The organism is Aquitalea magnusonii, from assembly GCF_002217795.2.
In the GTDB taxonomy this organism is placed as follows: domain Bacteria; phylum Pseudomonadota; class Gammaproteobacteria; order Burkholderiales; family Chromobacteriaceae; genus Aquitalea; species Aquitalea magnusonii_B.
This window is the reverse complement of the sequence record NZ_AP018823.1, coordinates 572,232-687,574: the sequence shown is the minus strand read 5'-3', so window position 1 is coordinate 687,574 and position 115,343 is coordinate 572,232. Positions and strand designations below refer to the sequence as shown.

Below are 115,343 nucleotides of genomic sequence, written 5' to 3'. Positions count from 1 at the left end.
CAAAAATACCAATGTAACTTATTGATTAATATAATTTTTTGCAACGCAACATCCGTCTGGCAAATTTAACCAATCAAAAAATGCGATTAGCGGTCTGCGCCTTTCGTCCCTTATGTTTCCTCCAGCGGTCAGACGATCGTTACGACAAAGGAGGATGCAATGAACGAGGACGTACTCAAGAAAGTACAGTCCAACCCGAAGTTCAAAGAGCTTGTTCACAAGAAGACAAGCCTGGGTTGGCAGCTCAGCATCGCAATGCTGGTCATTTACTATGGCTTCATTCTGATACTGGCATTTTCACCGGCTTCGCTGGGCGCTCCGCTCGCCCCCGGCATGACCATGACTGTAGGTATCCCGGTCGGGATTCTGATCATTCTTTCCGCATTCGTGCTGACCGGCCTGTACGTGCGCAAGGCCAACGGCGAGTTTGACCAGCTCAACCGCGAGATTGTTGAGGAGGCACAACAATGACAAAACGTACTGGCTCTCTCGCTCTGGCAGCATTGTCGCTTTTCCCGGCCCTGGCTTTCGCTTCCGGTGCCATTGATGGCGATGTGAAACAACAGGCTACCAACTGGCACGCCATCATCATGTTCGTGGCGTTCGTGGCCTTCACCATGGGCATTACCTACTGGGCCGCCCGCCGCACCCGCTCCGCCTCCGACTTCTACACCGCCGGTGGCGGTATCAGCGGTTTCCAGAACGGCCTGGCCATTGCCGGTGACTACATGTCGGCAGCTTCCTTCCTGGGCATTTCCGCCATGGTGTTCGACAAGGGCTATGACGGCCTGATCTACTCCATGGGCTTCCTGGTTGGCTGGCCGGTGATCCTGTTCCTGGTGGCAGAACGTCTGCGTAACCTGGGCAAATACACCTTTGCCGACGTGGCTTCCTACCGCCTGCAACAGACGCCGGTGCGCTCCTTCGCCGCCACCTCCACCCTGGTTGTGGTGGCCATGTACCTGATTGCCCAGATGGTGGGTGCCGGCAAGCTGATCCAGCTGCTGTTCGGCATGAACTACTCTTCTGCCGTGGTCATGGTGGGCATCCTGATGGTGTGCTACGTGCTGTTCGGCGGCATGCTGGCTACCACCTGGGTACAGATCATCAAGGCCGTACTGCTGCTGTGTGGTGCTTCCTTCATGGCCTTCATGGTGCTGTCCACCGTTGGCTTCAGCCCGGAACTGATGTTCGAGAAGGCCGTTGCCGCTCACGCCAAGCACGCTGCCATCATGGCACCGGGCAAGGCGGATCCGGTTGACTCCATTTCGCTGGGCATGGCGCTGATGTTCGGTACTGCCGGCCTGCCGCACATCCTGATGCGCTTCTTCACCGTGTCTGATGCCAAGGAAGCCCGCAAGTCGGTGTTCTACGCCACCGGTTTCATCGGTTACTTCTACATCCTGACCTTCATCATCGGTTTTGGCGCAATCATGCTGGTGCTGAACCAGCCGGGCATGATGGAAACCATCACCAAGGATGGCAAGCAAATCACCCAACTGGTTGGTGGCAGCAATATGGCCGCCATTCACCTGGCCAATGCGGTTGGCGGTGACATGTTCCTGGGCTTCATCTCTGCGGTTGCCTTCGCCACCATCCTGGCCGTTGTAGCAGGTCTGGCCCTGTCCGGTGCCTCTGCCGTCTCGCACGATCTGTACGCTTCGGTTATCAAGAAGGGCAAGGCGAACGAAGCTGACGAAATCCGCGTATCCAAGATCACCACCGTGGCACTGGGCGTCATCGCCATCGTGCTGGGTCTGGTGTTCGAGAAGCAGAACATTGCCTTCATGGTGGGTCTGGCCTTCTCCATCGCGGCTTCGGCCAACTTCCCGGTACTGTTCCTGTCCATGTTCTGGAAGGGTCTGACCACCCGCGGCGCAGTGATCGGCGGCTTCATCGGCCTGGTAACCGCAGTGGTGCTGATTGTTCTGGGACCGGCAGTATGGGTGGATGTGATGAAACACAAAGCCGCCCTGTTCCCGTACAAGAACCCGGCCATCTTCTCCATCACCCTGGCGTTCGTGACCACCTGGCTGTTCTCGGTGACCGACAACTCCAAGTCTGCTGCTGAAGAAAAAGCCAAGTTTGATGCCCAGTTCGTTCGCTCCATGACCGGCATCGGCGCCTCCGGCGCTTCCAAGCACTAATCGTTACACCTGGGGCCGCATCCTGCGGGATGCGGCTACAGCACTACAAAACATAAGGAGAAGGTAATGTCCACCCTCGAGTCCATTCTGAAAGAAACCCGCAGCTTTCCGCCGTCCGACGACTTCCGCCACAAGGCCACTGTTTCCGGCATGGAAGCCTACAACGCACTGTGCGAACAGGCTGATGACAGCTACCTGGCTTTCTGGGGGGACCTGGCGCGCGAACTGATCACCTGGAAAAAGCCCTTCTCACGGGTACTGGATGACAGCAACGCACCTTTCTTCAAATGGTTTGACGATGGTGTGCTGAACGTCTCCTACAACTGCCTGGACCGTCACCTGCCGCTGAACGCCAACAAGATTGCCCTGATCTTCGAAGCTGATGATGGCGAAGTGACCCGTGTTACCTATTCCGAACTGCACCGTCGTGTCTGCCAGTTTGCCAACGGCCTGAAGAGCCTGGGCATTGGCAAGGGCGACCGTGTGGTCATCTACATGCCGATGGTGATTGAAGCCATCGTGGCCATGCAGGCCTGCGCCCGTATCGGCGCCATCCACTCCGTGGTATTCGGCGGTTTCTCCGCCGGTGCGGTACGCGACCGTATCCAGGATGCCGGCGCCAAGCTGGTGATTACCGCCAATGAGGGCCTGCGCGGCGGCAAGACCGTTCCGCTGAAGGCCACCGTGGACGAAGCCCTGGCACTGGAAGGCTGCGAATCGGTACAGAACGTGGTGGTTTACCAGCGCACCAATGGCGGCGCACAGTGGACCGAAGGCCGCGACGTATGGTGGCACAAGCTGGTGGAAGGCCAGGCCGAAGCCTGCGAACCGGAATGGATGCTGGCGGACGACCCGCTGTTCATCCTCTACACCTCCGGCTCCACCGGCAAACCGAAAGGTATCCAGCACAGCAGCGCCGGCTATCTGTTGGGTGCCATCAACAGCTTCCGCTGGGCCTTTGACTACAAACCGAATGATGTGTACTGGTGCACCGCCGATGTGGGCTGGATCACCGGTCACTCTTATATCTGCTACGGCCCGCTGGGCATCGGTGCCACCCAGGTGGTATTCGAGGGCGTGCCGACCTACCCGGATGCCAGCCGCTTCTGGCGCATGATCGAACAGCACAAGGTCAGCATTTTCTACACCGCGCCGACCGCCATCCGTTCGCTGATCAAGCTGGGCAACGACCTGCCCAAGCAATTTGACCTGTCCAGCCTGCGCCTGTTGGGCACCGTGGGCGAGCCGATCAATCCGGAAGCCTGGATGTGGTACTACGAAGTGGTGGGCGGTGGCCGCTGCCCTATCGTGGATACCTGGTGGCAAACCGAAACCGGCTCGGCCATGATTGCGCCGATTCCGGGTGCGGTACCCACCAAGCCGGGCTCTTGCACCCTGCCACTGCCCGGCATCATTGCCGACATCGTGGACGAATCGGGCGCGCAGGTGGAACCGGGCCGCGGTGGCTTCCTGGTAATCAAGAAGCCCTTCCCATCCCTGGTACGTACCATCTGGAACGACCCGGACCGCTTCAAGAAAACCTACTTCCCGGACGAGTTCAACGGCCAGTACTACCTGGCGGGTGACTCGGCCAACCGCGACGAAAACGGCTACTTCTGGATCATGGGCCGTATCGACGATGTGCTGAACGTATCCGGCCACCGTCTGGGCACCATGGAAATCGAATCGGCGCTGGTGGCCAACCCGCTGGTGGCCGAAGCCGCCGTGGTCGGTAAGCCACACGATGTGAAGGGTGAAGCCGTGGTGGCCTTCGTGGTACTGAAGGGCGCCCGTCCGGAAGGCGATGAAGCCAAGAAGATTGCGGCCGAACTCAAGAACTGGGTAGCCCACGAAATCGGCAAGATCGCCCAGCCGGATGACATCCGCTTTGGCGAAAACCTGCCCAAGACCCGCTCCGGCAAGATCATGCGCCGTCTGTTGCGCTCGATCGCCAAGGGCGAAGAAATCACCCAGGACGTTTCCACGCTGGAAAACCCGCAGATTCTGGGCCAGCTGCAAAACCCCATCTGAATCAGTTCAGGAGCACACTGACCTTGAGCCCGGTGATTTCACCGGGCTTTTTTTTGCCCGCGCCATCCGTCCTGCACTGCCCCGCCAGTCACACCAGTCATTGATGCTGGCCGTGCGCGCATACCAGCCCTGGCTGGCTTGGAGCAGCGCACAAAAGCGTAGCCTGCCTGGAGCAAATCGCGCCGCCGCAGACCGCACAAGCAGTCCGGCAAGCAGACGCAAGGCCGCAGCAGCTTTGTTGTTAGCGGCTTCTAGTGCAGATACACCCCTTGCGGCTTTGGCGCTTCCACCGTCACTGGCAGGCCCTGCATTTCGCGCACGGCGGATTCGATGGTATGGCACAGGGCAGCCAGTGGCAGATCATTTCCCTCACGACCGAACGGCTCTTCCAGTTCTTCGCCAATCACTTCCAGCGCGAGGTATGTGTACGCAATGAATACGGCAATGGGCGGCGTCAGCCAGCCTATGCTGCTGACCAGGCCCATCGGCAGCAGCAAGCTGTAGATGGTGACCGTGCGGTTAAGCAGGACGCGATAAGTATAAGGAATAGGCGTGGTGTCGATGCGCTCGCAACCGCCCAGGATTTCCGACATGGTGTCCAGCTTGCGGTCCAGCGCATGCCATTGCAGCTCAGTGATGCAGCCCTCGCGCTGCATCTGCAGGATCAGCTCCCCCAGACGGCGCAGGATGATGGCCGGCACAAAGCGGGCCGCCTGCACCTCATCCAGCATGCCTGGCGGCACCAGCCGCAGCAGATGTTCACAATCGTGCTCCTTGCGCAACTGTGCTTTTAGCGCATAGGCAAAGGCACACAGCAAATCGGCCGCCTGCGTGGTGAGTGGATGCCGTGGCACCGCTGCCAGCAACTGCCGGGCAATGGAGCGATTGATGATGAGCAAACCGCCCCACAGCTTGCGTGCCTCCCAGAAGCGTTCATAGCTGACCGAATTGCGAAAGCCGAGAAAAATGGCCAATGACACACCCAGCAAGGTAAAGGTGGGAATGCTGAGGGCGGAGTCCCCAAAACTGCTGAGCCACCAGTGTCGCACCGATGCCGCCAGCAGCGCGATCAGCAGCACCAACATCAGCCGGGGCAGGATGCGCGGCAATACCGAACCATGCCAGACAAAGAGCAGACGGAACCAGCTGTGTGAGGAGCGGACAATCATGAGCAATATCAGTAAATGATGGTGAAGCTGTCATGATAAGGCATTGCGGTTTATGCTGCAGTGCAAAATGCCCCACCGCCTTGCCATGCCGGCAGCAGCGCCATAGCTGCCATAGCGGGTAGTACGCTGCCTAGCGCGGGGGCGTTTGCAAAACCAGCATTGCATCAGAACGCTTGGCCATCTACCACAAAACCAGCAGCAGCAACGGATAGCAAGCGGATTGGTGGCGGATAATCTTGCCCTGCAGAATCTCAAGCCGCAGGGGAAAAAACATTGCCCAGCGACAGCAGGCTGCGCCACCATAGCGCCCGCCTGTCAGCATAGGCCCAGGTGGCGGCAGGCGGATTTCCCCAATACCCGATCCGGTATGCCATCTTTATATTGAATGCCGTTTCGGCCAACTGCGGAGCCCAACCATGCCCACCCCCTTCCCGGCCGACTGGCAGGCCCTGCTCCTGCACGAACCTTTTGCCGCCATGAGTGCAGAACAACTGGCCCAACTGGCCAGCCATGCACGCCGCCAGCATTTTCCACGCGGCAGCAGCCTGGCCAGTCCCCAGGCCGGGCCAGCCAACCAGTTATTCATCGTGGTGGATGGCCAGGTACTGGCAGAAGACATCTACAGTGGACAGCCCTTTGCCATGCTGGGTCAGGGCGACATGTTTCCGCTGGGCGCACTGCTGGCACAACGCCCGGTTACCAATCACTACCGCGCCGACAGCGACTGCATGGTGTTGCAACTGCCACGCGAAGCCTTTGTCGCCCTCTGCGCACAGTCCCCGGCATTCCAACTATTCTGCACCCAGCGACTGGCCAACCTGCTCTCGCGTGCCCGGCAGTTACATCCCTCGGCGCTGGGCGGCCAGGGACTCAGCCTGCACACACCACTTTCCGCGGTGATCCAGCGGCCACCGGTCACCTGCCGCCCCGAAACAGCATTGCGTCCGCTATTGCAACAGATGCAGAGCGAAGGCGTGGGCTCGGTGGTGATCACCAGCCCGGAGCAGCGCCTGCTCGGGCTGTTTACCCTGCGCGATCTGCTGAGCGCACATCTGGCAGGCCGGGGAGACGATACCGCGGTGAAGGAACTGATGCGTCAGCCGGTTTGCATCCTCCCGCCCAGTGCCCTGGCCAGCGAGGCCATGCTGGCACTGGTACAAAGCGGTGAACGCCATGTGATGGTGTGCGAGGGCAGCACGCTGGTGGGCATCGTTTCAGAACACGACCTCTACCGTCTGTCGCGACTGGACATGAAGGAAATGCTGCAGCGCCTTGGGCGTTGCGATAGCACTGCAGCACTCTCCGGTGTGGCTGCCACATTCCGCCGCCAGGTACTTGCGCTGTTCAAACAGGGGATGGACGCAGATGCCAGCACCCGCCTGCTTAGCCTGTTCAACGACCAGTTGCTGGCACGCCTGTGCCAACTGCATCTGGCGGAAGCCGGACTGGAAGACGCTGAAATCTGCTGGCTGCACTTTGGCAGCAGCGGCCGCCAGGAAAACACGCTGACCTCGGATCAGGATAGCGGTCTGGTATTCCGCTGCAGCACGCCGCTGCGTCAACAGCAGCTTGCCCAGCAATTGCCAGCCATTGCCCAGCGTATCTGTTCCGCCCTGAGCGCCTGCGGCATTCCGCTGTGCAGGAACGGGGTGATGGCAGGCAACCCCAGCCACTGCCTGTCGCTGGACGACTGGTGCGATACCTTTATCAGCCAGTTGATGCAGTCAGCCGACAGCGCGGGACATATCGGTTTATATCTGGACATCCGCCCGGCCTGGGGACAACAACTGCTGGGACTGGAACTGGCCAGCGCCTTGCGTCAACGTGCCAGCGACCCATCCGTGCTGCAGGCACTCAGCCGCACCGCGCGCAGTTATCAGCCACCGCTGGGCTGGAGTGGCCGCCTGCAAACCGATCAGGATGACAAGCTGGACCTCAAGGCCGCACTGGACCTGTTTGTCGATGGCGCACGCATTCTGGCCTTGCAGGCGGGCTCGGCCGCCAGCCGCACCGGTGAACGCTTTGCCGCCGCTGCGGATTTGCCTGGCCTCAAGCACAGCGACTGCCAGAGCTTCGCCGACAGCGCCCGCTTTTTGCAGGACCTGCGCCTGCGCCACCAGTTGGCATGCCAGGAACAGGGGGCAGGGCTGGACAGCCTGATCGATCCGCAGCAACTGGGTACGCTGGATGCGCGCATCCTGAAAGAAACCCTGCGTCAAGCCCGCAAACTGCAGGCCTGGCTGGGCCAGCACCTGCCCTGACCAGCGGATTGTGCCGCTGCCAGTAGGCAGCAAGGTTGTGAAGCAGCCGCGAAACCCGGATAATTTTGCGGTTTTGCTTTCCGGATTTTCCAGCCATGAATGATGGGCTTTATCTGCCGCTGCTGGCCGCACTGGCGTTTTGCCAGCATCTGAGCCAGCGCGAGGCCCGCGATGTGAGTGGCTTGCTGCTCAATGCAGTAGTCACCAGCCTTGCCTGTCTGGTCAGCCTGCTGCTGGGCAGCATGATGCTGACGCTGGTTGCTGTCCCGCATAGCATGCTGCTGACGCTGCTGGTTCACACGGGCTGTCCGCTCCTGCTGTTTGCCCTGCTGCAGCGATATGCCGCGCCCCAGATCAACTGGCTCGGCCTGCGGTGGTACTGGCTGTTGCTGGATACACTGCTGCTGGCCCTGCCCCTGTTCTGGCCAGACAAAGCAGACCATGCCCTGCGCCTTAGCCTGCACATTTTGCTGGCACCGCTACTGCTAGGCCTGTTGCTGGCGCAATTTGCCACCTTGACGCAACGCCTGGCGCGTTGCAATCTGCCGGCCCGCCTGCACGGCCAGCCCGCCCTGCTGGCCTGCGCGCTGCTGCTGGCGCTGGCCCTGCACAGCCTTGGAGTCCATCTGTCATGAGTATTGCCATCCAGCTGGTCCTGCTAGTGTTGGCCAGCGCCCTGCTGTTTCGCCTGTTGCGCCGCATTGCCCTGCGGCCACAGGCCAGCCCCGTCACCCAGCCTCCGCTGGCACAACGCATTGATGCCATCCTGCCGCAAACCCAGTGTGGCCAGTGTGGCCACGCCGGATGCCAACCCTATGCCGACGCCCTGGCCAAGGGGGAAGATCGCATCAATCGCTGCCCCCCCGGTGGCGAAGAAGGCATCCGCAAACTGGCGGCCCTGCTGCAAGTGGACTACCTGCCGTTTGATGCCGATGCCCCGGCGCAAAAACCCAAGGCCGTGGCCCTGATCGATGAACGCACCTGTATTGGCTGTACCCTGTGCATCCAGGCCTGTCCGGTCGATGCCATCCTTGGCTCGGCCAAGCAGATGCACACCGTGCTGGCAGATGAATGCACCGGCTGCGAATTATGCCTGGCACCCTGTCCGGTAGACTGCATCAGCATGCGCCCGGCCACACCGCCGCAAGACTGGCGCTGGGGCTACCCGGTGATTGCCATCAAGGCCGTCAAGCGCGAGGCCAGGCAATGAGGCGGCTGCTCTCCATGCTGCTTGGCACCAAACATCCCCAGCACGCTGCCGATCAGCCCAGCCCGACGCTGCACACCATGCCATTGCCGCGCCAACTGGCGCTGGCCTTGCAAGACAGCATCCCCTGCGTGGAAGTGGGCCAGCAGGTGCGTAAATACCAGCGCCTGGCCGCTGCCGACAGCACCCATGGCCTTGCGCTGCACGCACCGACATCCGGGCGCATCATTGCCATCCGGCAACAAGCGCAGGCGCTGCCCGGCACACCGCTGGCCAACACCCTGTTGCTGGAAGTGGACGGACAGGATGCCGCACTGCCCATCATCCCCGACACAACCGCGACGCTTAGCCGGCTGGACCTGGCCCTGCGCCTGCAGGACATGGGAGTCAGTGGCAACCACGGTCCCTTGCTGGCGCTGGAATGGGCGGCACAGCAGCAAGCCTTGCCCTTGCTGATCATCAATGCAGTGGAAGACGAGCCCGGCCTGGATGCCATCAGCACACTGCTGCAACAACAGGCCGCAGCCCTTGTCGCCGCCATCGGGCTGCTGCAAGAGGTATTGCAACCAGCGCGCATCATCATTGCCCTTCACCAGCAACAACAGGCTGCTCTCCAGGCCATGCGCCAGGCAATGGCCGGGCGTGACTGGCAGCTTGAAGCCATTACCGCACCTTACCCCGCAGCAGATGAAGCCACGCTATGCAAACTGCTGGCCCGACCGCCAGAAGCCAGCCACAGCCTGTGCCTGCCAGCAGATGGCGTCCTCGCCGCCGGCGCGGCCATCCTGCATGGACAGCCCTGCATCAGCCGCCTGGTGAGCATCCACAGCCGCCAGGCAACACATGGCCAGGTGCAAGCACTGCTGGGAACGCCGCTAGGCCATGTACTGGCCTCGGTCGGCGCGAGTACCCGTTACGGCATCCTGCATGGCGGTGCGCTGCGCGCCTATGCGCTGCCAGCGCCGCTGGCCGACACCCTTGGCCTGCACTGGCACAGCCGCTGCCTGCAGCCGGCCAGCGCAGAAACAGCCCACGCACAGGACTGCATACGCTGCGGTGACTGCGCACGCATTTGTCCCAGCCGGCTACAACCACAGGAACTCTACTGGCACTGCACGCAGCAGGACGGCACACAGGCTGAGACCTGGGGCCTGCAGGACTGCAGCCTGTGCGGCCTGTGCAATGCGGTATGCCCCAGCCAACTGCCGCTGCTGGAGCAGTTTCGCCACAGTGCGCAGCAACAGCAGCATGCACAGCAACAACAACAGGCGGCAGAGCGGGCAAGACAGCGGCATCGCTTCCGCCAGTTCCGCCTGGAGAGGGACAAACAGGAAAAAGCCCAGCGCCTGGCAGAACGCGCGGCAGAACAGGCAGCCAAACGCGAACAATCCGCCAGCACAGTACAGCCGACAGCCAAGAGCACGTCGGAGCTTGCCGACAAACAGGCCGCCATTGCAGCAGCCATGGCACGCGCCGCCGAGCGCAACAGCCGGCACCAAAGCAAGCAGTCTGCCGCTCAGGACGATCTCCAGCAGCCAGATGAGCGTGCCGCCGCCATAGCTGCCAGCCGTCAGGCTGCCATCGATGCCGCCATGGCCCGTGCCGCGGCACGCAAGGCAGCGCAAGATGCAGCCAAAGCGGCCAGCGTGGCGCACAGCCAGCCGACAGCCGTGCCAGACCATGACAAGCAGGCGCTGATTCAGGCCGCGATGCAGCGTGCTGCCGCACAAAAAGCCGCGCAGACCTCCACCACACCCAGCAGCATGGATGGCGACAAGCAGGCGCTGATCCAGGCCGCGATGCAGCGTGCTGCCGCACAAAAAGCCGCGCAGACCTCCACCACACCCAGCAGCATGGATGGCGACAAGCAGGCGCTGATCCAGGCCGCGATGCAGCGTGCTGCCGCACAAAAAGCCGCGCAGACCACCGCCACACCCAGCAGCATGGATGGCGACAAGCAGGCGCTGATCCAGGCCGCGATGCAGCGTGCCGCCGCACAAAAAGCCGCGCAGACCGCCGCCACACCCAGCAGCATGGATGGCGACAAGCAGGCGCTGATCCAGGCCGCGATGCAGCGTGCTGCCGCACAAAAAGCCGCGCAGACCACCGCCACACCCAGCAGCATGGATGGCGACAAGCAGGCGCTGATCCAGGCCGCGATGCAGCGTGCCGCCGCACAAAAAGCCGCGCAGACCGCCGCCACACCCAGCAGCATGGATGGCGACAAGCAGGCGCTGATCCAGGCCGCGATGCAGCGTGCTGCCGCACAAAAAGCCGCGCAGGCGGCTGCGGGGCAAGAAGCTGCATCGAAGCCGGATCAGGCCAAGGGAGCGGAAAACACATGATCTCCACCACCATACGTCTTGCTCCGACACTGGCCAGCAGACAGCGACAGTCGCTGCTGGCGCTACTGCCGGGCATCCTGGTTTTGCTGGCACAGCAAGGAGCGGCAGCACTATCTACTCTTCTGCTGGCACTGTTTTGCAGCCTGCTGGGCGAAATGGCCTGTCTGTATCTGCGCAAACAGCCCATCACGCTGGCCTGGCAACAACCGGCATGTCTGCTCAGCGCGGTATTGCTTACCCTGCTGCTGCCGCTCAACACCGCCCCGCTGGCACTGGCGGCAGCCTGCAGCGCCGCCATCCTGCTGCGTCAGTTGTTTGGCGGCAGCGCACACGGCCCCTTCCATCCAGTGAGCGTCAGCCTGATCTTGCTGGCCCCATGGCTGCCGCTGGCAGCCCCCGCTGACAATCTGCCACTGTCCCTGGCCTTGCTGCTGGGCATCTGCTGGCTGGGCTGGCGCCATCTGCTTGCCTGGCAGGCCCCTGCCGGCTTTGGACTGGTGTTGCTGGCCAGCCTGCCGCTGCCCCATGCCAGCCTGCTGCTGCAACCGGCATGGTGGCTGCTGGCTGGCTGGGTCATCAGCGACAGCAACAGCATCCCGCTTACGCCAAAAGGCCGCTGGCTGCATGGCGTGGCCATGGGCTTGTCATGCCTGGCACTTAGCCTGTCCGCCAGCCGGGTGGATATCGCTGGCGCGCTGGCGGCCAGCCTCTTGCTCAGTGCCTGCGCCCCACTGCTGGACAAGCTGCTGCTGTTGCCGCCCACCCGCACGTAAAAACCGCAACCAGCCCGCTCCCGCAGCGGGCTGCGCTACAATAGCCGGGCTGTCCCAACCTTAGCCGGACAGCCCGCGTACCAAACCTGTTTCAGGCCAAGCCACCATGAATGCCACCAAGCGTTACGAAATCTTCCGCCGCCTGCGCGAACACACGCCCAAGCCCGCCACGGAACTGGAATACCGCACACCATTCGAACTGCTGATTGCCGTGCTGCTATCGGCCCAGGCCACTGACGTCAGCGTCAACAAGGCCACCCGACCGCTATATGCCGTCGCCAATACCCCGGCTGCCATGTTGGCATTGGGTGAGGAGAGCCTGGCCGATTACATCAAGACCATCGGCCTGTTCCGCACCAAGGCCAAAAACGTGATAGCCACCTGTCGTCTGTTATTGGAAAAACATGGCGGCGAGGTCCCGGATGACCGCGCGGCGCTGGAGGCCCTGCCCGGTGTCGGGCGCAAAACCGCCAATGTGGTGCTGAATACGGCCTTTGGTCACCCCACCATTGCGGTGGATACCCATATCTTCCGGGTATCCAACCGCACCAGGCTGGCACCAGGCAAGGATGTACGCGAGGTAGAAGACAAACTGCTGCGTTACGTTCCGGCAGAATTCAAGGTGGATGCCCACCACTGGCTGATCCTGCATGGCCGCTACGTATGCAAGGCACGCAAGCCGGAGTGTCATCGCTGCGTGATCGCCGATCTGTGTGAATACCCGGCAAAAACGGTATGATTGCAGCATTGCGGTCGTAGTTAACCGGCGGTAGTTCCCTGGAAATACAGTGGATCGTCCCTATATCGGTCTGAAAGCTTCCCCGAAAGGATAATTCTGTGACTCCGTATCTTCGCCCCATTCTCGGCGCCCTTCTGGCAGCGTCGTTGCTCTCGGGTTGCGACAAGATCGAAAGCCTGTTCCACAAGCAGAGCCAGCCGGCCCCGGTAGCTGTGCCTGCCCAGTCGGATGGGCGTGTCGCCATGTTGCTGCCCGACTTTACCCAACTGGTCGAACGGGACGGCCCGGCCGTGGTAAACATTCAGGCCAACCGCACCGAGGCGGTACCACAGCAAAGTGAAATGCCCTTCCCGGTACCGGAAGACGACCCGCTGTTCGACTTTTTCAAGCGCTTCATCCCCAACCAGCCCAATCAGCAGGAGCAGACACCGGAAGAAAGCGTGTCCTATGGCTCCGGCTTCATCATCAGCGATGATGGCTACATCATGACCAATGCCCACGTGGTGAGCGGTGGCAGCCAGATCAAGGTGATGCTGACCGACAAGCGCGAGCTGAAAGCCCGTCTGGTGGGCCTGGACAAGCGCACCGATGTTGCCCTGCTGAAGGTGGATGCCTCCAGCCTGCCGGTAGTCAAGGTAGGCAGCCCGGCACAGCTCAAGGTGGGTGAATGGGTGGCTGCCATCGGCGCACCCTTCGGCTTTGACAATACCGTTACCGCCGGCATTGTGTCGGCCAAGGGCCGCAGCCTGCCGGATGAAAACTATGTTCCCTTCATCCAGACCGACGTGGCCATCAACCCCGGCAACTCCGGCGGCCCGCTGTTCAACCTGCGCGGTGAAGTGGTGGGTATCAACTCGCAGATCTACAGCCGCTCCGGCGGCTTCATGGGCATTTCCTTTGCCATCCCGATTGACCTGGCGATGAATGTGGCCGAACAGATCAAGGCCAAGGGCAAGGTCAGCCGTGGCCAGTTGGGCATCAATATCCAGGAAGTGTCGCAGGAGCTGGCGCAGTCATTCGGCCTGCCCCGCCCCAGCGGTGCGCTGGTGGTGCGGGTGGACCCGCAAGGCCCAGCCGGCAAAGCCGGCCTGCAGACCGGGGATATCATCCTCAAGCTGGATGACCGCAGCATCGAAAGCTCCAAGGACTTGCCGATGATGGTGGGTTCCTTGCAGCCGGGTGCCAAGGTAAAACTGTCGGTGTGGCGCAAGGGGGAAGAGAAAACCATCCAGGCCACGCTGGGCGAACTGGCACCGGAAGTCAGCCCCCAGGCCAAGCAGCAGGACGAAGCCGCTCCGCAGAATTTCCAGTTTGGCAAACTGGGGCTGACCGTCACCGAGCTGACCGCACGCCAGCGTACCGAGCTGGGCCTCAATGGCGGCCTGCTGGTACAGAAGGCGCAAGGTGCGGCGGCACGCTCCGGCCTGCAACATGGCGACGTGATCATGGGGCTGAACCAGAATGAAATCACCTCGGTGAAGAGTTTCGAGAAGGCGCTGTCCAGCGCACATGGCAAGATAGCCTTGCTGGTGCGACGTCAGGACAGCACGCTGTTCGTGCCGCTTCGCCTCGATTGAGCATGCCGACAAGCCGCCGCAAGGCGGCTTCAGGCTGCTAACATCATCATTTGACGAATCTCCACCGGACCCGGCTTTGCCGGGCCTTTCGAGGAAGTGATTGCGTTGGCAGCCTTACCGTTTATTCCCAATCCCCCCGCCCTTGCCTTGCCAATTGAAGAAGGGTGCCTCGCTTTCCTGTCTGAAAGCGAGATGGGTATTGTCAACAAGCCAAAGCCGCCCCAGGGCGGCTTTTTCATGGCTGCCGACATCCAATAAACCAGCAACAGCAAAGGAGAGAAAATGAGTTTTCTGACAACCGATTTGTGCGATGCCAATGAAGGCCGGGTACGTGTGGTCGAGCCCATGTTCCAGTGCTATGGCAACCATGCCCGCTTTGCCGGACAAATCGTCACCCTCAAGCTGTTTGAGGACAACACCCTGGTGCGCGAAACCCTGGCCCAGGATGGCCATGGCAAGGTGCTGGTGGTGGATGGCGGCGGTTCGCTGCGCTGCGCGCTGCTGGGCGACCAGATTGGCGAGCTGGCGGTGGCCAATCACTGGGAAGGGGTGGTGATTTATGGCTGCATCCGCGATTCGGTGGCACTCAACCAACTGCCCTTGGGCATCCGCGCACTCAATACCCACCCGCTGAAGTCGGTGAAGCGCGGCGAAGGTCAGCGCGATCTGCCGGTGACTTTTGGCGGCGTCACCTTTACACCGGGTGACTGGCTGTATGCCGATGAAGACGGCGTGATCGTCGCCGCCGAGGCCCTGCTTTAAACAGGCACTCACACACCATCGTGGTTGCGGGCATGAACCGGCAGGGCGGCCTGCTCGGCCGGTTCCCCCCAGCCAAGATGCTCCTGCCACCAGATGTGGGATTCCGGTGCCAGTTGCTCCGGCGCATCCAGCGTGGCGGCGGTGATGTCGATATCGTCCGGGTCGGACTCATGCTGATAGCTAAGGGTGGCGCCACAGTGTGGACAAAAGCCACGTTGCACCGCTGCGGATGAGTGGTAGTAAACCGGCTTTTCACTCAGCCACTCCAGCTCAATCAGCCGTACGGTAAACCAGGTCAGAAACGCCGCCCCGCTAGCCTTGCGGCAACTGATGCAATGGCAGTGCGTGACATGAAAGGGCTGGCCATGTATGCGATAGCGCACCGCGCCGCACAGGCAGCCGCCAGTCAATATGCTGCTCATGATGGTCTCCTGCTAGGCGGCGCCTGGCTTGGACAGGCACCGACGTTTGGCGTGCTTGTTCAAGCACTATAGACAGTTATAAGCAGTCTTGCAGGATGAACGGCGGGCATGAAAAAACGATGCCGTTTTGCGGCATCGTTTGCGTGGGAAAACGACTGGCTGTCTATCAGGCTGGCTGGGTAGGTGTCTGGTTATCCAGCGCCGTCATCTGGTTGCGTTCGTCAACGAACACCAGCTTGGGCTGATGGTTGAGCAGCTCGGCATCTTCATACTGGGCAAAAGAGGCGATGATCAGCAGGTCGCCCGGAGCAGCACGGCGGGCAGCCGAACCATTGACCGAGATGACACCGGAGCCGCGCTCAGCCTTGATGGCGTAGGTGGCAAAGCGCTCGCCATTGTTGACGTTCCAGATCTGCACTTCCTCGTATTCACGGATATCCGCCGCTTCCAGCAGGTTTTCGTCAATGGCGCAGGAGCCGATGTAATGCAGCTCCGCGTGCGTGGTGGTGACACGGTGCAGCTTGGACTTAAGCATGATGCGTTGCATGGTACTGTCTTTCCTTGCCCGGCTTAGCGGGACACTTCCACATTATCGATCAGACGGGTACGTCCCAGACGGGCGGCAGCCAGCACCACCAGGCGCTTTTCACCGGCATGGGCGATTTCCAGGGTATCGGCCTGACGTACTTCAACATAATCCACCGTCCAGCCGGCCTGTTGCAGGTCGGCAGCAGTCTTGGCTTCCAGCGCGGCATAGTCGTTGTCCCCGGCCAGCAAGGCTGCGCGCATGGCGGACAGGTTGCGGTACAGCCGCGGCGCTTCGGCACGTTCTTCGGCAGTGAGATAACCATTGCGTGAAGACAGCGCCAGGCCGTCTGCCGCCCGGCCGGTATCCACCGGCACGATGGCCACCGGGATGTTCAGGTCGTCCACCATGGCCTTGATCACATGCAGTTGCTGGAAGTCTTTCTTGCCGAAACAGGCCACATCCGGCTGCACGATGTTGAACAGCTTGCTCACCACCGTAGCCACGCCACGGAAATGGCCGGGGCGGAAGGCACCGCACAGCTCGTTCTGGATATGCGGCGGCTCCACGTTGAAATCCTGCTTCACGCGCGGGTACAGCTCCTGCTCGGTGGGGAAGAACAAGGCGTCCACACCGGCGGCTTCCAGCTTGGCACAGTCGGATTCGAAGGTACGCGGATAGGCATCAAAATCCTCGCCCTGACCGAATTGCAGGCGATTGACAAAAATGCTGACGACCACCTTGTCGGCATGCTCGTGCGCGGCGGCCACCAGCGCGAGGTGGCCCTCGTGCAGATTGCCCATGGTGGGAACAAAGGCCAGCTTACCGGCCTGGCGACGCCATGCACGCATGGCTGCCACGCTGCGGATGATTTCCATTTCCTTACCCTTTTGGCTTAGAAGGTATGTTCGGCAGCCGGGAAGGTCCCTGCCTTGACTGCCTTGACGTAGGCTTCGACCGCACCCTGGATGCTGCCGGCCTCATTCATGAAATTCTTGACGAAACGGGCTTTCTTGCCCGGATACACGCCGAGGATGTCGTGCAATACCAGCACCTGGCCGCTGACATCGGCACCGGCACCGATGCCGATGGTGGGCACGGCAACCGCCTCGGTCACGCGGGCGGCCAGTTCGGCGGGTACACATTCCATCAGCACCAGGCTGGCACCGGCATCAGCCAGCTTGCGGGCATCATCCAGCAGGCGCTCGGCATCGCTCTGGGTCTTGCCCTGGACGCGATAGCCGCCAAAGGTGTTGACGAACTGCGGGGTGAGGCCGATGTGGGAACAGACCGGAATGCCGCGTTCCACCAGGAAACGGGTGGTTTCTGCCATGAAACCGCCGCCTTCGAGCTTCACCATGTGGGCACCGGCCTGCATCAGGCGGGCGGCACTGGCAAACGCCTGCTGCGGGCTTTCCTGGTAGCTGCCGAAGGGCAGGTCGCTCAGGACCATGGCATTGCCGGCACCGGCTGCCACGCAGCGGGTGTGGTAGACCATTTCTTCCATGGTCACCGGCAGGGTGGAATCACGATTCTGGATCACCATGCCCAGAGAATCGCCCACCAGCAGAATCTCTACCCCGGCCTGATCAAGGAGGGTGGAAAAGCTTGCGTCATAGCTGGTGAGCATGACGATCTTCTGGCCTTCGGCGGCCATCTTCTGCAGGGTGTTGACGGTAATTTTCATACCTGTACTTCCTCGGTGTGGTCGGGAAATGCAAGGCGTCACTTGTATTCAGACGCTCTTGTTAAAGTAGCTGCGCTGTCCGCGCATCTCGCTGATGCAGCGCAACAATAGCTCGAAATCCTCGTTACCATCAACCAACTCCAGGTGGTCGGTATTGACGATCAGCAAGGGCGCCGCTTCGTACTGATGGAAAAATTCGCTGTAAGCGGCATGAACGCGCTTGAGGTAGCCTTCGGGGAAATCCTGCTCCAACTGGCTGGCGCGGGCGGCACTGCGCTCCAGCAATACCTGCTCCGAGGCTTGCAGGTAAATCACCAGGTCCGGCACCGGATACTGCGGCAGCAGTTGCTGGGCAAGGCGCTGGTACAGCGCCAGTTCCTGCTCGTCCAGATTCACCCGTGCAAACAGCGCATCCTTTTCGAACAGAAAATCCGACACCACCGGGCTGGCCAGGGTGTCGCCCAGCAGCATGCCGCGAGCCATGTCGGCCCGTTGCATCAGGAAGGACAATTGGGTAGCCAGGCCATGGGAGGCGACATTACGGTAAAAACGCGGCAAGAAGGGGTTGGCGGCCGGGTCTTCGGCCAGCAATTGCACACCCCAGTAGCTCGCCAGCCGGCGCGCCAGCGCCGATTTGCCTGAGCCGATCGGCCCTTCTACCACCACATAACGCAAATGGCTGTGACTCATGTTTTGCTCCTTGAGCTGACTGGCTACACCAGCTTGTACACACCGCTGCAATCGAGCATGGCAGCAATGGCGGCAGCCGGACCATGCGCTCCCACGTGCTGGTCGGGAGCGATTTCCGCCAACGGTACCATGACAAAGGCGCGCTGGTGCATGCGCGGATGCGGCAGCGACAGGCGCGGATCATCCAGCACGGTATCCTGATACAACAGGACATCCAGGTCGAGAACCCGTGGTGCATTGCGGAAACTGCGTTCGCGGCCAAAGCCGGCTTCAATCTGCATCAGCCCATCAAGCAACTGGTAGGGCGACAGCTCGGTATCCAGCAAGGCCACGGCATTGATGAAGTCCGGCTGGTCCAGATATCCCACCGGCGTGGTGAGATACAGCGAGGAATGCGCCAGCACCGTGGTGCCAGCCAGATTGGCAAGGGCCGCAAATGCGGCCCTGATCTGCTCCGCCGGCTGCTCCAGATTGCTACCCAGAGCGACATAAGCCAGGCTCACGCGACCTCTCCCCCTCCACCGGCACCCTCGGCACGGCGGCGGTTGCTGGTGCGACGACGACGACGCTTCTTGGCCGGTTCGTCCGCACCGCTGTTCTTGGCCTCGTTGATCAAGGCTTCGCGCTCGGCCTGATCGCCACGCTGGAAGGCTTCCCACCATTCCACCAGGCTGGCCGGCAACTCGCCTGCCTCGGCGCGCAAGGACATGAAGTCGAAGGCGGCACGGAAGCGCGGCTGTTCCAGGAAGCGGTAAGGACGCGCACCGCTACGGCTGTCGAAGCGGCCTTGCAGCGTCCAGATTTCGCGCATGGTGACGCTGAAACGGCGCGGGATGGCAAAGTCGTTGTCCTGCTCGTTTTCCACGTCGGCAATGGCCATTTGCAGCGCCTGCAAGGGCTTTTCACCGGCGGCGATATGTTGCTGCCAGTGCTGGTTCACCTGTTGCCACAGCAAGGTGGCCAGCAGGAAGCCAACAGACACCGGCTTGTCGGCACGGATGCGGGCATCGGTGCTTTGCAAGCCCAGTTGCAGGAACAAATCGTCGCCATCTTCGCCCATCACCGCGTCCAGCAGCGGGAACACGCCACGTGACAGCCCTTCCTCGCGCAGCTTTTTCAAACAGGCATAGGCATGGCCGGACATCAGCAGCTTGAGCATTTCATCAAACAGCCGGGCCGGAGGTTCCTTTTTCAGCAGATGGGCATGCGCGCGGATAGGCTTGCGGGTGTCTTCGTCAATCTCGAAGCCCAGCTTGGCAGCCAGGCGCACCGCGCGCAGCATGCGTACCGGGTCTTCCTGATAGCGCCGTGCCGGCTGGCCAATCATCACCAGCTTCTTGGCCTTCAGGTCCTTCACCCCGTGGTGATAGTCGATGATGGACTCATCCGACGGATCGAAAAACAGCGCATTGACGGTGAAGTCACGTCGATGGGCGTCTTCTTCCTGACTGCCAAAGGTGTTGTCGGCCATGATGCGGCCAGACTCGTTCTGGTCGTCGATACCGCCGCCACGGAAGGTAGTGACCTCGATGGTTTCCGGACCCACCATCACGTGGACGATGCGAAAACGCCGGCCAATGATGCGCGAACGGCGGAACAAGTGATGCACCTGCTCCGGCGTGGCATTGGTGGCGACGTCAAAATCTTTGGGAGAAACATCCAGCAACAAGTCGCGCACGGCCCCCCCCACCACGAAGGCAGAGAAACCGGCTTCCTGCAGACGGGAAGTCACCTTGAGCGCAGCAGTGCTGAGCTGGTCGCGGCGCACGCCATGCTGGGACAGCGGAATCACGCGTGGTTTGCTACGGCGTTTGCCCATGCCAGACGGCAGCTCCAGTACTTTACGGATAAGCTTGCGGATCATTTATGAGGAATAAGGACGTGGAATGAAGGGATTCGCAAGAAAGGAATTCAAGCGGCAGATTATAGCCTGAATCTTCTGACAAGATATACCGCTCTGGCCCATTTAATCCCGGCTGGCAATAGGCTAGCCGCTTTGTCGTGATTGCTCGCCACCGACAGCCAGCCTAGAATCGCACACCATCTGCCGCCTTTTCCGTGTGAAGACCACCCGTGATTCCCTTACTTGCCCTGGATATCCAGACCCTGCCCGATGTTGCCGGCATCCGTACCCTGTACCAGCTGGATGCTGGCATCAGCGATGCCGACGTTGTCTACTTTGCCCTGCAGCGCAGCCGCGCCAGCCGCGCCGATGAATTCATGCCCTTCCACCTGCACCGCATTGTCGGCATTCATGCCGTACTGCACATTCGCCAGGAAGTGCTGCTGCATCGCTCGACTAGCGGGCAGGATGAGGCCGCCATGCTGCAAGCACTGTCGTCCCTGCTCAACGAACACATGCCGCAAATTGTCAGCTGGCAAGGCTCCCAGTTGATGCTGCCGGTTTTGCGCCATCGCGCCATGCTGCATGGCATTGCCTTCCCCGGCGGTGCCAACGGGCTGTTTGGCCAGACGCTGGAACTCAGCCGCCTGCTGTGCCAGGGCGTCCAACCAGGCTGCGTGCCACAACAGGAAATGGCCGGTCTGTGTGGCCTGCCACGCATCCCGGAGCATGATGCCCCGCAGTCATGGGCTGCCGCCGCCGCCGGGCAATTGCCGACCCTGCTGGCCCAAAGCGCCCAACGCGCCGCCTGTCACTACCTGATGTGGCTGCGCCTGGCCGCGCTACAAGGGCAGATTTCCGCTCTCACCCGCAGCCAGCACGAGCAAAAGCTGGCCCAACTGCTTGGCCAGCAAGGCGAGGAATGGCAGGATTTCCTGCAACAGTGGACAGCACGCAACAGGGCTTGACAGGCTTTTCTGACGGGAATAATCTTTTCCCATGCGCCGATTTGATACAGCTTGCTGGGCGCACTATAAATGCCAGCTAAAGCGTGAGTCGGAAAACCCGCTGCGCTCTCTGGCCCGGCGGGTTTTTCTTTTTCCGCCATTGTAGTGCGCACGCTATGCGACATCGGGCATGTTGAAGGTAGTACCGTTTTACCGTTCCGGGCTGTGTCCGGAACACCGGCGCCGAGTTAATCGACAACTTGCAGGGCGCCCAAAAATCCTGCTAAAGCGTCGCCTGACGGTAAGGTCGGGCACGCAACAGCGCCACCCATACTTGATGGAGTTTCACCATGTACGATTGCCTGCAAGATAGCTGTAGCGACTTTTCCTTTGCCGTATATGACGCCGTGGGAAGAAAACGCCCCCTTCAAGGCAGCCTGACTGCCACCCCGCTGTCCGGTGACAGCACCCTGCCGCTGCAAGACCTGATCAACTACGCTGACCAGTTGGGCTATAGCAGCCAATTGGATGAGAGCGGCTTGCTGACCATTCATGATGTCGGACTGCTGGATGCACTGAACATCAACAGCCGCTTTGGCCAGCATCTGATCATCAGCTGTGATTTGCGCCGCGAAACACCAGTGCGTTTCTGAGTACAGCGGCAGCATATTCCCGCCCTCTGGCAGTAGAGACTGAAGCGCGCCAGTGGCAGGCCGACGTCGCCATTGCACAAGACAGGCCGGGCAGCCGCTCCTTATAATGGAGCGCTTGCCCACCTTGTCGAAATTGATCCGCCTCCATGTTGCAGGAACTCAAAAGCGCTGCGCCCGGTGCCATTACCGGTGAAGCCAGACAGATCGTCCGCCTTGCCTTGCCGATGATGATTGCCCAGGTGGCCCAGGTGGCCACCGGCTTTGTCGATACCGTCATGGCCGGCCGGGTCAGCACCGACGATCTGGCAGCAGTCTCGCTGGGTGCCAGCATTTTCATCACCGTCTATGTGACCTTGATGGGCGTGGTGACGTCACTCAATCCGGTATTGAGCCACCAGCTGGGTGCCGGGGAGAAAGAGCAGATTGGCGAAACCGGCCGCCAGGGCATGTGGTTCGGCCTGTTTGTCGGCCTGCTTGGTGCCGCCGCCATGCTGCTGGCCGAGCACCCCCTGCGCCTGTGGCTGCAACTGCCGAGCGACGTGGAAGACAAGGTGATGCTGTTCATCACCGGCACCGCCGTGGGCATGCCTGCCGCCATGGTGCACCGTGCCCTGCATGCCTATGCCTCCAGCCTGAACCGGCCCAAGGTGATCATGGTGGTCAGCCTGATTGCGCTGGCGCTCAACATTCCGCTCAATTACGCACTGATTCACGGCCTGTACGGCCTGCCCAGGCTGGGTGGTGCCGGGTGCGGCTGGGCCACCGGCATCGTGTTCTGGTTCAACTGCCTGACGCTGCTGGCCTACATCTGCTGGCATCGCCATTTCCGCCCTTATGGCCTGACGCGGCGGATGAGCTGGCCAGACTGGAAGCGCTACGGAGCCTTTCTCAAGCTGGGCCTGCCCATCGGCCTGTCCTTCTTTGTCGAAGTCAGCCTGTTTTCCTTTATCGCCCTGCTGATTGCCAAGCTGGGCATGACGGTGGTGGCCAGCCATCAGTCGGTGCTCAATTTTTCCAGCATCATCTACATGCTGCCGCAAAGCATTTCCACGGCCCTTACCGTAAGAGTCGGACAGCGCGCCGGTGGCGGTGATTATCACCAGGCCCGCTTTGTCGCCGGGGTCGGCCTGCTGGTGGGGCTGGCCACCGCACTGTGTACCATGCTGCTGGTGCTGTGGCTGCGCAGTGACATCATGGCCATCTACTCGCCCGACCCGAAGGTCATTGCCATGGGGTCCAGCCTGCTGTTGTTTGCGGCGGTGTTCCAGCTGACTGATGCCGCCCAGACCATTGCCTCCGGCGCACTGCGCGGCTACAAGCTGACCACCATACCCATGGTGATCCACATTACCGCCTTCTGGGGCATAGGACTGGGGCTTGGCATCACGCTGGGCCTCACCGACTGGCTGGTCTCCCCGATGGGCATTTACGGTTTCTGGCTGGCACTGGTCATCAGTCTGAGCATTGCCGCCCTGATGCTGGTGAGCTATCTGGCGCGGGAAAGCCGCCTGCGCCTGCGCCACCATACCCTGCAAGAAAGCTGATGATGACGCTGTGCATGCAATCGCAAGTTTCGCTCAAACCCCATAACACCTTTGGCATGGATGTCAGCGCCGCCCATTTCTGCCAGCTGGACGACCTGGCCCGGCTGCCTGCCCTGCTGGCCGACAAGCACTACCAGCAAGGCCCGGTACTGTGGCTGGGTGGCGGCAGCAATCTTTTGCTGACGCAAGACTACCCCGGCCTGGTAGTCAAACTGGCCCTGCGTGGCATCCGCGTACTGCAAGACCATGGCGACAGCCTGCTGGTGGAGGCTGCCGCCGGGGAAAACTGGCATGACTTTGTGCGCTATTGCCTGCAACAAGGCTGGTACGGGCTGGAAAACCTCAGCCTGATTCCCGGCACGGTGGGGGCCTGCCCGGTGCAGAATATCGGTGCCTATGGCGTGGAAGTGAAGGACCGCATTGCCCAGGTGGTGTGTGCCGATCTGCAAGCCAATGGCACGCCTGTGGTACTGGAGAATACCGACTGCCGCTTTGCCTATCGCGACAGCGTTTTCAAACACGAAGCCGCCGGGCGACTGCTGGTGACAGCCGTACGCTTCAGGCTGTCACGCCAGCCGCAACTGAAGACGGCTTATGGCGACATCCAGCAGGAGCTGGACAAACGTGGCATCAGCCAGCCCACGCCACTGGATGTCAGCGATGTGGTGATGGCCATCCGGGCCAGCAAGCTGCCCAACCCGGCCGAGCTGGGCAATGCCGGCAGCTTCTTCAAGAATCCGGTAATCGGCCAGGCACAGGCCGATGAACTGTTGCAGCGCTTTCCCGCCCTGCCGCACTACCCGGCAGGTGCCGGCAAGGTGAAACTGGCAGCAGGCTGGTTGATTGATCAGGCTGGCCTGAAAGGCTACCGCCAGGGCGATGCCGCAGTGCATGAGCGCCAGGCGCTGGTGCTGGTCAATCACGGGGCAGCCAGCGGCAGCCAGATGTGGGCACTGGCCTGCCATGTACAAGATACGGTGCGCCAGCGTTATGGGGTGGAACTGGAAGCCGAACCACTGGTCCTGTAATACCCGGCCACACGCAGGAGTCCGACATGCAGTCTCTGACACAACACAGCAGCCGGCCAGTGCTGGTTTTCGATCTGGGCGGCGTACTGGTGGACTGGAACGGCATCGACCCCTTGATGGCCTTGTCACAAGGCCGCCTGGAGCGGGAACAGGCACGCCGCTTCTGGATGGAAACGCCGGAAGTGGCGTTGCTGGATACCGGCCGGGTGACACCGGCAGAATTCGCCCGGCTGATGGATGAACGGCTGCAACTGGGGCTGGGACAGGACCGCATGCTGCAGGCACTGGACGATTGGCTGCAAGGCCCCTACCCCGGCGTGCATAAGCTGCTGCAACAACTGGGCGCACACTACCGGCTGGCGGTGCTGAGCAATAACAATGCGCTGCACTGGGGCAAGATTGAGCGCCAGTTCGACATCCTGCCATTGTTCGAAACCTGCTTTGCCTCACACCACATGGGCTTGCGCAAGCCGGACCTGGCGGTTTACCACCATGTGCAGCAAGCCTTGCAGGTAGCCGCTGCCGACATCATTTTCTTTGATGACAATATCGAATGCATACACAGCGCCACGCAAGCAGGCTGGCAAGCCTGCCACACCGTCGGTTTTGACGCGGTGCGACAGGCAGTACAGGCTCACCGCCTGCTGGAGTGAAACATTCAGAACAGCCCGCCTGCACTGACAAACAACAGCACCACCACGGCATAGCCACCCAGCCAGCACAGTGAGCGCAGCGTGGCCTGGTCGCTGAGGTAACACAGGCCATGGCCCAGGCGCAGCAACACATACACCACCGCCAGCACATCCAGCCGGGCCGCTGGCACCTTCATCATCCAGGCCAGCAACATGGCCGCGGCATAGCTGGGAAAGGCTTCCCAGGCATTTTGTTGCGCCCAGTTGGCGCGCTGGCGCCAACCGGTGGCCGCCGCCAGCACCACACGCGGCTGATGGTTGTCATAGGGCGCACCAGCCTTGGCCAGCGCCGTCCACAGCAAAGGCAAAACAGAAGCCAGCAAGATACTCCACAGTGCAAACGGCATGACAACTCCTTGTAACAGCACATCGTCACAGGCAATGCACCGGTATCACCAGCGCGAGCCCGACCCCAGATAAGCAGCATCATCAAAAGTGCTGACCCAATGCGGGCGGTACACCACCAGCACGGCCATAGCCAAACCGCTGGTAAAAGCCTCGGACCAGGACAGCAGAAAATAAAACGGCAAGGCTTCTTCCAACAGATAATCCCAACCGTAAACAGCCTGGCTGCCCAACACCAGCATGCTGGCCAATGCACTGCAAAACAGGCTGAGTCCACCGGCGATGAATGCATTGATGAACACATAGACAAACAACTGGGCCGGCAGCTTGCGGCGCGCCAGCTGCAACAGGCCGGCGGTCACGGCAACCGGCACCGCCGCGCCGCACAGCCAGTCCAGGCCCAGGGCCAGCCAGTCGCCATGACCACCCGCCGCCAGCGCCAGCAACAACACGGCGAGGCCCAGCATGGCCAGCCAGGGACCCATCAGCAAGGTCAGTGCCGTAGCCCCCAGCATGTGGAAGGACAAGCCCGGCTTGAGCCCGCCACGCATCAACCACAAGCCCAGCAACACCACCACCGCCCCCAGCCAGGCGTTGCAGGCACTGGCGTCCAGCATGCGCCAGCGGACGCGGCTGGCGGCAAAACCCAGCAGCAGGCCGGACAGTGCCATGGCGGCATACAGCAGCCACGGCGGAAACAGCACAGCAGGCAAATCCATGAATGCTCCAGCCCGACACGGTGTTGCGCATGATACCACCACGATGATAAGCCCCACAGCACCGGCATCGCTGGGTACAATAGCGCTTTTGCCATCAGGGTTCCGACATGAGCAAGCAGCCAGCCAACCACCTTATCGCCCAGCAGGTCAGCATTGCGCTGGCCGAGGATATTGGTCAGGCCGACTGGACCGCCCAGTTGATTGATCAGGCGGCAGAATGCAGCGCCAGCGTGCTGCTGCGTGAAGATGCGGTGCTATGTGGCAAGGCCTGGTTCGAAGAATGCTTCCGCCAGGTGGATGAGCGTTGCAGCGTGCTGTGGCAGGTACGCGAAGGCCGCAAGATTGCAGCCGGCACCGTGCTGTGTGAAATTACCGGTCCGGCCCGCGCCTTGCTGACGGCAGAACGCTCGGCGCTGAATTTCCTGCAAACCCTGTCCGCCGTAGCCACCCAGACCCGCCGCTATGTGGATGTGGTGGCCGGTACCCGCGCGCGCATTCTGGATACCCGCAAGACCCTGCCCGGCCTGCGCCTGGCACAGAAGTACGCAGTGACCGTGGGCGGGGGGGACAATCAGCGCATCGGCCTGTATGACGGCATTCTGATCAAGGAAAATCACATCATGGCTGCCGGCGGCATCCGGCAGGCACTGGAGCGGGCATTCCGCATCATTCCTCCTGGCGTCACACTGCAAATCGAAGTGGAAAACCTGGATGAGCTGCAGCAGGCGCTGGATGGCGGTGCCAAGCTGATTCTGCTGGACAATATGTCGCTGGACGACATGCGCCAGGCAGTGGAACGCAGCGCCGGCAAGGCCTTGCTGGAAGCCTCCGGCGGCGTGGACATGGACACGGTGCGCGCCATTGCCGAAACCGGTGTCGACCGCATTTCCATCGGCAAACTCACCAAGGACATCCAGGCCATCGACCTGTCCATGCGTTTTCAGCACTGAGATACCAAACGGGACAATGCCGCCTCGATCAAGGCGGATTGTCCTTTTGTTGTTCTGGCAGGTATACCAATAATACAGAGCACCATTACAACAGGCCGCATTTTCCGTCACGGGGGCACAGCATATCTTGCGCATGCAATTTCAGGACAAGGGCAAGCTTGCCAAATGGCTGGCGGTCATCTTTCTGCTCAGCACGCTGCTGATAGTGGTGTTCGACCTTGCCGGCACGCGCCAGCAAGGTGAAAGCGAGGCACGCCACCAAGCGGCTGGCTTGTCCGAATTGCTGGAAGAACGCCTGTCCTCCGGCTTGCGCGAAACCAGCCTGATCCTGAAAAGCGCCAGCGACAGCAACCTGGTGCAATTGCTGCTCAACAAGCATCTGCTGAATGCCGAACAACAGCAGCGCATCGATGTGCTGATGCATGGCAAGCTGCGCCAGATGCCCTACCTCAAGCAGATCGACATCCTGGACAGCGCCTGCTACGTGCTGTATTCCAGCCAGCCACAGAGCCCGACTTCACAACTGAAAACCGATTACTGCCGCTGGTACCACCGCAATGGCAGCCAGGACAGCAGCTTTACCTCCACCCGGCAAGAACAGGCGCAAGGCGGCATCGTCCTGGTGCAAAAGCTGCTGAACCAGGATGAAGAAACGGTAGGCATGGTGGTGGGGGTACTGGACAAGCGCTTTTTCCAGGCAGAAGTGGCCAAGCTGCCGGTGGGGCGCTTTGGTGAAATCATGGTGCTGGACCAGCGCCAGATCCTGCAAGCCAGTTGGCCGGCCCAGACCAGCGAGCCGGATCAGCCACTTAATGAGCTGCAAAGTACCGAAATACTGGAGCGTTACGACAACTACCTGCAGTTCCGCGCCAATTCGATTCTGGATCAGGAACCCAGGCTCTACAGTTCACGCATGATGGATGGCTTTCCCTTCCGCGTGGTGGTGGGCATTGCCGAACGCGACTTCACCCGTGCTTATCATGACAAGGCCAGCATGGCGGTGCTGGCCTGGCTGTTTACCGCCGCACTGACCCTGATCACGCTGCGCAGTCATCTGGGCAATATCCGGCAAAACCGCCTGCTGTCTGCCAGCGCCGCGCGCATTCGCGAAAGCGAAGAACTGGCGCGGCTGACACTGGATACCGCCCCGGTGGCCCTGATTCTGGTGGCCACCGAAACCATGCGCATCCTGCGCGCCAATGCCCCGGCGCGGGACATGCTGCGGATTCCTTCAGCCCCGCCGCGCAGCGATGGCCAGCCTGCCATTCTGGATCTGCCACTGCATCTGGAACCGGTAAGCGACTGGCTGCAAGCCGGCGAAGCGATATCCAATCGCGAAACCGAACTGAAGCGGGAAGACCAGAGCACGCTGTGGGCAATTGTATCGGTTGAACTGATGCCACATCAGCAAATTCCGGCCGCCTTGATTGCGCTGTACGATATTTCACAGCGCAAGGCGCTGGAAAACGAGCTGGAAGAAAAAAACCGCCTGCTCAACGAAATGGCCATTACCGATCCGCTCACCCGGCTGTGCAATCGGCGTCATGCCGACCAGGTACTGAAAGAAGAGCTGCAGCGCTGCGAACGCTACAGCCAGCCGATGTCGGTGGCGGTGTTCGACATCGACCACTTCAAGCAATTCAACGACAGCTTCGGCCACCAGGCTGGTGACAATGTACTGCTGGCCGTGGCCAATGCCCTGAGCGACTGCACACGCAGCACCGATGTCTGCGCCCGCATCGGCGGCGAGGAATTTCTGGTGATTTTCCCCTGTACCCGCCTGCGGGATGCGGAAAAAGTGATGGCACGGGTACAGCAGGTACTGGCAGCAACGGTATTTCCGTTTACCGAAGACAAGGTCACCTTCAGCGGCGGCATTACCGACTGGCGCCCCGGCGACAGCCCATCGGGCATGCTGAACCGTGCCGACAAGCTGCTGTATCAAGCCAAGATGGCCGGGCGCGACCTGATGCTCAGCGATGGCAACAGCGAGTAAGACCGCGCTACTTGGCTGACAGTGCCTGCGCCAGCAAGCGCAGCATGGCTGCCGTTGCCCCCCAGATGGTGTAGTGCTGCCACTGCATGGCCAGATACTGACCACGCATGCCGTCACGCTCATAACTGTGCTTCTCGTACTGGCGCGCATCCAGTGCCAGCGCCAGCGGCACCTCGAACACCTCGGCCACCTCGCCAGGCTCCGGCCGCAACAGTAGCGGGGGCTGCAGCATGGCCACCACCGGCGTGACAACAAAATCGGTGATGGTGACATACTGCGGCAGCGTACCCAGCACCGTCACGCCATCCGTCGCCAGGCCGATTTCCTCCTGCGCTTCGCGCAAGGCAGCGGCAATCACCGAACTGTCCTCGGCATCCACCTTGCCGCCGGGAAAACTCACCTGCCCGGCATGGGTGGACAGCGACTCTGTCCGGCGCGTGAGCAACACGGTGGGGCCGCTGTCATGCCACACCAGCGGCACCAACACAGCCGCCGGGCGCTGTTTCGCGCCAGCCACCCGCCAGGGAATGTCCCCGGCACGTCCATCAAACTCGAACCCTGCCAGACGCTGGCGTATCCAGGCCTGGGCCTCCACCATTTCAGCCGGCCACATGGCTGTCATCCTTGTTTTGATTGCGGGCCAATCTTGGGCAGGGCCAGCTCGCTCCAATGGGCAAACAGGCGAATGGCCAGGCCAAGCACAAACAACAACTGCAGCATCCAACTGCTTACCCAGGTCAACTGGTCCAACACAAACAAAGTACCAGCTACCAGTATGGACACGGTGCCGTAAAAATCCTTGTGCAGAATGAAGGGAATATCATTCACCATCATGTCACGCACCACACCGCCCCCCACGGCGGTAATGAAACCCAGCAATACCACGCCAAAGGCATTCAGATCGTACATCAGCCCTACCTGGGCGCCGGTGATGCTGAACGCCACCAGCCCCAGCGAATCGGCAATGATGAACAGGCGCGCCAGCGTGCGGCTCTGGCGACGATGCAACCGCAACAATGCCGATAGCAGCAGCGTGGCCGCGATGATGGCCAGACTGGTGTAATTGAAGAACACCAGCGGCACCCGCGCCACCAGTACATCGCGCAGAATGCCACCACCAATGGCGGTGAGCAGTGCCACCACCACGATGCCCAGCAAGTCCAGTTGCTTGCGCACTCCGATCAGATAGCCTGAAAAGGCAAATGCAACAGTACCGATGGCGGAAAAGACTTCCATCTGGAAAAAACGACTACTGAATTCCATCTTGCGGGTCATACCAAGAAAAACGCCAGACCTGCTCAGGTCCGGCGTCGGGTTCATCCATTGCATCCCGAAGACGGGATCAGATCCTTGCCGCCTGTCAGCGGCGCATGGAGTCGAAGAAAGCCAGGTTGGACTTGGTGGCCTTGATCTTGTCCTGGAGGAATTCCATCGCCTCGATGTCATCCATCGGGTACAGCAGCTTGCGCAGTACCCAGATACGCTGCAATTGGTCTTGCGGCACCAGCAGCTCTTCACGGCGCGTGCCGGAACGGTTGATGTTGAGGGCCGGGAAAATGCGCTTTTCCGCCATGCGGCGTTCCAGATGGATTTCGCAGTTGCCGGTACCCTTGAATTCTTCGTAGATCACATCATCCATGCGGCTGCCGGTATCCACCAGCGCCGTGGCGATGATGGTGAGACTGCCACCCTCTTCCACATTACGTGCCGCACCAAAGAAACGCTTGGGGCGTTGCAGGGCGTTGGCGTCCACACCACCGGTCAGTACCTTGCCCGAAGCCGGCACCACGGTGTTGTAGGCACGGGCCAGACGGGTGATGGAGTCCAGCAGGATGACCACATCCTTTTTGTGCTCGACCAGGCGCTTGGCCTTTTCGATCACCATTTCGGCTACCTGCACATGGCGGGTGGCCGGCTCGTCGAAGGTGGAGGATACAACCTCGCCCTTCACCGAGCGCTGCATTTCGGTCACTTCTTCCGGACGTTCGTCAATCAGCAGCACAATCATCACCGCTTCTGGATGATTGGCGATGATGGCATGCGCGATATGCTGCAGCATCACGGTTTTACCGGATTTCGGCGGTGCCACCAGCAGGGCGCGCTGGCCTTTGCCGATGGGCGAAATCAGGTCGATGATGCGACCGGTAATGTTTTCTTCGGCACGAATGTCACGCTCAAGCTTGAACTGTTCGGTCGGGAACAGCGGCGTGAGGTTTTCAAACAGGATCTTGTGTTTGGAGTTCTCCGGCGGCTCGCCATTGACCTTGTCCACCTTCACCAGCGCGAAGTAGCGTTCGCCATCCTTGGGCGTACGGATCTCGCCTTCGATGGAGTCGCCGGTATGCAGATTGAAACGACGGATCTGCGACGGGCTGACATAGATGTCATCCGGACCAGCCAGATACGAGGTATCCGGGCTGCGCAGGAAACCGAAACCGTCCGGCAGCACTTCCAGGGTGCCCTCGCCGAAGATGCTTTCGCCTTTTTTGGCCTGGTTTTTCAGAAGCGCAAAGATGAGATCTTGCTTGCGCAGGCGGTTAGCGCCCTCGATCTCGTTGGAAATAGCCATTTCCACGAGCTGGGATACATGAAGGTGTTTGAGATCAGATAAATGCATAGCGGCCGTTGGTCGACTCGTAAAGATTGAGCAGAACGCTGTTCGTGGGGTGTGGATGCGGATACGAAACAGGCGACTGATGCGCCGCCTGCTTGAAGAAGTTCAGGTGAGAATAGACGCTTTAGATGTGGCTGTCAATGAAGGCGGCCAGCTGGCTCTTGGCCAGTGCGCCCACCTTGGTGGCCGCTACCTGGCCATCCTTGAAAATCATCAGCGTCGGAATGCCGCGGATGCCGAATTTCGGCGGGGTCAGTTCGTTCTGGTCGATGTTCAGCTTGGCCACTTTCAGACGACCGGCGTATTCCTTGGCCACTTCGTCCAGGATGGGGGCGATCATCTTGCAAGGACCACACCATTCAGCCCAGTAGTCGACCAGAACCGGCACATCGGCCTTCAGGACGTCTTGTTCAAAGGAGTCGTCGGTTACATGCAGGATAAGATCGCTCATGGCTTCCTCTAGTATTCGGGGTGGTTTGCAGTGTCGTTAGCCGCTGATGGTAACAACTGACTGACTGTGGGGCAACCGCTGCCTAGCGGCAGTTGCGGCTTTTGCAAGCCCGGCTTGCAAGTAGGGTTGGCACTTGCCGATGTTGCTGGAAAATTCCGGTTTGTGCCAAGCGGTATTCACAGAGAATGGGGAGCAGCTGCGCCATTTTCAAGAGCCTGGCAGCGCCGCTGCCAGCAATTGGCGGGTATAGGGCTGCTGCGGCTTGTCAAATACCTGTGCAGTCACCCCCTGCTCCACCACCCGGCCGGCCTGCAGCACCAGCACCCGGTGGGCCACCGCGCGGATGACCGCCAGATCATGGCTGATGAACAGGTAGCTCAGGCCGTACTTGCGTTGCAGGCTGCGCAATAATTGCAGCACCTGCTTTTGCAAGGTGGCATCCAGCGCGCTGGTCGGTTCGTCCAGCAAGATGAGTTTCGGCTTGAGAATCAAGGCACGGGCAATGGCAATGCGCTGGCGCTGGCCGCCGGAAAACTCGTGCGGATAGCGTTCCATCATTTCGTGATGCAGGCCAACCTCGGTCAGGGTGGCTATCACCTGCTGGCGTACCTGCGCGGCACTTAAACCCGGCTGGTGCAAGGCCAGGCCCTCCGCGACGATCTGCCCCACCGTCATGCGTGGCGACAGCGAGGAAAACGGGTCCTGGAACACCACCTGGAAATCCTTGCGGGCATGGCGCAGGCGACGGCCACGCAAGTCCTGCAGTGCCATGTCGTCCAGCCTGATCTGGCCTTGGCTGGGCAAGAGGCGCAGCAATGCATGCCCCAGCGTGGTCTTGCCGGAGCCGGACTCACCGACAATGCCCAGCGTTTGCCCTGCCGGGACATCCAGCGATACCTGCTGCACCACCGGCACCAACCGCTGGCTGAACCAACCTGCCTTGCGGCGATAGCTGACGGTGATGTCCCTGGCCTGCAGCCGTAGCGGCAGCGCGGCCGACTCCTGCACTTCGGCGTCCAGGATGCCTGGCCGACTAGCCAACAGTTCGGCGGTATAAGGATGAGCCGGGTGGCTGAACACCTGCACCACCTTGCCGCTTTCCACCACCAGGCCGCCACGCATCACCACCACCTTGTCGGCAAAGCGCCGCACCAGGTTGAGGTCGTGGGTGATGAACAGCACCGCCATGCCCATCTCCTGCTGCAATTCATCCAGCAATTGCAGGATTTGCGCCTGCACCGTCACATCCAGTGCGGTGGTGGGTTCATCGGCAATCAACAGACGCGGCTGACACGCCAGCGCCATGGCAATCATCGCGCGCTGGCGCTGGCCACCGGACAGCTGGAAGGGGTAGCTGTCGATCTTCTCGGCGGCATCCTGGATACCGGTACGCAGCAACAGGCGAATGGCCTCGGCCCGTGCTTCACGCGCCGTCAGCCCCAGGTGCAGGGTGAGGGTTTCGCCAATTTGCCGGCCTATGGTGAACAGCGGATTGAGCGCATGCATGGGCTCCTGAAAAATCATGGCGATGTCGCGGCCACGGATTTGCCGCAGGCGCTTCTCGCCCACGCCCAGCAGTTCTTCTCCAGCCAGGCGGATGGAGCCCGTCAGCCGCACCTCCGGGTTCAGTTGCAACAGCGCCTGGGCGGTGACGGTCTTGCCGGAACCGGACTCGCCCACCAGCGCCACTTTTTCGCCGGCTGCCACGCTGAAACCGACCGAGGACAATACTTGCTGCCGGCCAAAGTGGGCATTGAGCGCGGCAACGGTCAACAGGGTTTCCATCTCAGCCTTTCCGGGTGTCCAGCGCGGCGCGCAGACCCTCGCCAATGAAAATCAGCAGCAACAAGGTGGTGGTCAGCACCGCAAAAGTGGGCAGCGCGATCCACCAGGCATCCAGATTGTCCTTGCCCTGTGCCAACAGCTCACCCAGGCTGGGTGTGGACGATGGCACACCCAGGCCAAGAAAATCCAGGCTGGTGAGCGCCAGAATCGCCCCGCTCACCCGAAATGGCAGGAAGGCCAGCACCGGCGTCAGGCTGTTGGGCAACACGTGCCGCCACATGATCTGCCAACTGTTCAGACCGCAGGCCCGCGCCGCCAACACGTAGTCCATCTGGCGATTGCGCAGGAACTCGGCCCGTACATAATCCGCCAGCCCCATCCAGCCAAACAGGGTGAGCAATACCAGCAACAGCAGCAAGCTGGGCTTGAACAAGGACGCCAGGATGATCAGCAGGTAAAGCTCGGGCAGACTGCCCCAGATTTCCAGCAGACGCTGCACCACCAGGTCCAACTTGCCACCGAAAAAGCCTTGCAGCGCACCAAACAGCACCCCCAGCAGGGTGCCGGAGACGGTGAGCGCCAGCGCAAACAGCACCGATACCCTAAAGCCGTAGATCAAGCGCGCCAGCACGTCGCGTCCACGGTCATCGGTGCCCAGCACATTGTCGAAGGACGGTGCCGCCGGATTGGGATTGTCGGCAAAATAATTCACCGTGTTGTAGCTGTAGGGATTGGGCGCATAAATGGCGAAATTGCCTGGCCGGGCAAACTGGTCCTGGATGAAGGGGTCCAGATAATCGGTGGCGGTATCAAAGTCACCACCAAAGGCGGTTTCCTGATAATCGAACAGCACCGGGAAATATAGCTGGTCGTGATAGCGCACCATCAGCGGACGGTCGTTGGACAGCAGCTCCGCCCCCAGCGACAGGACAAAAAACAGCAAAAACAGCCACAAGCTGTAAAAGCCGCGCTTGTGCTGGCAAAAGCGTCGCCAGGCGCGCTGGCCGGGTGTAAGGCTGGGCGCATGGCTCATCGCTCACCTCCGTCAAAACTGACCCGCGGGTCCACCAGCACATAGCTCAGATCCGACAGCAGCTTGGCCACCAGCCCCAGCAGGGTGAATACGTACAGGCTGCCCATCACCACCGGGTAGTCGCGCCGCATCACCGACTCGTAGGACAGCAGACCCAGCCCATCCAGCGAGAACAGGGTTTCAATCAGCAGGCTGCCGGTAAAGAAAGCACCGATGAAGGCGGCCGGGAAACCGGTAATCAGCGGAATCAGCGCATTGCGGAACACATGGCGGTACAGGATGGCCCGCTCCGACAGGCCCTTGGCGCGGGCGGTGTACACATACTGGCGGCGGATTTCTTCCAGAAACACATTCTTGGTGAGCATGGTCATCACCGCCAGATTCCCCACCACCGAGGCCGTCACTGGCAGCACGATGTGCCACAGATAATCCAGCACCTTGTCGATCAGGCTGAGGCTGTCCCAGTTGTCGCTCACCAGCCCGCGCAGCGGAAACAACTGCCAGAAGCTGCCACCGCCAAACAACACCAGCAGGGCCACCCCCAGCACGAAGCCCGGAATGGCATAGCCCAGCAAAATCACCGTGCTGCTGGCCAGATCAAACAGGCTGCCATCGCGCACCGCCTTGGCAATGCCCAGCGGAATGCACAGCAGATAGGTGATAAAGAAGGTCCACAGACCAATACTCATCGATACCGGCAGCTTGGACAGAATCAGCTGCGCCACCGACTGGTGATGGAAAAAGCTCTCGCCCAGGTCGAAACGGGCAAAACCGGCCAGCATATGGCCAAAACGCTGCAAGGGCGGCTGATCAAAGCCATACAGCTTTTTCAGTGCCTGCAACTCTTCCGGCTGCAAGCCGCCACGGCTCTTGAACACGCTGCTGATGGCGGTGGTTTCACCCCCCACGCCGCTATGGCTCAATTGCTGCACCATCTGCTCCACCGGGCCGCCCGGCACAAACTGGATGATGGCAAAGGTGAGCGCCAACACGCCAATCAGCGTGGGAATCATCAGCAACAGCCGTTTCAGGATATAGCGCCACATGCTTATTTTTTCTCCCACCAGGTTTCGATGGCCCACGTGGTCGGGCTGTAATACAGCGGCAGCCTGGCCGGTTGGCCAAAGCGGTTCCACCAGGCCATGCGGTGATAGGGCAGATTCCAGTTGGGCACCAGGTAGTAGCCGGCACGCAGCACCCGATCCAGCGCATGACTGGCGGCCAGCAGTTGCTGCCGGCTGGTAAAGTGCTGGAATTGCGGCAACAAGGCCTCCACCGCCGGGTCGCACAGCCCGGCCCAGTTTTGCGAACCGGGCGTCTGCGCCGCCTGGCAGCTATGGAAATCCAGTTGTTCGTTGCCCGGACTGTTGCTGGCGGCGTACACCACCACCGTCATGTCGTAGTCAAAATCATTCAGCCGCCGCTGGTAGATGGCCGGGTCCACCACCCGCACGGTCAGGGTGATGCCCAGTTTGGCCAGGTTCTGCTGCCAGCCGCTGGCCACCCGGTCGTATACCTTGGAATAGGTCAGAAACTCGATGCGCAACGGGCGGCCCCGGTGATCCACCAGCTTGCCGCCTTCGTAGCGCCAGCCCGCCTCGAACAGCAGTTGACGCGCCTCGCGCAGATTGCGGCGTATGCCATAACGTCCGTCGGTAAAGGGCGGCTCCACCGGCGGGCCGAATACCGCCGGGTCCAGCTTTTCGCGCAATGGCTGCAGCAACTTCAGCTCATCCGGCCCGGGCAGGCCGCTGGCGGCCAGTTCGCTATTGGTGAAAAAGCTGTTGCTGCGGCGGTACTGGCCATAAAACAGGTTGCGGTTGGCCCATTCGAAGTCAAAGGCCAGACTGATGGCCTGGCGCAGACGTTTGTCGGCAAATTGCTGGCGGCGCAAATTGAACACAAAGCCCTGCATGCCGGCAGAACGCTGATGCGGCAGGGCTTTCTTGACGATGCGGCCATCGTCGAACTTAGCGCCGAGATAGCCACGCGCCCATTGCTTGGCCATGTTTTCGGCCGAGACATCAAATTCACCGGCCTTGAAGGCCTCCAGCCGGGCGGTTTCGTCCTGGTAATAGCGGTAGCCGACTTCGTCAAAATTGAACATGCCGCGGCGCACCGGCAGATTGGCCGCCCAGTAGTGCGGATTGCGGCTAAAGCGGATGTTCTTGCCCAACTGGTATTGGCTCAGCACATAAGGGCCGGAACCGACAGGCGGCACCAGCACCATGTCAGCCAGCGTCTTGCCGGCCGGAATCCACTGCCGGGAAAACACCGGCAACTGGCACAGAATCATGTGCAGTTCGGAATTACGGCGCTTGAAATCAAAGCGCACCGTATTGGCATCCAGCGCTACTGCTTGCTTCACATCCGCCCAGTACAGCCGGTATTGCGGCGTGGCGGCGGCATCGCGTGTGAGGGTATTGAAGGAGGCCACCACATCGGCGGCCTGCACCGGCCGGCCATTGGCAAAGCGGGCCAGCGGGTTGAGATGAAAACGCATGGACAGTTTGTCTGCCGCCAGCTGCATATCGTCCGCCAGCAGGCCATAGCAGCTATAAGGTTCGTCCTCGCTGTTCACCCCCAGGGTGTCCAGCGTCAGCGCTTCTACCCCGTCGGCCTTGTCGCCCTTGAGCGAGAAGGGATTGAGCGTGTCAAAACCGCCCTGGGCCGACAGCATCAGCCGCCCGCCCTTGGGCGCAGACGGATTGACATAGTCAAAATGTGTAAAGCCTGCCGCATATTTCGGCACATAGCCCAGCGCCTGAGATGGCGCAGCCATGCCGCCGCACGCCCATAGCAGCAGTGCAACCCCTAGCCAATGTAAATGTTTCATCTTGTTTTACGGCTTACGCATTAATCATGACTAGCTTATGATTGTGGTTTTTACCCTGATTCCGGCAGGCTGACGCAGGCGTCCAACCCTGCCCAGACGGGATTTATGATACATCGCGGCTAGAATAGCTTGTTTTAATATGGCGGCGGTATGTTGTCCCGCAACGTTTTACGGCTTGTTACCTCGATATAAACCTTTTTCCGAGTGCCTGCCCCGGTGTAAGGGCGGGCTGTAGGACAATCCCCACGACAGCGTAGCGCAGGCTTGGGTATAATGCCCCCCTGTTTCTACCAAGAAGGACTCCAAATGGGCTTTCTGCAAGGCAAAAAAATTCTGATTACCGGCATGATCTCCAACCGCTCCATCGCTTATGGCATCGCACAAGCCTGCCATCGCGAAGGTGCCGAGCTGGCGTTCACCTATGTGGTGGACAAGCTGGAAGATCGTGTACGTGAAATGGCCAAGGATTTTGGCAGCGAACTGGTGTTCCGCTGCGATGTACAAAGCGACGATGAAATCAACCAGCTGTTTGTCGACCTGGGCAAACAGTGGGACGGCCTGGACGGCCTGGTACACGCCATTGCCTTCGCCCCGCGCGAATCGCTGGAAGGCGACTTCCTGGATGCACTGAGCCGCGAAGCATTCCAGACTGCACACGATGTGTCGTCCTACAGCTTCCCGGCACTGGCCAAGGCTGCCCGCCCGATGATGCAAGGCCGTAACGGCGCCCTGCTGACCCTGTCCTACCTGGGCGCGGTACGTGCCATCCCCAACTACAATGTGATGGGTCTGGCCAAGGCCAGCCTGGAAGCATCGGTACGCTTCATGGCTGCCAGCCTGGGCAAGGACGGCATCCGTGTGAACGGCCTGTCCGCCGGTCCGATCAAGACCCTGGCTGCCGCTGGCATTTCCGGCTTCTCCAAGCTGCTGTCCATTGCTGCCGGCCAATCCTGTCTGCGCCGCAATGTGACCACCGAAGAAGTGGGCAACACCGCTGCCTTCCTGCTGTCGGATCTGTCCTCCGGCATCACCGGCGAAATCACCTATGTGGACGCCGGCTTCAGCATCAACTCGATGAACGTGCCGGACGCCTGATTCCGCAGCTTTCATCACGCATCTCCTCAGCTTTGGTTTACTGACGGGATAAGCAATTACAGGGCGCTCTCCTGCCAGGACAGCGCCCTGTTTGTCATCCATGGCTCCACCATACGGTGGATGGTTGCCTGCCCAAGCCCATTGCACACTGCGCCCACACCCACCTTCATCAGGAGCGCAGCATGAGCAATCAACCCGTTTTCATCCCGGTCGGTGATCTGGCCGACGGCTTTGCCCCGGAAAGCCACATCCTGCCTTTCAGCCCGCTGCTGCAAGGCCGCCAGTTGCAACTGCATTTTGCCGATGGCAGCCGCGCCCGCTTGCAAGTGAACGCCGCGGATTGCCAACTGACGGCATTGACCGACGGAGAGGCGTCAGGCTTCAGCGGCCAGGGCCGCTACCGCGCCAGCAGCCTGCGCCCCGATATCGTGTTGCTGGATTTCCTGCCGGAAGGGCAGCACGGCCATTCGCTCAGCCTGGTACTGGATCTGGCACATGGGCTGTTCACTGCCGTGGCCGGGGTGCTACCACGGGAGGAGGATGTCGCCCGTTCGGCCTTCAGCCGCGTGCTGTCCGGTGAGGCGCTTACCGCGGTGGACTGCCGCTTTGCCCATGGCTGCATCGACCAGCCGGTGACAGCACACAGTGCGCTGCACCACAGCACCGACGAGCTGATCGGCCTGCGCAACCAGTACCGCTACAGCCCCACCGAATGCTACGAACACATCTATCTGAATAGCCACTTCTATACCTGGCAATGCCTGCAAGGGGTGGAGCAAGGGCTGGCCGATGTGGACCGCTGCCATTACTTCAAGCTGGCAGAGCAGCTCTACCTGTTTGTGTGGCGGGAAAAGATTGTCCCCACGCTGGGCGTGGTGCTGATCGACCTGCAACAACTGAAAACCGATGGCAAGATCTTCGGCTACCAGGGCAACGACTTTAGCGCGCTGTCCAACTTCCCGGTGGGTGCCATCGCGCAGATTCTCAACCACACCCGCCACGCCCTGTAAGCCGGAGCAAGCGCCCATGCTGAACTTGGATTTTGCCGGCAAAGTGGTATTGGTGACCGGCGGCGCACAAGGCATAGGTGCCGCCATCAGCCAACTGCTTGCCCGCCACGCGGCCACGGTGGTGGTGGCCGATGTGCAGGGAGAAACAGCCCGTGCCACTGCCACCGCCTTGCAGGCACAAGGCTTCAGGGCCAGTGCCTGCCAGTGCGATCTGGCCGAGCCGGAACAGGCCACCGCACTGGTGGCGCAGGTACTGGCAGAATATGGTCGGCTGGATGTGCTGATCCACAACGCGGCCTTTTTCCCGCTCACTGCGTTTGCCGACATCACCCCGCCCCTGCTGCAACGAACGCTGGCGGTGAATCTGCAGGCGCTGTTCTGGCTGAGTCAGGCCGCCCTGCCCGCCATGCGCGCGCAAGGCGGCGGGCGCATGCTGGTGACTTCCTCGGTAACCGGCCCGCGGGTTGCCTATCCGGGGCTGGCGCACTATGCCGCTTCCAAGGCAGGGGTCAATGGCTTCATCCGCGCCGCCGCGCTGGAACTGGCGGCCGATGGCATCACCGTCAACGGCGTGGAACCGGGCATGATCCGCACCCCGGCCATGGATAATCTGGGCGATGACAAGCTGAATGCCGCCATCGCCCGCAACATTCCACTGGGGCGACTGGGCGAGCCGGGAGATATTGCCGCCGCCATGCTGTTTCTCGCTTCGGATGCCGCAGCCTACATCACCGGGCAGACCATCATCGTGGACGGCGGTGCCACCTTGCCGGAGAGCACGGCGGCGCTGCACTGAAACGATTGGTAGTGCCGCAAACGACAACACCGCCATGTAGGCGGTGTTGTTCATTGAATCCAATTGAAACTGTGCTCAGGACAGTGCGTTGAAAGCCAGGGTAGGCACATCGACAATGCTGGAGCCGCCATCGGCCACAATGGCCGCGCCGGTGATGATGCTGGCCTGCTCCGACAGCAGGAAGCGACAGATGCTGGCGATTTCCTCCGGTGCGGCAGCCCGGCGCAAGGGAACATCCGCCGTCACCCGGGCATAGGCCTGATCCAGGCTGTCGCCATACTGTTGCATCAGCGGCTGCATTTCCTCATCCGCCATCGGCGTTTTCACCCAGCCGGGACACACCGCATTCACCCTCACCCCGTGCGGGCCGTAATCACGCGCCAACGAGCGGGTGAGGCCAATCAGCGCATGCTTGGCGGTGGTATAGCCACACACCTCCGGCCCGGCGGCCAGTGAGGCTATCGAAGCCAGCAATACCATGGCACCCCGGCTGGCGATCAAATCCGGCAGGCATGCCCGTGCGGCAACAAAAGCGGTATCCAGATTGGCACGCATGGCGGCATGCCACGCGGCGTCATCCGTTTGCAGCGCACTGCCCATGCCCAGGCCGCCGGCACAACACAGCAGGCCGTCAATGGCACCACAGCGTTGGCGGATTTGCGCCAGCCAGCCAGGCCAGCGCGTGCTGTCCGCCGCGTCACCATCCAGTGCCAGCGCACCGTATTGCGCGGCCAACTGCTGCAAAGGCGCGGCACGACGGCCAATCAACACCAGCTGCACGCCGTCGGCGGCCAGCAATGCAGCGCAAGCTGCCCCTATGCCACTGCCGGCACCGGTAATCACCACGGTTTTGGCTTGAGCTACCATCTGCTTTCCTTCCAGAAATAAGAACGGGAAGCCACAGTGTAGGCAGGCCGGTCAGCATCCCCCATCCACCAGATGGAGGAGCCGCCTCTGCATGTGACCCACATTGTTCCGGGCAAATGGCAGATGGCGACTTGGGAACAGGCGCTCAGAATGTTAAGATATTAATCACATTGATCCGCCATCCTGAATCGCATGCCAACTTCCAGCGCACAACACCAGCACCGCCTGCCGCAGCACCTGCTGCGCGCCCGTGAAGCCGTGATGGCTTACTTTCGTCCCTTGCTCAACAGTGTGGGCCTGACCGAACAGCAATGGCGCATTCTGCGCCTGCTGGATGACCGCGGCGAAATGGAAGCCGGGGTGATTGCCGACCTGGCCTGCATCCTGTCGCCCAGCCTTACCGGCATTCTGGTGCGCATGGAAAAGGCCGGCCTGATTCACCGCAGCCGCGACAAGGTGGATAGCCGCCGGCTGATTGTGTCCTTGTCCAGGGAAGGTCGCCAACTGACACGCGAAGTCGCGCCACTGTCCAACGCCTGCTATCGGCAGATAGAAGCGCATTTTGGCGAGGAAAAACTGGAACTGCTGATCAGCCTGCTAAACGAACTGGAGCAACTGCCAGCCCCCGTGGCGCTGAGCGAGGACAAGGCGCTGCTGACCGAAGCGGACCGCTGACACCAGAGACTGAATGCAACAGGCCCCGGCGTAATGCCGGGGCCTGTTGTGTATTGTTTTACCGCGTAAAAATCAGCCCGCGCCGGCCGCCACTCGCCGCACCGCCGCCATTACCGCCAGCAAGGCCAGTTTCTGTGTGGACAACAGGCGGATATAGCGGCGAAAAGGCGGGAAGCTGCCCACCACTTCACTGGCGGCAAAATGCTCGACTTCCAGCCGCCAGCCCTGCTCATCCGCAATCAGTTCACAACGCTTGAAATCCAGCGGCATCAGCGCGATGTGCAAGTCGCGGTCCTGCTGTAACAAGGCCATCAGGGCCGCCAGCTCTGCGCCATCCCCCTCGCGGCGCAGACAGGCAAAACCGCTGCGCTGCCAGTTACCGCGGTGCTGCAGTTGCAGCCGGGACGGACGGGATGGCGCACTGCCCGGCAGTGCCAGTACAAAGCAGCAACTGACGGTATGCAGCAGGAACTGGCTTTCCACCCGCTCCTCCACCCGGAAAAACCAGTCTGCAGCAGGCAAGCGGTAAGCCGGACAGCCCTCTTCCGCACCGACCACTTCCAGCCCGTTCAGGTCCTGCGCCAGCCTGGCCAGGGTTGCCCCCGGCCGGTAAGCCCGTGGCAGGCGCGGCTGCCACAGCCGCTCAAGCACCAGAGGCAACACGCTTGAGCTCCTCGTCGATCAGCGAAGCATGGCCGCCCACCTTGCCGAACTCCTCGGCCAGAATGTCTTCTATGGCCACCGCACGGAAGGGGTTCACCTTCTGGACAAACACGGTCCACACCAGTGCATACAGCGCAGTTAGACCCAGCATGATGCCAAAGGGCAGATAGATGTCGCGCGGGTGCATGCCCGGCGGCGTGATGTACCAGATGGCAATCAGGATGCCCACCGAGGACACGATCTGCGGCAGCGGGAACCAGGGCGAGCGATAGGCCCGCGGGAAATCCGGCCGGGTGAAGCGCAGACGCACGATGGCCAGATTCACCAGCAGATAAGCCACACCCCAGGCACATACCGCCGCCAGCACCAGCGGCATGATGCGGTCCAGATCACCCTGGATGAACCAGGCATGGACGCAGGGAATGACCACCGCCACCAGAATGCCCACCAGCGGCGTCTTGAAACGCGGGTGCAGATAGGTAAACGCCTTGGGCAGCGCACCATCCACCGCCATGCCGTACAGGATGCGCGGCAGCGCGGCAATCAGGGTATTGATGGTGGCCGCACCGGCAAACAGCAGGCCGATACCCAGCCAGATCTTGCCGAAGGGGCCCATCACCTGATCGGCAAAGGCCGGAATCGCCATCGGGGTATCCAGCAAATGCGGGCCGGCGGGATTTTTCGGGTCCATTGCCACATTGGCCACCTGATGCACCATGGCCGCCCCGTAGATGGCCATGGTAACGGCCACGCCGGTCAGGCCCAGCTTGGCGGCACGCGGAATGTTGCGACCGGCGTTTTTCAGCTCCGGTGCCAGCGGAGTCACCAGCTCGAAGCCGACAAACATGAACATGGCCATGCCGATCAGGCTGAGCACGCCACTGGCGTCACTCAGGTCCAAGGGACTGCCGAACCAGCCTTGCAGCGACACAGCCGGGGCCTTGATGAGGCCGATGATGCCGAACACGGTAAGCGTGGCCCACATCACGAAGGTCAGCACGATTTCAGCCTTGCCGAAAATGGTAATTCCTAGCGCATTGAGCACGCCAAACAACACCACCAGCCCTACCCCCACCATCCAGGAAGTGCCGCTGTGCTCCAGCATGGTGTTGAGGTGTTCAAAGTTCACCAGCGCCATGATGCCGGACAGGATGGTTTCCGCCGTACCGGCAAACACATGCACCAGCAGATAAGCCGAGATGGTGCCGGTAATCGCCCAGAAGCGCCCCAGCCCGCAGGATATGTAATCGTAGACGGCACCGGACGTCGGCATCATCGAGGCCGCTTCGGCAAAGGTGGTGGCCTGCGCCTGCATCATGATGAAGGCAATCAGCATGGCCAGGGCAAAGGTGCTGCCCGCCATGCCAAAACCGCTGGTAACGGTAAGGATGACCGGGCTGGCCATCACCACGCCGACCGAACTGGCCAGCGCCACCGGAAAACCCACCACCCCTTGCTGCAGGTGCCGGGTCAGTTTCTTCTCTATCGACATGCTGTTTTCCTCCTGAAGACTCGCTAACCATGGCAGGGAGGCACTGCAGCAGGCTTGCTACCTGTCTGTGGCGCATCAGTACACCTTCCCCATCATGCTGATAACCGGGCGCGCTTCTTTTTATGGCTGTCCCGGACGAAACCGTCACTGCCGCAAGTGCTGTTCGGCTTGTTGCCGGACAAACAGGGCATGCGCCAGCGCGGTACGACTACTCACATCAAACTTGCGAAACAGGTGCAATAAATGGGTTTTGACCGTGGCGAGACCCATGTTCAGCTCGCGGGCAATGGTCTTGTTGCAGGCACCGGTAGACAACAGCATGACCACTGCCTGCTCGCGTTCGGTCAGCACGATGGCGGGGGCCGGGCAAGGCTGGCTCAGCATGCTGTCCAGCGCCATGTCCAGCAGGCCATGCAAGCCATGCAGCACACGCAGCTCGTCGTCGGCAAAGCCGGGCATCCGCCCTTGCCGTAACAAGGAGAAAGCGGCCACCACCCGCCCCTGCCGCCGCAGCAGGATTTCCGCCACATCCACCAGCCGGTTGCTGGCCAGAAACGGCGTATAGCGCGATGTGGCACGTTGCGACACAGGCAAGGCACTACCCAGCGTCACCACATCCAGCGGCTGGCGCGCCAATCTGGCCGGATGCAGCGGGTCGTGCCCCATGTAACGCGCCACATAGTGCTGGTGCAGCTCTTGCGGCATGTGGCGCAAGACGAAATCATGCGGCTGTTGCTGCCGGTCCACCCGGTAAAAAGCAGTGGCGCTGTGCGGCAACACATCCTGCAGCACGTCCAGACAGCGTTGCAACGGCTTTGCCACCGGTGCGTCAGCAAGCAGATGGGCCATGGTGTTGTCCTGGCAATGGGCGGAAGCAGGCGCCTGGCCCGCTCCCTCCCGTCACATGGTTCAGGCAGCCTCGAAACCGGCAGCCAGCGCACTGACAATGGCATCGCATTCTGCCTGGCCGATAACCAGCGGCGGCGACAGGATGATCTTGGTACCCACCGGGCGTACCAGCACGCCGTTTTCACGGGCGATTTCGGCCACCTTGTTGGCATAGCCGCCCATCGGATCGATAGGCTCGCGGCTGTGCTTGTCCTGCACCAGATCCAGCGCAATCATCAGCCCCTTGCCACGTACCTCACCGACGGCGGCGTATTTGTCGGCAAACGGTTTGAGCCTGGCCAGCAGGTATTCACCCTGGGCGGCGGCCTGGGCCGGCAGGTTTTCCTCGCGCACGATCTTGAGGTTGGCAATGGCCGCCGCGCAGGCTACCGGGTGACCGGCATAGGTGTAGCCGTGCATGATGACGCCGCCAAAATCCTGGTTCTTGGCAAAGGCATCGGCCACGCGCTGGTTCACCACGGTGGCACCCAGCGGCACATAGCCGGAGGAAATGCCCTTGGCCAGGCACATGATGTCCGGTTTCACGCCCCACAGACGGCTGCCGAACATGGAGCCGGAACGGCCAAAACCGGTGACGATTTCATCGGCAATCAGCAGCACGCCGTACTTGTCGCACACCGCGCGGATCCGCGGCCAGTAGCTGGCGGGCGGCACGATGACACCACCGGCACCCTGGATGGGTTCGGCAATAAAGGCGGCCACGGTGTCCGGGCTCTGGAACAGGATTTCCCGCTCCAGCATCTGCGCGCAGATCTGCGCCAGTTCTTCCGGATCTTCGGTAAACGGGTTGCGGTACAGCCACGGTGTTTCCACATGGAAGCAGCCCGGCAGCAGCGGTTCGTAGCTGCGACGGAACACGGTATTGCCGTTGACCGAAGCACCACCGAAATGCACGCCGTGATAGCCCTGCTTGAGCGAGATGAACTTGGTGCGGTCCGGCTGGCCGCAGACGCGCCAGTATTGGCGGGCCAGCTTGAGCGCGGTTTCCACCGCATCCGAGCCGCCGGAACTGAAGCTGACCCGCGCCATGTCTTCCTGCTTCAGCATGTCGATGAGGGTGGCGGACAGCTCCTCGGCCCGCGGGTGGGAGATGCCGTCAAATAGCTGGAAATACTCCAGTTCGTCCAGTTGCTCCACGATGGCTTGCTTCACTTCCGGGCGGTTGTGGCCGACGTTGACGTTCCACAAACCGGCCACGCCATCCACCAGCTTGTGGCCCTGGTCGTCAAACACGTAACAGCCATCCCCCCGCACGACGCGGATGGGCTGGCGCTGCTTCATGTCATTGGGGTGCAGCATGGGGTGCCAGAAACGGGACTTGTCGTAAGACATGGGTTACTCCTTTGCAGACAAATGTGCGGCCGATGACGGCCAACAAAATCTGAGGCGGCTTTCCGCTTCGCCTTGCCCCCCTGCTGGCCATCACGTGGCGCAACAGCAAGCAGGGAAGCGCGGGAGCGGTATTTTTCTTGCCGCTCAGTGCGCGATGCAGACCGACTTGGTCTCGGTAAAGTTTTCCACCGCACCGCGACCAAACTCGCGGCCGATGCCGGACTGCTTGAAGCCGCCAAACGGCAGGCTGGGGTCCAGCGGGATATGAGTGTTGACCCACACCGTGCCGGCCTCGATGCGCGGCACCAGGTTCATGGCGGCGGACAGGTCATTGGTCCACAAGCTGGCAGCCAGGCCATAGCGTGAGTCATTGGCCATGGCAATGGCCTCGTCGGGATGGTCGAAGGGCAGCGCCACCAGCACCGGGCCGAATACTTCCTCACGCACGATGGTGCTGTGCTGGGCGGCGTTGAGAATAATGGTGGGCTTGACGAAGTAACCCGGCAGATCGGCCGCGCCGCCACCAGCCAGAATGCTGGCGCCTTCGCTGCGGGCGGTATCGATCAGGCGGCACACCGACTGCTGCTGGCGGGCCGACACCAGCGGGTTCACCTGGGCGTTCAGGTCCATGCCGCTACCCAGCGTCATGCTGTTGGCGGCAGCGGCCAGTCCTTCGACGACCTGGTTGAACTTGCTGCGCTGGATATACAGGCGGGAGGCGGCGGCACATACCTGGCCCTGATTGAGGAAGCCCCCCATCAGCGCGCCCTGGATGGCCTTGTCCACATCCACATCACCCAGCATGATCATCGGGTTCTTGCCGCCCAGCTCCAGCGAGAAGCGGGTCATATTGTCGATGGCGGTATGGCCGATGGTTTTGCCGATTTCGGTGGAGCCGGTGAACGACACCTTGCTCACCAGCGGGTGGCCGGCCAGCGCCTGGCCGGCGCGGGAGCCACGCCCGGTCAGCACATTCACCACGCCGGGCGGAATGCCGGCCTCCAGTGCCAGCTCACCCAGACGCAGCGCAGTGAGCGGGGTTTCGGTGGACGGCTTGAGCACCACGGTACAACCGGCGGCCAGTGCCGGCACCATCTTCCAGATTGCAATCATCAGCGGGAAATTCCAAGGCACGATGCCGGCCACCACCCCCACCGGCTGGCGGCGGGTATAGGCGGTATAACGGGTGCCGGGCGGTACCGGAATCGACACGTCCATGGTTTCGCCGCCCAGCTTGGTGGCCCAGCCGGCCATGTAGCGGACAAATTCGATGGACGCGCCCACTTCAATGGCACGCGAGATATGGATGGACTTGCCCTGGTTCAGTGTTTCCAGTTGGGCCAGCTCCTCGGCGTGCGCTTCCAGCACATCGGCCAGCTTCAGCAAGATGCGTTCGCGCTCGGCCGGACGCAGGCCGGACCACACCCCGGCGCTGAACGCACGGTGCGCGCTTTGCACCACCGCATCCACATCCTGCTCGTTGCCATCGGCCACGCTGGCAATCACCTGTCCTGTAGCCGGATTACGCACCTCGCTGCGTTGGCCGGACTGGGCCGCCACCATCTTGCCGTCCACCAGCAAGCCATGCTCGCGCAGCAGGAAGGTATTCACCGCGTCCAGTACCACTACCCGATTGTGATCCATTTTCTCTCCACTCCTTGCAGGGCGGGCTTACCCGAAAGCAGGCCGCCTGATTTGCCTTGTCGCCATCTGTCACCGACAAGCAGCAACAGCAGCAACGCGATTTGTTGCAGATCAATATACGCGTCAGTTTTTGGCGGCCTGATCCCAAATCGGCAAATCCTGCATGGCCTGCCCGGCAGGACAGCACAGCGCAAAACAGGCAGCACCCGGACCCCGTTGTTGCAATGAAGAAACAGCAGCCAACACGGCAGGAGGATTGCCGGACAAGGCTGTGGCAAGCCTTGCCCGACAAGGGTGACAGACAAATAGATAATATATTAAGTATTTTTTGCAGCGCATCGGCAAATGACCCAATATAGTCAGGACTTGGCCAGTACAAGACAGCATGTCCAAAACGGACATGCCACCAACTTGCCGCGGCAGACAAGATGGCCCGCAGAGGCCGGGCGACCGCACATGCAGTCGCATCAGATTGACATCTACATCGTCAGAAACAGCAGGTGAGCGGCCACAGGCTGCCACCGGAGAACTGCATCAGGAGGTCCACCATGCTGGCTGAAGTCCGCCATTTCGATGACGCCCAATGCCATGCCGCACACTTGCCCGGCTGGCAGCAGGTATACGACCAGATCAGTGGCGGGCGCTTTTACAGCTCGCTGTCCCGCCTGAATACCGGCCATCTGGAAGTGTTCCGCGAAGCCTTCAACCAGCGCGTGGTGCAATATGGCCGCGCCCCCGCCGACATGGTTCACTTCGCCATCCCCATCCACGCCCCGCTGCCGCTCACCCTGCAAGGCCGCGCAGTTGGCTGTCATGCCATTACCGCCTTGCGCAGCAATGAAGAATTCATCATGCATGCGCCTGCCGAGGTGGACTCCATTCAGCTATCGGTGCGCAACGAAGACCTGGCGGCACTGGCACCGGAGTTTTATCAGCAGCTAAGCAGCAAGCGCCAATGGCAGCCGGTGATCCAGATTCCGCCCGAGCAACTGGCCCACACCCGCCAGTTATTGCTAAGCGTGTTCGATCAGGCAGTAGAAAACCCGGACCTGATGCGCTTTGCCGGCAGCCAGAAGCTGGTGCAACACCAGTTGATCAGCCTGCTGCTGGACCTGCTGCACGGCAGCGTGCCGGAGCGCGCCATCAACCTCACCCACGCCACCCACTGTGACATCGTGCGGCGCAGCCAGGCCATCGTGCTGGCCAGCAGCGACGAGCCGGTGACAGTGCTGGACCTGTGCCAGCAGTTGCGCATCAGCCGACGCACCCTGCAAAACAGCTTTCAGCTGATTGCCGGCACCACGCCGGTGGATTACCTGCGCTCCATCCGGCTTAATGCGGTGCGGCGCATGCTGCTGTCGCCAGAACATGCCGGGCTTGGCGTGCGCGATGCCGCCGGGCACTGGGGCTTTTACCATCTGGGGCATTTTGCCCGCGATTACCGCAAGCTGTTTTGCGAGCTGCCATCGGAAACCCGCCAGCGCAGCCTGCTGCAATAAAACCCACTGCGCCTCCCACTCCTGCGTGACACCTGCTGGCCGTGCTGGCTGTACTGTCGGCGGCGGCCCGCCTTGGGCCGGGTGCGCTACGAGGTTGTGTCAGCCGCGCCAGGCTGCCAGTGCTGCCTCAGCCCGCATGCTGCTGGCGGTAGGCGCTGGGCTTGCTGCCGGTTTCACGCAGGAAGAAGCGGGAAAAATACGCCGGGTCCTTGAAGCCCAGGTGATAGGCAATTTCGTTTACCGAACCGGCGGAATACATCAACAAGCGCTTGGCTTCCTGCAACAGCCGGTCATGCACCAGCCGCTTGGACGGCAAATCCGCCATGCGCCGGCAAATATCATTCAGCCGCGACTCGGTCACCCCCATTTCCTCGCCATAGCGCCACAGCGGCCAGTGCTCGCGAAAATGCGCTTCGATCAAGGCATTGAATCGATGGAAAACCTGCAAGTCCTCGCGGCGGCATTGCCGGCTGTGCTCGCCCTGCGCACTCAGGCGCAAGGCCGTCACCAGTACCAGTTGCACCAGTCCGTGCAGCGCGGCCTCCCGCCCCACTGCGTCATGGCCATACTCCTCGGCCAGCAAGGCCAGTAGCTGTGGTAGCTGTTGTGCGGCAGCCCCGTCGGCCAGTTCAACGCAAAACGGCTGCATCAACCCCGCCTCGCGCTGCGTCAGCGGCAAGGTATGCAATAACTGGCGTGCCAGTTCCTGCCTTACGGTCAGCACATAGCCTTCGGCATCAGCTTCGGTAATGAAGGCATGCGGCACCGTGGGCGGGGTAAAGAAAAACAGCGGAGCCTGCGCCACATAGTGCTGATCTTCCAGATACAGCCGTATCTGCCCGCTGGCCAGGTAATGTAGCTGGAAGAAGCGGTCGTGCCGGTGCACCGGCATATTGCGGCCAAAGAATTCCGCCAGTTTGCCAAAGGATTCAACATTGATATCCGACTCGCCATAGCGGCTGTCATACACCTTGCCGATGTCGATATTGGGAATCGGGGTACGGGTTTCCTGCTTCATGGCGGCTCCATCCTGTTATGTGCGCAAAATGCCACATGCCGACTGATTTCCAGCTTTTGTACAGCAAGCATTTTCCACCGGCAAGCCACAGCCTGCCCCTGCTACTTGTATTGATTGTTTTTAAAGCATAGTTAGCCGGTTTCCTTGCAACAGGCAATAAACCAGCCGCCGTAACAATGCCATGAAAAGTACAGTTTATTCCTTAGAAAATGCGCTATGCCGCATGGCATAGTGGGCAGCAACAGCGCTTGCAGCAGATAAGGCGCGTTGACAAAGCCGGAAGCAGGCCCGTATAAAGTTAATATATTAAATAAATGGCCAGCACCGCTGTCCACCACCACAACAAGGAAGAGACCGATGAAGCAAGGCCGCATCGTGCTGAACCAGCAAGCCCGCCGCGTGACCGCGCTGGCCGATGGCAAGCTGCTGCTGGACAACGGCAATCCACTGGCAGACTCCCCGCAATGGCTGGCTCCGGCCAGCGGCACCGTGTATGGCGTGGCGCTGAACCACCGCAGCCTGCTGGAACAGCTGGAAGCCGACTTCCAGCAGCCGCCCTACCAGAAAGCCCCGGCCACACCGGTGCTGTTCATCAAGCCGCGCAATACCCACGCCGGCCACGGCAGCGCCATCGCCCTGCCGACCCAGGCGGGCAAGGTGTTTGCCGGTGGAGCGCTGGGCGTGGTGCTTGGCAAGGTGGCCAGCAAAGTGGCAGTCGAACAGGCACTGGAGGTGGTGGCTGGCTACACCGTGGTGAATGAAATCAGCCTGGAAGAAACCAGCTTCTACCGCCCGGCCGTCAAGGCCAAGTGCCGCGACGGCTTCTGCCCGATGGGCCCGTGGCAGGTGGATGCAGCCGCCATCGACCCGCTGAACGTGGAAATCCGCAGCTATTTGAATGGCGAGCTGGCTGAAACCCATCACAGCCGCGACTGGTTGCGCTCCGTGCCGCAACTGATTGCCGCACTCAGCCAGTTCATGACCTTGCAGCCGGGCGACGTGATCATCCCCGCCACCCCGCTGCGCCAGCTGGAAATCCGCCCCGGCGACACCGTGGCGGTGGAGATAGCCGGCATTGGCCGCCTGGAAAACCGCCTGATCGCCGAGGAGAGCGCCCAATGAAACACGCCCGCATCCGCCTGCCCGGTGAGGCAGACATCCATGCAGTTCTGGTGAATGACGACCACTCGGTACAACTGGCTGATGGCCGCCGCGTTGCCGAAGAGGCGGTCGAATGGCTGCCGCCGGCTGAAGGCACGGTGTTCGCGCTGGGGCTGAATTATGCCGACCACGCCGCCGAACTGGCCTTCAAGGCCCCGACCGAGCCCTTGGTGTTCCTCAAGTCACCCGCTACCCTCACCGGCCACCGCCAGGTATCGGTACGCCCGGACAACATCATCTACATGCATTACGAATGCGAGCTGGTGGTGATCATCGGCAAGACCGCCAAGAACGTCAGCCGCGAACAGGCGATGGACTACGTGGCCGGCTACAGCGTGTGCAATGACTACGCGGTACGCGACTACCTGGAAAACTACTACCGGCCGAATCTGCGGGTGAAAAACCGCGACACCCTCACCCCGATCGGCCCGTGGTGGGTGGACCGTGACGATGTGGCCAACCCGGCCAGCCTCACCCTGCGCACCTGGGTGAATGGCGAGCTGCGCCAGCAGGGCAACACCCGCGACATGGTGTTCGACATTCCTTATCTGATTGCCTACCTCAGCAGCTTCATGACCCTGTCCCCCGGCGACATGATCGCCACCGGCACACCGGAAGGGCTGGCCGATGTGCTGCCGGGCGATGAGCTGATTGTCGAGGTGGAAGGCGTGGGCCGTCTGGTCAACCACATTGTCAGCGAGGCGCAATACGCGGATCGCCAGGCGCAAACCGTGTGAAACATTACCCGGCGCAGCCTTGTAGCCGCTGCGCACGCACAGGAGAACACAAGATGATCAAGCACTGGATCAACGGCCGCGAGGTCGAGAGCAAGGAAGTCTTTGAAACCGTCAACCCGGCCACCGGCGAAGTGATTACCGAAGTCGCCTCCGGTGGCGCGGCAGAAATCAACGCTGCAGTGGCCGCCGCCAAGGAAGCCTTTCCCAAGTGGGCAGGTACTCCGGCCAAGGAACGCGCCAGGATCATGCGCCGTCTGGGCGAGCTGATCGACCAGAACGTGCCCATGCTGGCCGAACTGGAAACACTGGACACCGGCCTGCCGATTCACCAGACCAAGAACGTGCTGATTCCGCGTGCCTCGCACAACTTCGACTTCTTCGCCGAAGTGTGTACCCGCATGAACGGCCACAGCTACCCGGTGGACGACAGCATGCTCAATTACACGCTGTACCAGCCGGTGGGCGTGTGCGGTCTGGTGTCGCCGTGGAATGTACCCTTCATGACTGCTACCTGGAAAACCGCGCCCTGCCTGGCGCTGGGCAATACCGCGGTGCTGAAGATGTCCGAGCTGTCGCCGCTCACGGCAAACGAGCTGGGCCGCCTTGCGCTGGAAGCCGGCGTGCCGCCCGGCGTGTTCAATGTGGTGCAGGGCTATGGCGCCACCGCAGGGGATGCGCTGGTGCGTCATCCGGATGTCCGCGCCGTGTCGTTTACCGGCGGCACCGCCACCGGCAAGCGCATCATGCAGAATGCCGGGTTGAAGAAGTTTTCCATGGAGCTGGGCGGCAAATCGCCGGTGCTGATTTTTGCCGATGCCGATCTGGACCGCGCACTGGACGCCGCGCTGTTCACCATCTTCTCGCTCAATGGCGAACGCTGTACCGCAGGCAGCCGCATCTTCATCCAGCGCCCGGTGTACGACAAGTTTGTCGAGGAATTCGCCGCCCGCGCCAAGCGCCTGATCGTCGGCGATCCGCAAGACCCGAAAACCCAGGTCGGCTCCATGATCACCCCGCAGCACTACGACAAGGTCACCGGCTATATCCGCATCGGCATGGAAGAAGGCGCCCGTCTGGTGGCCGGTGGTCTGGAACGCCCGGCTGGCCTGCCCGCCCATCTGGCGCGCGGCAACTTCATCCAGCCCACGGTGTTTGCCGATGTGGATAACCGCATGCGCATTGCGCAGGAAGAAATCTTCGGCCCGGTGGTGTGCCTGATGCCGTTTGACGACGAGGCCGATGCGCTGCGCCTGGCCAACGATGTGGAATACGGCCTGGCGTCCTATATCTGGACCCAGGACATCGGCAAGGCCCACCGTCTGGCCCGTGGCATCGAAGCTGGCATGGTGTTCATCAACAGCCAGAACGTGCGTGACCTGCGTCAGCCCTTTGGTGGCGTGAAAGCCTCCGGCACCGGGCGCGAAGGCGGTGAATACAGCTTCGAGGTGTTTGCCGAAATCAAGAACGTCTGCATTTCGATGGGCAGCCACCATATTCCGCGCTGGGGCCTGTGAACTTATCGCTACTAACAAAAACCCTGCTGCTGCGTTGCGTCTCCTAGCCGTACTGCTTGTACTGTCTGCGTCGGCGCGCCTTGCATCAGGGACCTTGCACTATTTTGTTAGCAGCTGAAAACAACAGATGGTCAGGGCGCCACAGAACGCCCGGCCTCTTGGCTGTGGCACACATCAATGCCCACCGCCCTCACGACTACAAAGGAGACACTCCATGGGACAACTCGCCCTGGCGGCCAAGATCACACATGTGCCGTCGATGTATCTTTCCGAACTGCCCGGCCAGCACCAAGGCTGCCGTCAGGCCGCCATCGACGGCCACAAGGAAATCGGCCGCCGCTGCCGCGAACTGGGGGTGGACACCATCGTGGTGTTCGACACCCACTGGCTGGTGAACTCCGGCTACCACGTCAATTGCGCCCCGGCCTTTGAAGGGGTCTACACCTCCAACGAACTGCCGCATTTCATCAAGAACCTGCCCTATGCCTATCCGGGCAATCCGGCGCTGGGCCAGTTGCTGGCCGATGCCGCCACCAAGGCCGGGGTACACACCCGTGCGCATGAGGCCACCACGCTGGCGCTGGAGTACGGCACGCTGGTGCCGATGCGCTACATGAATGCCGACCAGCATTTCAAGGTGGTGTCGGTGTCTGCCATGTGTACGGTACACAACCTGGCCGACAGCGCCCGGCTGGGCATGGCCATGCGCCAGGCGGTGGAAGAACAGTACGACGGCAAGGTGGCCTTCTTCGCCAGCGGTTCGCTGTCGCACCGCTTTGCCCAGAACGGCGTGGCCGAGCAATACCTGCACAAGGTGTGGAGCCCCTTTCTGGAAAGCTTCGATCACGACGTGGTGGCCATGTGGCAGCGCGGCGACTGGAAAACCTTCTGCGCCATGCTGCCGGAGTATGCGGAAAAGTGTCATGGCGAAGGCTTCATGCACGACACCGCCATGCTGCTGGGCGCGCTGGGCTGGGACGAATACCAGGGCAAGGCCGAGGTGATCACGCCTTATTTTGGCAGCTCCGGCACCGGCCAGATCAACGTGGTACTTCCCGTCTGATTGCTTGCCCAACACTGCCAGCCCGGCACAGAACCGGCTGGCAGTTTTTCCCGGAGGATTCCATGCCGCATTTCATCGTCGAATGCACCGACAATATCCGCGAGCAGGCCGACCTGCCCGGCCTGTTCGAAAAAGCCCATGCCTACCTGATTGGCACCGGCCTCTACCCGGTGGCGGGCATCCGCAGCCGCGCCATCTGGCTGGACACCTGGCGCATGGCCGATGGCGAGGCCGACTACGCCTTTGTCCACATGAGCCTGAAAATCGGCCACGGCCGCACGTTTGAAGAACGCGAGCGCACCGCCGAGGGCCTGTTTGCGCTGATCAAACAGCACTTTGCCTCGCTGTTCGATGCCCGCTATCTGGCCCTCACTTTTGAGCTGAGCGAGCTGGAGGCCAAGCTCAGCTACAAGCACAACAACGTCCATCAGCGTTTCAGATAAGCCGCCATGCATACCGCAAGTCAGGCACAGCAACAGGTAAGGCTGATCGTGCTGCTGGGGGTGCTGGTGGCCTTCGGCCCACTGTCCATCGACATGTATCTGCCCGCCCTGCCCGCCATTGCGGCGGATCTGGCCGCGCCGGTAGCACGCATCCAGCTGACCATCGGCAGCTTTCTGGCCGGCTTTTGCGGCGGCATGCTGCTGTACGGCCCGCTGTCCGACCGCTATGGCCGCCGCCCGGTACTGCTGACCGGCCTCAGCCTGTATGTGCTGGCCAGCCTGGCTTGCGCTGCCGCGCAAACGGCAGAACAGCTGATTGCCCTGCGCGTGCTGCAGGCCATGGGCGGTGGTGCGGCCACGGTGATGGCACGCACCATCGTGCGCGATGCCTTTCCGTTGAGCGAGGCCAGCCATGTGCTGACGCTGATGCAGCAAATCACCATGATCGCCCCCTTGCTGGCCCCGCTGCTGGGTGGCTGGTTGTTGCTGCTGGCCGGCTGGCGCAGCCTGTTCCTGCTGCTGGCGCTGCTGGGTGCGGTGTCACTGGCACTGGTGGTATGGCAGTTGCCGGAAAGCCATCCGCCATCCGCTCGGTCGGACATCACGCTGGGCAAAGCCTTCCGTGCCTACGGCCATCTGCTGCAACACCTGGCCACCATGGGCTACAGCCTGGCGCTGGGGCTGAGCTTTGGCGCGATGTTCGCCTACATCACCGGCTCGCCCTTTGTGTACATCCAGTACTTCGGCGTGGCCGCGCAGCATTACGGCTATCTGTTCGGGCTGAATATCGTCGCCATCGTGCTGTTCAGCCAGCTCAACCGCCACCTGTTGCGGCGGCATGCCATCGACAGCCTGTTGCAATGGCAATGCGGGGTGGTGGCGGTGGCCGGGCTGGCACTGTGGCTGCTGGGTGCGCACAGCCTGTGGCTGACGGTGCTGCCACTGCTGTTCAGCGTGGGCATGACCGGCAGCATCGGCCCCAATGCCATGGCCCGGCTGCTGCAACTGCATGCCGACCGGGCCGGCGCGGTGATGGCGCTGGCGGTGTCCGGCCAGTTTGGCTGCGGCATGCTGGCCAGCGCACTGGTGGCCAGCCTGTTTGATGGCAGCCCACACGCCATGAATCTGCTGGTGATGGCCTGTGGTGTCGCTGCCTGGCTGAGTCTGCAATTGATCCGTTTTTCCCGGAAACCGACATGAACTCCCACTCCCGCCCATCCGCGTCCCTGCTGCGTGAACAGGCTTATATCAACGGCCAATGGCTATCCGGTGCGCAGCAATTTGCCGTACACAACCCGGCCAGCGGCGCACTGCTGGCCCGTGTGGCCGATCTGGGCGCAGCAGAAACCTGCGCGGCCATTCAGGCCGCCCATGCTGCCCTGCCCGGCTGGCGGGCACTGACTGCACAGCAGCGCGCCGCCATGCTGCTGCGCTGGCATGCGCTGATCCTGCAACACCAGCAGGAGCTGGCGGCGCTGATCAGCCAGGAGCAAGGCAAACCGCCAGCCGAGAGCACCGGCGAAATTGCCTATGGTGCCAGCTATATCGAATGGTTTGCCGAGGAGGGAAAACGGGTGTACGGCGAAGTGATTCCCAGCCCCTTTAGCGACAAGCGCCTGCTCACCGTGCGCCAGGGCGTGGGCGTGGTGGCGGCCATCACGCCGTGGAATTTTCCCCACGCCATGATTACCCGCAAGGTGGCTCCGGCACTGGCCGCCGGCTGTACCGTGGTGCTGAAACCGGCAGCGGAAACGCCCTTGTCCGCACTGGCGCTGGCGGCACTGGCCGAGCAGGCTGGCCTGCCGCCCGGCGTATTCAATGTCGTCACCGGCACTGATGCGGTGGGCATCGGCGCTGAACTGACCGGCAGCCCGCTGGTGCGGGCGCTGAGCTTCACCGGCTCCACCGCTGTCGGCAAATTGCTGATGCGTCAGTGCGCCGACACGTTGAAAAAACTGGGGCTGGAGCTGGGCGGCAACGCCCCCTTCATCGTGTTTGACGATGCCGATCTGGATGCCGCCGTGCAGGGCGCGCTGTTTGCCAAATTCCGCAACAGCGGCCAGACCTGCGTCTGCGCCAACCGCCTGCTGGTGCAGGACGGCATCTACGATGCCTTTGCCGCCAAACTCGCCGCTGCCGTGGCTGCGCTACAGGTTGGCCCTGCCAGCGAGCCCGGCATGCAGCAAGGCCCGCTGATCAGCCAGGCCGCGGTGGCCAAGGTGCAGCGCCATATAGCCAACGCCGTCAGCCTGGGGGCAAGGGTGCTCAGCGGCGGTGCGCCGCATGCACGCGGCGGCAACTTCTTTCAGCCTACGGTACTGGCCGATGTCACCGAACAGATGCAGGTGGCACAGGAAGAAACCTTCGGCCCGCTGGCTCCGCTGATCCGCTTTCACGACGAGGCCGAGGCCATCCGTCTGGCCAATAGCGGCGAGTCGGGCCTCGCCGCCTACTTCTTCAGCCGCGATGTCAGCCGTTGTTGGCGGGTGGCCGAAGCCATCGAAGCGGGGATGGTGGGCATCAACGAAGGGGCCATTTCCACCGCCGTCGCCCCGTTTGGTGGCATCAAGCAGTCCGGGCTGGGTCGCGAAGGCGGACGGCTGGGGCTGGAAGAATTCATGGAAACCAAATACCTGTGCTTTGGCGGCATCGCCAACTGAGGAGACCACATGCTAACGCAAGACATCATCCACACTACCGCCCGCCGCCTGCATCAAGCCGAGCAGCAACGCGAGCAGATCCGCCAGATTTCGCTGGACTACCCGGACATCACTATTGAAGACGCCTATGCCATCCAGCGCTGCTGGGTGGAGATGAAACTGGCAGAAGGCCGCACGATCAAGGGCCACAAGATCGGCCTGACTTCGCGTGCCATGCAGATGTCCTCGCAGATCAACGAACCGGATTACGGCACCCTGCTGGACGACATGTTCTTCAATGATGGCAGCGACATTCCCACCAGCCGCTTCATCGTGCCGCGGGTGGAAGTGGAGCTGGCCTTCATTCTGGGCAAGGAGCTGAAAGGCCCGGACATCACCCTGTTCGATGTGTATCAGGCCACCGACTTTGTCATTCCGGCACTGGAAATCATCGACGCGCGCAGCCAGTCCATCGACCCGACATCCGGTCGCCCGCGCAAGGTGTTCGACACCATTTCCGACAACGCTGCCAATGCCGGCGTGGTGATGGGCGGCCGCCCGGTCAAACCGTCCGAACTGGACCTGCGCTGGGTATCCGCGCTGATGTACCGCAACGGGGTGATCGAGGAGTCCGGCGTGGCCGCAGCAGTGCTGAACCACCCGGCCAATGGTGTGGCCTGGCTGGCCAACAAGCTGGCACCGTTTGATGTCAGCCTCAAGCCCGGTCAGGTGATTCTGGGTGGCTCCTTCACCCGCCCGGTACCGGCACGTGCTGGCGATACCTTCCATGTGGACTATGGCCCGCTGGGTGCCATCAGCTGCCGCTTTGTTTAAATCCGATAACAAAACCCCCGCTCCAGCGTTGCGCCGCCTTGGCCCAGGCTCTCTACCAGGTTTTGTTAGCGGCACCTGAAACAGATTGCAAAAAACCAGCCCAGCGGCACAGCGCACTTGTTAGCTGCTGTTAGCCGCACTAAAGGAGAATCGCATGCAGAACCCACCCAACCGCTTCAAGGCCGCACTGAAGAATGGTGAAGTGCAGATCGGCCTGTGGCTGAGCCTGGCCAGCCCCTACAGCGCCGAGCTGCTGGCCGCTGCCGGTTTCGACTGGCTGCTGATCGACGGCGAACACGCGCCCAACACACTTACCGACATGCTGGCCCAACTGCAGGCCATCGCCCCCTACCCCAGCCACCCGGTGGTACGCCCGGTATGGAACGACCCGGTACGCATCAAGCAGATTCTGGACATTGGCGCGCAAACCCTACTGCTGCCCATGGTGCAGACAGCCGAAGAAGCGGCACTGGCGGTAGCCGCCACCCGCTATCCACCGCATGGCATCCGCGGGGTGGGCAGCGCCATTGCCCGCGCCTCGCGCTGGAACCGCATCGAGGGCTACCTCAAGCATGCGGAAGACGAGCTGTGCGTGCTGGTGCAGATTGAAACCCGTCAGGGCCTCAACAATCTGGATGCCATTGCCGCCACGCCCGGCGTGGATGGCGTGTTCATCGGCCCGGCAGATTTGTCCGCCGACATGGGCTATCTCGGCCAGCCTGCCCACCCGGAAGTGCAAGCCGCCATCGAACAGGCCATCGCCCGCATCCGTGCCCAGGGCAAGGCGGCCGGCATCCTGATGGCCGATGAAAAACTGGCCCGCCACTACATTGAACTGGGTGCGCAGTTTGTCGCCGTGGGCGTGGACAGCACCGTGCTGGCGCGCAGTGCCGAAGCACTGGCCGGACGCTTCAAGACTGGCGGCCAGCAGGCCGGTGCCAGTGGGGTGTACTGAAACAAAACCGGGCAGCCTGCCGGGCTGTCCGCTGGCTCTGTGTTCAGCCACCAGATAATTAATATATTCAATTAACCACAACCGAAAGGACCGCACCGCCACTTAGCACACCGCAGCAAGGTGATCTGCCAGCAAGAGCAGGCACCACGACAAAGGACAACACGCCGGAACGCTCCCGGCACACAATAGAGGAGATGCGCATGAGTCTGGATAAAGCCACGACCTGCCACACCGCGCCCGACCTGATGGATCAGGCGCACAAGCACGACACACAGCAAGAACAGCGGGTAATCCGCAAAGTCTCCGGACGCCTGATCTGGTTTCTGTTCATCCTGTTCGTATTTTCCTTTCTGGACCGCATCAACATCGGCTTTGCCGGCCTCACCATGGCCAAGAGCCTGAACCTGACGGCCACCATGTTCGGCTTTGCCGCCACCATCTTTTACATCACCTACGTGTTGTGCGGCATTCCCAGCAACATGATGCTCAGCCGTATCGGTGCGCGGCGCTGGATGGCCGGCATCATGGTGGCCTGGGGCTTTGCCTCCACCGCCACCATGTTTGCCCATGACGCCACCAGCCTGTACATCCTGCGTGCGCTGGTGGGCATTACCGAGGCCGGCTTCCTGCCCGGCATGCTGGTCTACCTCACCCTCTGGTTTCCGCGCATCTACCGCGCCCGCGCCAATGCCCTGTTCATGATTGCCATGCCGGTAACGGCAGCGCTGGGTTCGGTGGTATCCGGCTATCTGCTGGAAATGGACGGCATCTGGCAACTGGCCGGCTGGCAATGGCTGTTTCTGGTGGAGGGCCTGCCCTCGGTCCTGCTGGGCGTGGTGGTGTGGTTTTATCTGGATGACTCCCCCGCCAAGGCAAAATGGCTCAGCCCGGAAGAAAAGCGCTGCCTGCAAGGCATGCTGGACGCAGAAGCACATCAGCCTGCCCAGCAACATTCCGGCGTGCTGCACGAGCTGCTGCAACCCACGGTGCTCAAATTCGCCTTCGCCTATTTCTGCCTGGTCAACACCCTGAGCATGGTGAATATCTGGGTGCCGCAAATCGTCAAAAGCTTCAATGCCGGCAGCAGCAATGTCACCATCGGCATCCTGGCCGCCATTCCGCAGCTAGGCACCATTTTGCTGATGCTGTGGTGGGGCGCGCGTTCCGACCGCACCCAGGAGCGCAAATGGCATACCGTGCTGCCCATGCTGTTTGCCGCTGCAGGCTGGCTGCTGAGCGCCTATGCCGGTGACCCGGTGGTGCGGCTGGCCGGCATCGTGATGGCTTCGGCCGGTTCCTTTACCGCCATGACCATTTTCTGGACCACCCCCGACACCACGCTGTCGACCAAGGCCAAGGCGGTGGGCATTGCGCTGATCAACGCCACCGGCAATATCGGTTCGGCGCTCAGCTCCTTCGTGGTGGGCTGGCTCAAGGACATGTCGCACAGCTTCACCAGCGGCCTGTTGTATGCGGTGGCCGCCTTATTGATAGGTGCCCTGGTGTTTCTGCTGATTCCGCTGCAAAAGCCGGCCCGCCACTGAGCCATTAACCCTTCCCTATTTACCTGCACGGTGTCCGGCCTCAGGGCCGCACACCGCGACGGCCTGCGTCCATCAATCGCCAACGCAGGCCAAACCGGAGCCATACCATGCAAGGCAAACATCTTTGGGCAGCCCTGTTCCTGCTGCCACTGCTGGCCCACGCCGACGTCACCCTGTACGGCACGCTGGACGAAACCATCGAATCGGTCGGCACCCGTGGCGCTGCCAACGGTCAGCCCGGCAACAGCGTGCGCCGCATCAGTTCGGACAGTTCGCTGATCGGCTTCAAGGGCCGTGAAGAGCTGGGCAAGGGACTGAGCGCCTACTGGCAGCTGGAGAGCAATCTGTGGCTGGACAGCGCGCCGTCCTATGCCACTTTTGGTACCCGTGACAGCTTTGTCGGCCTCGCCACGCCCGCCGGCAATGTGCAGGCCGGCCTGATCAGCCCGCCCACCCGCGTGGTGGCAGGCATGCTGGATGTCAATCAGGGCAATACCGGCATTGGCATGTCCGGCGCGCTGCTGGGCAAGCTGGGCAATATCCTGTCCACAGACGGCCTGCTGAAAAGCTATGGCAGCGCCACCCCAGCCGATGGCAATGGCAACACCCTGGTGCGCACCAGCCCCTTCGACACCCGCCGCAAGAATGCCGTGCAGTACACCAGCCCCAGTTGGCAGGGGCTGACGGCAACCGTGGGCTATGACACGGTGGAAACGCGCGCCACAGGTGCCAGCCATGCCGCCAGCGTGTTTGACCTCGGGCTGAGCTATCGCGGTGGCCCATGGCTGCTGACCTCCGCTTATGAGCGCATCGACACCGGCGTGGATGATGCTGCCAGCAGCACAACCCAGTTCCGCCAGGTATGGAACCTGCGCGCTGGCGGCTATTACCGTTTTGGCGAAGTCAGCCGTATCGGTCTGCTGTTCGACCACACCGATGGCCATCTCACCCCCACTGCCGCCGCCAGTTATCAGGGCAGCAGCCTCAGCCAGAATGTGTGGTATGCCCAGGCCGTTATCGGCGTCGGCGACCATGGCCGGCTGATCAGCCAGTATGGCGCATCCGGCAAGCTGCAAGGCAGCACCGTCAGCGATAGCGGGCGGGCACGCCATGCCGAGCTGGGCTACGAATACGACCTGTCGCGTCACTCCACGCTGAAAGCCCTCTATGCGCAAATCTGGAATCATGGCAGCGCCGCCTATGATTTCGGCTTCAGCAGTATTGGCACTGTGCCTGCTGGCAGTACGGTACATGGGCTGGCCATGGGGCTGCGCCACAGCTTCTGACGCCAACCATCCCTGATGGGCAGACCCTCCATTTCGCTGCACCATCCTTGTGCGCCGCTGCTGCAGCAGCGGCTGCAGGCTGCTGACCTGGAAACTGATGTCCTGCCACAGGCCCCGGCAAGCCGGGCCTGCCAGCTCACTCATTGCTTGCACAGGCTTACCTATCCAGCCCCATCCCCGCCCTTGCCTTGCCAGTTGAAGATGGTCGCCGCGCATTCTTTTCAGAAAGTGACAGGTATTTTTGTCCTGCTTGCGAGCTGCACCAAAGGGAAAATCCATGAAAAGTACAATACTCCCCATGAAACGTGTATTTCTTGCCCTAAAACAGCACCTCATAATGCAGGCAGATACGGCACATCGCAGCGGTATCACATCATAAGAAACACGGATTGGCGCGCCCGGATTCCAGGTTAGCCCCAACAAATAGTTAAGTTATTAATTAAATACATGCAACAGGAGACATCACCATGAGCGAGAACACCCTGCTGGCCAGGCTGCAGCAAATCCTGCCGGAAATCGCCGCCAACGCAGACCAGGCAGAAGCCATGCGCCAGGTGCCGGAACAAAACATCCGCCTGCTCAAAGGCATTGGCATGCATCGCGCCTTCCAGCCGAAGAAATACGGCGGGCTGGAAATCTCCCTGCCGGAGTTTGCCGACTGCGTGGCCGCACTGGCCGCTGCCTGTGGCGGCACCGCCTGGGCATTCAGCCTGCTGTGTACCCACAGCCATCAACTGGCCATGTTCTCACAACAATTGCAGGACGAAGTATGGGCCAACAACCCGGATGCCACCGCCAGCAGCAGCATTGCCCCGTTCAGCCAGATCGAAGAAGCCCAGGGTGGTGTTTATCTGAGCGGTGAAATGGGCTGGAGCAGCGGCTGTGACCATGCCGAATGGGCGATTGTCGGCATGCGCCGCAAAAATGCCGCGGGCGAACTGGTGTACAGCTTTGGCGTGCTGCCACGCAGCGATTATGAAATCCGCGACAACTGGTTTGCCATGGGCATGAAGGGCAGCGGCTCCAAAACCCTGGTGATTCGCAATGCCTTCATCCCCAATCATCGTATCGAGGCAGCCAAGGACATGATGGAAGGCCGCTCCAGCGGCTTTGGCCTGTACCCGGACAGCGATATTTTCACCACCCCGTACCGCCCCTACTTTGCCAGCGGCTTTGCCGCCATCAGCCTGGGTATTGCCGAACGCATGTTGCAGGCCTTCAAGGACAAAACCGCCAACCGCGTGCGGGCCTATACCGGTGCCAGCGTCGGCACTGCCACGCCGGCCCTGATGCGTCTGGCCGAATCCACCCACCAGGTGGCCGCCGCCCGCGCCTTGCTGGAAAAGACCTGGCAGGATCATGCCGCTCACGGCCGTCGCCGTGCCTACCCGGACCGCCTGACACTGGCCTACTGGCGTACCAATCAGGCGTATGCGGTCAAGATGTGCATCGAAGCGGTGGACCGCCTGTTCAGCGCCGCCGGTGCCACCAGCTGGATGGAGGGCAACGAGCTGCAACGCCTGTTCCGTGATTCGCACATGACCGGTGCCCACGCTTATACCGACTACGATGTCTGCGCCCAGATTCTTGGCCGCGAACTGATGGGTCTGGAACCCGACCCGAGCATGGTCTGAATCCTGCCAGCACAACAAAAAGCAAGGAGACAAGGATGCATACCAAGCCATCTGCCGGCGTGGATGACCCACGCCTGTTGCGCCGCGCACTGGGCAATTTTGCCACCGGCGTCACCGTGATGACGGCCTGCAGCCCCGATGGGCAGAAAGTGGGCATTACCGCCAACAGTTTCAACTCGGTATCACTGGACCCGCCACTGATTCTGTGGAGCATAGACAAGCGTTCGGGCAGCTACCCGGTATTTGCCTCGGCCAGCCACTTTGCCGTCAATATCCTGGCCGCAGACCAGATCAGCCTGTCCAACCGCTTTGCCCGCCCCAGTGACGACCGCTTTGCCGGGGTGGCACACACGCAAGGTGCCAGTGGCACACCGCTGCTGGAAGACTGTGCCGCGCGCTTTGTATGTGAGCGCCATGCCATGCATGATGGTGGCGACCACTGGATCATGCTGGGCAAGGTGGTGGCACTGGACGATTTTGGCCGGGCTCCATTGCTCTATCACCAGGGCAGCTATGCCATGGCATTGCCGCACAGCTTGCAGCGGAAGAAAGAAGCACCGTCCAACGCGTGCAGCACGCTGCAAAAGCGACTGTATAACAATATCTACTATCTGTTGACCCAGGCCGTGCGTACCTATCAGCACCACTATCAGCCACGCCAACTGGCCACCGGGTTGAGTACCAGCGAGGCACGCATGCTGCTGGTGCTGGAAAACGGACTTGATCTGACAGCCTTGCATGCTGAGGTCAATCTGCCTGAGCGGGAGGTTGAGCAGGCAGTGGCCATGCTGCTGCGCAAGGAGCTGATCAGCCAGGAGGGCCAGCACTACCAGTTGACCCACCAGGGAAGCCTGCAGGCAGAAGCCTTGCATGATCTGGCAGAGCAACAACAACAGGAACTGCTGGGACATCTGGACGAGGAACAGATATCGGTACTGAAAAAGGTGCTGCAGGGCATCATCCGCCAGCGCTAACGGGGGCTGACAGCTTCAGGTGCCGTTGCGCGCCTGAAGCTGCCTCACGGCATCACAGCATGGCCTTGGCCTGCAAACTGTCCTCCAGTGTCTGTAGCCGCAGCCGCAGGTCTTCCAACAGAATGCCTACCTGTTCCTGATTGGCTGCCTTGCAGGCTTTTTCCATCTGCTCACAATCACGTGCCACCTGCTGTGCGTCAATCAGCCGGGCAGCTCCCTTGATCTTGTGCAGCACCTGCGCCAGCTCACCCCACTGCTGTTGGCCATACAAGACAAACGCTTCGGCCAGATCCTGCCGGTTACTGTCCAGCAAGCGGGCCACAAATTTTTTCATCAGTCCCGCGTCGCCATCAAACAGGGCCGCCAGGCTGTCATCCATATATACCGGCAGCCGCTGCATGCTGCTGGCCAGGGCAAACCGCAGCAAGGTGGTATGCAGAACCGACAAGCTGACCGGCTTGGCCAGCAGGATATTGAAACCGGCCTCAGCCGCACGCTGCCGCTCCTGCTCGCCAGGATCGGCCGAGATGCCGATGACCGGGCGCATGTCACCGTCCTTGCGCAATTGCCGTACCAGGCAGAAACCATCCAACTGCGGCATGCCCAGATCAGTCAGCAGGCAATCAAACTGGCCTTGTCGCCATTGCGTCAGCGCCTCCAGGCCATTACTGACCCCAAGCACTTCACATCCCAGCCGCTGCAACTGGCTGTTGAGCAGAAACAGGTTGGCAAGATTATCCTCAGCCACCAATACCCGTGGCTGCAGACCATGAGCCCAGAGATCCCCGGCAGGCAGGGCCTGGCTCTCCGCCGCACCATAAGCAGCGGGTCCTGATTCGGATACAGCGCTGTGCAACGGATTATTCATGCGTTGCATCATTGAAAGAATCTGATTGTTTGACATGACACTGACACCTGTTTTTGATTATACGGATACGCCCACTCCCTTACGCAGAACAGCCATGCGGATGTACACGGTTGATCCGGACACCGCGCCTACAACTCACACAGCAAGGCTGGCGCAAGAAGCACTACAAGCTTAGAAAGAGGAACGGCATCACTATCCGGGTTATTTCTCAACAAACAATAGGAAAATTCTGATCATGCCAATCGCCGGGATTTACCATGCCAATTGGCCTGGCAAAAACCGTCAGGCTGTCTCATCCAGGCTGCAGACCAGGGACTGAATCAATGCAGACAGCCAGAACACAACGCGTTACATTGCTGCTTGATGGCAACAAGGCCAGCTCATTGCAGTGGCCAAAGACGGAGCAAGCATGATCCACCACCACCACCCCCTTACCTCAAGCTGCCTGGGCACTGAGCGTAAGCTTTCCAGCTTCCATTTCGGCCCAGCCGGCAGCCAGGCCGGCAAGGCTTATATCCAGGCATCACTGCATGCGGATGAACTGCCGGGCATGCTGACTGCCTGGGAATTGAAACAGACGCTATTGACGCTGGAACAGCAAGGCAAGATTGCCGGCGAAATCATTCTGGTTCCCCAGGCCAACCCCATCGGGCATGCACAGTCGCTGCAAGGTTATCAGTTGGGACGCTTCGATCTGGCCAGCGGACAGAATTTCAACCGCCACTACCCGCAGTTGACCAGTGCCGTGTATGCCGAGGTCAAGAACCAGTTGGGTGCAAACGCAAAAGCCAATACAGCCCTTATCCGCGCAGCCATGCGTCGACACCTGCGCCAACTGCCGGAACCGACCGAGTTGGTCAGCCTGCGCAAAACGCTGATGCTGCTGGCTGCCGATGCCGATATCGTGCTGGACCTGCACTGCGACAGCAATGCCGCCTTGCATGTGTATACCGGCACCCCGCTATGGGAGCAGTGCGAACCACTGGCGCGCTATCTGCAATCCCACGCGCAGTTGCTGGCCACCGACTCTGGTGATTATCCATTTGACGAAGCCTGCAGCCAGACCTGGTGGGAACTGCAGGCACGGTGCCAGCAAGATGGCTTGGATGTACCGATTGATATGGCCTGTCTGTCGGTCACGGTGGAATTACGTGGCCAGCACCAGGTTAACCGGCAACTGGCCCGGCAGGATGCTACTGCCATTCTGGATTTCCTGCGCTGGCGTGGGCTGATCAGCGGCGATGCGCCAGCCGCCATGCCGCCACTGCCCTACCCGGCCACGCCGCTGGCAGGATCGGAAAACCTGGTGGCCCCCCACCCTGGCGTCATCAGTTTCCTGCTGCCACCGGGCAGTGTGGTCGCGGCGGGCCAGCCTGTGGCTGAGATTATCGACCCCCTGCAGGACAAGGTAACGGTACTCAGTTCGGCCTATGGCGGCATGCTGTATGCACATGAACTGCACCCCTACGCCACGGCAGGAATGAGCGTGGCCAAGGTGGCAACCAGTCAAGCATTCAAGACTGGCAAGTTGCTGTCAGCATGAGGGGCGCTTAGCCCACATCAGGGGCAGCAGCAGATGCTGCCCTGGCAATGGCCAGCAACAAGCAGGATGGGCAGAGGCAGTCTGCGCCCTCCTCGCCCAGCGGTATCACCTGTGGCAGTTTCTCACACCAGCAGCGCTCTGCCGGCCCGCTGGCACCGCAACTGAAACTATCGCCACACTGCTGACACACCTTGGCCTGGGCTTGTGGCGGCAAGGACAGCAAACGGTTCCACACCGCTTTTTTCTCGAAATCACTGAAACCGGGCCAACCGGCGATTTCCTTGATGGTACGTCGGCAACTGGTGCAGTGTTCTCCGGTGGCATCCAGTTGGCAACGCTGCTGACATGGCGAGGGGATAGGCTGTCTCATGTCTGGTACCTGCTCACCAGACTGAGCCTGGTCGAGCCAGTCAACACCGACGTTGAGCACAAGGGCAGCGCCAGACTGCCGCGGCCGGATTGGGGCCGGGAGGAAATGCTACACGATTGATACATATACAACCTGCTACAAGGGAATCGTTCTAACCCGACACGCGGGACCAGACACCAACAATCATACGGCATGATAGCAAGTCACAACCATGACATGGAGATACAAACCGCTGGCTTGTCCATGCTCAAGAAAATGTCATTACCCGCATGTCCGCATCTCACCCTTCCATCACATCACTGCTATACCCCTTGTCAGCCACGTTGACACTATGCGTCTGCAAGGTATCAAGCTGCAGCATGCTCAAGCTGCGACCATAGACGCCGCCGGTATCCAGATACCAGACATTATCGATGCTGCGCACTCTGGATTGCGGTGTATGACCGACGCAAAGCATGAATACGCCGACAACCGGCTTGCGCGGCATTCCCTTGGCGCGCAGACGGCACCAGGTAATCTGCCGCAACAGCTTGCCGCCCTCCTTGCCCCAGGGCTCAGGCTGCGCCAATTGCGCACGCAGGACATTCCAATCATCCAATGGGCAGTCGGCATGCAACAGGCCGATCAGGCCATGCTCACAAGCAAGCTCGATGGCAAGTGGCAAGCGGTTGAATGCGTCACGGTAGGCTTGCTTGTCGCGTTCCGCCAGGCAGATGAACCAGCCGCCGCCATTGTTGAGATAGCGCTCGCAAGCGTCGGTTTGCGCCAGGTCGAATTCCAGCGCCATCTGTTCATGATTGCCCCGCACGGCATAAAACCAGGGCTTGGCCAGCCACTCCAGCACCTGACGCGATTCGGGACCACGATCCACCAGATCACCGACGGAAAACAGCCGGTCGCGGCTACCGTCAAACACCACGGTTTCCAGTAACTGGCGTAATTCGGTAAAGCAGCCGTGGACATCGCCCACGACAAAATCGCGACCGTTCTGGTTGGCGGGCAGGCTGACAAACAACTCACTCATACACAATCACAAAGGTTTTATTCATTTATCGCTGCATTATGCACATCTGTCCGGCCAATGCGGAAAATTGTCAGCGTATATACATGAAAAAACGGCGCAGGGTCTGCGCCGTTTCTGTCGGGACTGCCAGTCTGAATTACTGAGCGGCAGATGCCGCAGCCGGAGCGGCAGCGCCGCCACCGATGGTTTGCATCACTTTCCACTGACCGCCTTCAACCTTGTACACGGTAATGCCGCCGTCTTTCAGGTCGCCCTTGTCGTCGTAGGTCCAGTTGGAAGAAGTCACACCGGAGTACTTGATCTTGGCCAGTACCGGCAGGTAAGCCTTGGGATCGGTGGAGTTGGCATCCTTCATCGCCTGGATCAGCGCGCGGGTCGCGTCATAGCCGTACGGGGAGTAAGTGGCTACGTCGGTCTTGAAACGTGCCTTGTACTTGTCGGCATATTCCTTGCCCTTGGGCATTTGTTCCAGCGGCAGGCCAGCCAGCGAGGCGATGGAGCCTTCGGCTTCCTTGCCAGCCAGTTGCAGGAAGTTCGGGGTCTTGGTCATTTCGCCGGAGATCAGCGGAGCCTTCAGACCCAGGCGCTTCATCTGCTTGGCCATCGGGGCGGACTGGGCGTCAGCACCACCGTAGAAGATCACGTCCGGATTCACGCTCTTGATGGAGGTGAGAATGGCAGCGAAATCGGTTGCCTTGTCATTGGTGAATTCGCGCTTGGCCACGTCGCCACCGGCAGCCTTGACGGCTTTTTCGAATTCGTCAGCCAGGCCTTGGCCGTAAGCGGTGCGGTCGTCAACAATGACGATCTTCTTGGCTTTCAGGGTGTCCACCACGAACTTGCCCATCACGCTACCTTGCTGGGTATCAGAGGTCATGGAACGGAAGGTGTTCTTGAAGCCTTGTGCGGTAAATACCGGCGAAGTCGCCATGGCAATCATCGGGATGCCGGCGTCAGAGTAGATCTTGGAGGCCGGGATGGCGCAACCGGAGTTGAAGTGACCGATGATGCCGGCTACCTTGTCGTCCACCAGCTTCTGGGCCAGTTGGGTTGCGGTTTTCGGGTCGGCCTGGTCATCCTGGGCGTCCAGTTCGAAAGTCACCGGCTTGCCACCGATGGTCGGCTTCTCGGCGTTGGCATCTTCAATGGCCAGAGTCACGCCGTTTTTGTATTCTTCGCCATAGTGGGCTTGCGGGCCGGTCAGCGGTGCGGCAAAGCCGATCTTGACGGTATCGCCACCAGCGGCGGCAGCGGCCGGGGCAGATGCGCCAGCCGGCGCGGCGGCGTCATCTTTTTTGCCACATGCAGACAGTGCCAGCGCAGCAGCGACAGCGATGGTAACGGTGGTCAGCTTGGTGAATTGCATCTTGAATCCTCTATCTTTCGGTCTCTCCTGTCCGCTTGTGACGGACAGATCTCATGCAGCGAGCTTGTTGTAAGTTAAAACGCTGGCGGCATTATTCCAATGCCGACAGCACATGACAAGTAGCTTGGCACAGATCGCACCGTTGAGCCCCGGTTTGTGACCATTCCCGTCAACTGGAGAAGGTGGCACCGGGGCGGTCCGGGTCATCAGTCGCCAATACTCATCAGGCTGGCATTACCGCCCGCCGCGGTGGTGTTGACGCTGACTGCGCGTTCCACCACCAGACGATGCAGGTTGTAGCCATCCTTGCCGGCCAGTACCAGGGGAATCAGCGCACCATCACGCTGCGCCAGTTGCTGACGCGCCTTGGCAGCATCGTTCCCCTCATACAGCACGGCATCCAGCGACGCGGTCAGTACGTCTTGCGTCAACTCGACGTGACTGCCCAGCGTGGCGGCCAGTTGGCGATTGGCCGGCGAGTCCGCCAGCACTGCCACATTGCCGGTAGCCAGTACGGCCACCAGTTGTTCAGCCAGCATTGCACTACTGCTGGCCACGCACCCTACCTTGCCGCGGGCGGCAAAGCAAAGCGTGTTCTTTTCACCGGTCGGGCCAGGCAGGCTGACCTGATGAGTCAAGGGCGAGGCGCGACGTGCGGCATCAATACGGGCAGCCAGGCCAGGCACACCCATGCTGTCCGCCACCGCGGCCAGCTTGGACAGACCGGACAGATTGGCGGCCACCGGCTGCAAGGCCAGCTTGGGCGCCCATGCAGCGCGGGTCAGACGGTACAGGTAGAACGGGCCACCGGCTTTGGGGCCGGTACCGGACTTGCCTTCGCCGCCGAAGGGCTGCACACCCACCACCGCACCCACGATATTGCGGTTGACGTAGACATTGCCCACTTTGATCTTGTCGACAATATTGTTGATGGTTTCGTCGATACGGCTGTGAATGCCGTGGGTCAGGCCGTAACCGGTGCTGTTGATTTCGGCCACCACCTTGTCCAGCTGGCTGGCTTCAAAGCGCAGCACATGCAGTACCGGGCCGAATACTTCGCGGGTGAGGTCGGACAGGTTGTCGATTTCAAACAGCGTCGGCGCTACAAACGTCCCTTGCTGGCATTGTTCCGACAGCGGGGTCTGGTAGAACCAGCGCGCACGCTGCTTCATCTTGTCGATGTGTGCCAACAGGCCGGCCTGGGCTTCGGCATCAATCACCGGGCCGACATCGGTACTCAGCTTGGCCGGGTTGCCCACGGTCAGTTCGGCCATGGCACCCTTGATCATGGCGATCACCTTGTCGGCGATATCGCTTTGCAGGTACAGCACGCGCAAGGCGGAACAACGCTGACCGGCCGAATCGAAGGCCGAGCTCAGCACATCGGTCACCACCTGCTCCGGCAGGGCCGAGCTGTCCACGATCATGGCGTTCTGGCCGCCGGTTTCGGCCACCAGCACCACGTCCTCGCCACGCTTGGCCAGGGTGCGGTTGATGATTTGTGCCACTTCGGTGGAACCGGTGAAAATCACGCCCTGGATACGCGCATCGCTGGTGAGTGCCGCACCGACGATTTCGCCACGGCCCGGCAGCAGTTGCAGCACATCGCGTGGCACGCCGGCTTCGTGCAGCAGACGCACGGCATAGGCGGCAATCAGGTTGGTCTGCTCGGCCGGTTTGGCCAGCACCGGGTTACCGGCGGCCAGCGAGGCGGTCACTTCACCAATGAAGATGGCCAGCGGGAAGTTCCACGGGCTGATGCACACCACCGGGCCCAGCGGCTGGTGGGTGGCATTGTCGAAATTGGCGACGATCTGCGCGGCATAGTAACGGCAGAAGTCCACCGCTTCACGCACTTCGGCAATGGCATTGCTCAGGGTCTTGCCCGCTTCACGCACTGCCAGGCCCATCAGTGCCGGCATGTGGTCTTCCATCAGGTCGGCCATGCGGTTCAGGCAGCCGGCGCGGTCTGCCACCGGGGTATTAGCCCAGCGTGCGGCGGCAGCTTCGGCCAGTTGCAAGGCACGTTCCACATGTTCCGGCGTGGCTTCAATCACTTCACCGACGATGTCGGCGTGGTCGGCCGGGTTACGTACCGGCAGCTTGTCGCCTTCGCTGATATCAGCATCACCTAGCAAGGGGCTGGCCAGCCACTGCTGCTGTTCCGAGCCTTGCAGGCCGATTTGCAGGGCGGCAAGCACATGCTCGCTGGACAGGTCCAGGCCCTTGGAATTCTGACGCTCGCTGCCATAGAGGGAAACCGGCAGGGCAATCTTGTGATGCGGCTGACCGGCATGGCTGGCGGCTTCCGCCACCTGGTCGGTCACCAGTTCGTCGATGGATACGTTTTCGTCGACGATGCGGTTGACGAAGGAGCTATTGGCACCGTTTTCCAGCAGGCGGCGTACCAGATAAGCCAGCAGGGTTTCGTGCGAACCTACCGGCGCGTAAATACGGCAGGCCTTGCCCAGATTGTCCTTGCCCACCACCTGGTCGTACAGGGTTTCACCCATGCCGTGCAGGCACTGGAATTCGTAATCCAGACCCTGGCCCAGTTGATAAATGGCGGACAGGCTGTAGGCATTGTGGGTGGCAAATTGCGGGTAGATGGCATCCTGTGCGGCCAGCAGACGCTTGGCACATGCCAGATAGGAAATATCGGTATACACCTTGCGGGTATACACCGGGTAGCCCGGCAGGCCATCCACCTGGGCGCGCTTGATTTCGGCATCCCAATAAGCACCCTTCACCAGACGTACCATGAAGCGGTGACCGGAGCGGCGTGCCAGATCCACCAGATAATCGATGATGAACGGGCAGCGCTTCTGGTAAGCCTGCACCACCAGACCAATACCGTTCCAGCCTGCCAGGTCCTTGTCGAAAGCCAGTTGTTCCAGCAAGTCCAGCGACAGCTCCATGCGGTCGGCTTCTTCGGCATCGATATTCAGGCCGATATTGTATTGCTTGGCCAGAACCAACAATTCCTTCAGGCGGGCATACAGCTCGGTCATCACGCGTTCACGCTTGGCGCGGCTGTAACGCGGGTGAATGGCGGACAGTTTCACCGAAATGCCCGGACCATCGTAAATGCCGCGACCGGCAGACTCTTTGCCGATGGCGTGAATCGCCATCACGTAGTCTTTCATGTAACGCTGAGCATCATCCTCGGTCATGGCGGCTTCACCCAGCATGTCGTAGGAGAAGCGATAACCGCGTGCTTCGCGCTCACGGCCATTTTCCAGCGCCTGTTCGATGGTTTCACCGGTGACAAACTGCTTACCCAGCATGCGCATGGACATGTCCACGCCTTTGCGGATCAGCGGCTCGCCGCCCTTGGCGATCAGACGGGTCATGGCGGCAGACAGGCCTTGCTCGCTGTGCGAGGAAACCAGCTTGCCGGTCACCACCAGGCCCCAGGCCGCGGCGTTGACGAACAAGGAGGAGCTGTTGCCCAGGTGGGCTTTCCAGTCGCCACGGGAAATCTTGTCGCGGATCAGCTTGTCGGCCGTTTCCTTGTCCGGAATACGCAGCAAGGCTTCCGCCAGACACATCAGTGCAATGCCTTCCGCACTATCCAGCGAGAATTCATGCATCAGGGCATCCACCCCGCTGGAGCGCGTACGCTCATGCCGCACCTGGCTGACCAGGCGACGCGCCAGGTCCTGGGTAGCGCTTACCTGTGCCGGCTGCAAAGCCGCCTGCGGCAACAAGGCCTGTACACATTCCTGTTCATCGCGACGGTATGCGGATGTAATGGCATCGCGCAAGTCGCTCTGGTTTAGGGCAAACACCTCGAATTGCATGGAAAACTCCCGATTTTGTTCGCAGCCCGGTTTGTACCGGTTAAGATTTGCCTATTGTATACAATTGCATTTTTCTTTGTTCGACAATATAAAATATTCGTAGAAGTTAATATTGCATCCAAGGCAAACGAGCAAGGCAAATCAAGCGACTTGTCCTATTATTTGGCTTGCCGCAACTGCGTGTAGCTGTTGCATTGCCACAACGCTGTAGCTTAGTAAAACGGCATGCCCCCAATACCAGCAGCACTTGTCACGCCGTTTCCACTTTGTAGCCAATGACAGGATAGCCGTGCAGAATATTTTATTGACCCTGAATGCCAGCCCCTATGGCAGCGAACGCATCCTTAGCGCACTACGCCTGACACTTGCCCTCGCCAGCCATAGCCAGCCCAGTCGTATCAAACTGTTTCTCATTTCTGATGCCGTCATTACCGCACAAAGCGGTCAGGGCAATACGGCTGGTCCCAGCCTGGGCGAGATGCTGACAGAAGCCATGGCACACAGCGTGGCAGTCTATGTTTGCCGCAGCTGTGCCGAGGCACGCGGGCTGGATCAGACACGCCTGCTGCCCGGGGTAAAGATAAGCACCATGCCAGAGCTAGCAGGCTGGACACTGGAAGCAGACAAGGTGCTCAGCTTCTGAATAAAAAAAGGCCTGCCTCTCGGGGGGGAAGGCAGGCCAAAGGGCAGTTCACATCAAGCAATAGACAGTCAGATAGGACGAATCGACATTTCCGAGCGGACTTCGCGCACACCGGGGACATTGGCCGCCACTTCCAGCAAATGCCGGATGGCATCCCGGCTGGGGCTTGAACCCTGTAGCCTCACCATTCCGGCCTTTACCCAAGGATGCACCACCGAGCCAGAACCATCCGCCAGCGGCTTCAACACTTCATTCAATTCCCAGGCAATTTTTTCGTCGGCCGACAGGTGGGTAACCGCAACATGCTCAGCAATCGGATCAAGCACCAAGCTGCCGGCAGCCATCGCACCCTGCAGGGAAAGCAACAAGAAAAGCAGCAAGCCAGAACGTTTCATTTTCATTCCACACCTCACGACAAGAGCGTTTCCCCTGTCTTTGCAAATGCCGTGCCAGCTATTTAATTTCCTTTAATAACAGTAACTTGCATAAAAACACCGTCTACCCACCCCATCAAGCCGGGCCATTCTGTCGCAAACTGGCGACAGCCGGACCACCACAAAGCACCAAGCCATTGATTTAAAATAAAAAACCCCTGTCGCCATTTGGCGACAGGGGTTGAGCGGCCGCGACTGCTTCAACACTCCTTGAATGCAGATGCAACCAAATCATGCTTTTGCAACAGCCGATAAAATTCAGTGCGGTTCCGGTCCGCAATGCGCGCGGCCACACTGGCATTGCCCGCAGTCACCCGCAGCAGCTTTTCCAGGTAATCCCGTTCAAACTGACGTCTTGCCTCAGCCAGTGTTGGAATACTGGCCATGCCATCAGACACGGCTTTTTGCACCAGGCTCAGCGGAATCAAGCCAGAGGTGCTAAGCACACAGCATTGCTCCACCGCATTGGCCAACTGACGGATATTGCCAGACCAGCGCAGGCTGCACAGATACTCCATGGCATCCGGGGCAAAACCAGCCACCTCCTTGCCATAACGCTCACATAGCTGCGCCAGAAAATGTTGCGACAGCAAGGGAATGTCTTCCCTGCGCTCACTGAGCGCAGGCAATTGCAAGGCCACCACATTCAGTCGGTAAAACAAGTCCTCCCGGAACAGGCCGTCTCCGATCAGCGACTCCAGATCACGATGCGTCGCCGAGATGACGCGCACATCCACCGCCAATGATTTGCTGGCACCAACCGGTCGCACCTCGCGCTCCTGCAGCACGCGCAATAACTTGACCTGCAAGGCCAGCGGCATGTCACCGATCTCATCCAGAAACAGAGTGCCGCCATCGGCCTGGGCAATCAGACCCTGATGACGTGCGGCAGCACCGGTAAATGCCCCCTTCTCATGACCAAACAACTCACTCTCCAGCAAGTTATCCGGAATGGCCGCACAATTGACCGCGATAAACGGCCCGCTGGCACGCGGACTGGCGCGGTGCAAGGCGCGGGCCAGCACTTCCTTGCCAGTGCCACTCTCGCCACGGATCAACACGCTGGCATCCGTTGCTGCAACCAGACGGGCCTCGGCCAGCAGCTCATCCATCAGGGGACTGCAACTCACCACTTCCGCACGCCAGGCATTCTGATCATCCACCACCATGGCAGGTGCAGACAGCTGTAAAGCCTGCTCCACCTTATTCAGCAAGGCAGCACTGTCAAATGGCTTCACCAGATAACCGAACACACCGCGACTGACCGCATCAACAGCGTCCGGCACCGTACCATGTGCAGTCAGAATGATGACCGGCATTGATGGATAACTCTTTTTCACCAGTTCGAATAAATCCATGCCATTCATGCCAGGCAAGCGCCAGTCAGTCAGCAGTACATCCGCCCGACGTACCGCCAGTGCGCTCAAGGCAGCCTCGGCAGATGCAGCCTTGTCTACCAGATAGCCGGCAGCTTCAAGACGCAGGCTAAGCAGGCGCAACAGATCAGCATCGTCATCAACCAGTAATACGCGTCCACTTTGCTTCATGGCTGTATTTTCTTCTTGCTGGCCTTGTTGACCATGGATTGTTCAATCTGGCGCAAAGCATCCAGCTTTGCCGCCAACTCATCCGCCCGGTGCTGCTGCTCCAGCAACTGGGCATTGCTTTTTTGCAGCGACTCATCATGCCGCCTGCGTTCGTTTAACTGCACGGACAACAGTAGGGATAAGCCGCTCAGTCCCTCTGCGGGCTCCTGTCGTAACTGGGCATTGGCCAGTTCCAACTGTATGCGCATGGTGTCAAACCTGGCCTCGCCATTCAGTAGTTGCTGGGCGACAAAACGCAGCCTGTCACCCGCACAAGCCTCCCGAGCAGGCACAACGCTTTCTTTTCCCCGGCGAACACTGCCCAACACCGCATCCGCATCAGGGCAACTACGTTGCGCGTATCTGCCGCCAGCAGAGGTAGCACCATCGCGCGACTGCCGCCCGCTGATGCCCGCACAGCCGGTCACCATCAGCAGCACCAGCAAGGCATATATATTTTTACGCATCATGCACTTGTTCACTCAGCAGGATCATGGCCACCAGACGCGTAAATGCGCGCCTCGTTCTGCCGGTAATGACTCGACATCTCCACCCATCAATTGAGCAAAGGTTTTTACCATGGTCAGCCCAATACCACTTCCAGGCGGCTCGCCAAATGGCGCCGGCCCGGTATAAAAGGGCTGAAATACCAGCATGTGCTGCTGGGCAGGAATTCCAGGACCTTGATCCATGACGGACACCATAGTCCTGTCAGCTAGCCTGAGCGCTTCTACAGAAATGACACCATCACTTGGAGAAAACCTGATGGCGTTAGAAAGAAGATTATCGATAATGGTTCGGAGTTTTTCCTGATCCACCTGTACCAGCAAAATACCAGACGGCAATTCAAGACGCAGCCGCTTTTGCTGCAGTAATGGCTGCATGGCCGCGGCAGACACCGCAATCAGCGCACACAAATCATGCTGCGCCATGGCAAGCGGCCGCTCCAGCCAGTTGGCCGCATCATGCATCAATAGCGCATCAACACGCTGTCGCAACAGACGGGTATTGGATAGCGTGATAGCCACGATTTCCTGCTGAGATGGCAGCAAAGGGCCTGGAATCTGGTCCTGCAAGAGCGAGGAAGCCTCCTGAATGGCGGCCAACGGTGTTTTGAGTTCATGCGAAACGTGGCGAAAAAAGTCAGCCTTATCTTCCTCCAGCCGGGCAAGACGCTGATCCAGCTCCCCCAGCGCAGCCGCAAGTTGCACGATATCCACAGGCGCGGACATCCCCCAGGACTGGCCTCGCACACCTTGTGCCAGAGCGGCAATCTTGCTGCGCAAGTGCTGCAAGGGCCGAACCAGCAACCAAGCCAGCAGCAAACCACATCCAATCGCAAGGCACAGAGACAACACGGCCACCCGATCAGCCTGCTGGCGCTTGTCTCGCAAGCTGCCATCCCACTGCTGTCGCCTCGCGTCAGCAAGCTGCCTGATGTGCGTTTCAAGCTCGGCCCCCAGGCTGGCCAAAGCCAGATATTGGCTCGACCACGCACTGGCAGGATGATCCGCGCCATCCAGCAGCAGCCGCGACTGTCGACTCCACAGCATCAGCCGCCCTCCCAAGCGCTGCAACCCCTCATCATCCATGTGCTTCAGCCGATCAGCCAGTTGCTGTAATCCGGCCAGTGCATCACGTCCGGCATGGGCATAACTATCGTCATGCAGCACATTCCATTGCCGGCTAGCACGCTCAAACAGTTCGCCCTGGCTGGAAAAAACACGCATGGTTTCGGCAAGCTGCTGTGCTTGCCGCTGGCTTTGATCTACCTGTTCTGCCAGCTGCTGCAAATGCCACCAAGTTTGAACCAAAGCCAACGAAGGAATCAGCGTCACCACAAACAGGCTGGCAACCAGCAAGGTTTTGAAAGACAGATGGCGTAATAGCATCAGTGCTCCATAGCCAAAGTAATGCCAGCATTGTCCGGCACAATCAGCAGCGCTCACAAACCAAAGCAGCGCACATTGCACATTGCCACCATACGCCACAAAGCACAAAGCCCAGCTCGATTGAGCTGGGCTTCTGTAAGGGGAGTCTGGCAGTGTCCTACTTTCACATGGCGAATGCCACACTATCATCGGCGCTAAGGCGTTTCACGGTCCTGTTCGGGATGGGAAGGCGTGGGACCACCTCGCTATGGCCACCAGACATAAACTGTCAACAAACTTGAAGAAGCTTTGTCATCCAGACTTCGTCTGAATCACTGAATTAATTAGGTATCTTATCTTGGATCTTTGATCGCGTCGCACATTCACTATCCATCCGGTCTCGGTTTCCCAAGCCACTCAAATGATAGGATCAAGCCTCACGAGCAATTAGTATCGGTTAGCTTAACGCCTCACAGCGCTTCCACACCCGACCTATCAACGTCCTGGTCTCGAACGACTCTTCAGGAGGGTCTAGCCCTCAGGGAAGTCTCATCTTCAGGCGAGTTTCGCGCTTAGATGCTTTCAGCGCTTATCTCTTCCGAACTTAGCTACCCGGCAATGCCACTGGCGTGACAACCGGTACACCAGAGGTTCGTCCACTCCGGTCCTCTCGTACTAGGAGCAGCCCCCGTCAAACTTCCAACGCCCACTGCAGATAGGGACCAAACTGTCTCACGACGTTTTGAACCCAGCTCACGTACCACTTTAAATGGCGAACAGCCATACCCTTGGGACCGGCTACAGCCCCAGGATGTGATGAGCCGACATCGAGGTGCCAAACACCGCCGTCGATGTGAACTCTTGGGCGGTATCAGCCTGTTATCCCCGGAGTACCTTTTATCCGTTGAGCGATGGCCCTTCCATTCAGAACCACCGGATCACTATGTCCTGCTTTCGCACCTGCTCGACTTGTCGGTCTCGCAGTTAAGCTACCTTTTGCCATTGCACTATCAGCACGATTTCCGACCGTACCTAGGTAACCTTCGAACTCCTCCGTTACACTTTGGGAGGAGACCGCCCCAGTCAAACTGCCTACCATGCACTGTCCCCGATCCGGATAACGGACCAAGGTTAGAACCTCAAAGGGGTCAGGGTGGTATTTCAAGGTCGGCTCCACAGGAACTAGCGTCCCTGCTTCAAAGCCTCCCACCTATCCTACACAAACCACTTCAAAGTCCAATGCAAAGCTACAGTAAAGGTTCACGGGGTCTTTCCGTCTAGCAGCGGGGAGATTGCATCTTCACAAACACTTCAACTTCGCTGAGTCTCAGGAGGAGACAGTGTGGCCATCGTTACGCCATTCGTGCGGGTCGGAACTTACCCGACAAGGAATTTCGCTACCTTAGGACCGTTATAGTTACGGCCGCCGTTTACTGGGGCTTCGATCAAGAGCTTGCACCCCATCACTTAACCTTCCAGCACCGGGCAGGCGTCACACCGTATACGTCCACTTTCGTGTTGGCACAGTGCTGTGTTTTTGATAAACAGTCGCAGCCACCGATTCTCTGCGACCTGTCGTAGCTCCCACCGCAGGGTGTTCACCACAACAGGCATACCTTCTCCCGAAGTTACGGTATCAATTTGCCGAGTTCCTTCTCCTGAGTTCTCTCAAGCGCCTTAGAATTCTCATCCTGCCCACCTGTGTCGGTTTGCGGTACGGTTCTTGTGTAGCTGAAGCTTAGTGGCTTTTCCTGGAAGCGTGGTATCAGTCACTTCAGGTCCGTAGACCCTCGTTATCACTTCTCGGCGTTAAAGAAGGGCGGATTTGCCTACCCTTCACGCCTACCGGCTTGAACGACCTATTCCAACAGGCCGCTGACCTAACCTTCTCCGTCCCCACATCGCACTACACAAAAGTACGGGAATTTTAACCCGTTTCCCATCGACTACGCTTTTCAGCCTCGCCTTAGGGGCCGACTCACCCTACGCCGATGAACGTTGCGTAGGAAACCTTGGGCTTTCGGCGAGCGGGCTTTTCACCCGCTTTATCGCTACTCATGTCAGCATTCGCACTTCTGATATCTCCAGCATCCCTTACGAGACACCTTCACAGACCTACAGAACGCTCCCCTACCATCTGCACTTACGTGCAAATCCGCAGCTTCGGTTATCAGTTTGAGCCCCGTTACATCTTCCGCGCAGGACGACTCGACCAGTGAGCTATTACGCTTTCTTTAAATGATGGCTGCTTCTAAGCCAACATCCTGGCTGTCTGGGCCTTCCCACTTCGTTTACCACTTAACTGATCATTTGGGACCTTAGCTGGCGGTCTGGGTTGTTTCCCTCTTGACGATGGACGTTAGCACCCACCGTCTGTCTCCCATGCTCGCACTTTCCGGTATTCAGAGTTTGCCATGGTTTGGTAAATCGCAATGACCCCCTAGCCATAACAGTGCTTTACCCCCGGAAGTGATACATGAGGCACTACCTAAATAGTTTTCGGGGAGAACCAGCTATCTCCGAGTTTGTTTAGCCTTTCACCCCTATCCACAGCTCATCCCCTAGTTTTGCAACACTAGTGGGTTCGGACCTCCAGTGCGTGTTACCGCACCTTCATCCTGGCCATGGATAGATCACTCGGTTTCGGGTCTACGCCCAGCAACTAAAGCGCCCTATTCGGACTCGGTTTCCCTACGCCTCCCCTATGCGGTTAAGCTTGCTACTGAACGTAAGTCGCTGACCCATTATACAAAAGGTACGCAGTCACCCCTTGCGAGGCTCCCACTGTTTGTATGCATCCGGTTTCAGGTTCTATTTCACTCCCCTCCCGGGGTTCTTTTCGCCTTTCCCTCACGGTACTGGTTCACTATCGGTCGATCACGAGTATTTAGCCTTGGAGGATGGTCCCCCCATCTTCAGACAGGATTTCGCGTGTCCCGCCCTACTTTTCGTATGCTCAGTACCAAGAATGAAATTTCGTGTACGGGGCTATCACCCACTATGGCGGACATTTCCAGGTCCTTCCACTATCTCAATCTCTATCACATACAGGCTATTCCGCGTTCGCTCGCCACTACTGACGGAATCTCGGTTGATTTCTTTTCCTCGAGTTACTTAGATGTTTCAGTTCACTCGGTTCGCTTCCACAGACCTATGTATTCAGTCTGGGATACCCTTGCGGGTGGGTTTCCCCATTCGGATATCGCGGGATCAAAGCTCTATTGCCAGCTCCCCCGCGCTTTTCGCAGGCTTACACGTCCTTCATCGCCTGTGATCGCCAAGGCATCCACCAGATGCACTTAGTCGCTTGACCCTATCATTTCAGTAACCTGAGTTACCAATCCGACAGGATTGTGTTTGTGCGACATGTCACACCGCCCCTTTTGTGATGGCGACATGACATTAGATACAATCAAATTCCCAAGATGACGATTTGTCCTGCATGCAGAGTTAACTTCATGCATTTCATTTCGCCGTCTAATTAATTCGGCTTCTTCAGTTTGTTAAAGATCGGGCGTTCGACCTTGCGGTCAATTCAACGCAAACAAAAAGATACCCGGAAACAACGTTTCCAGATGCGTTTTTGTTTGAGTTGAGGTGGTGGAGGATGACGGGATCGAACCGACGACCCCCTGCTTGCAAAGCAGGTGCTCTCCCAACTGAGCTAATCCCCCAAACTGGTGGGTCTGGAAGGACTCGAACCTTCGACCCCTGCGTTATCAACACAGTGCTCTAACCAGCTGAGCTACAAACCCAGTCAAACCCTTAAAATCTCGAATAACCGATAGGCTGTGAATACTTGACGATCGCCTTCTCTAGAAAGGAGGTGATCCAGCCGCAGGTTCCCCTACGGCTACCTTGTTACGACTTCACCCCAGTCATGAATCCCACCGTGGTAAGCGGCCTCCTTACGGTTAGCCTACCCACTTCTGGTGAAACTCACTCCCATGGTGTGACGGGCGGTGTGTACAAGACCCGGGAACGTATTCACCGCAGCATGCTGATCTGCGATTACTAGCGATTCCGACTTCACGCACTCGAGTTGCAGAGTGCGATCCGGACTACGATCGGTTTTATGAGATTGGCTCCACCTCGCGGCTTGGCTACCCTCTGTACCGACCATTGTATGACGTGTGAAGCCCTGGTCATAAGGGCCATGAGGACTTGACGTCATCCCCACCTTCCTCCGGTTTGTCACCGGCAGTCCCATTAGAGTGCTCAACTAAATGGTAGCAACTAATGGCAAGGGTTGCGCTCGTTGCGGGACTTAACCCAACATCTCACGACACGAGCTGACGACAGCCATGCAGCACCTGTGTTACAGCTCCCTTTCGGGCACCAATCCATCTCTGGAAAGTTCTGTACATGTCAAGACCAGGTAAGGTTTTTCGCGTTGCATCGAATTAATCCACATCATCCACCGCTTGTGCGGGTCCCCGTCAATTCCTTTGAGTTTTAACCTTGCGGCCGTACTCCCCAGGCGGTCAACTTCTCGCGTTAGCTACGCTACCAAGGATTCAAACCCCCAACAGCTAGTTGACATCGTTTAGGGCGTGGACTACCAGGGTATCTAATCCTGTTTGCTCCCCACGCTTTCGTGCATGAGCGTCAGTGTCATCCCAGGGGGCTGCCTTCGCCATCGGTATTCCTCCGCATCTCTACGCATTTCACTGCTACACGCGGAATTCTACCCCCCTCTGACGCACTCTAGCTGTGCAGTCTCCAATGCAGTTCCCAGGTTAAGCCCGGGGCTTTCACATCAGACTTACACAACCGCCTGCGCACGCTTTACGCCCAGTAATTCCGATTAACGCTTGCACCCTACGTATTACCGCGGCTGCTGGCACGTAGTTAGCCGGTGCTTATTCTTCAGGTACTGTCATCCCCCAGCGATATTAGCGCTAGGAATTTCCTCCCTGACAAAAGTCCTTTACAACCCGAAGGCCTTCTTCAGACACGCGGCATGGCTGGATCAGGCTTGCGCCCATTGTCCAAAATTCCCCACTGCTGCCTCCCGTAGGAGTCTGGGCCGTGTCTCAGTCCCAGTGTGGCGGATCATCCTCTCAGACCCGCTACTGATCGATGCCTTGGTGAGCCTTTACCTCACCAACTAGCTAATCAGACGTCGGCCGCTCAAATAGCGCAAGGTCTTACGATCCCCTGCTTTCCTTCTCAAAGCGTATGCGGTATTAGCTATCCTTTCGGATAGTTATCCCCCACTACTCGGCACGTTCCGACGCATTACTCACCCGTTCGCCACTCGTCAGCGGAGCAAGCTCCCTGTTACCGTTCGACTTGCATGTGTAAAGCATGCCGCCAGCGTTCAATCTGAGCCAGGATCAAACTCTTCAGTTCAATCTCATAGCAAATTTTCTGGCACGCAAGATCAAAGAAAATAACAAGTATTTCTTGTCTTGCAGTGCAAGTATTTGGCTTTCGCCAAGCACTCACACCTATCGGTTATTCTGTTTTTTAAAGAGCGGTGCAGGTCGCTGCGTTTCGTTTCCGTCGCTGCGTTGTCTGCTGAGGAGGCGAACTATACCGCCCTGCCCCACCCTCGTCAACACTTTGTGCGAATAAATCTGCAGGATTTGCCAAAATTCCGTCCCGCAGACCGCTAAGTCACTGAACGGTAATACTTTATGAAATACGGGTTTCATGGCTGTTTTGCTGCGGGTGCACAGCCAGCGACGCACTGACGTCCTTCCTGACGCTGACCCATGCAGGAAACTGGCGCAAAAAGCTGGTCTCAGCACCGACACAGGCAGCAAAAAGCCCGGCTGGGCCGGGCCTTTTGCTGAGTCAGCCATTTCTGATACCAGAGAGGGCAGTTCTCATGACAGCTTACTGACTGTTCGGCTTCTTGGTATTTCGACTACGGCCGCGCGGTGCAGATGGTACCGCTGCCTCAGAACTTGCAGCCGGCTTACGGCGCGAACGCGGAGCAGGTACAACGGCATCCCCCGCAGACTGCGCAGCGACGGAACTTCCCGCAGGCTTGCGTCGTGCGGCTGTCGACTTCGCTGGCTCACCTTTCACAGGAGGTCTAGGATCCACCGGCGTTGGCACCGCTGCCGGTTTACGCTGATTCCTTGCCCTGCCGGATGCTGCCGATGCCGCTTGCGGAACAGCAGCGACATTATCTTGTCGGCTGTCAGCATGTTTGCCATGCTGATTCCGACTACGCCCACCATGGTTGTTCTGCTTGCGGGAGGATGTAGCAGTATGGCTTGCGTGCTGTGGCTTCTCACGCTTACCCGCAGGCGCAGCCAATGCAGGCTGCGTGGTATCGCGCACCAATGCAAAATCAACCTGGGCATTTTCCAGATTGGCACTCACCACCTTTACCGTCAGCGTATCGCCGAGGCGATAAGACATCCCGCTCTTTTCGCCAACGATTGCCTGAATGTCCTTGCGGAAATGGAAGTAGTCCTTGCCCAGTTCGGAGATATGTACCAGACCTTCTACATAAACATTATCCAGCAACACAAACACGCCAAAGCTGGTGACCGCACTGATCTTGCCTTCGAATACCTCGCCTACCTTGTCCTGCATATAGTAAGTCTTGAGCCAGGACTCGACGTCACGACTGGCATCATCCGCCCGCCGCTCCGTCATGGAGCAATGCATACCCAGCTGAGCCCACTTGCCGGGTTTGTATTTACTGCCCTGCAATACTGCCTTGATGGAACGGTGAACCAGCAAATCCGGGTAACGGCGGATCGGTGAGGTGAAATGCGTGTAGGCATCATAAGCCAGACCAAAATGGCCATTATTGTCCGGCGTATAGACGGCCTGCTGCATGGATCTGAGCAGCATGGTCTGCAGTACCGGCGCATCCGGGCGACCATGAATCTGCTCGGCGAGCTTGGCATAATCCTTGGCCGTCGGCTTGTCGTTACCGGCCAGTGTCAGTCCAACCAACTGCAAGTAGTTGCGCAGGTTTTCCAGTTTTTCTGGCGTAGGGCCTTCATGTACGCGATACAGACATTTCTGCTTACTCTTGAGCAGGAAGTCCGCCGCGCAGACGTTGGCCGCCAGCATGCACTCTTCAATCAGCCGATGGGCATCGTTGCGGACCACCGGAACGATCTTGTCTATCTTGCCCTGCTCGTTGAAGATCATCTGCGTCTCAATCGAGTCAAACTCGATTGCCCCCCGCTTGGCACGGGCTGCCAGCAAGACCTTGAACAAGCTGTAGAGTGTCTGGATATTCGGCAGCAGCGGGTTATCAGTCCCATGCTGGATCCAGTCCCATACTTGGGTATAGGTCAGCCGTGCTTTTGAAAGCATGACTGCAGGGTAGAACTGATAGCGTTTGACTTCTCCCTTGCCATTGATTTGCATGTCACAAACCATGCACAGCCGCTCAACATCGGGATTCAAGGAACAAATGCCGTTTGACAGTGCTTCGGGCAGCATCGGGATAACACGGCGCGGGAAATAGACGGACGTTCCGCGATTCACTGCCTCTTGATCCAGGGCATCGCCCGGCTGGACATAATGACTGACATCGGCAATGGCCACGATCAGCCGGAAACCCTTGCCTTGCTTCTCCGCATAGACAGCATCATCGAAGTCGCGTGCAGTTTCGCCATCAATGGTCACCAGCGGCAGATGACGCAAGTCGACACGATCCTTGGACAAGTCTTTTTTGCGTACCTTCTTGGGCGTGGACTTGGCCTGGGCTAATACCTCTGCCGGAAACTCATGCGGCAAGGCATGTTTGCGCAGCGCAATTTCAATTTCCATGCCCGGATCAGCATAATTGCCCAGCACTTCCACGACCTTGGCTACCGGCTGTCGGTAGGCATCCGGATACTGCAGGATTTCCACCATGACGACCTGGCCATGCTTGGCATCCTGTTGACTGCCAGGCTCGATGAGAACCTCGTGCCGGATACGACGATCTTCCGGCGTGACGATCCAGACGCCACGCTCCTGATGAATGCGTCCTACCAGTTTGCTGACCGCATGGTCCAGCACCTCGACAATCTTGCCTTCCTGCCGTCCACGACGATCAACGCCCGAAGGACGTACCAGCACACGGTCGCCATGCATGACTTTTTTCATTTCACGCTCGGGCAGGAAGATATCCACCCCACCGCCTTCACCTTCATCCGGCAGAGCAAAGCCAAAACCGTCACGGTGACCGGAAACCTTGCACTTGATCAGGTCCAGCTTTTGAGCGGCACAAATTGCACCTTTGCGATTGATGATCAGTTGACCTTCACGTTCCATGGCCAGCAGGCGGCGCTCAAAGAAGCCCAATTCGGTATTCTTGATAGACAACATGGCGGCCAGTTCTTCCGGGAACATTGGCACACCGTTATTTTCCAGAAGTTGCAGAACGAACTCCCGGCTGGGTAAGGGATTGGAATATTTGAGTTTTTCTCGTTCCAAGAAGGGATCCTGCATGCGCAGGGGGATATTTTTTTGTTTTTTTGCAGATTGGGCCATTGACACCCTCAGAAACTTGTTTATAATTCGCATCTCGTTGCAGCACTACAGCAACTGAATGATACAGCAAAGCAGTGCCCAGGTGGCGGAATTGGTAGACGCACTAGGTTCAGGTCCTAGCGCCCGCAAGGGTGTGGAAGTTCGAGTCTTCTCTTGGGCACCAACAAACTGTATTGTATAGTGCTTATTAAAGTTGTAGCGGAAAATTTGGTTTGCCCAGGTGGCGGAATTGGTAGACGCACTAGGTTCAGGTCCTAGCGCCCGCAAGGGTGTGGAAGTTCGAGTCTTCTCTTGGGCACCAACAATTTTTAAAATCAGCAGGTATTGCTGGTTTGTAGTACCACAATTTGCTTTGCCCAGGTGGCGGAATTGGTAGACGCACTAGGTTCAGGTCCTAGCGCCCGCAAGGGTGTGGAAGTTCGAGTCTTCTCTTGGGCACCAATAAAAAGCCGTTGATCTCTGATCAACGGCTTTTTCCATTTCTACCCAGATAATTTCATTGCGCTTGCTTTTTGCTATCTTCCCCGCGCCCTGCCAGTGCAGCACCTGCATTACCATCCAGTCTCCAGAAAAATGCGACCGAAAGTAAGGTCAGCATGCCCATCACCAGAAAAGACCAGGCGAAATCGCTGCTTTGCAAGGTGCCATGCGCTTGTAGTCCCGCAGTAGTCTGCAGAATGATGGCGGCAACAGTGACGCCAAAACCCGCCGCCAGTTGCTGCGCGACGCTGGACAGGCTGGTTGCATGGCTCATGCGCGCCTGTGCCACGTCGGCAAAGGCAATGGCATTCAGACTGGTAAATTGCAAAGAGCGCAAAAATCCACCCAGTACAAACACCAACAGCATCACCCAGTGCGGCGTGTCGGGGCGAAACAGTCCGTACACGGCCATGGAAATGGCAACCAATACGGCATTCCAGATCAGCACTTGCTTGAAGCCAAAGCGCTCGAGCACCTTGGAGACAATCGTTTTCATGAAGATGGCGCCAACCGCTGTAGAGCAAGTCAGCAAGCCCGATTGAAAAGGCGAGTAGCCGAAACCAAGCTGTAGCATCAAGGGCAGCAGGAAAGGCGTGGCCCCAATCCCCATGCGAATGAGAAAGCCACCCAGCACACTGGCATGAAAGGTTGGCAAGCGCAGCAAGGATAGGTCGAGCAAGGGTTCATTTACCCGGCGGTAATGCAGCAGGTAAGCCAGCAGCAACAATCCTCCTGCCACGCTGACTGCCACAGAAAGGTTGGCCGACAACATATGCTTGCCCTCGGTAGCCAGCCCCAGCATCAGCATGGACAAGCCCACTCCGCTCAAGAAGAAGCCGGTCTTGTCCAGTGCAGGCACATTTTCATCGCGCAGATCTTCGATATAGCGCTTGGCCAGCACCATGCCCAGCAGGCCGATGGGAATATTGATGAAGAAAATCCAGCGCCAATGGAAATAAGTGGTGATAAACCCACCCAATGGCGGCCCGATCACCGGCCCCAACAAGGCCGGAATGGTCAGGTAGCTCAATGCCCGGACCAATTCATCCTTGCGCGTTGTGCGCAAAATGACCAGTCGCCCCACCGGCACCATCATCGCCCCGCCCATGCCCTGCACGAAGCGCGCCAGGACAAATGACTCCAGCGAGCCACTGAAGCCACAAAGGATGGAACCCGCCATGAAAACCAGGATGGCGGAGCGGAAAATCCGACGTGCGCCGAAACGGTCCGCCATCCAGCCGCTGACGGGGATAAAGACGGCAAGGCTGACCAGATAGGAGGTCAGCGCCAGCTTGAGCGCCACCGGATCGACCAGCAAATCCTGTGCAATGGCGGGCAAGGAGGTGGAAATAACCGTGGCATCCATGTTTTCCATGAATAATGCGGTCGCAATGATAAGCGGCGTCAGCATGCCGCGGGCAAGAAGAAACTGCATGTTGTGTCACAACGGTAGGAAGTCTGAATTCAGTCTAACAGTTTGACCCAAACCCACCGCAAGGATCTTACAAACAAGTGTTGCGGGTGACTGAATAAAACAAGGCAGCACGTGGCAGCCTTGTTTGTGATGACACATCCAGGGCATTACTGCGCTGGTAACTGCAAGGCGTTGCTGAGGTCACCCATAGGTGCTGCCCCATGAGCGCGCAAACCGGCATCACGTTCCAGTACGCCAGGCAAAGGTTGCAACTCAAAACGGCGCGTCAGGAAGCGCAGGATGGAGCCGGTATCGTATTGCGTGTGATCGACAAAGCCTTTGCGGGCATACGGGGAGATGATGATGGCCGGAATACGGCTGCCCGGACCCCAGCGATCGCCTTGCGGAACAGGTGCGTGGTCGTAGATGCCGCCATTTTCATCGTAAGTCACCACAATCAGCATGTTCTTCCATTGCGGGCTCTGCTGCAGACGGGCAATGACCTGAGCAATATGCTCGTCGCCATCTGCCACGCTGGCATAACCTGCATGCTGGTTGACATTACCTTGCGGTTTATAGAATGAAACCGCTGGCAGCTTCCCGGCTTGTGCAGCCTGGAGGAATTCTGCATCAAAATCCTTCAGGTGAGCCTGACGGTTGGCCTGTCGGGTAAGCGGGTCAAACTCGGCGTAATAGTTGAAGGGCTGATGGTGTGGCTGAAAGTTTGGTGTACTGCCGTTGTAGATATTGCTGCGGGCGGCCAGTGCAGCATTCCAGCCACCAGCATACCATGCCCAGCTCACACCTTTGGCAGTCAGCCGGTCCCCGATGGTCGGGCCAGTCTGGGCCGGCAGGGTGCTTGCCTTGGCAGTGTCCGCATACTGACTGGCACCATTGGCGGCCGGTGCATTGCCACTGGGCTGGTATAGCGGCTGCATGGTATTCACCGCGTAGAACATGCCCTGCTGGTCTTTGGGCGTCAGGTTGCCGTCATTCTTGTAGCTTGGCTTGCCATCCAGAACAGATGCCTTGGCACTGGCAGCAGGGGTCAGACGCAGGAAACGCCCCTGCGCATCGGTGTCGATGGCCGAAATGGAATCGCGCGCCGGCGAGTCTGCAGCATCTGCATGCGGGTATTGCGGAGCACAGGCGCAAATCAGGTACTGGTGATTGAGGAAGGAACCCCCAAAGGCACCCATGAAGAAGTTGTCGGCCAGCGTGTACTGACGCGCCAGTTTCCACAAGGCCATTTTGCTGCCATCGTAATAGCCCATGCTCAGACCGCCAGCATCGGAGTAAGCGGCAAACTTGTCGTTGGCACCACCATTGATCTGCATCTGGTTGTTATAAAAGCGGTGGACCAGGTCACGTGTCGTAACGTCCTGCCCAATCACGGTGCCGCTGCCCTGCACTCCTGTGGGATCATCCAGCTGGAACGGCCGGTTTGGCCAGCCCATGGTTTGCGCCTGGGACAAGGTGACACGCTGCCCGGCTACTGTCAGTCCACCCCAGGTTGGCGGTAATACGGGGAGTACGGAACCATCAAAATCCTTCTGCGGTATGTACGCACCACGTGAAGAGGGGTTCACCCCGGGTATGCCGTTTGCGCCGGGAAACAGTCCATAAAGATTATCAAAAGCGCGGTTCTCGGCAAAAATAACCACTACGTTCTGGATGGTATCAAGTGAGCCAGCCGTTGTCGGCGACGCTGCAGGCATGCTGTTACAGCCAGCCAGCGCAAGGGTCAGTACCATCGGTGCCAACAGGGGCTTGGAATGTTTCATGTCTGTCTCCGTATGCTGATACCAGCGATTGTGACTGCGGCGTGTTGCACCATGATGATGGATTAGAGACTGAAAATTATTGACGGGGCAAGGTGGCAGTTACTGACCCTAGTGCAGGGGCTTAACGTCATCAAGCCGTGATGAAACTGCGTTATGTTGCAACAATTCTGTCGTCGATCAAGCACCATGCACCACTCCACCACCCTGCTACGTATTTCCTCTTGGCTAAGCGGTTTTCTGCTGCTCGGCAGTCTTTGTGCATGCACACAAACAGGCAGGCAAGCGCAAAGCGGCCAAGCGGCAGGTATTTATGCAGCCAGCTCGATACCGGACAACCGCCAGTTGACCCAACTGGGACGCCGGCTGTTCTTTGAAACCGCGCTATCGGCCAATGGCAAACATTCCTGTGCCAGTTGTCACAGCCCGGAGCATGCTTACGGCCCGCCGGATGGTAAGTCGGCACAACTTGGCGGGCTGGACGGCAAGCAAATGGGCAACCGTGCCGTACCATCCTTGCGCTATTTGCAAATCGTGCCGCCTTTTAGCGAGCACTTCCGCGACAACGATGGCAATGACAGCGAGGATGCAGGGCCGACCGGGGGCTTTACCTGGGATGGCCGGGCTGCCAGCGTACACGAACAGGCGTCCATTCCATTACTGGCAGGCAATGAGATGGCCAATACCAGTACGGATCAGGTGGTCAGGCAGCTAAAAGCCAGTGCAAGTGCCAACGCCTTCATGGCGGTTTTCGGCCAGGATATCTTCCAGCACCCGGCACAAGCCTTCGACAAACTGGTGCTGGCATTGGAGGTTTTCCAGCAAAACCCGGCCGATTTTTACCCGTATAGCAGCAAATATGATGACTGGCTGCGGGGCAAGGCTGCGCTGAGCCGTCAGGAAATGCGCGGCTTGCAAGTATTCAACAGTCCGGACAAGGGCAACTGTGCCGCCTGTCATTTGAGTGAGTGGCAGCCCGATGGTGCCTTTCCGGCATTCAGCGACTTTGGCCTGATTGCGCTGGGTGTTCCACGCAATCGACAACTGGAAATAAATCGGAATACGGCATTCCACGATATGGGTCTATGTGGACCAGTGCGCCAGGATATGCAGAAAGCAGAATACTGCGGGCTATTTCGGACCCCGTCCTTGCGCAATGTGGCCACACGCAAGGTGTTTTTCCACAACGGGGTATTCCATGATTTGCGCAAGGCGGTGGAATTCTATGCCAGCCGTGATACCCAGCCGGAAAAATGGTACCCCGTCGCCAGCAATGGCCAGGTGGTCATGTTTGATGATTTGCCGACGGTTTATCATGGCAATATCAACCGCGATGCCCCCTTTGGCGGGAAAAAGGGCGCATCGCCAGCGCTTAACGCACAAGAAATCAATGACTTGCTGGCTTTTCTCGGCACACTGACGGATGCCGATGCCCGCCCAGCCCGCAGCGGGCCATAGGGGCCGCTGCGCTTACTCATCCAGCCGGGGTACATCCTCCCGGCCCAGCATGGCAGCCAGCACATCCACCACCAGTTGGTGGTCCTCGCGTTGTGGCAAGCCGGATACCACGACCGAGCCGACACACACTCCTCCTTCCAGCAACAGCGGAAACCCGCCGCCATGGGTAGCGTAATCTGCCAGTGGCAGTCCGTTCTTCTCCTGCAGGCTGGTTTGCTGACGCTGGCAATCCAGCCCGATGGCCAGTGAGCTGCGCTCGAACTTCTGCACCACATTATGCTTGCGCCTGGCCCAGTCCTTGTTATTGGCTGTGGCACCTGGCATCAGGCACTGAAAGCGCCGGGTCTGGTTGAGAGTAAGCACAATCGCCAGTGCGGCACCACGCCGTATTGCCTCCTCCCGCAGACGACAACCCACCAGCCACGCGGTATCCGCATCGAATTGCTTGAATTGCAGCAGGGCTTCCTGCTGCGCAATGATCTGCAAATCCTGCTCAAGACTCACAGCACCTCCTCCGCAGAGATTTCACGCCCCGACGCAGCGCTACGCACGGCACGCTCCAGCCACTCCATCACGTTGGCGGCTTCGACGGCAGTCACCGGATTACTGTCCTGCCCACGGATGGCTGCAGCAACACGCTGGTAGTAACAACGATAGTCACCAACCTGATTAGCCCATTGCGAGCAATGGCTCACATCACCTTCAGCCACGATCAGTTGCCCCGGCAGAGGGTCATTGCCCCATCCTTCTGCGCCCACAGCCTTGCCCTGCTTCAAGTCCGACTCCTGCGTATCCAGTCCGTATTTGACGTAGCTGGCCAGATCGCCATGCACCGCATAGCGCGGGATACCGCCACTCACCAGGCATGAGCCATGCAATACCACGTGCGTTGCCGGATAGCGCAATTGCACATGGAAATAATCCGTTGCCTTGGCGCCCTGACGCTGCGTGGCAAGAAAGGCGGTAATTCCCAGAGGACGCCCGAACAACAACAAGGCTTGATCCAGCAGATGCGGACCCAGGTCGTACCACAAACCGCTACCGGCACCGCCCTGCTCGCGCCAGCGCTGTCGTACTTCAGGACGGTAGCGGTCAAAGTGCGAGACAAACTGGCTGATCTGCCCCAAGCGGCCACTGTCCAGCAACTGGCGCAGGGTCAGAAAATCTGCATCCCAGCGACGATTATGGAAAACGGATAACAACACGCCCTGCTGCTTTGCCAGCTCATCCAGCTCTCTTGCCTCGCTTAGCGTGACGGTAAACGGCTTGTCGACGACAACATGCTTGCCAGCCAGCAGCGCAGCCTGCGCCTGTTTGAAATGCACGTCATTGGGTGTGGCAATCACAATCAGGTCGACTGCTGCATCTTGCAAAGCCTGTTCAAACGAGGGCCAGCACCGTGCATCAGGCCAGTCAGCCTGCAACTGCTCGGGCTTGCTGCTGACAATCCCGTACAGACGCAGGTCCTGACAGGCTGCAATCAACGGTGCATGGAAGGTTTTGCCGGCATAGCCATAGCCAAGCAATACAGCATTCAAGGGTGTGCTCATGTCATTTCCGGAGGGAGGCAAGGCAGGTCAAATACGCGCTGGAAATGGACTGCATCCAGGGTGTTAGCGCTATCTTGCCAGCACTGCTGCATAAAAAAAACCCACCGTATGAGGTGGGCTTTTTTTGATCAGGCCAGGATTACAGCCCGTAAGGATGACGCAATACGATGGTTTCTTCACGATCAGGACCGGTGGAAACGATATCGATCGGCGCGCCGCATACTTCTTCGATACGCTTCAGGTAAGCCTGGGCGTTAGCCGGCAGGTCTTCCCAGCGCTTGACGCCAACCGTGGAGTCCGTCCAGCCCGGCATGGTTTCGTAGACCGGCTCACACTTGGTAACCGCATCGGAACCGAAGGGCAGAATGTCGATCTTCTTGCCATCGAGCATGTAGCCGGTACACAGCTGGATTTCTTCCAGGCCATCCATCACGTCCAGCTTCATTACGCACAGACCGGACACACCGTTGATCTGGATGGAACGCTTCAGCGCAGCGGCATCGAACCAGCCACAGCGACGCGGACGACCGGTAACCGAGCCGAACTCGTTACCGCGCTTGGCCAGGAAGGCACCAATTTCGTTTTCCTGTTCGCTCGGGAAGGGACCGGAACCCACACGGGTACAGTAGCCCTTCACGATACCCAGCACGTAGCTGAGCATCTGCGGCGGCACGCCTGCGCCCGGCGCTGCGGCACCAGCCACACAGTTGGACGAGGTGACGAAGGGGTAGGTACCGTGGTCGATGTCCAGCAGCGTACCTTGTGCGCCTTCAAACAGGATGGGGACACCGGCCTTGTCCATGTCGTACAGAGTACGCGACACGTCTGCCACCATCGGCTTGATGCGCTCGGCCAGCTTCATGGTATTGGCCAGGATGTCTTCATAGCTAACCGGCTCGGCCTTGAGCAGATTGGTCAGCAGGAAGTTGTAGTACTCAACGTTTTCCTTCAGCTTGGTGGCAAAACGTTCCGGGTTGAACAGGTCGATCACCTTCAGTGCGCGACGGGCCACCTTGTCTTCGTAGCAAGGGCCGATACCGCGGCCGGTGGTACCAATCTTGCCAGCGCCAAGGGAGGCTTCACGCGCCTGGTCCAGTGCCACGTGGTAAGGCAGGATCAGCGGGCAGCCTTCGGCAATCTTCAGGCGGGCCGAGGCATTCACGCCAGCGGCTTCCAGCTCGTCGATTTCCTTCAGCAGGGCTTCAGGCGACAGCACCACGCCATTACCGATGAAACATTCCACGCCTTCACGCAGAATGCCGGACGGAATCAGGCGCAACACGGTTTTCTTGCCATTCACCACCAGGGTATGGCCCGCATTGTGACCACCCTGGAAACGTACCACAGCACGTGCGTGGTCGGTCAGCCAGTCAACGATCTTGCCCTTGCCTTCATCACCCCATTGGGTACCGATCACGACAACATTCTTGGACATTGGAAAAACCTCTTCTTCAGTCAAACTAAAAATCAGTTAAACGGGACGATCTGCCAGCCATCAGCGGCCGGAATCAGTTCACGGTTGCAGCCGATGGCTTCGGCTGATTCCCCCAGGTAATCAATGATCACCACTTCACCACCGGCACGCAGACGTTCGACTTCCGCTTGTGCGGCCGGCAGATGGCGATTGGAAACGCGGATGCCCATGGCACTGCCGCGTTCCGGCAGAATCTGGATCAAATCACGCAGATCCAGACTGAAACCTGTTGCAGGACGCGCACGGCCAAAACGGCGGCCAACATTGTCGTAGCGGCCACCACGGGCCAGCTCTACCGCCCAGCCTGGGGCATAGGCGGCAAAAATCAAACCGGTGTGATAATGGGTGCCACGCAGCTCGGACAGATCAAAGCTGATGGCAACACGGCCTTCAAAGGCACGGGCAATCGCCGTCAGTTGCATCAGTGCCAGTTCCACTTCCGGCAAGGAAGGCAGACGGGTACGGGCTTTTTCCAGCACGCTGGCCGGGCCGTACAGTTCTGGCAGGGCCAGGAAAGCAGAGCGATACGGTTCGGCCAGACCGGCCACTTGTTCGGCAATGCTGGCGGCATCCTTGTTTTGCAGTACGGCAAACAGCTCGCGCGTTGCTTGCGGCGACAGGCCAGCCGCGGTTGCCAGACCACGGAAGATGGCGGTATGGCCAACGTCCAGTCGCAACTGCGGCACCTTCACCTGGTCCAGCGTGGACAACATCAGCTCGATGATTTCGATGTCCGCCTCAATGCCGGCGTAACCATAAAGCTCGGCACCAACCTGCATGGGCTGGCGAGAACTCATCAAACCGTTGGGACGGGTATGCACCACGCTACCGGCATAGCACAAGCGCGTCACGCCAGTACGATGCCCCAGCAGGTGAGCGTCGATGCGCGCTACCTGCGGGGTGATGTCTGCGCGCAGTCCAAGCTGATGACCGGAAAGTTGGTCGTCCAGCTTGAAGGTTTTCAGATCCAGCGCGGTATCCCCTTCGGCGATCAGCGAATCGACATATTCGATCAGCGGTGGCAGGACCAGTTCATAGCCTGCACAGCGGAATTGTTCCAGCATCGCCGCCTTGGCAGACTCCACCTGGCGGGCAGTGGCGGGCAGAATGTCCGCAATGTATTCGGGTAACAGCCAGTTACGCATATTCCGGTTTCGACAAATAAAAGGCGGGATTCATCACCCCGCCCTGTTTACGGCAAACTGGCCGGGGTGTCCGGCCAGTCATGAAAACTGATTGTAGAATCAAGACAACGCTTACTTGCCCTTGCTGGCGGCCTGCGGGTTCTTGAAATACTTGAAGAACTCGCTGTTCGGGTCCAGCACCATGACATCGCTCTTGTTCTTGAACGACTCTTTGTACGCATCCATGCTGCGCCAGAAGGCATAGAACTCCGGACTGCGACCATAAGCCTCGGCATAAATCGCCGCAGCCTTGGCATCGCCCTCGCCTTTAAGCTGCTGCGCCTTATTGTAGGCTTCAGCCAGAATCACGTCGCGCTGCTTTTCTGCTTCAGCCCGGATGCGTTCGGCGTCGGCTGCACCTTCGCTACGCAACTGGCTTGCGACGGTGCGACGCTCCGACTGCATGCGGTCGTACACAGAGCTGCTTATTTTATCCGGAAAATCGACACGTTTTAAGCGCACATCGAGAATTTCGACGCCTATTTTACGCGCATCTGCGTCTGCGCGCTTGCGAACCGTGTCCATCACCTCGTCTCGCTTGCCGGAAATCACGTCAGCAACCGTTTTCTGACCGAACTCGGCGCGCAAGCCGTCATTGATGGTTTGCTTCAAGCGGGCAACTGCGGCGGCTTCCGAACCAACGCTCTTGTAGAACTGTTCGACATCGACAATGCGCCATTTCACGTAGCTATCCACCAGCACGTTCTTCTTCTCGCGGGTATTGAACAGCTCGGGCGCTTCGGCATCGATGGTCAGTACGCGGCTGTCGAAATAGCGCACATTTTGCAGTAGTGGAATCTTGAACTGAATACCTGGCTGCTTGATGACACGTTCCACCTCTCCAAACTGGAAGACCATGGCGTACTGGCGCTGGTCGACCGTAAACAACGACAGGCTGGCGATGAACAGGACAGCAAGCAGGGCAAGCATGGTTGGCATGAGTTTCTGCATGTCAGTGCTCCCCACCGAAAATGTCACGACTACGGCCAGAATCACGACCACTCTTGCCGTTACGGACTGCCGGAGCCGCCGGAGCGGGAACGGGTGCCGCCGGGGGTGCTGCAGTTGGCGCGGCAGCACCATTTGGTGCTGGGGCATTTGCAGCCTGCGTGAGTTTGTCCAGGGGCAGATAAAGCAGGCTATTGCCGCCTTTCTGATCCACAATCACCTTGCTGGTGGCACTCATTACTTGCTGCATCATGTCCAGATAAAGGCGGTCACGCATGACCTTGGGAGCCTTGTTGTATTCCGACAACACTTGTTTGAAGCGCGACGCATCCCCCTCTGCCTCCGCTACCACTTTCTGCTGATAAGCTTCGGCCTCCTGCTCCAGTCTGGCGGCCATCCCCTTTGCCCTGGGGACGACATCGTTGGCATAGGCCAAGCCTTCATTGCGCAACTTGTCCTTATCCTGACCGGCCTTGACTGCATCATCAAAGGCGGCAAGCACCTGCTCGGGAGGCTGCACCGCATTGATATTGACCTTGGCAATGCGCACGCCCAGGCCATAGCGATCCAGAATGTCCTGAATCACTTTTTGTGCATCTGCAGCAATCTGGGAGCGGCCTTCATTGAGCACAAAGTCAACCTTGTTGCGTCCAACCACTTCCCGGATAGCCGTCTCCGTCGCTTGCTTCACAATATCGTTGGCATTGTGATCTGCAGCCGCATTATTGAACAGGAAGGCTTTGGGGTCCTTCACGTCGTACTGCACCGACAGTTGTACATCAATGATGTTCTGGTCTGCCGTCAGCATTAGGGATTCTTCCGGCACTTTGTTCTTGGCATTGCTGCGATAGCCCACTTCCACGCTGCGCAGTTCGGTAAGGTTGACGATTTCAACCTTTTCAAACGGGTAAGGCGCATGCCACTGCAGGCCCGGATCGGTCACGCGGCTGAAACTGCCCATGCGCAACACCACCCCCTGCTCCTTGGCATCCACCACATAGAAGCCGCTACCCAGCCATAGTGCCGCCAGGACGCCGACAACGGCGATGGCCCCGCCCTTGAATGCCGCTTGCGGTTGCGGGCCTGGCTGTCCCCCTGCCGGAGGACGGGCACCAAGCAAACGTGCCAGGCGCTGATTAAGCTGGCGGAAAATTTCGTCTAGATCCGGCGGTCCGTCACTGCCCCGACGCCCCCGGTTTGGATCATTCTGCGACATATGCGTCTTGTTCTTCGTGTTGGTTATCAGATGACTGCAGACGTTCGGCAAGCGCCTCACGCAAGAGTTCCAGCCCTTCGCCAGTGAGTGCTGACAAGCGTACTGCCTGGATTGCGCCCAGTTCGTCACGCTCAATGGCGGCCGGCAACTGACGCAAATCGGTCTTGTTCCACACAATTAGCTGGGGAACAGCCTCCGCTCCGATTTCGGCCAGCACCTTGTTGACTTCTTCGATTTGGACATCACGCAGCGGATTGGACGAGTCAACCACATGCAACAGCAAATCTGCCTGGATGGTTTCTTCCAGTGTTGCGCGAAATGCTGCTACCAGGGTATGCGGCAAATCGCGGATAAAGCCGACAGTGTCGGAAACGATGATGGAGGTTTCTGTATTGAGAAAAAGTTTGCGGCTGGTGGTATCCAGCGTGGCAAACAGCTGGTCGGCTGCATAAGCACGCGCCTTGGTCAGCGCATTGAACAGCGTGGACTTGCCTGCATTGGTATAACCAACTATCGATACCGATGCAATGCCGGTGCGCTGGCGGCCACGACGCTGGGTATTGCGCTGCTTCTGCACCTGGGCCAGGCGTTCTTTCAATGCTTTGACCCGGTTGCCCAACAAGCGACGGTCGGTTTCCAGCTGGCTCTCACCCGGTCCTCGCAGGCCGATCCCCCCCTTCTGGCGTTCCAGGTGGGTCCAGCCACGCACCAGGCGGGTAGCAATATGCGACAGTTGCGCGAGTTCGACTTGCAGCTTGCCTTCATGACTGCGGGCCCGCTGGGCAAAAATGTCCAGAATCAGACTGGTTCGGTCGATCACGCGGCATTGCAGCGCGCGTTCCAGATTGCGCTCCTGTGCCGGTGACAACTGGTGGTTGAAGATGACCACATTGGCACCGGTTGCCCGTACCATCACCGCAACTTCTTCCACCTTGCCCTTGCCGGCAAACAAGGCAGCGTCGGGCCGCTGGCGCTTGCCCTGGATGATGCCGGTGACAGTGACATTGGCAGAACGCACCAGCTCGGCGCATTCGGCAACATTTTCCTGATGATCCGGATCACCAAAATCCAGACAGACCAGTACAGCCTGGTCTCCAATATCGGGACGATCAAACACAGTATTCATAACCGTAGGAGAAAGGCAGGTCTGCAGCACAGATGCTGCCTGCAGCCCAACCTGGCATGAAAAAAGGCCGACAAACCGTGTCGTGATGACACAGCCTGGCGGCCCGTGGAGGATACAGCGCTCGGCCTGATCAGGCGTCTTGCTGATCCTGCTTCTGACCCGGATGTTCGTGCGGGATGTTTACCGGACGGGCCGGTACCACGGTGGAGATGGCGTGCTTGTAGACCATCTGGGTTACCGTGTTTTTCAACAGCACGACGTATTGGTCAAAAGACTCGACCTGACCCTGCAGCTTGATGCCGTTTACCAGGTAGATGGAAACCGGCACGTGTTCCTTACGCAGGATGTTCAGGAACGGGTCTTGTAACATTTGCCCTTTAGAGCTCATTCGTTTTCTCCGAATCGTTGATTGTTGTATTAAGTAATCTTTTAAACCCGGCTGGCATGCTTATTTTTAGCAGAAAAAAACCCAGCCTACTATTTTTTACCACTCTTGCCCCAGCGCACTTCCTTCTCGCGCCCACGCATCTTGGACATCGGTTTGGGCTTGGCCCTGGTTTTTTCCTTGGACTCTTCGGTATCGAAGGGGTTTTCCGAGGTTTTGTACTGTACTCGCAAGGGCGTACCCTGCAGTTTGAACACCTTGCGGAAGGTATGTTCCAGATAACGTGTATAACTTGCCGGAATCGCATCCAGTGCATTGCCGTGAATGACGATGATAGGCGGATTCATCCCGCCCTGGTGAGCATAACGCATCTTGGGACGCATCAGGCCCGAACGCGGCGGGGCCTGACGTTCAACTGCAACATTCAGCACACGGGTCAGCTTGGGTGTGGCCAGTTTCACCATCGCTGCCTGGTAGGCTTCATCAATGGATTTGAACAGATCCGCCACACCACGGCCTTCCAAAGCAGAAATGTAATGGAACTTGGCAAAGTCCAGGAAGCTGATCTTGCGCGCGATATCGCGCTTGATGGTTTCCTTTTGTTCGAAGTCCAGGTTGTCCCATTTATTGACTGCCACTACCAGAGCGCGACCTGCCTCCAGGGCGAAACCGGCAATGGTGGCATCCTGCTCGGAGATATCCAACTGTGCATCCAGCACCAGCACTGCCACATTGGCGTCTTCGATCGCCTTCATCGTCTTGATGACGGAAAACTTTTCGATGGCTTCGTTTACCTTGCCACGACGCCGCACACCGGCCGTGTCAATAATGGTATAGGTATGGCCTTCGCGCTCGAAATCAATATAGATGCTGTCACGCGTTGTACCCGCCTGGTCGAAGGCGATGACGCGCTCTTCCCCCAGAATGGCATTCACCAGCGTGGATTTGCCCACATTCGGGCGGCCGATGACGGCAAACTTGGGGTGATAGCGGTCTTCTTCCTCCACTTCTTCGGGGAAGTCTTCCAGCACCATATCCATCAGTTCGCGCACGCCGTCACCGTGTGCCGCGGAAATCACCAGCGGCTGGCCCAGTGCCAGTTCGTGGAATTCAGCACCGGCGATGGCATGGCTGATGCCCTCTGCCTTGTTGACTACCAGAAACACCGGTCGGTCGATCTGACGCAGGCGATTGGCAATGATCTTGTCCTGCGGCGTGATGCCGGTACGGCCATCCACCAGGAACACCACGGCATCGGCCTCATCCACGGCCTGCAGCGTCTGCTTGGCCATCTCGAACAGGATGCCTGCATCGACCACGGGTTCAAAACCGCCAGTGTCTACCACCAGATACGGTTTCCCGCCCACACGACCATGGCCGTAATGGCGATCGCGGGTCAGGCCGGGCTGGTCGGCGACCAGGGCGTCACGGCTACGGGTGAGCCGGTTGAAAAGGGTCGACTTGCCCACATTGGGGCGGCCGACCAGTGCTACGGTTGGTTTCATGGTTACAGCTTTTACTCAATCGACAGCAGCGACAGGCGACCATTCTGCCCCTGCACCAGGGCAGATGCGCCCAGGGAGAGGGGTTGGGCGACGGTGCCTTCGCTGCCTAGTTTCACACGGCCCACCAGACTGCCGCTCTCGTTGGACAGCAGATGGCCGTAGCCCTCGCCATCGATCACCAGAACAAAACGTCCTAGCATGGCAGGGCCAGATACATTACGGAATTTCAGTGCGTCGGTTTTCCACAGATTGCGACCAGTGCTGCGATCATACGCCCACACCGAACCATCTTCCGCAGTGACATACAGCTTGCTGTCATCCAGTGCCACACCACGGCTGGATGACAGCTCTCTTGCCCACATCAGGCTACCGCTCTTGGCATCGAAGCAGGCAACGCGCCCCTGATAGGCTACGCTGCATACCTGCCCGGCATCGTAGACCGGGCGGCTGGTGATGTCGGTGATGCGTTCCAGCTCGGTGGCACCGCGCGGGTTGGCAACCACACCTTCCCATAGCGTGTTGCCATTGGCCGGGCTGATGATGTCCAGCTTGCCACCGGGCAGGCCCACCATGACCGCCTCATTCCCCACCGCCTGCATGGAACCGGTATTACGTACCAGCAACTGTGGTTGTGTGCGTGCTACCGACCATTGCTGCTTGCCATCGGCAAGGCTGAAGCCGGTCAGACGACCATCATTGCTGCGCACCACTACCATGCCGGCGGCAATTTGCGGGGCTTCCAGCGCCACGCTGGTGAGGGTTTGTTCCCACAACTGCTTGCCGCTGCTGCGCTCAACCGCCAGCAGTTTGCCGTCCTGAGTGCCGACAATCACGGTATCACCCGCAACAGCCACGCCAGTGGAAAGCTCGCGCTTGAGGGAAACGTCAGCGCTGACGCGTCCGGACAAGGCATCCACGGTGCGGATGCGACCGGAAGCATCAGCCGAGATGACGTTTCCGTTGGCATACACCGGGGAGAATGCATTGTCGGAGGCGGCCTGCGACAGGCTCCACTTCACGTTCAGGGCCTGGATAGGCTTGATGGCCGCCAGCGGTGTGGGTTTTGCAGCGGAAGAACTTTCAAACCAGCTGGCGCAGCCGGCCAGCAAGAACGAGGAAAGAACAGCAGTAACCAGCAATTGGCGGCGCATCAATTAACCTCCCAGTGCGTCGAGTTTGGTCTGAATGAACTGGCGGTTGGGTGATTCCCCCACCAGCTTGGCCAGGGCGGCCTTGTACGCATCACGGGCAGCGGCCTTATCGCCTTTAGCGGCATGCACATCACCCTTCAAATCAAGGAACAGTGCATCAAAGGCGCTGGGGTGAGCCTGACCAAGTTCCGCAATGGCGGCATCGTAATGCTTCTGATCCAGCTGAATGGTGGCCAGGCGCAGGTGCGCCACGGCAACCATGGCCTCATCCTTCACATTCTGCACCACCCAGGAAAGCTGGGTCTGGGCTGTGGCCAGATCGTTCTTTTCAAACGCAACCTTGGCCGCCAGCAAGGCGGCATCGGCGGCGTAGGCCGTAGCGGCATAGTCGGACTGCAGCAATGCTGCTGCCGACTTGAGCTTGGCCACATCCTGCGTCTGCGCAGCCTGCTCCACATCGGCAAACACCACGGCGGCCTTACTGGCCTGCGCAGCCTGATAGTAGCCATAGCCCTTATAGCCCAGGTAGGCCACGCTGATGGCCAGCACTGCGCCGCCAATCAGTTTGCCCCACTGTTGCCAGAAGGCTTTCATGGAGTCGATCTGTTCCTGTTCCTGCAAGTCGTACGCCATTGCGCACCCCCCTTATATCAAGCCTTGATCGCGGCAATGGTTGAAGCGACCTGGTCCAGCGCCACGGTTTGCTGTGCTGCCTCGGCACGCATGGGCTTGACCACGGCCTGACCAGCCGCCATTTCGTTTTCACCGATGATGACGGCAAACTCTGCACCGCTGCCATCGGCCTTTTTCATTTGTGACTTGAAGCTGCCTTCACCCAGGTGCTGGATGACCGACAGCCCGGCACTACGCAACTGCTGGGCCAGTTTCATCGCATACATGGCGGCACCATCGCCCTGCTGCACGATGTAGACATCCACGCTGCGTGCCGCCGGCAACAAACCCTTGTCCTGCAACAGCAGCAGCACGCGCTCCAGACCCATGCCAAAACCGATGCCCGGTGCAGGCTTGCCACCCAGTTGTTCAATCAGGCCATCGTAACGGCCACCGGCACATACCGTGCCTTGTGCGCCCAGTTCGGTGGTCACCCACTCGAACACGGACTGATTGTAGTAATCCAGGCCACGGACCAGGCGCGGGTTTTCGACAAAGTCGATGCCCAGTGCGCCAATCATGGCCTTCCAGCCTTCGTAATGGGCGCGTGAGGCTTCGCCCAGATAATCGGACAAGCGCGGCGCATTATTGGCCATGTCCTGCAATGCCGGATTCTTGGTATCCAGCACGCGCAGCGGATTGGTATACAAACGGCGTTTGCCGTCTTCATCCAGAATGTCGACAAAGCCTTCCAGATAGCTGATCAGCGCCTTGCGGTGAGCGGCACGTTCTTCGGCATTGCCCAGCGAGTTGATTTCCAGACGGACATACTGGCTCAGGCCCAGGCGCTGCCACAGGTCGGCAGTCATGGCGATGATTTCGGCGTCGATATCCGGACCGGCAAAGCCCAGCGCCTCGATACCCATCTGGTGGAACTGACGATAGCGGCCTTTTTGCGGCTTTTCGTGACGGAACATCGGGCCCATATACCACAGCTTCTGCGTGGTGTTGTACAGCAAGGTATGTTCCACCACGGCACGCAAGGTACCGGCGGTACCTTCCGGACGCAGCGTCAGGCTGTCTCCGTTGAGGCTGTCGACAAAGGTGTACATTTCCTTTTCGACCACATCGGTCACTTCGCCAATGGCCCGCACAAACAGCGGTGTGGTTTCCACAATCGGGGTGCGGATGTTCTGATAGCCATAGTCGGCCAGCAGCTTGCGCAGTACGCCTTCAAAGTATTCCCATTGGTACGACTCGGCGGGCAGTACATCATTCATGCCCTTGATTGCCTGCAATTTTTGCGCCATTTGATATTTTTTCTTGCTATTCGGTTGATCTTGCCAGCCCGGTGCTGCCTGCGCTCAGCGCTGCGGCAGGATGGGAATGGTGCGTGCAGCCGGTGCTTCCCGACGCTTGCTGCCACCTTCACCAAAACGGCTGTGAACATAGTTGTTCACCAGCGCCATGAATTCTGCCGCGATATTGTCGCCTTTCAGGGTGACATCTTTCTGACCATCCACGTAGACCGGTGCCACCGGTACCTCTCCGGTGCCCGGCAGCGAAATGCCGATGTCGGCCAGCTTGCTTTCGCCCGGACCGTTTACCACACAGCCCATCACCGCCACCTTCATGTCTTCTACGCCAGGGTACTGCAAACGCCAGATGGGCATCTGCTCGCGCAGATAGCTTTGAATCTGGTCGGCCAGTTCCTGAAAAAAAGTGCTGGTGGTGCGGCCACAGCCGGGACAGGCAGTCACCAGCGGGGTGAAGCTGCGCAAGCCCATGGTTTGCAGCAGTTCCTGCGCCACCACCACTTCACGGGTACGTGCTTCGCCCGGCTGCGGCGTGAGCGAAATACGGATAGTATCGCCAATGCCTTCCTGCAACAGAATGGCCAGCGCCGCGGAAGAAGCCACGATGCCCTTGCTGCCCATGCCGGCTTCGGTGAGGCCCAGATGCAGCGGGAAATCGCAACGCTTGCCCAGATCACGGTAAACGGTGATCAAATCCTGCACATTGCTGACCTTGCACGACAGCAGGATGTTATCTGCCGGCAAACCAAGCTCCATCGCCTTGTCGGCGGACTCCAGTGCCGACACGATCAGCGCTTCGCGCATCACCAGTTCCAGTGGCAAGGGCTGCGGCTTGCGATTGTTGGCATCCAGCATGCGTGCCAGCAGCGCCTGATCCAGGCTGCCCCAGTTCACGCCGATGCGCACCGGTTTGTCCAGCTCGGCCGCGGTGCGGATCATGTAGGCGAACTTGTCGTCCCCCTTGGCACCCTTGCCGACATTGCCAGGATTGATTCGGTATTTGGCCAGCGCGCGGGCACAGTCGGGGTATTCCTTGAGCAGGCGTTCGCCATTGAAATGGAAATCGCCCACCAGCGGGACATCACAGCCCATGTCGTCCAGGCGCTGACGGATTTCCGCCACGCGCGCGGCAGCTTCCGGCGAATTGACCGTAATGCGCACCAGCTCGGAGCCTGCCTGGGATAACTGATAAACCTGTTCTACGGTGGCGATGGCGTCTGCCGTGTCGGTATTGGTCATGGACTGCACCACAACCGGTGCAGCCGACCCCACCATGACATGCCCCACACGCACCTGGCGGGTGGGGCGTCGCGCGATATTCACGCTATTCATGCAACAATCCGCATTTACTTGAGTTTAATTTTGGCAGTAGTGCCACGAATCTTGTCGGCCAGCGCTACCGGCTGTCCGTTAAAACTGAGTTCAACCTGGGCCGCATTGCCAATTTTCAGCTGGAACGGCGGCGTACCGCTCAACTCCTTACTGCCACCTGCTTCCAGCGTGCCAAATTGCAGCTTCTTGCCGGTGGCATCAATGACGGAGATCCACGCTGCCTGCTTGGCACTGAGGCTGATCTTGCCGGTCGCGGCGCTGGCGGTGGCATCCCCTGCACTTGGCGCGCTGGCCTGCGGCTTGCTGGCTGGCGGGGCCGGCTGCGTCACCACGGCGGGGGCCGATGCAACCGGCTGCGTAATGGCCGTTGGCGCGGCTTGCGGCGCGGATGCCGCCGCGGGCTGCGGCAAGGCAGCCGAGGCTGGCGTCGCTGCCGAGGCGGCCTGTTCCGTCAGCATGGGTTGCAAGCTTTGCTTGCTGTCATCCGCCTTATCGGCGGGCCGCGACAGGAACCAGGCGACGGCAGCAGCCAGTGCCGCCAGCAGCAGTACGATGATCAGCCATTTGCCGGCCTTACCGCCCGCTGCCTGTGCGCTGTCCAGTCCGCTTGCCTGCGCAGCGTGTGCCACGGCATCACCCTGCGCCTCATGCTTGACCAGATTGACCACGTCATTGACTGCCGATGGAAACTGCTGCTCCAGCCTGGCCATCAATGGTTCCGGGTCAACCCGGAGAAAGCGCGCATAATTCCTGACGAAACCACGGACAAAGGTTGCACCCGGCAATTGCTGGAAATCATCGTGTTCGATGGCTTCCAGTTGGCGGATGGAAAGCTTCAGCCTGTCGGCCACTTCGCCCAGGCTCATGCCGGCCCGCTCGCGCGCTGCTTTCAGCGCCGCACCGACCTCAAAGCCGGCAGGCTGGTCATTTGCTTCCTGTTCCATCTTCAGCTTCCACTCAACAGCATTTGAGTTTCCTTGGAGTCCGGGTATTTGTTTTTCAGCAGGGCCGAATATTCCGCCTCATGCGCCCGGTCTCCCCCTTTTCTGGCAATTTGCACCCCCAGCCACAGCACATCGGCACCGGGCGGGGTATTCCCGACAATTTTCAGCAAGCGGGAAAAATAAAAGGATGCCAGCTTGGCATTGCCCAGCTCCAGATGCAAGGCCGCCAGCTCCCGCAGTGCGGGCGGATAGTCCGCAGACAGCCGCAATGCGGTCAACAGGTAATCATTGGCCTGGGTGGTTTCACCCAGTTTTACACTGCAACGGCCCATGTTCAGATAGGCCGTTTGCGGGGTTTGATACAGCGGATTGGCGATTGCCTTGGCCAGATAATCCATGGCCTGCCGCGGGCGATCATGTTCGCACAGAAACTGGCCATAGTTGTTATTGGCTTCTGGACTGTTTGGGTCGACCTGCAAAGCCTTCAGAAAGTTCTTCTCGGCATCGGCATCCAACTGCATCAGCGTGAAGATGTAGGCACGGGTAAGGTAGGCACCGACAAAGCCGTCATCGGCATTGACGGCATCGTTGGCCGACTCCAGCGCCACCGGCAAATTGCCGAGGGAAGCATATTCGACGGCCAACTGGCTGCGGATTTCCGCCAGTTTCCGGTTGGCCGGAGCGGCGAATGCGACACAGGAATACGCCAACAGGCTCACTGCCATCCACACTCGCCACTTGATCATTCTTGATTCTCCTGCGCGATCTGCATCCATTTGACCTGACGGCGGGTCTTGTCCATCACCTGTCCCGCCAACTGCCCACAGGCGGCATCGATATCGTCGCCGCGGGTTTTCCTTACGGTAACCACGTAGCCTTGCTCCTGCAACATTTCCCGGAAAATACGGATTGCATTATTGCTGGAGCGATCGTACCCCGAATTGGGGAAGGGATTGAACGGTATCAGGTTGAACTTGCACGGTACATCGCGCACCAGTTCCAGCAGTTGGCGCGCATGTTCCGGCCGGTCGTTGATGCCGTCCAGCATCACATATTCAAAGGTGATGAAATCGCGCGGGGCCTTTTCCAGATAACGCTGGCAGGCTGCCATCAGCTCCTTGAGCGGATATTTCTTGTTGATGGGGACGATTTCATCGCGAATCGCATCGTTGGGGGCGTGCAGGCTGACGGCCAGCGCCACCGGACAGGCTTCGCGCAGGCGGTCCATCTGCGGCACCAGGCCGGAGGTGGACAGCGTCACACGGCGGCGGCTGAGGCCGTAGCCGTGGTCGTCCAGCATGATTTGCAGCGCGCTGACCACATTGTCGAAGTTGGCCAGTGGCTCGCCCATGCCCATCATCACCACATTGGAGATGACGCGTTCGTTCTTGGGCGTCACGCCCATGGCCTTGTTGGCCCACCACAACTGGCCGATGATCTCGGCGGTGGAGAGATTGCGGTTGAAACCCTGGCGGCCGGTGGAGCAGAAGGTACACTCCAGCGCACAACCCACCTGGGATGACACGCACAAGGTGCCGCGGTCGTCTTCCGGAATGAACACGGTTTCCACACCGTTGCCGGTGCCGACGTCAAGCAGCCACTTGCGGGTACCATCACTGGACGCCTGCCCGGTCATCAGCGACGGTACGCGCACCTCGGCACGCTCGTGCAGCTTGGCACGCAGGCTCTTGGCCAGGTCGGTCATCGCGTCGAAATCGTCTTCGCCCATCTGGTGCATCCAGCGCATCACCTGCTTGGCACGGAAGGGTTTTTCTCCCATGGCGGCAAAGTGTTCGGTCAACTGGTCCAGATTGAAGTCGAGCAGGTTGGTTTTCATGCAATCCTCGGTAAAACAGCGGCAGCCACCAGGCTGCCGCCAGATACATCCATTACGGCAGAACGAGATTAACGGGAGTAGATCTCGGAAGCGGCAAAGAAGTAAGCCACTTCGATGGCAGCGTTTTCAGCGCTGTCGGAGCCGTGTACGGCGTTAGCGTCGATCGACTCGGCGAAGTCAGCGCGGATGGTGCCGGCGTCAGCTTTTTTCGGGTCGGTGGCGCCCATCAGTTCGCGGTTCTTGGCGATGGCGTTTTCACCTTCCAGAGCCTGGATCATCACCGGGCCGGAAACCATGAAGTCAACCAGATCCTTGAAGAAAGGACGTTCTTTGTGTACGGCGTAGAAGCCTTCGGCTTCTGCACGGGACAGTTGCTTGAGCTTGGCGGCTACAATTTTCAGACCGGCGGATTCGAAACGGTCGTAGATCTTGCCAATCACGTTCTTGGCGACGGCATCCGGCTTAACGATGGACAGGGTACGTTCAATTGCCATAAATATCTCCCAAATACTCCCAAATAACAGAACAAGTGGCTAAACTAGGCTGTAGCTTATCCACTCGGGTTACGCAATTCTGAGGAACCCGACATTTTACCAGCCTTTTCAAGCCTCTGCTGCATAAAATTCAAGGCCATGACAGAACAAAACCAAGGGCAGCACCCCGGCACGGAGCCGGATGAAAAAGACCTCAACAGCAAGCTGAAAAAGCGGCTGGCGATTGCCGGCGGCCTGGTGGCCGTGGCGCTGGCGGCAATTCCGGTATTGGATGGCATGAAAAAGCCCAAAGTGGACATGACAGCCAGCACACCAGCAGGCAGTTCGGGCAAGATCGTCAACCCCACCTCAGCCCCGGCAGCAGAAGTACCGGCTGCCGAACCCACCAGCGCCAGTACCCCCGTGGCCGAAGCCAGCGCACCCGTAACGGATGCGGGCAGCTCGCCCTCGCCCGCAGCACCACTTGCTGCGCCCCCGCAGACTCCGGATATCAGCAAAACCCCGGCGGTGGCCAGTGCCAAACCGGTGACAGCACCGCTGGCGCACCCGCCTGCCGGCAAAGCTGCCGGCAAGCCCCCCACCAGCACCACCAGCAACACACCCAATCCGGCCCCGCCAGCGATGACCAACACCGCTGCACCGCACACAGCGGCCAGCAAGCCTGCACCATCTGCCAGCCCCGTGCCATCGGTGGTGGTGAGTAATGCAGAAACCACCGCCCTGCCCCAGAGCGCGCCACTGAGCAAGGCCAAGCCGGAAGGCAGCTCGCTGGGCTACAAGTTGCAGTTGGGCTTGTTTTCCAGCACGGGCAATGCTGAAAAACTGGTGAAGGAGCTAAAGGCCAAGGGTATCGAGGCGCATACCGAAACCCGTGTGCAACTGGGACCATTCAAAAGTCGCGCCGAGGCGGACGAGGCCATGGCCAAGCTGCGCAGCCTGGGCTACACCGCACTGCTGGCTCCCGCCGGTCAGTAATTGCACCAATCAGCACACCGGCCCGCCCTTCAACAAGGCGGGCCTTGTGTTTGCCCCGATGAAAAAAAGCAGCCACGGCTGCCTGAAGGTGAATCAGAGGATGCACACCATGTCCGGAGCAAGAGAAGCCAGGCGATGAGCACGGCTCCCCTTGCTGCCGCTCAACCCAGGGTTGGCATGGCAAATTCTGCGCTCTGCACCTGCCCGGCCGGCCAGCGGCTGGTAATGGCCTTCATGCGGGTGTAAAAACGCACACCTTCCGGGCCGTGCATGTGATGGTCGCCAAACAGCGAGGCTTTCCAGCCGCCAAAGCTGTGGAAGGCCATGGGCACCGGAATCGGCACATTGATGCCCACCATGCCCACCTGAATGCGATGGGCAAACTCCCGCGCCGCGCCGCCATTGCGGGTAAAGATGGCCGTGCCATTGCCATAGGCGTGCTGGTTGATCAGCTTTACTGCCGCCTCCAGACTGTCCACCCGCACCACGGCCAGCACCGGGCCGAAGATTTCTTCCTGATAGATGGTCATCTCCGGGGTGACGTGATCGAACAGCGTGCCGCCGATGAAGAAGCCTTCCTCGCAGCCTGGCACCACCAGGCCACGGCCATCCACCACCAGTCTGGCGCCTTCGGCCACCCCTTGCGCGATATAGCCGCTCACCTTGTCCAGATGCTGGCGCGTTACCAGCGGACCCATTTCGGCCTTGGGGTCGGTTCCGACATTGATGCGCAACTGGCGGGTACGCTCGGCCAGCCGCGCCACCAGCGTGTCAGCCACCTCACCCACGGCCACGGCCACGGAGATGGCCATGCAACGCTCGCCAGCCGAACCATAGGCCGCACCCATCAGCGCTTCGATGGTCATGTCCAGGTCGGCATCCGGCAGCACCACCATATGGTTCTTGGCCCCGCCCAGCGCTTGCACCCGCTTGCCGTGTGCGGCACCGGTTTCATAGATATAGCGGGCAATCGGGGTGGAGCCGACAAAGCTGACCGCGGCCACGTCTGGATGGGTAAGCAGGCCATCTACCGCCAGCTTGTCGCCTTGCAGCACATTGAACACGCCATCCGGCAGCCCGGCTTCCTGCAGCCATTCGGCAATCAAGACAGCAGCGGACGGATCGCGCTCGGAAGGCTTGAGGATGAAGGTATTACCGCAGGCCAGCGCCACCGGGAACATCCACATCGGCACCATGGCCGGGAAGTTGAACGGTGTGATGCCGGCCACTACGCCCAGCGGCTGGCGCATGGTCCAGGCATCCACGCCGGTGGCCACCTGCTCGGTGTATTCGCCCTTGAGCAACTGCGGAATGCCGCAGGCAAACTCCACCACTTCCAGCCCGCGCTGCACTTCGCCCTGAGCGTCGGACTCCACCTTGCCATGCTCGCTGGAAATCACCGCTGCCAGTTCGCGCTGGCGTTCCTCCAGAATGCTTTTGAAGCGGAACAGGATGCGCGAGCGCTTGAGCGGAGACAGTGCCGCCCAGGCCGGAAAGGCCGCATGGGCGGCGGCCACGGCGGCGGCCACATCCTGCGGCTCGGCCAGGGCCACTTCGGCCTGCGGACGTCCCAATGCCGGGTTGAACACGGCACTGTAACGTTGTGCCACACCAGCAGTACGCTGGCCATTGATGAAATGCGGAATCTGCAACATGGTTTCTCCTTGCTGCGGGCAAGCCGGGGGCCTGCCCCTGAGCGGTGGGCATCAAATGGAAAATGAGCGGGAATGTGACAACCAGCGCCGGACCAGGACAGCCCGGCGCCATGGCCTCAATCAGGTAGTTGCAACAGCCATTCGTGCTGCGGGTCGTTGTGGAAGGACCACTGGCGTTTGGGCCCGGCCATCACGTTGAGGTAATAGGACTGGTAGCCATAGGGCACGCACACCGGGTGATAGCCGCGCGGCACCATCATCACGTCGTGGTTTTCCACGGCGTGGGATTCGTCCAGGCTGCGGTCGTCGGTGTAGACCCGCTGGAAGGCAAAACCCTGCGGCGGGTCGATGCGGTGGTAATAAGTTTCTTCCAGTGCGCTTTCCGCTGGCAGATTGTCCAGATCGTGCTTGTGCGGCGGGTAGCTGGAAGAATGGCCGGACGGGGTGATCACCTCCACCACCAAGAGGCCGTCGGCCGGCTCGGTCTGCGGCAGGATGTCAGTCACATAGCGGGTGTTGGCCCCCTTGCCGCGCACACTGCGCTGCATGCTGGCAGGGGCAATCAGCCGCACCTCGCGGCCCGGCTGGCCAGGTGCCGAACACAAGGCCACTTCGGCCGGGGTCAGTGCGGTGATGGTAAGAGGCTCGCCGGCCGGGACATACACCGCCCACGGTGCCTGCTCGTCGAACACGCTGCTGCGCTCGCCCAGGCTGTCCCAGTACAGACTACCTGCCTGCACCGCCACCTTGCCGGTCAGCACCACCAGACAGCATTCGCGCCCGGCATCCTGCCAGCTTTCCTGTTCACCCACCGCCAGCCGCACGGCGCGGAAACCCACATGTTGCCAACCGGCGCTGTGCGGGGTGATGTCGGCAATTTCGCGCCCCTTGCCTGCCTTGACCAACAAGCTCATGCCACATTCCTTTCCTGCTGATTGATGGCCGCCACCAGTGCGGACAAGGTGCGATAGCCCTTGTCGGCGTATTCATAGCTGGGGGCGACGACCGGGTCCTGCTCGGCCTCCACCACCAGCCAGCCCTGATAATCATGCTGCGCCAGTGTGTGCAGGATGGCGGCAAAGTCGATGCAGCCATCACCCGGCACGGTAAACGCGCCATTGATCACCGCCTGCAAAAAGCTCCAGTTGCCGTTCCAGGCCTGTTTCACCACTTGCGGGCGCACATCCTTGCAATGCACATGCACCACGCGGGCAATATGTTTGTTCAGTACGGCCAGCGCATCGCCACCGGCAAAAGTGATGTGGCCGGTATCAAACAGCAGGCCGACTTCCGGGCCGGTCACCGCCATCAACTGGTCGATGTCCTGCGCGGTTTCGACATAGGCCCCCATATGGTGGTGATAAGCCAGGGTGATGCCGCGTGATTGCAGATGGCGGGCAAATTCGTTCAGCCGCGCGCCATAGGCCAGCCATTGCTGTTGACTGGTGAAACGCGGGCGCTTGTACAAGGGCTGGGGCTGGCCCTGAATGGCACTGGCCACCTCGCCATACACCATCACCTTGCAGCCGTTTTGCACCAGCAATTGCAGATGCGGCTCCACGCGGCGGATTTCCTCTTCCACGCTGCTTTCCGCCAGATATCCGGAATGCCAGCCGGAAACGCACTCCACGCCATAAGGCTGTAATACGGCAGCCAGCGTTTGCGGGTCGCGCGGAAACTTGTTGCCCAGCTCGAAGCCCTGATAACCGATGCGCGCACCTTCGCGCAAAATGGTGTCCAGTGTGACCTCCCCGCCCAGCGAGGGCAGGTCGTCATTGCACCAGGAAATGGGGTTGATGCCGATTTTTACCTGAAATGGCTTGTTCATGATGGTCTCCCGGTGGCTTAGCGCGGCTGGCGACGGCTGCGCCAGATGTCGATCAGGGTTTCAAAATTGCCACGGGCGGCTGCAATCAGCCCGGCATCGTCCAGTTCGCCGGCCAGCCAGCGTTGTGACGGTTCGTGGAACAGCGTGCGTCCCACCATGAAACCACGGCAGCTGCGGCTGGCGGCCGCATCGGCAAAACCCTGACGCAGCACATCCAGCGAAGCATGCAGGCCCAGCAGCACCACGCCACGGCAATAGGGGTCACGCTCGGCCAGCAGCGCGTCCACCGCCTGCCATTGCGCGGCCGACATGGATTCCAGCTTCCACCACTCCGGATAGATGCCCAGATTGTAAAAACGCTTGAGTGCGCGCAGCACGGTGTCCGACTGTTGCGGCAGCTTTTTCGACGGAATCACTTCCAGCAGCAGCTCATGTCCGCTCAGTTGAGCGGCTTCGTAAATGGCGCGCACCTGGGCTTCCTGCTCCAGCCGGTTTTCCAGTGTGTCGTCCGGGTGGTACTGCACCAGACATTTGATGATGTGTTCCTGCGGCCAGCTTTCCAGCCGGGCGGTGGCGGTGCGGCCACGGTCGAATTCCAGCGGGTTGGAACCGGGCAGTTCCACCGGACGGCCTATCCACCAGCCGCGACCGGTGGCGGCATACATGGCGTCCTCGCCGTAGCGGTCATCCACCAGAATGCCGATATGGCCTTGCAATTGCAGTGCGCTTTCGGTTTGCGCCACCGCCTCCACCAGCAGGCGCTTGAGCACGGAAATGCGCGCCTCGTCCGCCCCGCTTTGCCGCGCCAGCTCGAAAAACTGGTTGCGGTGGTCGAAGGCAAACACGCACAGGTCATCCCATTGCTTGCGCTTGATGCTGACCCGGTGCAGGCGGCTGAGCGTGGCATCGTCACCCGGTCGCAGCGGTGTCTGTTCCAGACCGAGGAAATAATCCAGTTCGGCCGGAGTGGGCATGGCTGGCGAGCAGCCATGGCGCGACACCACCAGCGCGCCGCAGGCATTGGCGCGGGTGCAGCACCAGCCATAGTCGCGGCCATGCAGCCAGCCGGACAAGAAGCCGGACAGAAAGGCATCGCCCGCGCCCAGCACATTCATCACTTCCACCTGCGCGCCCTTGACCGAGAACGCATCCTC

Annotated in this window: 98 protein-coding genes, 5 tRNA genes and 3 rRNA genes (1 of these 106 only partly in view); 43 read left to right on the top strand and 63 right to left on the bottom strand. The window is 59.8% G+C overall.

What is annotated here, in order from left to right:
* Positions 1 to 159: 159 nt before the first annotated feature.
* From DLM_RS03310 to acs, 3 genes are all read left to right on the top strand, one after another.
* Positions 160 to 471 carry a DUF485 domain-containing protein gene (locus tag DLM_RS03310; RefSeq protein ID WP_089082780.1) on the top strand — a complete coding sequence of 104 codons (312 nt, stop codon included), beginning with the start codon at positions 160 to 162 and terminating at the stop codon, positions 469 to 471.
* Positions 468 to 2,147: a cation acetate symporter gene (locus DLM_RS03305; protein ID WP_089082781.1), complete on the top strand. Its 1,680-nt coding sequence runs from the start codon at positions 468 to 470 to the stop codon at positions 2,145 to 2,147. The genes DLM_RS03310 and DLM_RS03305 overlap by 4 nt, the downstream gene beginning before the upstream one ends.
* Before the next feature lie 66 nt (positions 2,148 to 2,213).
* Positions 2,214 to 4,178 (top strand): acetate--CoA ligase, encoded by a 1,965-nt coding sequence (gene acs, locus DLM_RS03300; RefSeq protein WP_089082782.1) that lies wholly within the window; start codon positions 2,214 to 2,216, stop codon positions 4,176 to 4,178.
* 251 nt (positions 4,179 to 4,429) lie between these two features.
* On the opposite strand, the gene DLM_RS03295 is transcribed toward acs, so the two are convergent.
* Entirely contained in the window at positions 4,430 to 5,347 is a 918-nt protein-coding gene (locus DLM_RS03295; protein ID WP_089082783.1) for a bestrophin family protein, read from the bottom strand.
* Between the two features lie 416 nt (positions 5,348 to 5,763).
* Here DLM_RS03295 and DLM_RS03290 point away from each other — a divergent pair, with 416 nt between their 5' ends.
* From DLM_RS03290 to rraA, 8 genes are all read left to right on the top strand, one after another.
* A complete protein-coding gene (locus DLM_RS03290) occupies positions 5,764 to 7,608 on the top strand; it encodes a DUF294 nucleotidyltransferase-like domain-containing protein (protein ID WP_089082784.1) in 1,845 nt (614 codons plus the stop codon).
* 95 nt (positions 7,609 to 7,703) lie between these two features.
* Positions 7,704 to 8,243, top strand: coding sequence for a hypothetical protein (locus DLM_RS03285; RefSeq protein ID WP_089082785.1), 540 nt, complete (start codon positions 7,704 to 7,706; stop codon positions 8,241 to 8,243).
* Positions 8,240 to 8,818, top strand: coding sequence for an electron transport complex subunit RsxB (rsxB, locus tag DLM_RS03280; RefSeq protein ID WP_089082786.1), 579 nt, complete (start codon positions 8,240 to 8,242; stop codon positions 8,816 to 8,818). Before DLM_RS03285 ends, rsxB begins: the two co-directional genes overlap by 4 nt.
* Positions 8,815 to 11,160 (top strand): 4Fe-4S dicluster domain-containing protein, encoded by a 2,346-nt coding sequence (locus tag DLM_RS03275; RefSeq protein ID WP_167467029.1) that lies wholly within the window; start codon positions 8,815 to 8,817, stop codon positions 11,158 to 11,160. The genes rsxB and DLM_RS03275 overlap by 4 nt, the downstream gene beginning before the upstream one ends.
* On the top strand, positions 11,157 to 11,933 hold the full coding sequence (locus DLM_RS03265) for an RnfABCDGE type electron transport complex subunit D (RefSeq protein ID WP_089082636.1): 777 nt from the start codon (positions 11,157 to 11,159) through the stop codon (positions 11,931 to 11,933). Before DLM_RS03275 ends, DLM_RS03265 begins: the two co-directional genes overlap by 4 nt.
* Before the next feature lie 106 nt (positions 11,934 to 12,039).
* Positions 12,040 to 12,672, top strand: coding sequence for an endonuclease III (gene nth / locus DLM_RS03260; protein ID WP_089082637.1), 633 nt, complete (start codon positions 12,040 to 12,042; stop codon positions 12,670 to 12,672).
* 98 nt (positions 12,673 to 12,770) lie between these two features.
* Positions 12,771 to 14,249, top strand: a complete 1,479-nt coding sequence (locus DLM_RS03255; RefSeq protein WP_089082638.1) for a DegQ family serine endoprotease — start codon at positions 12,771 to 12,773, stop codon at positions 14,247 to 14,249.
* Between the two features lie 282 nt (positions 14,250 to 14,531).
* Positions 14,532 to 15,011: a ribonuclease E activity regulator RraA gene (rraA, locus tag DLM_RS03250; RefSeq protein ID WP_089082639.1), complete on the top strand. Its 480-nt coding sequence runs from the start codon at positions 14,532 to 14,534 to the stop codon at positions 15,009 to 15,011.
* An 8-nt stretch (positions 15,012 to 15,019) separates the two neighbouring features.
* On the opposite strand, the gene DLM_RS03245 is transcribed toward rraA, so the two are convergent.
* From DLM_RS03245 to pcnB, 7 genes are all read right to left on the bottom strand, one after another.
* A complete protein-coding gene (locus tag DLM_RS03245; protein ID WP_231960037.1) occupies positions 15,020 to 15,433 on the bottom strand; it encodes a GFA family protein in 414 nt (137 codons plus the stop codon).
* Positions 15,434 to 15,599: 166 nt separating this feature from the next.
* A complete protein-coding gene (gene panD, locus DLM_RS03240; protein WP_089082640.1) occupies positions 15,600 to 15,980 on the bottom strand; it encodes an aspartate 1-decarboxylase in 381 nt (126 codons plus the stop codon).
* A 23-nt stretch (positions 15,981 to 16,003) separates the two neighbouring features.
* Positions 16,004 to 16,837 carry a pantoate--beta-alanine ligase gene (gene panC, locus DLM_RS03235; RefSeq protein WP_089082641.1) on the bottom strand — a complete coding sequence of 278 codons (834 nt, stop codon included), beginning with the start codon at positions 16,835 to 16,837 and terminating at the stop codon, positions 16,004 to 16,006.
* Between the two features lie 17 nt (positions 16,838 to 16,854).
* Positions 16,855 to 17,646: a 3-methyl-2-oxobutanoate hydroxymethyltransferase gene (gene panB / locus DLM_RS03230; protein ID WP_089082642.1), complete on the bottom strand. Its 792-nt coding sequence runs from the start codon at positions 17,644 to 17,646 to the stop codon at positions 16,855 to 16,857.
* A gap of 48 nt (positions 17,647 to 17,694) precedes the next feature.
* A complete protein-coding gene (locus tag DLM_RS03225) occupies positions 17,695 to 18,336 on the bottom strand; it encodes a deoxynucleoside kinase (protein WP_045847076.1) in 642 nt (213 codons plus the stop codon).
* A 23-nt stretch (positions 18,337 to 18,359) separates the two neighbouring features.
* A complete protein-coding gene (gene folK, locus DLM_RS03220) occupies positions 18,360 to 18,839 on the bottom strand; it encodes a 2-amino-4-hydroxy-6-hydroxymethyldihydropteridine diphosphokinase (protein WP_089082643.1) in 480 nt (159 codons plus the stop codon).
* On the bottom strand, positions 18,836 to 20,200 hold the full coding sequence (gene pcnB / locus DLM_RS03215; protein ID WP_089082644.1) for a polynucleotide adenylyltransferase PcnB: 1,365 nt from the start codon (positions 20,198 to 20,200) through the stop codon (positions 18,836 to 18,838). Before pcnB ends, folK begins: the two co-directional genes overlap by 4 nt.
* Positions 20,201 to 20,409: 209 nt before the next feature.
* Here pcnB and DLM_RS03210 point away from each other — a divergent pair, with 209 nt between their 5' ends.
* The 5 genes from DLM_RS03210 (at position 20,410) to DLM_RS03190 (ending at position 25,004) form a co-directional block, all read left to right on the top strand.
* The gene (locus DLM_RS03210) at positions 20,410 to 21,147 is read left to right on the top strand and encodes a hypothetical protein (RefSeq protein ID WP_089082645.1); all 738 of its coding nucleotides are present in this window, start codon (positions 20,410 to 20,412) and stop codon (positions 21,145 to 21,147) included.
* Positions 21,148 to 21,476: 329 nt separating this feature from the next.
* Complete coding sequence (locus DLM_RS03205; RefSeq protein ID WP_089082646.1) at positions 21,477 to 21,779, top strand: hypothetical protein; 303 nt, start codon at positions 21,477 to 21,479, stop codon at positions 21,777 to 21,779.
* Between the two features lie 146 nt (positions 21,780 to 21,925).
* Complete coding sequence (locus DLM_RS03200; RefSeq protein WP_089082647.1) at positions 21,926 to 23,323, top strand: MATE family efflux transporter; 1,398 nt, start codon at positions 21,926 to 21,928, stop codon at positions 23,321 to 23,323.
* A gap of 14 nt (positions 23,324 to 23,337) precedes the next feature.
* Positions 23,338 to 24,351 carry a UDP-N-acetylmuramate dehydrogenase gene (gene murB / locus DLM_RS03195; protein WP_231960033.1) on the top strand — a complete coding sequence of 338 codons (1,014 nt, stop codon included), beginning with the start codon at positions 23,338 to 23,340 and terminating at the stop codon, positions 24,349 to 24,351.
* Positions 24,352 to 24,377: 26 nt separating this feature from the next.
* Entirely contained in the window at positions 24,378 to 25,004 is a 627-nt protein-coding gene (locus DLM_RS03190) for an HAD family hydrolase (RefSeq protein ID WP_089082648.1), read from the top strand.
* Between the two features lie 5 nt (positions 25,005 to 25,009).
* Here the strand turns inward: DLM_RS03190 and DLM_RS03185 are convergent, their stop codons facing one another.
* Both DLM_RS03185 and DLM_RS03180 read right to left on the bottom strand, forming a co-directional pair.
* Entirely contained in the window at positions 25,010 to 25,390 is a 381-nt protein-coding gene (locus DLM_RS03185; RefSeq protein ID WP_089082649.1) for an MAPEG family protein, read from the bottom strand.
* Positions 25,391 to 25,435: 45 nt separating this feature from the next.
* The gene (locus DLM_RS03180; RefSeq protein ID WP_089082650.1) at positions 25,436 to 26,107 is read right to left on the bottom strand and encodes an energy-coupling factor ABC transporter permease; all 672 of its coding nucleotides are present in this window, start codon (positions 26,105 to 26,107) and stop codon (positions 25,436 to 25,438) included.
* A 107-nt stretch (positions 26,108 to 26,214) separates the two neighbouring features.
* On the opposite strand from DLM_RS03180, the gene nadC reads away from it, so the two are divergent.
* A complete protein-coding gene (nadC, locus tag DLM_RS03175; protein ID WP_089082651.1) occupies positions 26,215 to 27,057 on the top strand; it encodes a carboxylating nicotinate-nucleotide diphosphorylase in 843 nt (280 codons plus the stop codon).
* Positions 27,058 to 27,190: 133 nt separating this feature from the next.
* Entirely contained in the window at positions 27,191 to 29,053 is a 1,863-nt protein-coding gene (locus tag DLM_RS03170; protein WP_089082652.1) for a sensor domain-containing diguanylate cyclase, read from the top strand.
* Positions 29,054 to 29,060: 7 nt separating this feature from the next.
* Here DLM_RS03170 and DLM_RS03165 read toward each other — a convergent pair whose 3' ends face one another.
* From DLM_RS03165 to DLM_RS03130, 8 genes are all read right to left on the bottom strand, one after another.
* Positions 29,061 to 29,666: a CoA pyrophosphatase gene (locus DLM_RS03165; protein WP_089082694.1), complete on the bottom strand. Its 606-nt coding sequence runs from the start codon at positions 29,664 to 29,666 to the stop codon at positions 29,061 to 29,063.
* A gap of 5 nt (positions 29,667 to 29,671) precedes the next feature.
* Entirely contained in the window at positions 29,672 to 30,316 is a 645-nt protein-coding gene (locus DLM_RS03160; protein ID WP_089082695.1) for a trimeric intracellular cation channel family protein, read from the bottom strand.
* Positions 30,317 to 30,413: 97 nt separating this feature from the next.
* Positions 30,414 to 31,670: a transcription termination factor Rho gene (gene rho / locus DLM_RS03155; protein ID WP_089082653.1), complete on the bottom strand. Its 1,257-nt coding sequence runs from the start codon at positions 31,668 to 31,670 to the stop codon at positions 30,414 to 30,416.
* Between the two features lie 121 nt (positions 31,671 to 31,791).
* The gene (gene trxA / locus DLM_RS03150; protein ID WP_045847065.1) at positions 31,792 to 32,118 is read right to left on the bottom strand and encodes a thioredoxin TrxA; all 327 of its coding nucleotides are present in this window, start codon (positions 32,116 to 32,118) and stop codon (positions 31,792 to 31,794) included.
* 207 nt (positions 32,119 to 32,325) lie between these two features.
* On the bottom strand, positions 32,326 to 33,903 hold the full coding sequence (locus DLM_RS03145) for an ABC transporter ATP-binding protein (RefSeq protein WP_089082654.1): 1,578 nt from the start codon (positions 33,901 to 33,903) through the stop codon (positions 32,326 to 32,328).
* 1 nt (position 33,904) lies between these two features.
* Positions 33,905 to 34,936: an ABC transporter permease gene (locus DLM_RS03140; RefSeq protein WP_089082655.1), complete on the bottom strand. Its 1,032-nt coding sequence runs from the start codon at positions 34,934 to 34,936 to the stop codon at positions 33,905 to 33,907.
* Complete coding sequence (locus DLM_RS03135) at positions 34,933 to 35,982, bottom strand: microcin C ABC transporter permease YejB (RefSeq protein ID WP_089082656.1); 1,050 nt, start codon at positions 35,980 to 35,982, stop codon at positions 34,933 to 34,935. The genes DLM_RS03140 and DLM_RS03135 overlap by 4 nt, the downstream gene beginning before the upstream one ends.
* 2 nt (positions 35,983 to 35,984) lie before the next feature.
* Positions 35,985 to 37,772 carry an extracellular solute-binding protein gene (locus tag DLM_RS03130; protein WP_089082657.1) on the bottom strand — a complete coding sequence of 596 codons (1,788 nt, stop codon included), beginning with the start codon at positions 37,770 to 37,772 and terminating at the stop codon, positions 35,985 to 35,987.
* 306 nt (positions 37,773 to 38,078) lie between these two features.
* Here DLM_RS03130 and fabI point away from each other — a divergent pair, with 306 nt between their 5' ends.
* The 3 genes from fabI (at position 38,079) to DLM_RS03115 (ending at position 40,673) form a co-directional block, all read left to right on the top strand.
* Positions 38,079 to 38,867 (top strand): enoyl-ACP reductase FabI, encoded by a 789-nt coding sequence (gene fabI, locus DLM_RS03125; protein ID WP_045847060.1) that lies wholly within the window; start codon positions 38,079 to 38,081, stop codon positions 38,865 to 38,867.
* Between the two features lie 182 nt (positions 38,868 to 39,049).
* Positions 39,050 to 39,877: a MoaF C-terminal domain-containing protein gene (locus DLM_RS03120; RefSeq protein WP_089082658.1), complete on the top strand. Its 828-nt coding sequence runs from the start codon at positions 39,050 to 39,052 to the stop codon at positions 39,875 to 39,877.
* Between the two features lie 16 nt (positions 39,878 to 39,893).
* Entirely contained in the window at positions 39,894 to 40,673 is a 780-nt protein-coding gene (locus DLM_RS03115) for an SDR family oxidoreductase (RefSeq protein WP_089082659.1), read from the top strand.
* A gap of 75 nt (positions 40,674 to 40,748) precedes the next feature.
* Here the strand turns inward: DLM_RS03115 and DLM_RS03110 are convergent, their stop codons facing one another.
* Positions 40,749 to 41,540, bottom strand: coding sequence for an SDR family NAD(P)-dependent oxidoreductase (locus DLM_RS03110; RefSeq protein ID WP_089082660.1), 792 nt, complete (start codon positions 41,538 to 41,540; stop codon positions 40,749 to 40,751).
* A 192-nt stretch (positions 41,541 to 41,732) separates the two neighbouring features.
* On the opposite strand from DLM_RS03110, the gene hpaR reads away from it, so the two are divergent.
* The gene (gene hpaR, locus DLM_RS03105; protein ID WP_089082661.1) at positions 41,733 to 42,215 is read left to right on the top strand and encodes a homoprotocatechuate degradation operon regulator HpaR; all 483 of its coding nucleotides are present in this window, start codon (positions 41,733 to 41,735) and stop codon (positions 42,213 to 42,215) included.
* A gap of 72 nt (positions 42,216 to 42,287) precedes the next feature.
* Here the strand turns inward: hpaR and DLM_RS03100 are convergent, their stop codons facing one another.
* The 5 genes from DLM_RS03100 to DLM_RS03080 all read right to left on the bottom strand — a co-directional run bounded on the left by DLM_RS03100 (position 42,288) and on the right by DLM_RS03080 (position 48,255).
* Entirely contained in the window at positions 42,288 to 42,878 is a 591-nt protein-coding gene (locus DLM_RS03100; protein ID WP_089082662.1) for a DUF3156 family protein, read from the bottom strand.
* A complete protein-coding gene (locus DLM_RS03095; RefSeq protein ID WP_089082663.1) occupies positions 42,859 to 44,370 on the bottom strand; it encodes an APC family permease in 1,512 nt (503 codons plus the stop codon). The genes DLM_RS03100 and DLM_RS03095 overlap by 20 nt, the downstream gene beginning before the upstream one ends.
* Positions 44,371 to 44,514: 144 nt before the next feature.
* Complete coding sequence (locus DLM_RS03090) at positions 44,515 to 45,219, bottom strand: helix-turn-helix transcriptional regulator (protein WP_089082664.1); 705 nt, start codon at positions 45,217 to 45,219, stop codon at positions 44,515 to 44,517.
* Positions 45,220 to 45,279: 60 nt separating this feature from the next.
* A complete protein-coding gene (locus tag DLM_RS03085) occupies positions 45,280 to 46,611 on the bottom strand; it encodes an aspartate aminotransferase family protein (protein WP_089082665.1) in 1,332 nt (443 codons plus the stop codon).
* Between the two features lie 144 nt (positions 46,612 to 46,755).
* Positions 46,756 to 48,255, bottom strand: coding sequence for an aldehyde dehydrogenase family protein (locus tag DLM_RS03080; protein WP_089082666.1), 1,500 nt, complete (start codon positions 48,253 to 48,255; stop codon positions 46,756 to 46,758).
* A gap of 548 nt (positions 48,256 to 48,803) precedes the next feature.
* Here DLM_RS03080 and DLM_RS03075 point away from each other — a divergent pair.
* The gene (locus DLM_RS03075; protein ID WP_089082667.1) at positions 48,804 to 49,754 is read left to right on the top strand and encodes a helix-turn-helix domain-containing protein; all 951 of its coding nucleotides are present in this window, start codon (positions 48,804 to 48,806) and stop codon (positions 49,752 to 49,754) included.
* 127 nt (positions 49,755 to 49,881) lie between these two features.
* Here the strand turns inward: DLM_RS03075 and hpaA are convergent, their stop codons facing one another.
* On the bottom strand, positions 49,882 to 50,772 hold the full coding sequence (hpaA, locus tag DLM_RS03070) for a 4-hydroxyphenylacetate catabolism regulatory protein HpaA (protein WP_089082668.1): 891 nt from the start codon (positions 50,770 to 50,772) through the stop codon (positions 49,882 to 49,884).
* A 357-nt stretch (positions 50,773 to 51,129) separates the two neighbouring features.
* Here hpaA and DLM_RS03065 point away from each other — a divergent pair, with 357 nt between their 5' ends.
* From DLM_RS03065 to DLM_RS03005, 13 genes are all read left to right on the top strand, one after another.
* Positions 51,130 to 51,894, top strand: coding sequence for a fumarylacetoacetate hydrolase family protein (locus tag DLM_RS03065; RefSeq protein WP_089082669.1), 765 nt, complete (start codon positions 51,130 to 51,132; stop codon positions 51,892 to 51,894).
* The gene (locus tag DLM_RS03060; protein WP_089082670.1) at positions 51,891 to 52,670 is read left to right on the top strand and encodes a fumarylacetoacetate hydrolase family protein; all 780 of its coding nucleotides are present in this window, start codon (positions 51,891 to 51,893) and stop codon (positions 52,668 to 52,670) included. The genes DLM_RS03065 and DLM_RS03060 overlap by 4 nt, the downstream gene beginning before the upstream one ends.
* 53 nt (positions 52,671 to 52,723) lie before the next feature.
* Positions 52,724 to 54,184 (top strand): 5-carboxymethyl-2-hydroxymuconate semialdehyde dehydrogenase, encoded by a 1,461-nt coding sequence (gene hpaE / locus DLM_RS03055; protein ID WP_089082671.1) that lies wholly within the window; start codon positions 52,724 to 52,726, stop codon positions 54,182 to 54,184.
* Positions 54,185 to 54,398: 214 nt separating this feature from the next.
* The gene (gene hpaD / locus DLM_RS03050) at positions 54,399 to 55,247 is read left to right on the top strand and encodes a 3,4-dihydroxyphenylacetate 2,3-dioxygenase (protein ID WP_089082672.1); all 849 of its coding nucleotides are present in this window, start codon (positions 54,399 to 54,401) and stop codon (positions 55,245 to 55,247) included.
* 62 nt (positions 55,248 to 55,309) lie between these two features.
* The gene (locus DLM_RS03045; RefSeq protein ID WP_089082673.1) at positions 55,310 to 55,690 is read left to right on the top strand and encodes a 5-carboxymethyl-2-hydroxymuconate Delta-isomerase; all 381 of its coding nucleotides are present in this window, start codon (positions 55,310 to 55,312) and stop codon (positions 55,688 to 55,690) included.
* A 6-nt stretch (positions 55,691 to 55,696) separates the two neighbouring features.
* Entirely contained in the window at positions 55,697 to 56,890 is a 1,194-nt protein-coding gene (locus DLM_RS03040) for a Bcr/CflA family multidrug efflux MFS transporter (RefSeq protein WP_089082674.1), read from the top strand.
* A complete protein-coding gene (locus tag DLM_RS03035; RefSeq protein ID WP_089082675.1) occupies positions 56,887 to 58,350 on the top strand; it encodes an NAD-dependent succinate-semialdehyde dehydrogenase in 1,464 nt (487 codons plus the stop codon). Before DLM_RS03040 ends, DLM_RS03035 begins: the two co-directional genes overlap by 4 nt.
* Before the next feature lie 9 nt (positions 58,351 to 58,359).
* A complete protein-coding gene (hpaH, locus tag DLM_RS03030; protein ID WP_089082676.1) occupies positions 58,360 to 59,163 on the top strand; it encodes a 2-oxo-hept-4-ene-1,7-dioate hydratase in 804 nt (267 codons plus the stop codon).
* A 154-nt stretch (positions 59,164 to 59,317) separates the two neighbouring features.
* Positions 59,318 to 60,118, top strand: coding sequence for a 4-hydroxy-2-oxoheptanedioate aldolase (hpaI, locus tag DLM_RS03025; RefSeq protein ID WP_089082677.1), 801 nt, complete (start codon positions 59,318 to 59,320; stop codon positions 60,116 to 60,118).
* 200 nt (positions 60,119 to 60,318) lie between these two features.
* On the top strand, positions 60,319 to 61,662 hold the full coding sequence (gene hpaX, locus DLM_RS03020; RefSeq protein ID WP_197715498.1) for a 4-hydroxyphenylacetate permease: 1,344 nt from the start codon (positions 60,319 to 60,321) through the stop codon (positions 61,660 to 61,662).
* 107 nt (positions 61,663 to 61,769) lie between these two features.
* Positions 61,770 to 62,948 (top strand): porin, encoded by a 1,179-nt coding sequence (locus DLM_RS03015; protein ID WP_089082678.1) that lies wholly within the window; start codon positions 61,770 to 61,772, stop codon positions 62,946 to 62,948.
* Between the two features lie 467 nt (positions 62,949 to 63,415).
* Positions 63,416 to 64,582 (top strand): p-hydroxyphenylacetate 3-hydroxylase oxygenase component, encoded by a 1,167-nt coding sequence (locus DLM_RS03010; protein WP_089082679.1) that lies wholly within the window; start codon positions 63,416 to 63,418, stop codon positions 64,580 to 64,582.
* A 35-nt stretch (positions 64,583 to 64,617) separates the two neighbouring features.
* The gene (locus DLM_RS03005; RefSeq protein ID WP_089082680.1) at positions 64,618 to 65,556 is read left to right on the top strand and encodes a p-hydroxyphenylacetate 3-hydroxylase reductase component; all 939 of its coding nucleotides are present in this window, start codon (positions 64,618 to 64,620) and stop codon (positions 65,554 to 65,556) included.
* Between the two features lie 52 nt (positions 65,557 to 65,608).
* Here the strand turns inward: DLM_RS03005 and DLM_RS03000 are convergent, their stop codons facing one another.
* Complete coding sequence (locus DLM_RS03000; RefSeq protein WP_167467028.1) at positions 65,609 to 66,424, bottom strand: response regulator; 816 nt, start codon at positions 66,422 to 66,424, stop codon at positions 65,609 to 65,611.
* Between the two features lie 409 nt (positions 66,425 to 66,833).
* On the opposite strand from DLM_RS03000, the gene DLM_RS02995 reads away from it, so the two are divergent.
* Positions 66,834 to 67,967, top strand: a complete 1,134-nt coding sequence (locus DLM_RS02995) for a M14 family metallopeptidase (protein ID WP_089082682.1) — start codon at positions 66,834 to 66,836, stop codon at positions 67,965 to 67,967.
* Positions 67,968 to 67,974: 7 nt separating this feature from the next.
* On the opposite strand, the gene DLM_RS02990 is transcribed toward DLM_RS02995, so the two are convergent.
* From DLM_RS02990 to putA, 4 genes are all read right to left on the bottom strand, one after another.
* Positions 67,975 to 68,337, bottom strand: a complete 363-nt coding sequence (locus tag DLM_RS02990; protein ID WP_089082683.1) for a DUF1289 domain-containing protein — start codon at positions 68,335 to 68,337, stop codon at positions 67,975 to 67,977.
* Between the two features lie 280 nt (positions 68,338 to 68,617).
* The gene (locus DLM_RS02985; protein WP_089082684.1) at positions 68,618 to 69,361 is read right to left on the bottom strand and encodes a metallophosphoesterase; all 744 of its coding nucleotides are present in this window, start codon (positions 69,359 to 69,361) and stop codon (positions 68,618 to 68,620) included.
* A gap of 136 nt (positions 69,362 to 69,497) precedes the next feature.
* Positions 69,498 to 70,727 carry a branched-chain amino acid ABC transporter substrate-binding protein gene (locus DLM_RS02980; protein ID WP_089082685.1) on the bottom strand — a complete coding sequence of 410 codons (1,230 nt, stop codon included), beginning with the start codon at positions 70,725 to 70,727 and terminating at the stop codon, positions 69,498 to 69,500.
* Between the two features lie 206 nt (positions 70,728 to 70,933).
* The gene (gene putA / locus DLM_RS02975) at positions 70,934 to 74,530 is read right to left on the bottom strand and encodes a trifunctional transcriptional regulator/proline dehydrogenase/L-glutamate gamma-semialdehyde dehydrogenase (RefSeq protein ID WP_089082686.1); all 3,597 of its coding nucleotides are present in this window, start codon (positions 74,528 to 74,530) and stop codon (positions 70,934 to 70,936) included.
* A gap of 289 nt (positions 74,531 to 74,819) precedes the next feature.
* On the opposite strand from putA, the gene DLM_RS02970 reads away from it, so the two are divergent.
* Entirely contained in the window at positions 74,820 to 75,173 is a 354-nt protein-coding gene (locus DLM_RS02970; RefSeq protein WP_089082687.1) for a DsrE/DsrF/TusD sulfur relay family protein, read from the top strand.
* A gap of 68 nt (positions 75,174 to 75,241) precedes the next feature.
* On the opposite strand, the gene DLM_RS02965 is transcribed toward DLM_RS02970, so the two are convergent.
* The 10 genes from DLM_RS02965 to rnr form a co-directional block, all read right to left on the bottom strand.
* Positions 75,242 to 75,568 (bottom strand): BON domain-containing protein, encoded by a 327-nt coding sequence (locus DLM_RS02965; protein ID WP_167467027.1) that lies wholly within the window; start codon positions 75,566 to 75,568, stop codon positions 75,242 to 75,244.
* A gap of 239 nt (positions 75,569 to 75,807) precedes the next feature.
* Positions 75,808 to 77,154, bottom strand: coding sequence for a sigma 54-interacting transcriptional regulator (locus tag DLM_RS02960; RefSeq protein ID WP_089082689.1), 1,347 nt, complete (start codon positions 77,152 to 77,154; stop codon positions 75,808 to 75,810).
* Positions 77,151 to 77,663: a hypothetical protein gene (locus DLM_RS02955; protein WP_145985756.1), complete on the bottom strand. Its 513-nt coding sequence runs from the start codon at positions 77,661 to 77,663 to the stop codon at positions 77,151 to 77,153. The genes DLM_RS02960 and DLM_RS02955 overlap by 4 nt, the downstream gene beginning before the upstream one ends.
* Before the next feature lie 21 nt (positions 77,664 to 77,684).
* Positions 77,685 to 79,085: a sensor histidine kinase gene (locus DLM_RS02950; RefSeq protein ID WP_145985755.1), complete on the bottom strand. Its 1,401-nt coding sequence runs from the start codon at positions 79,083 to 79,085 to the stop codon at positions 77,685 to 77,687.
* A gap of 144 nt (positions 79,086 to 79,229) precedes the next feature.
* A 5S ribosomal RNA gene (gene rrf, locus DLM_RS02945) occupies positions 79,230 to 79,344 on the bottom strand.
* A 146-nt stretch (positions 79,345 to 79,490) separates the two neighbouring features.
* Positions 79,491 to 82,377: ribosomal RNA gene (locus DLM_RS02940) — 23S ribosomal RNA — on the bottom strand.
* A 285-nt stretch (positions 82,378 to 82,662) separates the two neighbouring features.
* Positions 82,663 to 82,738 (bottom strand) — tRNA-Ala (locus tag DLM_RS02935).
* A gap of 4 nt (positions 82,739 to 82,742) precedes the next feature.
* Positions 82,743 to 82,819: transfer RNA gene (locus DLM_RS02930), tRNA-Ile, on the bottom strand.
* A 64-nt stretch (positions 82,820 to 82,883) separates the two neighbouring features.
* Positions 82,884 to 84,419 (bottom strand): 16S ribosomal RNA (locus DLM_RS02925).
* The 16S, 23S and 5S rRNA genes sit together here with 2 tRNA genes alongside, the layout of an rRNA operon.
* A 489-nt stretch (positions 84,420 to 84,908) precedes the next feature.
* The gene (gene rnr / locus DLM_RS02920; protein ID WP_089084875.1) at positions 84,909 to 87,524 is read right to left on the bottom strand and encodes a ribonuclease R; all 2,616 of its coding nucleotides are present in this window, start codon (positions 87,522 to 87,524) and stop codon (positions 84,909 to 84,911) included.
* 76 nt (positions 87,525 to 87,600) lie between these two features.
* Between rnr and DLM_RS02915 the strand changes: the two genes are divergently transcribed.
* From DLM_RS02915 to DLM_RS02905, 3 genes are all read left to right on the top strand, one after another.
* Positions 87,601 to 87,687: transfer RNA gene (locus tag DLM_RS02915), tRNA-Leu, on the top strand.
* Positions 87,688 to 87,738: 51 nt separating this feature from the next.
* A tRNA-Leu gene (locus tag DLM_RS02910) sits at positions 87,739 to 87,825 on the top strand.
* 53 nt (positions 87,826 to 87,878) lie between these two features.
* Positions 87,879 to 87,965, top strand: a tRNA-Leu gene (locus DLM_RS02905).
* Between the two features lie 55 nt (positions 87,966 to 88,020).
* Here DLM_RS02905 and DLM_RS02900 read toward each other — a convergent pair.
* Both DLM_RS02900 and acpA read right to left on the bottom strand, forming a co-directional pair.
* Positions 88,021 to 89,379 (bottom strand): MDR family MFS transporter, encoded by a 1,359-nt coding sequence (locus tag DLM_RS02900; protein WP_231960031.1) that lies wholly within the window; start codon positions 89,377 to 89,379, stop codon positions 88,021 to 88,023.
* 206 nt (positions 89,380 to 89,585) lie between these two features.
* Entirely contained in the window at positions 89,586 to 91,202 is a 1,617-nt protein-coding gene (gene acpA / locus DLM_RS02895) for an acid phosphatase (protein ID WP_089084876.1), read from the bottom strand.
* Positions 91,203 to 91,355: 153 nt separating this feature from the next.
* Between acpA and DLM_RS02890 the strand changes: the two genes are divergently transcribed.
* Positions 91,356 to 92,657, top strand: coding sequence for a cytochrome-c peroxidase (locus DLM_RS02890; RefSeq protein ID WP_231960026.1), 1,302 nt, complete (start codon positions 91,356 to 91,358; stop codon positions 92,655 to 92,657).
* Between the two features lie 12 nt (positions 92,658 to 92,669).
* On the opposite strand, the gene DLM_RS02885 is transcribed toward DLM_RS02890, so the two are convergent.
* The 17 genes from DLM_RS02885 to ndk form a co-directional block, all read right to left on the bottom strand.
* Complete coding sequence (locus DLM_RS02885; protein WP_089084878.1) at positions 92,670 to 93,161, bottom strand: heme-degrading domain-containing protein; 492 nt, start codon at positions 93,159 to 93,161, stop codon at positions 92,670 to 92,672.
* On the bottom strand, positions 93,158 to 94,207 hold the full coding sequence (locus DLM_RS02880) for an oxidoreductase (RefSeq protein ID WP_089084879.1): 1,050 nt from the start codon (positions 94,205 to 94,207) through the stop codon (positions 93,158 to 93,160). The genes DLM_RS02885 and DLM_RS02880 overlap by 4 nt, the downstream gene beginning before the upstream one ends.
* 139 nt (positions 94,208 to 94,346) lie before the next feature.
* Positions 94,347 to 95,642, bottom strand: a complete 1,296-nt coding sequence (locus DLM_RS02875; protein ID WP_089084880.1) for an adenylosuccinate synthase — start codon at positions 95,640 to 95,642, stop codon at positions 94,347 to 94,349.
* A gap of 32 nt (positions 95,643 to 95,674) precedes the next feature.
* Complete coding sequence (locus DLM_RS02870; RefSeq protein ID WP_089084881.1) at positions 95,675 to 96,826, bottom strand: ATP phosphoribosyltransferase regulatory subunit; 1,152 nt, start codon at positions 96,824 to 96,826, stop codon at positions 95,675 to 95,677.
* A 111-nt stretch (positions 96,827 to 96,937) separates the two neighbouring features.
* Positions 96,938 to 97,816, bottom strand: a complete 879-nt coding sequence (gene hflC, locus DLM_RS02865; protein WP_089084882.1) for a protease modulator HflC — start codon at positions 97,814 to 97,816, stop codon at positions 96,938 to 96,940.
* A gap of 1 nt (position 97,817) precedes the next feature.
* Positions 97,818 to 99,029 carry an FtsH protease activity modulator HflK gene (hflK, locus tag DLM_RS02860; protein ID WP_089084883.1) on the bottom strand — a complete coding sequence of 404 codons (1,212 nt, stop codon included), beginning with the start codon at positions 99,027 to 99,029 and terminating at the stop codon, positions 97,818 to 97,820.
* Positions 99,016 to 100,155, bottom strand: coding sequence for a GTPase HflX (hflX, locus tag DLM_RS02855; RefSeq protein ID WP_231960024.1), 1,140 nt, complete (start codon positions 100,153 to 100,155; stop codon positions 99,016 to 99,018). Before hflX ends, hflK begins: the two co-directional genes overlap by 14 nt.
* Before the next feature lie 130 nt (positions 100,156 to 100,285).
* Positions 100,286 to 100,543, bottom strand: a complete 258-nt coding sequence (gene hfq / locus DLM_RS02850; protein ID WP_045844760.1) for an RNA chaperone Hfq — start codon at positions 100,541 to 100,543, stop codon at positions 100,286 to 100,288.
* An 89-nt stretch (positions 100,544 to 100,632) separates the two neighbouring features.
* Positions 100,633 to 102,045: a ribosome biogenesis GTPase Der gene (der, locus tag DLM_RS02845; protein WP_089084884.1), complete on the bottom strand. Its 1,413-nt coding sequence runs from the start codon at positions 102,043 to 102,045 to the stop codon at positions 100,633 to 100,635.
* An 11-nt stretch (positions 102,046 to 102,056) separates the two neighbouring features.
* Positions 102,057 to 103,196, bottom strand: coding sequence for an outer membrane protein assembly factor BamB (gene bamB / locus DLM_RS02840; RefSeq protein WP_089084885.1), 1,140 nt, complete (start codon positions 103,194 to 103,196; stop codon positions 102,057 to 102,059).
* A gap of 3 nt (positions 103,197 to 103,199) precedes the next feature.
* The gene (locus DLM_RS02835; protein ID WP_089084886.1) at positions 103,200 to 103,829 is read right to left on the bottom strand and encodes a YfgM family protein; all 630 of its coding nucleotides are present in this window, start codon (positions 103,827 to 103,829) and stop codon (positions 103,200 to 103,202) included.
* A gap of 17 nt (positions 103,830 to 103,846) precedes the next feature.
* Positions 103,847 to 105,118: a histidine--tRNA ligase gene (hisS, locus tag DLM_RS02830; RefSeq protein ID WP_089084887.1), complete on the bottom strand. Its 1,272-nt coding sequence runs from the start codon at positions 105,116 to 105,118 to the stop codon at positions 103,847 to 103,849.
* Between the two features lie 54 nt (positions 105,119 to 105,172).
* Entirely contained in the window at positions 105,173 to 106,456 is a 1,284-nt protein-coding gene (gene ispG / locus DLM_RS02825) for a flavodoxin-dependent (E)-4-hydroxy-3-methylbut-2-enyl-diphosphate synthase (RefSeq protein WP_089084888.1), read from the bottom strand.
* A gap of 14 nt (positions 106,457 to 106,470) precedes the next feature.
* Positions 106,471 to 107,400, bottom strand: a complete 930-nt coding sequence (locus tag DLM_RS02820; RefSeq protein ID WP_089084889.1) for a RodZ domain-containing protein — start codon at positions 107,398 to 107,400, stop codon at positions 106,471 to 106,473.
* Positions 107,401 to 107,402: 2 nt separating this feature from the next.
* Positions 107,403 to 108,146 (bottom strand): type IV pilus biogenesis/stability protein PilW, encoded by a 744-nt coding sequence (gene pilW, locus DLM_RS02815; protein ID WP_231960020.1) that lies wholly within the window; start codon positions 108,144 to 108,146, stop codon positions 107,403 to 107,405.
* On the bottom strand, positions 108,143 to 109,237 hold the full coding sequence (gene rlmN, locus DLM_RS02810; protein ID WP_089084891.1) for a 23S rRNA (adenine(2503)-C(2))-methyltransferase RlmN: 1,095 nt from the start codon (positions 109,235 to 109,237) through the stop codon (positions 108,143 to 108,145). Before rlmN ends, pilW begins: the two co-directional genes overlap by 4 nt.
* Before the next feature lie 68 nt (positions 109,238 to 109,305).
* Positions 109,306 to 109,731: a nucleoside-diphosphate kinase gene (ndk, locus tag DLM_RS02805; RefSeq protein ID WP_059287534.1), complete on the bottom strand. Its 426-nt coding sequence runs from the start codon at positions 109,729 to 109,731 to the stop codon at positions 109,306 to 109,308.
* 138 nt (positions 109,732 to 109,869) lie between these two features.
* Here ndk and DLM_RS02800 point away from each other — a divergent pair, with 138 nt between their 5' ends.
* Positions 109,870 to 110,706, top strand: a complete 837-nt coding sequence (locus tag DLM_RS02800) for an SPOR domain-containing protein (protein ID WP_089084892.1) — start codon at positions 109,870 to 109,872, stop codon at positions 110,704 to 110,706.
* A 161-nt stretch (positions 110,707 to 110,867) separates the two neighbouring features.
* Here DLM_RS02800 and DLM_RS02795 read toward each other — a convergent pair whose 3' ends face one another.
* The 4 genes from DLM_RS02795 to DLM_RS02780 form a co-directional block, all read right to left on the bottom strand.
* Positions 110,868 to 112,361, bottom strand: coding sequence for a CoA-acylating methylmalonate-semialdehyde dehydrogenase (locus tag DLM_RS02795; RefSeq protein ID WP_089084893.1), 1,494 nt, complete (start codon positions 112,359 to 112,361; stop codon positions 110,868 to 110,870).
* Between the two features lie 116 nt (positions 112,362 to 112,477).
* The gene (gene iolB / locus DLM_RS02790) at positions 112,478 to 113,275 is read right to left on the bottom strand and encodes a 5-deoxy-glucuronate isomerase (RefSeq protein ID WP_089084894.1); all 798 of its coding nucleotides are present in this window, start codon (positions 113,273 to 113,275) and stop codon (positions 112,478 to 112,480) included.
* Positions 113,272 to 114,189, bottom strand: coding sequence for a myo-inosose-2 dehydratase (gene iolE / locus DLM_RS02785; RefSeq protein ID WP_089084895.1), 918 nt, complete (start codon positions 114,187 to 114,189; stop codon positions 113,272 to 113,274). The genes iolB and iolE overlap by 4 nt, the downstream gene beginning before the upstream one ends.
* Before the next feature lie 17 nt (positions 114,190 to 114,206).
* On the bottom strand, positions 114,207 to 115,343 hold the 3' portion of the coding sequence (locus DLM_RS02780) for a bifunctional 5-dehydro-2-deoxygluconokinase/5-dehydro-2-deoxyphosphogluconate aldolase (protein WP_089085089.1). Its footprint extends 801 nt past the window's final position; 1,137 of the gene's 1,938 nt are visible here — the last part of the coding sequence; its start codon lies off the right edge, out of view; its stop codon occupies positions 114,207 to 114,209.

Excerpts from the sequence above, each read along its gene's own strand:
- DLM_RS02990 (WP_089082683.1), bottom strand. The coding sequence starts at position 68,337 with ATGAGACAGCCTATCCCCTCGCCATGTCAGCAGCGTTGCCAACTGGAT.
- DLM_RS02800 (WP_089084892.1), top strand. The coding sequence starts at position 109,870 with ATGACAGAACAAAACCAAGGGCAGCACCCCGGCACGGAGCCGGATGAA.
- DLM_RS03095 (WP_089082663.1), bottom strand. The coding sequence starts at position 44,370 with ATGTCGATAGAGAAGAAACTGACCCGGCACCTGCAGCAAGGGGTGGTG.
- hfq (WP_045844760.1), bottom strand. The coding sequence starts at position 100,543 with ATGAGCTCTAAAGGGCAAATGTTACAAGACCCGTTCCTGAACATCCTG.
- DLM_RS03120 (WP_089082658.1), top strand. The coding sequence starts at position 39,050 with ATGAGCAATCAACCCGTTTTCATCCCGGTCGGTGATCTGGCCGACGGC.
- DLM_RS03000 (WP_167467028.1), bottom strand. The coding sequence starts at position 66,424 with ATGAATAATCCGTTGCACAGCGCTGTATCCGAATCAGGACCCGCTGCT.
- trxA (WP_045847065.1), bottom strand. The coding sequence starts at position 32,118 with ATGAGCGATCTTATCCTGCATGTAACCGACGACTCCTTTGAACAAGAC.
- DLM_RS03305 (WP_089082781.1), top strand. The coding sequence starts at position 468 with ATGACAAAACGTACTGGCTCTCTCGCTCTGGCAGCATTGTCGCTTTTC.
- DLM_RS03190 (WP_089082648.1), top strand. The coding sequence starts at position 24,378 with ATGCAGTCTCTGACACAACACAGCAGCCGGCCAGTGCTGGTTTTCGAT.
- panC (WP_089082641.1), bottom strand. The coding sequence starts at position 16,837 with ATGGAAATCATCCGCAGCGTGGCAGCCATGCGTGCATGGCGTCGCCAG.
- DLM_RS02985 (WP_089082684.1), bottom strand. The coding sequence starts at position 69,361 with ATGAGTGAGTTGTTTGTCAGCCTGCCCGCCAACCAGAACGGTCGCGAT.
- DLM_RS02795 (WP_089084893.1), bottom strand. The coding sequence starts at position 112,361 with ATGTTGCAGATTCCGCATTTCATCAATGGCCAGCGTACTGCTGGTGTG.
- fabI (WP_045847060.1), top strand. The coding sequence starts at position 38,079 with ATGGGCTTTCTGCAAGGCAAAAAAATTCTGATTACCGGCATGATCTCC.
- DLM_RS03135 (WP_089082656.1), bottom strand. The coding sequence starts at position 35,982 with ATGTGGCGCTATATCCTGAAACGGCTGTTGCTGATGATTCCCACGCTG.
- DLM_RS02955 (WP_145985756.1), bottom strand. The coding sequence starts at position 77,663 with ATGATGCGTAAAAATATATATGCCTTGCTGGTGCTGCTGATGGTGACC.
- DLM_RS03165 (WP_089082694.1), bottom strand. The coding sequence starts at position 29,666 with ATGTGGCCGGCTGAAATGGTGGAGGCCCAGGCCTGGATACGCCAGCGT.
- bamB (WP_089084885.1), bottom strand. The coding sequence starts at position 103,196 with ATGCGCCGCCAATTGCTGGTTACTGCTGTTCTTTCCTCGTTCTTGCTG.
- hflK (WP_089084883.1), bottom strand. The coding sequence starts at position 99,029 with ATGTCGCAGAATGATCCAAACCGGGGGCGTCGGGGCAGTGACGGACCG.
- ispG (WP_089084888.1), bottom strand. The coding sequence starts at position 106,456 with ATGAATAGCGTGAATATCGCGCGACGCCCCACCCGCCAGGTGCGTGTG.
- nth (WP_089082637.1), top strand. The coding sequence starts at position 12,040 with ATGAATGCCACCAAGCGTTACGAAATCTTCCGCCGCCTGCGCGAACAC.
- hpaI (WP_089082677.1), top strand. The coding sequence starts at position 59,318 with ATGCAGAACCCACCCAACCGCTTCAAGGCCGCACTGAAGAATGGTGAA.
- DLM_RS02820 (WP_089084889.1), bottom strand. The coding sequence starts at position 107,400 with ATGGAACAGGAAGCAAATGACCAGCCTGCCGGCTTTGAGGTCGGTGCG.
- DLM_RS03200 (WP_089082647.1), top strand. The coding sequence starts at position 21,926 with ATGTTGCAGGAACTCAAAAGCGCTGCGCCCGGTGCCATTACCGGTGAA.
- DLM_RS03015 (WP_089082678.1), top strand. The coding sequence starts at position 61,770 with ATGCAAGGCAAACATCTTTGGGCAGCCCTGTTCCTGCTGCCACTGCTG.
- DLM_RS02995 (WP_089082682.1), top strand. The coding sequence starts at position 66,834 with ATGATCCACCACCACCACCCCCTTACCTCAAGCTGCCTGGGCACTGAG.
- acpA (WP_089084876.1), bottom strand. The coding sequence starts at position 91,202 with ATGAAACATTCCAAGCCCCTGTTGGCACCGATGGTACTGACCCTTGCG.
- hflC (WP_089084882.1), bottom strand. The coding sequence starts at position 97,816 with ATGCAGAAACTCATGCCAACCATGCTTGCCCTGCTTGCTGTCCTGTTC.
- ndk (WP_059287534.1), bottom strand. The coding sequence starts at position 109,731 with ATGGCAATTGAACGTACCCTGTCCATCGTTAAGCCGGATGCCGTCGCC.
- rho (WP_089082653.1), bottom strand. The coding sequence starts at position 31,670 with ATGCATTTATCTGATCTCAAACACCTTCATGTATCCCAGCTCGTGGAA.
- DLM_RS03085 (WP_089082665.1), bottom strand. The coding sequence starts at position 46,611 with ATGTCTTACGACAAGTCCCGTTTCTGGCACCCCATGCTGCACCCCAAT.
- DLM_RS03035 (WP_089082675.1), top strand. The coding sequence starts at position 56,887 with ATGAACTCCCACTCCCGCCCATCCGCGTCCCTGCTGCGTGAACAGGCT.
- DLM_RS03080 (WP_089082666.1), bottom strand. The coding sequence starts at position 48,255 with ATGGATCACAATCGGGTAGTGGTACTGGACGCGGTGAATACCTTCCTG.
- nadC (WP_089082651.1), top strand. The coding sequence starts at position 26,215 with ATGAGCAAGCAGCCAGCCAACCACCTTATCGCCCAGCAGGTCAGCATT.
- DLM_RS03115 (WP_089082659.1), top strand. The coding sequence starts at position 39,894 with ATGCTGAACTTGGATTTTGCCGGCAAAGTGGTATTGGTGACCGGCGGC.
- iolB (WP_089084894.1), bottom strand. The coding sequence starts at position 113,275 with ATGAGCTTGTTGGTCAAGGCAGGCAAGGGGCGCGAAATTGCCGACATC.
- DLM_RS02875 (WP_089084880.1), bottom strand. The coding sequence starts at position 95,642 with ATGTCCAAGAATGTTGTCGTGATCGGTACCCAATGGGGTGATGAAGGC.
- pcnB (WP_089082644.1), bottom strand. The coding sequence starts at position 20,200 with ATGATCCGCAAGCTTATCCGTAAAGTACTGGAGCTGCCGTCTGGCATG.
- DLM_RS02835 (WP_089084886.1), bottom strand. The coding sequence starts at position 103,829 with ATGGCGTACGACTTGCAGGAACAGGAACAGATCGACTCCATGAAAGCC.
- der (WP_089084884.1), bottom strand. The coding sequence starts at position 102,045 with ATGAAACCAACCGTAGCACTGGTCGGCCGCCCCAATGTGGGCAAGTCG.
- putA (WP_089082686.1), bottom strand. The coding sequence starts at position 74,530 with ATGCAATTCGAGGTGTTTGCCCTAAACCAGAGCGACTTGCGCGATGCC.
- DLM_RS03065 (WP_089082669.1), top strand. The coding sequence starts at position 51,130 with ATGAAGCAAGGCCGCATCGTGCTGAACCAGCAAGCCCGCCGCGTGACC.
- DLM_RS02870 (WP_089084881.1), bottom strand. The coding sequence starts at position 96,826 with ATGCGTAACTGGCTGTTACCCGAATACATTGCGGACATTCTGCCCGCC.
- hpaD (WP_089082672.1), top strand. The coding sequence starts at position 54,399 with ATGGGACAACTCGCCCTGGCGGCCAAGATCACACATGTGCCGTCGATG.
- DLM_RS03090 (WP_089082664.1), bottom strand. The coding sequence starts at position 45,219 with ATGGCCCATCTGCTTGCTGACGCACCGGTGGCAAAGCCGTTGCAACGC.
- DLM_RS03040 (WP_089082674.1), top strand. The coding sequence starts at position 55,697 with ATGCATACCGCAAGTCAGGCACAGCAACAGGTAAGGCTGATCGTGCTG.
- DLM_RS03075 (WP_089082667.1), top strand. The coding sequence starts at position 48,804 with ATGCTGGCTGAAGTCCGCCATTTCGATGACGCCCAATGCCATGCCGCA.
- hpaH (WP_089082676.1), top strand. The coding sequence starts at position 58,360 with ATGCTAACGCAAGACATCATCCACACTACCGCCCGCCGCCTGCATCAA.
- DLM_RS03185 (WP_089082649.1), bottom strand. The coding sequence starts at position 25,390 with ATGCCGTTTGCACTGTGGAGTATCTTGCTGGCTTCTGTTTTGCCTTTG.
- DLM_RS03130 (WP_089082657.1), bottom strand. The coding sequence starts at position 37,772 with ATGAAACATTTACATTGGCTAGGGGTTGCACTGCTGCTATGGGCGTGC.
- DLM_RS03005 (WP_089082680.1), top strand. The coding sequence starts at position 64,618 with ATGCATACCAAGCCATCTGCCGGCGTGGATGACCCACGCCTGTTGCGC.
- pilW (WP_231960020.1), bottom strand. The coding sequence starts at position 108,146 with ATGATCAAGTGGCGAGTGTGGATGGCAGTGAGCCTGTTGGCGTATTCC.
- DLM_RS03285 (WP_089082785.1), top strand. The coding sequence starts at position 7,704 with ATGAATGATGGGCTTTATCTGCCGCTGCTGGCCGCACTGGCGTTTTGC.
- rsxB (WP_089082786.1), top strand. The coding sequence starts at position 8,240 with ATGAGTATTGCCATCCAGCTGGTCCTGCTAGTGTTGGCCAGCGCCCTG.
- DLM_RS03295 (WP_089082783.1), bottom strand. The coding sequence starts at position 5,347 with ATGATTGTCCGCTCCTCACACAGCTGGTTCCGTCTGCTCTTTGTCTGG.
- DLM_RS03275 (WP_167467029.1), top strand. The coding sequence starts at position 8,815 with ATGAGGCGGCTGCTCTCCATGCTGCTTGGCACCAAACATCCCCAGCAC.
- hpaR (WP_089082661.1), top strand. The coding sequence starts at position 41,733 with ATGCCAACTTCCAGCGCACAACACCAGCACCGCCTGCCGCAGCACCTG.
- iolE (WP_089084895.1), bottom strand. The coding sequence starts at position 114,189 with ATGAACAAGCCATTTCAGGTAAAAATCGGCATCAACCCCATTTCCTGG.
- DLM_RS03265 (WP_089082636.1), top strand. The coding sequence starts at position 11,157 with ATGATCTCCACCACCATACGTCTTGCTCCGACACTGGCCAGCAGACAG.
- DLM_RS03170 (WP_089082652.1), top strand. The coding sequence starts at position 27,191 with ATGCAATTTCAGGACAAGGGCAAGCTTGCCAAATGGCTGGCGGTCATC.
- panB (WP_089082642.1), bottom strand. The coding sequence starts at position 17,646 with ATGAAAATTACCGTCAACACCCTGCAGAAGATGGCCGCCGAAGGCCAG.
- rnr (WP_089084875.1), bottom strand. The coding sequence starts at position 87,524 with ATGGCCCAATCTGCAAAAAAACAAAAAAATATCCCCCTGCGCATGCAG.
- DLM_RS03045 (WP_089082673.1), top strand. The coding sequence starts at position 55,310 with ATGCCGCATTTCATCGTCGAATGCACCGACAATATCCGCGAGCAGGCC.
- DLM_RS03160 (WP_089082695.1), bottom strand. The coding sequence starts at position 30,316 with ATGGAATTCAGTAGTCGTTTTTTCCAGATGGAAGTCTTTTCCGCCATC.
- DLM_RS03310 (WP_089082780.1), top strand. The coding sequence starts at position 160 with ATGAACGAGGACGTACTCAAGAAAGTACAGTCCAACCCGAAGTTCAAA.
- DLM_RS03180 (WP_089082650.1), bottom strand. The coding sequence starts at position 26,107 with ATGGATTTGCCTGCTGTGCTGTTTCCGCCGTGGCTGCTGTATGCCGCC.
- DLM_RS03010 (WP_089082679.1), top strand. The coding sequence starts at position 63,416 with ATGAGCGAGAACACCCTGCTGGCCAGGCTGCAGCAAATCCTGCCGGAA.
- DLM_RS03140 (WP_089082655.1), bottom strand. The coding sequence starts at position 34,936 with ATGAGCCATGCGCCCAGCCTTACACCCGGCCAGCGCGCCTGGCGACGC.
- rlmN (WP_089084891.1), bottom strand. The coding sequence starts at position 109,237 with ATGAAAACCAACCTGCTCGACTTCAATCTGGACCAGTTGACCGAACAC.
- DLM_RS03245 (WP_231960037.1), bottom strand. The coding sequence starts at position 15,433 with ATGAGCAGCATATTGACTGGCGGCTGCCTGTGCGGCGCGGTGCGCTAT.
- DLM_RS02900 (WP_231960031.1), bottom strand. The coding sequence starts at position 89,379 with ATGGAAAACATGGATGCCACGGTTATTTCCACCTCCTTGCCCGCCATT.
- DLM_RS03225 (WP_045847076.1), bottom strand. The coding sequence starts at position 18,336 with ATGAGTCACAGCCATTTGCGTTATGTGGTGGTAGAAGGGCCGATCGGC.
- DLM_RS03290 (WP_089082784.1), top strand. The coding sequence starts at position 5,764 with ATGCCCACCCCCTTCCCGGCCGACTGGCAGGCCCTGCTCCTGCACGAA.
- hpaA (WP_089082668.1), bottom strand. The coding sequence starts at position 50,772 with ATGAAGCAGGAAACCCGTACCCCGATTCCCAATATCGACATCGGCAAG.
- panD (WP_089082640.1), bottom strand. The coding sequence starts at position 15,980 with ATGCAACGCATCATGCTTAAGTCCAAGCTGCACCGTGTCACCACCACG.
- DLM_RS03205 (WP_089082646.1), top strand. The coding sequence starts at position 21,477 with ATGTACGATTGCCTGCAAGATAGCTGTAGCGACTTTTCCTTTGCCGTA.
- DLM_RS02890 (WP_231960026.1), top strand. The coding sequence starts at position 91,356 with ATGTTGCAACAATTCTGTCGTCGATCAAGCACCATGCACCACTCCACC.
- DLM_RS02980 (WP_089082685.1), bottom strand. The coding sequence starts at position 70,727 with ATGCAATTCACCAAGCTGACCACCGTTACCATCGCTGTCGCTGCTGCG.
- DLM_RS02960 (WP_089082689.1), bottom strand. The coding sequence starts at position 77,154 with ATGAAGCAAAGTGGACGCGTATTACTGGTTGATGACGATGCTGATCTG.
- DLM_RS03145 (WP_089082654.1), bottom strand. The coding sequence starts at position 33,903 with ATGGAAACCCTGTTGACCGTTGCCGCGCTCAATGCCCACTTTGGCCGG.
- hflX (WP_231960024.1), bottom strand. The coding sequence starts at position 100,155 with ATGAATACTGTGTTTGATCGTCCCGATATTGGAGACCAGGCTGTACTG.
- DLM_RS03110 (WP_089082660.1), bottom strand. The coding sequence starts at position 41,540 with ATGGTAGCTCAAGCCAAAACCGTGGTGATTACCGGTGCCGGCAGTGGC.
- hpaE (WP_089082671.1), top strand. The coding sequence starts at position 52,724 with ATGATCAAGCACTGGATCAACGGCCGCGAGGTCGAGAGCAAGGAAGTC.
- rraA (WP_089082639.1), top strand. The coding sequence starts at position 14,532 with ATGAGTTTTCTGACAACCGATTTGTGCGATGCCAATGAAGGCCGGGTA.
- DLM_RS03060 (WP_089082670.1), top strand. The coding sequence starts at position 51,891 with ATGAAACACGCCCGCATCCGCCTGCCCGGTGAGGCAGACATCCATGCA.
- DLM_RS02880 (WP_089084879.1), bottom strand. The coding sequence starts at position 94,207 with ATGAGCACACCCTTGAATGCTGTATTGCTTGGCTATGGCTATGCCGGC.
- DLM_RS02965 (WP_167467027.1), bottom strand. The coding sequence starts at position 75,568 with ATGAAACGTTCTGGCTTGCTGCTTTTCTTGTTGCTTTCCCTGCAGGGT.
- murB (WP_231960033.1), top strand. The coding sequence starts at position 23,338 with ATGCAATCGCAAGTTTCGCTCAAACCCCATAACACCTTTGGCATGGAT.
- DLM_RS02950 (WP_145985755.1), bottom strand. The coding sequence starts at position 79,085 with ATGCTATTACGCCATCTGTCTTTCAAAACCTTGCTGGTTGCCAGCCTG.
- hpaX (WP_197715498.1), top strand. The coding sequence starts at position 60,319 with ATGAGTCTGGATAAAGCCACGACCTGCCACACCGCGCCCGACCTGATG.
- hisS (WP_089084887.1), bottom strand. The coding sequence starts at position 105,118 with ATGGCGCAAAAATTGCAGGCAATCAAGGGCATGAATGATGTACTGCCC.
- acs (WP_089082782.1), top strand. The coding sequence starts at position 2,214 with ATGTCCACCCTCGAGTCCATTCTGAAAGAAACCCGCAGCTTTCCGCCG.